At 49.5% G+C, this 115,343-nt stretch carries 107 protein-coding genes, 1 tRNA gene and 1 other RNA gene (2 of these 109 only partly in view); 34 read left to right on the plus strand and 75 right to left on the minus strand.

Annotated elements, in window-relative coordinates; genetic code table 11:
* From murB to ABD836_RS04125, 8 genes are all read right to left on the minus strand, one after another.
* Nucleotides 1-707 carry the 5' portion of a UDP-N-acetylmuramate dehydrogenase gene (murB, locus tag ABD836_RS04090; RefSeq protein WP_344932561.1) on the minus strand. The gene continues 328 nt to the left of window position 1, outside the view, so the window shows 707 of its 1,035 coding nt (coding positions 1-707); it begins with the start codon at nucleotides 705-707; its stop codon lies off the left edge, out of view.
* Nucleotides 704-1,204: a low molecular weight protein-tyrosine-phosphatase gene (locus ABD836_RS04095; protein WP_344932563.1), complete on the minus strand. Its 501-nt coding sequence runs from the start codon at nucleotides 1,202-1,204 to the stop codon at nucleotides 704-706. Before ABD836_RS04095 ends, murB begins: the two co-directional genes overlap by 4 nt.
* Nucleotides 1,201-1,968, minus strand: a complete 768-nt coding sequence (gene kdsB, locus ABD836_RS04100) for a 3-deoxy-manno-octulosonate cytidylyltransferase (protein ID WP_344932564.1) — start codon at nucleotides 1,966-1,968, stop codon at nucleotides 1,201-1,203. Before kdsB ends, ABD836_RS04095 begins: the two co-directional genes overlap by 4 nt.
* 54 nt (nucleotides 1,969-2,022) lie before the next feature.
* Nucleotides 2,023-3,009: a tetraacyldisaccharide 4'-kinase gene (lpxK, locus tag ABD836_RS04105; RefSeq protein ID WP_344932565.1), complete on the minus strand. Its 987-nt coding sequence runs from the start codon at nucleotides 3,007-3,009 to the stop codon at nucleotides 2,023-2,025.
* Between the two features lie 6 nt (nucleotides 3,010-3,015).
* The gene (msbA, locus tag ABD836_RS04110) at nucleotides 3,016-4,815 is read right to left on the minus strand and encodes a lipid A export permease/ATP-binding protein MsbA (protein WP_344932566.1); all 1,800 of its coding nucleotides are present in this window, start codon (nucleotides 4,813-4,815) and stop codon (nucleotides 3,016-3,018) included.
* Between the two features lie 46 nt (nucleotides 4,816-4,861).
* Nucleotides 4,862-5,287 carry an ExbD/TolR family protein gene (locus ABD836_RS04115; protein WP_344932568.1) on the minus strand — a complete coding sequence of 142 codons (426 nt, stop codon included), beginning with the start codon at nucleotides 5,285-5,287 and terminating at the stop codon, nucleotides 4,862-4,864.
* Nucleotides 5,284-5,922: a MotA/TolQ/ExbB proton channel family protein gene (locus ABD836_RS04120; protein ID WP_344932569.1), complete on the minus strand. Its 639-nt coding sequence runs from the start codon at nucleotides 5,920-5,922 to the stop codon at nucleotides 5,284-5,286. Before ABD836_RS04120 ends, ABD836_RS04115 begins: the two co-directional genes overlap by 4 nt.
* Before the next feature lie 64 nt (nucleotides 5,923-5,986).
* The gene (locus ABD836_RS04125) at nucleotides 5,987-8,269 is read right to left on the minus strand and encodes a DNA internalization-related competence protein ComEC/Rec2 (protein WP_344932571.1); all 2,283 of its coding nucleotides are present in this window, start codon (nucleotides 8,267-8,269) and stop codon (nucleotides 5,987-5,989) included.
* Between the two features lie 105 nt (nucleotides 8,270-8,374).
* Between ABD836_RS04125 and ABD836_RS04130 the strand changes: the two genes are divergently transcribed.
* Complete coding sequence (locus ABD836_RS04130; protein WP_344932573.1) at nucleotides 8,375-8,902, plus strand: DUF2062 domain-containing protein; 528 nt, start codon at nucleotides 8,375-8,377, stop codon at nucleotides 8,900-8,902.
* A gap of 7 nt (nucleotides 8,903-8,909) precedes the next feature.
* Here the strand turns inward: ABD836_RS04130 and ABD836_RS04135 are convergent, their stop codons facing one another.
* From ABD836_RS04135 to ABD836_RS04145, 3 genes are read right to left on the minus strand one after another with little or no spacing between them, the layout of a single operon-like run.
* Entirely contained in the window at nucleotides 8,910-10,130 is a 1,221-nt protein-coding gene (locus ABD836_RS04135; RefSeq protein ID WP_344932575.1) for a lipoprotein-releasing ABC transporter permease subunit, read from the minus strand.
* Nucleotides 10,130-10,834: a lipoprotein-releasing ABC transporter ATP-binding protein LolD gene (gene lolD / locus ABD836_RS04140; protein ID WP_344932577.1), complete on the minus strand. Its 705-nt coding sequence runs from the start codon at nucleotides 10,832-10,834 to the stop codon at nucleotides 10,130-10,132. The genes ABD836_RS04135 and lolD overlap by 1 nt, the downstream gene beginning before the upstream one ends.
* Nucleotides 10,835-10,848: 14 nt before the next feature.
* Nucleotides 10,849-12,096, minus strand: a complete 1,248-nt coding sequence (locus tag ABD836_RS04145; protein ID WP_344932579.1) for a lipoprotein-releasing ABC transporter permease subunit — start codon at nucleotides 12,094-12,096, stop codon at nucleotides 10,849-10,851.
* A gap of 137 nt (nucleotides 12,097-12,233) precedes the next feature.
* Here ABD836_RS04145 and ABD836_RS04150 point away from each other — a divergent pair, with 137 nt between their 5' ends.
* Nucleotides 12,234-13,355 carry a 3-deoxy-7-phosphoheptulonate synthase gene (locus tag ABD836_RS04150; RefSeq protein ID WP_344932581.1) on the plus strand — a complete coding sequence of 374 codons (1,122 nt, stop codon included), beginning with the start codon at nucleotides 12,234-12,236 and terminating at the stop codon, nucleotides 13,353-13,355.
* A 12-nt stretch (nucleotides 13,356-13,367) separates the two neighbouring features.
* Here ABD836_RS04150 and nqrM read toward each other — a convergent pair whose 3' ends face one another.
* The 9 genes from nqrM to ABD836_RS04195 all read right to left on the minus strand — a co-directional run bounded on the left by nqrM (nucleotide 13,368) and on the right by ABD836_RS04195 (nucleotide 22,153).
* Nucleotides 13,368-13,607 carry a (Na+)-NQR maturation NqrM gene (gene nqrM, locus ABD836_RS04155; protein ID WP_344932584.1) on the minus strand — a complete coding sequence of 80 codons (240 nt, stop codon included), beginning with the start codon at nucleotides 13,605-13,607 and terminating at the stop codon, nucleotides 13,368-13,370.
* 1 nt (nucleotide 13,608) lies between these two features.
* A complete protein-coding gene (locus tag ABD836_RS04160) occupies nucleotides 13,609-14,526 on the minus strand; it encodes an FAD:protein FMN transferase (RefSeq protein WP_344932587.1) in 918 nt (305 codons plus the stop codon).
* Between the two features lie 103 nt (nucleotides 14,527-14,629).
* A complete protein-coding gene (nqrF, locus tag ABD836_RS04165) occupies nucleotides 14,630-15,853 on the minus strand; it encodes an NADH:ubiquinone reductase (Na(+)-transporting) subunit F (RefSeq protein WP_344932589.1) in 1,224 nt (407 codons plus the stop codon).
* Between the two features lie 23 nt (nucleotides 15,854-15,876).
* Nucleotides 15,877-16,485, minus strand: a complete 609-nt coding sequence (nqrE, locus tag ABD836_RS04170) for an NADH:ubiquinone reductase (Na(+)-transporting) subunit E (RefSeq protein ID WP_159240261.1) — start codon at nucleotides 16,483-16,485, stop codon at nucleotides 15,877-15,879.
* Nucleotides 16,485-17,150, minus strand: coding sequence for an NADH:ubiquinone reductase (Na(+)-transporting) subunit D (locus ABD836_RS04175; protein WP_344932593.1), 666 nt, complete (start codon nucleotides 17,148-17,150; stop codon nucleotides 16,485-16,487). The genes nqrE and ABD836_RS04175 overlap by 1 nt, the downstream gene beginning before the upstream one ends.
* A gap of 3 nt (nucleotides 17,151-17,153) precedes the next feature.
* Nucleotides 17,154-17,921, minus strand: coding sequence for a Na(+)-translocating NADH-quinone reductase subunit C (locus ABD836_RS04180; RefSeq protein WP_344932595.1), 768 nt, complete (start codon nucleotides 17,919-17,921; stop codon nucleotides 17,154-17,156).
* A complete protein-coding gene (locus tag ABD836_RS04185) occupies nucleotides 17,914-19,110 on the minus strand; it encodes an NADH:ubiquinone reductase (Na(+)-transporting) subunit B (RefSeq protein WP_344932597.1) in 1,197 nt (398 codons plus the stop codon). The genes ABD836_RS04180 and ABD836_RS04185 overlap by 8 nt, the downstream gene beginning before the upstream one ends.
* Before the next feature lie 3 nt (nucleotides 19,111-19,113).
* The gene (locus tag ABD836_RS04190) at nucleotides 19,114-20,454 is read right to left on the minus strand and encodes a Na(+)-translocating NADH-quinone reductase subunit A (RefSeq protein ID WP_344932599.1); all 1,341 of its coding nucleotides are present in this window, start codon (nucleotides 20,452-20,454) and stop codon (nucleotides 19,114-19,116) included.
* A 232-nt stretch (nucleotides 20,455-20,686) separates the two neighbouring features.
* Nucleotides 20,687-22,153, minus strand: a complete 1,467-nt coding sequence (locus tag ABD836_RS04195; RefSeq protein ID WP_344932602.1) for a glyceraldehyde-3-phosphate dehydrogenase — start codon at nucleotides 22,151-22,153, stop codon at nucleotides 20,687-20,689.
* A gap of 162 nt (nucleotides 22,154-22,315) precedes the next feature.
* Here ABD836_RS04195 and mfd point away from each other — a divergent pair, with 162 nt between their 5' ends.
* Together mfd and ABD836_RS04205 are read left to right on the plus strand one after the other, a co-directional pair.
* Complete coding sequence (gene mfd, locus ABD836_RS04200) at nucleotides 22,316-25,759, plus strand: transcription-repair coupling factor (RefSeq protein WP_344932605.1); 3,444 nt, start codon at nucleotides 22,316-22,318, stop codon at nucleotides 25,757-25,759.
* A gap of 44 nt (nucleotides 25,760-25,803) precedes the next feature.
* Nucleotides 25,804-26,571 carry a CsiV family protein gene (locus ABD836_RS04205; protein WP_344932608.1) on the plus strand — a complete coding sequence of 256 codons (768 nt, stop codon included), beginning with the start codon at nucleotides 25,804-25,806 and terminating at the stop codon, nucleotides 26,569-26,571.
* Nucleotides 26,572-26,632: 61 nt separating this feature from the next.
* Here ABD836_RS04205 and ABD836_RS04210 read toward each other — a convergent pair whose 3' ends face one another.
* Nucleotides 26,633-27,376, minus strand: a complete 744-nt coding sequence (locus ABD836_RS04210; RefSeq protein ID WP_344932610.1) for an S-methyl-5'-thioinosine phosphorylase — start codon at nucleotides 27,374-27,376, stop codon at nucleotides 26,633-26,635.
* On the minus strand, nucleotides 27,369-28,487 hold the full coding sequence (locus ABD836_RS04215) for a mechanosensitive ion channel family protein (protein WP_344932613.1): 1,119 nt from the start codon (nucleotides 28,485-28,487) through the stop codon (nucleotides 27,369-27,371). The genes ABD836_RS04210 and ABD836_RS04215 overlap by 8 nt, the downstream gene beginning before the upstream one ends.
* A gap of 254 nt (nucleotides 28,488-28,741) precedes the next feature.
* Between ABD836_RS04215 and ABD836_RS04220 the strand changes: the two genes are divergently transcribed.
* The 3 genes from ABD836_RS04220 (at nucleotide 28,742) to ABD836_RS04230 (ending at nucleotide 30,261) form a co-directional block, all read left to right on the plus strand.
* Entirely contained in the window at nucleotides 28,742-29,062 is a 321-nt protein-coding gene (locus ABD836_RS04220; protein ID WP_344932616.1) for a DUF6763 family protein, read from the plus strand.
* A 175-nt stretch (nucleotides 29,063-29,237) separates the two neighbouring features.
* Nucleotides 29,238-29,840 carry a transcriptional repressor LexA gene (gene lexA, locus ABD836_RS04225; RefSeq protein WP_344932619.1) on the plus strand — a complete coding sequence of 201 codons (603 nt, stop codon included), beginning with the start codon at nucleotides 29,238-29,240 and terminating at the stop codon, nucleotides 29,838-29,840.
* A 4-nt stretch (nucleotides 29,841-29,844) separates the two neighbouring features.
* Nucleotides 29,845-30,261 (plus strand): hypothetical protein, encoded by a 417-nt coding sequence (locus tag ABD836_RS04230; RefSeq protein WP_344932622.1) that lies wholly within the window; start codon nucleotides 29,845-29,847, stop codon nucleotides 30,259-30,261.
* A gap of 59 nt (nucleotides 30,262-30,320) precedes the next feature.
* Here ABD836_RS04230 and ABD836_RS04235 read toward each other — a convergent pair whose 3' ends face one another.
* From ABD836_RS04235 to ABD836_RS04255, 5 genes are all read right to left on the minus strand, one after another.
* The gene (locus ABD836_RS04235) at nucleotides 30,321-30,584 is read right to left on the minus strand and encodes a hypothetical protein (RefSeq protein ID WP_344932625.1); all 264 of its coding nucleotides are present in this window, start codon (nucleotides 30,582-30,584) and stop codon (nucleotides 30,321-30,323) included.
* Nucleotides 30,585-30,674: 90 nt separating this feature from the next.
* A complete protein-coding gene (locus ABD836_RS04240; protein WP_344932627.1) occupies nucleotides 30,675-31,160 on the minus strand; it encodes a hypothetical protein in 486 nt (161 codons plus the stop codon).
* The gene (gene topA / locus ABD836_RS04245; protein ID WP_344932630.1) at nucleotides 31,161-33,857 is read right to left on the minus strand and encodes a type I DNA topoisomerase; all 2,697 of its coding nucleotides are present in this window, start codon (nucleotides 33,855-33,857) and stop codon (nucleotides 31,161-31,163) included.
* A 117-nt stretch (nucleotides 33,858-33,974) separates the two neighbouring features.
* Entirely contained in the window at nucleotides 33,975-34,214 is a 240-nt protein-coding gene (locus tag ABD836_RS04250) for a DUF1653 domain-containing protein (protein ID WP_344932633.1), read from the minus strand.
* A complete protein-coding gene (locus ABD836_RS04255; protein ID WP_344932636.1) occupies nucleotides 34,201-34,704 on the minus strand; it encodes a hypothetical protein in 504 nt (167 codons plus the stop codon). The genes ABD836_RS04250 and ABD836_RS04255 overlap by 14 nt, the downstream gene beginning before the upstream one ends.
* Nucleotides 34,705-34,788: 84 nt before the next feature.
* On the opposite strand from ABD836_RS04255, the gene ABD836_RS04260 reads away from it, so the two are divergent.
* The gene (locus tag ABD836_RS04260) at nucleotides 34,789-35,229 is read left to right on the plus strand and encodes a universal stress protein (protein WP_344932638.1); all 441 of its coding nucleotides are present in this window, start codon (nucleotides 34,789-34,791) and stop codon (nucleotides 35,227-35,229) included.
* Between the two features lie 14 nt (nucleotides 35,230-35,243).
* Here the strand turns inward: ABD836_RS04260 and ABD836_RS04265 are convergent, their stop codons facing one another.
* Nucleotides 35,244-37,139, minus strand: coding sequence for an ATP-binding cassette domain-containing protein (locus ABD836_RS04265; protein WP_344932641.1), 1,896 nt, complete (start codon nucleotides 37,137-37,139; stop codon nucleotides 35,244-35,246).
* A 97-nt stretch (nucleotides 37,140-37,236) separates the two neighbouring features.
* On the opposite strand from ABD836_RS04265, the gene ABD836_RS04270 reads away from it, so the two are divergent.
* The gene (locus ABD836_RS04270) at nucleotides 37,237-39,174 is read left to right on the plus strand and encodes a transglycosylase SLT domain-containing protein (RefSeq protein WP_344932644.1); all 1,938 of its coding nucleotides are present in this window, start codon (nucleotides 37,237-37,239) and stop codon (nucleotides 39,172-39,174) included.
* On the opposite strand, the gene ABD836_RS04275 is transcribed toward ABD836_RS04270, so the two are convergent.
* The 3 genes from ABD836_RS04275 to ABD836_RS04285 form a co-directional block, all read right to left on the minus strand.
* The gene (locus ABD836_RS04275) at nucleotides 39,171-39,977 is read right to left on the minus strand and encodes an MOSC domain-containing protein (RefSeq protein WP_344932645.1); all 807 of its coding nucleotides are present in this window, start codon (nucleotides 39,975-39,977) and stop codon (nucleotides 39,171-39,173) included. The two genes, ABD836_RS04270 and ABD836_RS04275, sit on opposite strands and share 4 nt — an antisense overlap.
* Entirely contained in the window at nucleotides 39,974-40,243 is a 270-nt protein-coding gene (locus ABD836_RS04280) for a glutaredoxin family protein (protein WP_344932647.1), read from the minus strand. Before ABD836_RS04280 ends, ABD836_RS04275 begins: the two co-directional genes overlap by 4 nt.
* 83 nt (nucleotides 40,244-40,326) lie before the next feature.
* Complete coding sequence (locus tag ABD836_RS04285; RefSeq protein ID WP_344932650.1) at nucleotides 40,327-41,631, minus strand: ammonium transporter; 1,305 nt, start codon at nucleotides 41,629-41,631, stop codon at nucleotides 40,327-40,329.
* A 452-nt stretch (nucleotides 41,632-42,083) separates the two neighbouring features.
* On the opposite strand from ABD836_RS04285, the gene ABD836_RS04290 reads away from it, so the two are divergent.
* A complete protein-coding gene (locus tag ABD836_RS04290) occupies nucleotides 42,084-42,848 on the plus strand; it encodes a TrmH family RNA methyltransferase (RefSeq protein WP_344932652.1) in 765 nt (254 codons plus the stop codon).
* A 58-nt stretch (nucleotides 42,849-42,906) separates the two neighbouring features.
* Here the strand turns inward: ABD836_RS04290 and ABD836_RS04295 are convergent, their stop codons facing one another.
* Entirely contained in the window at nucleotides 42,907-44,082 is a 1,176-nt protein-coding gene (locus ABD836_RS04295; protein ID WP_344932654.1) for a vWA domain-containing protein, read from the minus strand.
* Nucleotides 44,083-44,085: 3 nt separating this feature from the next.
* Nucleotides 44,086-44,934, minus strand: a complete 849-nt coding sequence (locus ABD836_RS04300) for an AAA family ATPase (protein WP_344932656.1) — start codon at nucleotides 44,932-44,934, stop codon at nucleotides 44,086-44,088.
* Nucleotides 44,935-45,133: 199 nt separating this feature from the next.
* Here ABD836_RS04300 and cysK point away from each other — a divergent pair, with 199 nt between their 5' ends.
* Complete coding sequence (gene cysK, locus ABD836_RS04305; RefSeq protein WP_344932658.1) at nucleotides 45,134-46,096, plus strand: cysteine synthase A; 963 nt, start codon at nucleotides 45,134-45,136, stop codon at nucleotides 46,094-46,096.
* Here the strand turns inward: cysK and ABD836_RS04310 are convergent.
* The 16 genes from ABD836_RS04310 to ABD836_RS04385 form a co-directional block, all read right to left on the minus strand.
* Nucleotides 46,077-47,585, minus strand: a complete 1,509-nt coding sequence (locus ABD836_RS04310; protein ID WP_344932661.1) for a serine/threonine-protein kinase — start codon at nucleotides 47,583-47,585, stop codon at nucleotides 46,077-46,079. The genes cysK and ABD836_RS04310 overlap by 20 nt on opposite strands.
* Before the next feature lie 68 nt (nucleotides 47,586-47,653).
* Nucleotides 47,654-48,340 (minus strand): hypothetical protein, encoded by a 687-nt coding sequence (locus tag ABD836_RS04315; protein ID WP_344932663.1) that lies wholly within the window; start codon nucleotides 48,338-48,340, stop codon nucleotides 47,654-47,656.
* Between the two features lie 144 nt (nucleotides 48,341-48,484).
* Nucleotides 48,485-49,738 carry an autotransporter outer membrane beta-barrel domain-containing protein gene (locus tag ABD836_RS04320; RefSeq protein ID WP_344932665.1) on the minus strand — a complete coding sequence of 418 codons (1,254 nt, stop codon included), beginning with the start codon at nucleotides 49,736-49,738 and terminating at the stop codon, nucleotides 48,485-48,487.
* A gap of 95 nt (nucleotides 49,739-49,833) precedes the next feature.
* Complete coding sequence (locus ABD836_RS04325) at nucleotides 49,834-51,474, minus strand: caspase family protein (protein WP_344932667.1); 1,641 nt, start codon at nucleotides 51,472-51,474, stop codon at nucleotides 49,834-49,836.
* A gap of 74 nt (nucleotides 51,475-51,548) precedes the next feature.
* Complete coding sequence (locus ABD836_RS04330) at nucleotides 51,549-52,361, minus strand: FHA domain-containing protein (RefSeq protein ID WP_344932669.1); 813 nt, start codon at nucleotides 52,359-52,361, stop codon at nucleotides 51,549-51,551.
* 167 nt (nucleotides 52,362-52,528) lie between these two features.
* Nucleotides 52,529-52,939 (minus strand): hypothetical protein, encoded by a 411-nt coding sequence (locus ABD836_RS04335; protein WP_344932671.1) that lies wholly within the window; start codon nucleotides 52,937-52,939, stop codon nucleotides 52,529-52,531.
* An 8-nt stretch (nucleotides 52,940-52,947) separates the two neighbouring features.
* A complete protein-coding gene (locus ABD836_RS04340; protein ID WP_344932673.1) occupies nucleotides 52,948-53,400 on the minus strand; it encodes a YcgN family cysteine cluster protein in 453 nt (150 codons plus the stop codon).
* Nucleotides 53,393-53,674: a YcgL domain-containing protein gene (locus tag ABD836_RS04345; RefSeq protein ID WP_344932675.1), complete on the minus strand. Its 282-nt coding sequence runs from the start codon at nucleotides 53,672-53,674 to the stop codon at nucleotides 53,393-53,395. Before ABD836_RS04345 ends, ABD836_RS04340 begins: the two co-directional genes overlap by 8 nt.
* On the minus strand, nucleotides 53,671-54,786 hold the full coding sequence (gene rnd / locus ABD836_RS04350) for a ribonuclease D (RefSeq protein ID WP_344932677.1): 1,116 nt from the start codon (nucleotides 54,784-54,786) through the stop codon (nucleotides 53,671-53,673). Before rnd ends, ABD836_RS04345 begins: the two co-directional genes overlap by 4 nt.
* Nucleotides 54,779-55,378: a recombination mediator RecR gene (gene recR / locus ABD836_RS04355; protein WP_344932678.1), complete on the minus strand. Its 600-nt coding sequence runs from the start codon at nucleotides 55,376-55,378 to the stop codon at nucleotides 54,779-54,781. The genes rnd and recR overlap by 8 nt, the downstream gene beginning before the upstream one ends.
* A 2-nt stretch (nucleotides 55,379-55,380) precedes the next feature.
* Nucleotides 55,381-55,704, minus strand: a complete 324-nt coding sequence (locus ABD836_RS04360; protein ID WP_344932680.1) for a YbaB/EbfC family nucleoid-associated protein — start codon at nucleotides 55,702-55,704, stop codon at nucleotides 55,381-55,383.
* 28 nt (nucleotides 55,705-55,732) lie between these two features.
* Entirely contained in the window at nucleotides 55,733-57,619 is a 1,887-nt protein-coding gene (gene dnaX / locus ABD836_RS04365; protein ID WP_344932682.1) for a DNA polymerase III subunit gamma/tau, read from the minus strand.
* Between the two features lie 113 nt (nucleotides 57,620-57,732).
* Nucleotides 57,733-57,829: signal recognition particle sRNA small type (ffs, locus tag ABD836_RS04370), an RNA gene on the minus strand.
* A gap of 114 nt (nucleotides 57,830-57,943) precedes the next feature.
* The gene (locus ABD836_RS04375; protein WP_344932685.1) at nucleotides 57,944-58,570 is read right to left on the minus strand and encodes a DUF4136 domain-containing protein; all 627 of its coding nucleotides are present in this window, start codon (nucleotides 58,568-58,570) and stop codon (nucleotides 57,944-57,946) included.
* Between the two features lie 35 nt (nucleotides 58,571-58,605).
* Entirely contained in the window at nucleotides 58,606-60,012 is a 1,407-nt protein-coding gene (locus ABD836_RS04380; RefSeq protein ID WP_344932687.1) for a DegQ family serine endoprotease, read from the minus strand.
* A gap of 106 nt (nucleotides 60,013-60,118) precedes the next feature.
* The gene (locus ABD836_RS04385) at nucleotides 60,119-60,349 is read right to left on the minus strand and encodes a polyhydroxyalkanoic acid system family protein (protein WP_344932689.1); all 231 of its coding nucleotides are present in this window, start codon (nucleotides 60,347-60,349) and stop codon (nucleotides 60,119-60,121) included.
* A gap of 18 nt (nucleotides 60,350-60,367) precedes the next feature.
* Here ABD836_RS04385 and ABD836_RS04390 point away from each other — a divergent pair, with 18 nt between their 5' ends.
* Nucleotides 60,368-60,589 carry a hypothetical protein gene (locus ABD836_RS04390; protein WP_344932691.1) on the plus strand — a complete coding sequence of 74 codons (222 nt, stop codon included), beginning with the start codon at nucleotides 60,368-60,370 and terminating at the stop codon, nucleotides 60,587-60,589.
* Here ABD836_RS04390 and ABD836_RS04395 read toward each other — a convergent pair.
* Nucleotides 60,578-60,653: transfer RNA gene (locus tag ABD836_RS04395), tRNA-Ala, on the minus strand. The two genes, ABD836_RS04390 and ABD836_RS04395, sit on opposite strands and share 12 nt — an antisense overlap.
* 108 nt (nucleotides 60,654-60,761) lie before the next feature.
* Nucleotides 60,762-62,258 (minus strand): glutamate--tRNA ligase, encoded by a 1,497-nt coding sequence (gltX, locus tag ABD836_RS04400; protein ID WP_344932694.1) that lies wholly within the window; start codon nucleotides 62,256-62,258, stop codon nucleotides 60,762-60,764.
* A gap of 132 nt (nucleotides 62,259-62,390) precedes the next feature.
* On the opposite strand from gltX, the gene dusA reads away from it, so the two are divergent.
* The 3 genes from dusA to ABD836_RS04415 are packed head-to-tail and all read left to right on the plus strand — an operon-like array spanning nucleotide 62,391 to nucleotide 64,793.
* Nucleotides 62,391-63,374 carry a tRNA dihydrouridine(20/20a) synthase DusA gene (gene dusA, locus ABD836_RS04405; RefSeq protein ID WP_344932696.1) on the plus strand — a complete coding sequence of 328 codons (984 nt, stop codon included), beginning with the start codon at nucleotides 62,391-62,393 and terminating at the stop codon, nucleotides 63,372-63,374.
* 26 nt (nucleotides 63,375-63,400) lie between these two features.
* On the plus strand, nucleotides 63,401-64,351 hold the full coding sequence (gene tal / locus ABD836_RS04410) for a transaldolase (protein WP_344932698.1): 951 nt from the start codon (nucleotides 63,401-63,403) through the stop codon (nucleotides 64,349-64,351).
* A gap of 1 nt (nucleotide 64,352) precedes the next feature.
* Nucleotides 64,353-64,793: a tellurite resistance TerB family protein gene (locus tag ABD836_RS04415; RefSeq protein ID WP_344932701.1), complete on the plus strand. Its 441-nt coding sequence runs from the start codon at nucleotides 64,353-64,355 to the stop codon at nucleotides 64,791-64,793.
* 1 nt (nucleotide 64,794) lies between these two features.
* On the opposite strand, the gene ABD836_RS04420 is transcribed toward ABD836_RS04415, so the two are convergent.
* The 14 genes from ABD836_RS04420 to ABD836_RS04485 form a co-directional block, all read right to left on the minus strand.
* Entirely contained in the window at nucleotides 64,795-65,283 is a 489-nt protein-coding gene (locus ABD836_RS04420) for an STAS domain-containing protein (protein WP_344932704.1), read from the minus strand.
* Between the two features lie 4 nt (nucleotides 65,284-65,287).
* Nucleotides 65,288-66,469, minus strand: a complete 1,182-nt coding sequence (locus ABD836_RS04425) for a PP2C family protein-serine/threonine phosphatase (protein ID WP_344932707.1) — start codon at nucleotides 66,467-66,469, stop codon at nucleotides 65,288-65,290.
* 81 nt (nucleotides 66,470-66,550) lie between these two features.
* A complete protein-coding gene (locus tag ABD836_RS04430; RefSeq protein ID WP_344932710.1) occupies nucleotides 66,551-67,270 on the minus strand; it encodes an MlaA family lipoprotein in 720 nt (239 codons plus the stop codon).
* Nucleotides 67,271-67,362: 92 nt separating this feature from the next.
* Nucleotides 67,363-68,100, minus strand: coding sequence for an HvfC family RiPP maturation protein (locus ABD836_RS04435; protein WP_344932713.1), 738 nt, complete (start codon nucleotides 68,098-68,100; stop codon nucleotides 67,363-67,365).
* Nucleotides 68,100-68,954, minus strand: a complete 855-nt coding sequence (locus ABD836_RS04440) for an HvfB family MNIO-type RiPP peptide maturase (RefSeq protein WP_344932716.1) — start codon at nucleotides 68,952-68,954, stop codon at nucleotides 68,100-68,102. Before ABD836_RS04440 ends, ABD836_RS04435 begins: the two co-directional genes overlap by 1 nt.
* Before the next feature lie 43 nt (nucleotides 68,955-68,997).
* Nucleotides 68,998-69,486, minus strand: coding sequence for an HvfA family oxazolone/thioamide-modified RiPP metallophore (locus tag ABD836_RS04445; RefSeq protein ID WP_344932718.1), 489 nt, complete (start codon nucleotides 69,484-69,486; stop codon nucleotides 68,998-69,000).
* 145 nt (nucleotides 69,487-69,631) lie between these two features.
* Entirely contained in the window at nucleotides 69,632-73,567 is a 3,936-nt protein-coding gene (gene hrpA / locus ABD836_RS04450; protein ID WP_344932720.1) for an ATP-dependent RNA helicase HrpA, read from the minus strand.
* Between the two features lie 66 nt (nucleotides 73,568-73,633).
* Nucleotides 73,634-75,325, minus strand: coding sequence for an AMP-binding protein (locus tag ABD836_RS04455; RefSeq protein ID WP_425583017.1), 1,692 nt, complete (start codon nucleotides 75,323-75,325; stop codon nucleotides 73,634-73,636).
* 131 nt (nucleotides 75,326-75,456) lie between these two features.
* Entirely contained in the window at nucleotides 75,457-75,918 is a 462-nt protein-coding gene (locus tag ABD836_RS04460; protein ID WP_344932726.1) for a hypothetical protein, read from the minus strand.
* A gap of 56 nt (nucleotides 75,919-75,974) precedes the next feature.
* A complete protein-coding gene (locus ABD836_RS04465) occupies nucleotides 75,975-76,958 on the minus strand; it encodes an oligopeptide/dipeptide ABC transporter ATP-binding protein (RefSeq protein ID WP_344932729.1) in 984 nt (327 codons plus the stop codon).
* A complete protein-coding gene (locus tag ABD836_RS04470; protein ID WP_344932731.1) occupies nucleotides 76,955-77,938 on the minus strand; it encodes an ABC transporter ATP-binding protein in 984 nt (327 codons plus the stop codon). The genes ABD836_RS04465 and ABD836_RS04470 overlap by 4 nt, the downstream gene beginning before the upstream one ends.
* Complete coding sequence (locus ABD836_RS04475) at nucleotides 77,935-79,245, minus strand: ABC transporter permease subunit (protein WP_344932734.1); 1,311 nt, start codon at nucleotides 79,243-79,245, stop codon at nucleotides 77,935-77,937. The genes ABD836_RS04470 and ABD836_RS04475 overlap by 4 nt, the downstream gene beginning before the upstream one ends.
* Nucleotides 79,245-80,195 (minus strand): ABC transporter permease, encoded by a 951-nt coding sequence (locus ABD836_RS04480; RefSeq protein ID WP_344932737.1) that lies wholly within the window; start codon nucleotides 80,193-80,195, stop codon nucleotides 79,245-79,247. The genes ABD836_RS04475 and ABD836_RS04480 overlap by 1 nt, the downstream gene beginning before the upstream one ends.
* Before the next feature lie 3 nt (nucleotides 80,196-80,198).
* Entirely contained in the window at nucleotides 80,199-81,812 is a 1,614-nt protein-coding gene (locus ABD836_RS04485; RefSeq protein ID WP_344932740.1) for a peptide ABC transporter substrate-binding protein, read from the minus strand.
* Between the two features lie 74 nt (nucleotides 81,813-81,886).
* On the opposite strand from ABD836_RS04485, the gene mnmC reads away from it, so the two are divergent.
* From mnmC to ABD836_RS04500, 3 genes are all read left to right on the plus strand, one after another.
* Nucleotides 81,887-83,935 (plus strand): bifunctional tRNA (5-methylaminomethyl-2-thiouridine)(34)-methyltransferase MnmC2/FAD-dependent 5-carboxymethylaminomethyl-2-thiouridine(34) oxidoreductase MnmC1, encoded by a 2,049-nt coding sequence (mnmC, locus tag ABD836_RS04490; RefSeq protein ID WP_344932742.1) that lies wholly within the window; start codon nucleotides 81,887-81,889, stop codon nucleotides 83,933-83,935.
* A 78-nt stretch (nucleotides 83,936-84,013) separates the two neighbouring features.
* Nucleotides 84,014-84,871: a glutaminyl-peptide cyclotransferase gene (locus ABD836_RS04495; RefSeq protein WP_344932744.1), complete on the plus strand. Its 858-nt coding sequence runs from the start codon at nucleotides 84,014-84,016 to the stop codon at nucleotides 84,869-84,871.
* A 70-nt stretch (nucleotides 84,872-84,941) separates the two neighbouring features.
* Entirely contained in the window at nucleotides 84,942-87,905 is a 2,964-nt protein-coding gene (locus ABD836_RS04500) for an insulinase family protein (protein WP_344932748.1), read from the plus strand.
* A gap of 21 nt (nucleotides 87,906-87,926) precedes the next feature.
* Here ABD836_RS04500 and ABD836_RS04505 read toward each other — a convergent pair whose 3' ends face one another.
* Both ABD836_RS04505 and ABD836_RS04510 read right to left on the minus strand, forming a co-directional pair.
* Nucleotides 87,927-88,367, minus strand: a complete 441-nt coding sequence (locus tag ABD836_RS04505) for a Spy/CpxP family protein refolding chaperone (protein WP_344932751.1) — start codon at nucleotides 88,365-88,367, stop codon at nucleotides 87,927-87,929.
* A gap of 69 nt (nucleotides 88,368-88,436) precedes the next feature.
* The gene (locus tag ABD836_RS04510; protein WP_344932754.1) at nucleotides 88,437-88,877 is read right to left on the minus strand and encodes a regulatory protein RecX; all 441 of its coding nucleotides are present in this window, start codon (nucleotides 88,875-88,877) and stop codon (nucleotides 88,437-88,439) included.
* Between the two features lie 176 nt (nucleotides 88,878-89,053).
* Here ABD836_RS04510 and ABD836_RS04515 point away from each other — a divergent pair, with 176 nt between their 5' ends.
* The 11 genes from ABD836_RS04515 (at nucleotide 89,054) to ABD836_RS04565 (ending at nucleotide 98,741) form a co-directional block, all read left to right on the plus strand.
* Complete coding sequence (locus ABD836_RS04515; protein ID WP_344932757.1) at nucleotides 89,054-89,251, plus strand: Flp family type IVb pilin; 198 nt, start codon at nucleotides 89,054-89,056, stop codon at nucleotides 89,249-89,251.
* Nucleotides 89,252-89,273: 22 nt separating this feature from the next.
* Nucleotides 89,274-89,732, plus strand: a complete 459-nt coding sequence (locus ABD836_RS04520) for a prepilin peptidase (protein ID WP_344932759.1) — start codon at nucleotides 89,274-89,276, stop codon at nucleotides 89,730-89,732.
* A gap of 44 nt (nucleotides 89,733-89,776) precedes the next feature.
* Nucleotides 89,777-90,268, plus strand: a complete 492-nt coding sequence (locus tag ABD836_RS04525; protein ID WP_344932762.1) for a TadE/TadG family type IV pilus assembly protein — start codon at nucleotides 89,777-89,779, stop codon at nucleotides 90,266-90,268.
* Nucleotides 90,269-90,444: 176 nt separating this feature from the next.
* Nucleotides 90,445-91,362, plus strand: a complete 918-nt coding sequence (cpaB, locus tag ABD836_RS04530) for a Flp pilus assembly protein CpaB (protein WP_344932765.1) — start codon at nucleotides 90,445-90,447, stop codon at nucleotides 91,360-91,362.
* A 38-nt stretch (nucleotides 91,363-91,400) separates the two neighbouring features.
* Entirely contained in the window at nucleotides 91,401-92,738 is a 1,338-nt protein-coding gene (locus tag ABD836_RS04535) for a type II and III secretion system protein family protein (RefSeq protein ID WP_344932767.1), read from the plus strand.
* 20 nt (nucleotides 92,739-92,758) lie between these two features.
* Entirely contained in the window at nucleotides 92,759-94,012 is a 1,254-nt protein-coding gene (locus ABD836_RS04540; protein WP_344932770.1) for a TadA family conjugal transfer-associated ATPase, read from the plus strand.
* A gap of 19 nt (nucleotides 94,013-94,031) precedes the next feature.
* The gene (locus ABD836_RS04545) at nucleotides 94,032-94,892 is read left to right on the plus strand and encodes a type II secretion system F family protein (RefSeq protein ID WP_344932772.1); all 861 of its coding nucleotides are present in this window, start codon (nucleotides 94,032-94,034) and stop codon (nucleotides 94,890-94,892) included.
* A 10-nt stretch (nucleotides 94,893-94,902) separates the two neighbouring features.
* Nucleotides 94,903-95,772: a type II secretion system F family protein gene (locus ABD836_RS04550; protein WP_344932774.1), complete on the plus strand. Its 870-nt coding sequence runs from the start codon at nucleotides 94,903-94,905 to the stop codon at nucleotides 95,770-95,772.
* A 16-nt stretch (nucleotides 95,773-95,788) separates the two neighbouring features.
* Nucleotides 95,789-96,490: a tetratricopeptide repeat protein gene (locus tag ABD836_RS04555; RefSeq protein WP_344932776.1), complete on the plus strand. Its 702-nt coding sequence runs from the start codon at nucleotides 95,789-95,791 to the stop codon at nucleotides 96,488-96,490.
* Nucleotides 96,487-96,756, plus strand: coding sequence for a DUF3613 domain-containing protein (locus tag ABD836_RS04560; protein WP_344932778.1), 270 nt, complete (start codon nucleotides 96,487-96,489; stop codon nucleotides 96,754-96,756). Before ABD836_RS04555 ends, ABD836_RS04560 begins: the two co-directional genes overlap by 4 nt.
* Nucleotides 96,757-96,761: 5 nt before the next feature.
* The gene (locus tag ABD836_RS04565) at nucleotides 96,762-98,741 is read left to right on the plus strand and encodes a pilus assembly protein TadG-related protein (RefSeq protein ID WP_344932780.1); all 1,980 of its coding nucleotides are present in this window, start codon (nucleotides 96,762-96,764) and stop codon (nucleotides 98,739-98,741) included.
* A 144-nt stretch (nucleotides 98,742-98,885) separates the two neighbouring features.
* Here ABD836_RS04565 and ABD836_RS04570 read toward each other — a convergent pair whose 3' ends face one another.
* Nucleotides 98,886-99,929 carry a phosphatase PAP2 family protein gene (locus ABD836_RS04570; RefSeq protein ID WP_344932782.1) on the minus strand — a complete coding sequence of 348 codons (1,044 nt, stop codon included), beginning with the start codon at nucleotides 99,927-99,929 and terminating at the stop codon, nucleotides 98,886-98,888.
* Nucleotides 99,930-100,288: 359 nt separating this feature from the next.
* Between ABD836_RS04570 and ABD836_RS04575 the strand changes: the two genes are divergently transcribed.
* Nucleotides 100,289-101,461: a PilT/PilU family type 4a pilus ATPase gene (locus tag ABD836_RS04575; RefSeq protein ID WP_344932784.1), complete on the plus strand. Its 1,173-nt coding sequence runs from the start codon at nucleotides 100,289-100,291 to the stop codon at nucleotides 101,459-101,461.
* 54 nt (nucleotides 101,462-101,515) lie between these two features.
* On the opposite strand, the gene recA is transcribed toward ABD836_RS04575, so the two are convergent.
* On the minus strand, nucleotides 101,516-102,550 hold the full coding sequence (gene recA, locus ABD836_RS04580) for a recombinase RecA (RefSeq protein WP_344932786.1): 1,035 nt from the start codon (nucleotides 102,548-102,550) through the stop codon (nucleotides 101,516-101,518).
* Nucleotides 102,551-102,801: 251 nt separating this feature from the next.
* Between recA and ABD836_RS04585 the strand changes: the two genes are divergently transcribed.
* Nucleotides 102,802-103,512: a spermidine synthase gene (locus ABD836_RS04585; RefSeq protein WP_344932787.1), complete on the plus strand. Its 711-nt coding sequence runs from the start codon at nucleotides 102,802-102,804 to the stop codon at nucleotides 103,510-103,512.
* A gap of 22 nt (nucleotides 103,513-103,534) precedes the next feature.
* Here the strand turns inward: ABD836_RS04585 and ABD836_RS04590 are convergent, their stop codons facing one another.
* Nucleotides 103,535-104,497, minus strand: a complete 963-nt coding sequence (locus ABD836_RS04590; protein ID WP_344932789.1) for a DUF4862 family protein — start codon at nucleotides 104,495-104,497, stop codon at nucleotides 103,535-103,537.
* A 429-nt stretch (nucleotides 104,498-104,926) separates the two neighbouring features.
* Here ABD836_RS04590 and ABD836_RS04595 point away from each other — a divergent pair, with 429 nt between their 5' ends.
* The 3 genes from ABD836_RS04595 (at nucleotide 104,927) to fdxA (ending at nucleotide 110,706) form a co-directional block, all read left to right on the plus strand.
* Nucleotides 104,927-107,269: a tetratricopeptide repeat protein gene (locus tag ABD836_RS04595; RefSeq protein WP_344932791.1), complete on the plus strand. Its 2,343-nt coding sequence runs from the start codon at nucleotides 104,927-104,929 to the stop codon at nucleotides 107,267-107,269.
* A gap of 373 nt (nucleotides 107,270-107,642) precedes the next feature.
* Nucleotides 107,643-110,228, plus strand: coding sequence for a DNA mismatch repair protein MutS (gene mutS / locus ABD836_RS04600; protein WP_344932792.1), 2,586 nt, complete (start codon nucleotides 107,643-107,645; stop codon nucleotides 110,226-110,228).
* 154 nt (nucleotides 110,229-110,382) lie between these two features.
* Nucleotides 110,383-110,706 carry a ferredoxin FdxA gene (fdxA, locus tag ABD836_RS04605; RefSeq protein WP_344932794.1) on the plus strand — a complete coding sequence of 108 codons (324 nt, stop codon included), beginning with the start codon at nucleotides 110,383-110,385 and terminating at the stop codon, nucleotides 110,704-110,706.
* A 71-nt stretch (nucleotides 110,707-110,777) separates the two neighbouring features.
* Here the strand turns inward: fdxA and rpoS are convergent, their stop codons facing one another.
* The 5 genes from rpoS to truD all read right to left on the minus strand — a co-directional run.
* Nucleotides 110,778-111,782: an RNA polymerase sigma factor RpoS gene (gene rpoS, locus ABD836_RS04610; RefSeq protein WP_344932796.1), complete on the minus strand. Its 1,005-nt coding sequence runs from the start codon at nucleotides 111,780-111,782 to the stop codon at nucleotides 110,778-110,780.
* A 73-nt stretch (nucleotides 111,783-111,855) separates the two neighbouring features.
* The gene (locus ABD836_RS04615) at nucleotides 111,856-112,701 is read right to left on the minus strand and encodes a peptidoglycan DD-metalloendopeptidase family protein (protein WP_344932798.1); all 846 of its coding nucleotides are present in this window, start codon (nucleotides 112,699-112,701) and stop codon (nucleotides 111,856-111,858) included.
* A gap of 93 nt (nucleotides 112,702-112,794) precedes the next feature.
* Nucleotides 112,795-113,700: a DUF368 domain-containing protein gene (locus ABD836_RS04620; protein WP_344932800.1), complete on the minus strand. Its 906-nt coding sequence runs from the start codon at nucleotides 113,698-113,700 to the stop codon at nucleotides 112,795-112,797.
* A 42-nt stretch (nucleotides 113,701-113,742) separates the two neighbouring features.
* Nucleotides 113,743-114,381, minus strand: coding sequence for a protein-L-isoaspartate(D-aspartate) O-methyltransferase (locus ABD836_RS04625; RefSeq protein ID WP_344932802.1), 639 nt, complete (start codon nucleotides 114,379-114,381; stop codon nucleotides 113,743-113,745).
* Between the two features lie 76 nt (nucleotides 114,382-114,457).
* Nucleotides 114,458-115,343, minus strand: partial view of a tRNA pseudouridine(13) synthase TruD gene (gene truD / locus ABD836_RS04630; RefSeq protein ID WP_344932804.1) — the 3' portion only. Its footprint extends 137 nt past the window's final position; 886 of the gene's 1,023 nt are visible here — the last part of the coding sequence; its start codon lies off the right edge, out of view — the gene reads right to left on this strand; the stop codon is at nucleotides 114,458-114,460.

The following is a 115,343-nucleotide window of genomic DNA, read 5'->3' on the forward strand; positions in this document are numbered from 1 at the left end:
TAATCTGGGAGTTTATCCGCGCGCACCCGCGCCACGGTCTCCGCCACTAGCTCAGGACTCGGGCGAGCTAACCCTGAGCTCCGCTCTTCCCCCGAGCTAGCTTGTATCGCTTCGCGCAGGGCTGGATAGCTAAGATTAACCCTGGCCTTAGCGCTTAAACGCAAATCAATAGCGGTGATAATAAAAACATCGCGCAGTGCGCCTTTAAACACACTGTCGCGATAGCCCAGCTGACAATCTGCCACGCTAAGTTTACGCAGGCAATTTAGATTTATATCCCAGCCCGTTACCGAGTCCAAAACACTGGACAGCTCTACCCCATAGGCGCCAATGTTCTGTATAGGCGCGGCGCCCGCTTGGCCAGGAATCGATATTAGGTTTTCCAAGCCATACCAACCTTGCGCCAAACTGTACTTTACCAACTCATCCCAATTTTCGCCGGCCGCTACGGTGACCACGCGCTCATCACCATCCGCTTCACAGCTAATGCCACGCATCGCCATGCGAATAACCATGCCTTGAATATCGCCACGTAACACCAAATTACTGCCACCACCGATAAATACCCGACGTAGGTGACGACGACTACTGAAGGCAATGGCCTCATTGAGCTCGGAAAGATCGTGAACCTCAACAAAATAATCAGCCGAAGCGCTTATACCCAAGGTATTGTATGGACGCAGATCGACATCGCGCTGAATATTCATCCCTCGGCGCCGTCGCTAGCAAGTAGATGATTTGCACGAATATGGGATAACAATCCACGGGCCGCGTCTTCGACCAAATCCAGCACGTCGTCAAAGCCCTCGTCACCGCCATAGTAGGGATCGGGCACTTCAGGCAGATCTGCGTCAGTCGCATAATTTAAAAAGAGTGCAAGTTCGCATTGATCTTGCGGGCCACGCAGCGCACGAAGGTCCTTCAAATTACTGTTATCCATGGCCAAAATATAATCAAAATTTTGAAAATCAGTTGAGCATACTTGTCGCGCCCGCAAACCTGACAGATCATACCCTCGCCGTAAGGCTGCCGCTTGAGCGCGCTGATCAGGGCTGTGACCAATATGCCAATCACCGGTGCCAGCGGAATCAACCTGAATCTCATCTGCGAGACCGGCCTCCTCAAGCATTTTTTGGAAGACGCCATGCGCTGTTGGTGAGCGGCAAATATTGCCAAGGCACACCAGTAATACGTTTATGCTCATTTGCCGCGAGCCGCGAGAATTGAACGCACCTTCTGTAAATCCGCCTCGGTATCAACCCCGCCAGGGATATCGACACAGGCCTTGGCAATATGAATACGCACGCCGTTTTCCATAGCGCGCAATTGCTCTAATTTTTCAAAACTCTCCAAGATACCCATTGGCCAGCGCACAAACTCGTGAAGGAATCCCACCCGATATGCATAGATGCCAATATGGCGTAAAAATGGCGCGCCTGCTGGCAAACTAAGCTCTTCACCGGCCCAATCATCGCGGCACCACGGCATGGGTGCACGGCTAAAATACAGTGCATAACCCTGAGTATCCGTGACTGCTTTCACCGCATTAGGGTTAAATACTACCTCAATATCGGTGATAACTTCGCCAAGCGTAGCAATTCCCGCTGCAGGCTTTGCCGCTAGATTTTCAGCTACTTGCGCAATCGCCGCCTGAGGAATAAGCGGTTCGTCGCCCTGCACATTTACAACGATTTCTTCATCGGTGAGTTTCAGCTGGCTGACGACCTCTTGTAATCGGTCAGTGCCAGATTCATGGCTAGCAAGCGTCATCACCACTTCTGCACCGAAACCTTGACACGCATCAAATACCCGCTGGTCTTCCGTGGCAATAACCACGCGGCTTGCATCGCTATCGAGGGCGCGCTCCCAAACATGCTGAATCATGGGTTTGCCGCCAATATCGAGCAATGGTTTACCGGGCAGACGGCTAGACGCGAAACGAGCGGGAATAATTACGGTGTACGACATGCTTACTCCAAATTTATGCGATACAACTGCGGCTAGTGACAGCTGATGTAAATATTAGCGACTAAGTCCAATCTTAGCCAAGCGTGAAGTTAACTCGCTATAAAATTGTGGGGCGATCTCACCGTTCACCGGCAACATCCAATGTTGCTTATCAGCAAAGCTGCGACACTTAACGGCGTCCTTTTCGGTCATCAAAACCGGACAGGGTTCAGCGAAGTTGATATCGGCAGCAGTATAGGGATGATGATCAGGAAAGGCATGCTCAATAACATCAAAGCCAGCAAGCTGCAGACTTCGGAAAAAGCGCTGAGGGTTCCCGATCCCAGCGACAGCATGAACCCGACGCTGGTTCGACGGCCAGTGTATCAAGGGTCGCTGCTCGCCGTCGGCAATATTCACTGCGGCAAGCCCCTGCAAATCCATGGTATAACCGCTAATACTGCTATTGCCGCCGTTGATGACTTTAAGATCAATCTCGGCAGCACGGGAAACAGCTTCGCGCAATGGCCCAACGGGTAAGCAGTGCCCATTGCCAAAGCCACGCTCGCCGTCAACCACAAGGATTTCTATATCCCGCGCTAAGCGATAGTGCTGCAAGCCGTCGTCGCTAATGATGAGATCGCAACCTTGCTCCGCTACCAGTAATTTTGCCGCCGCCAGTCGATCTGGTGCAACGGCAAGTGGCAGTCCACTGCGCTGATACATTAAGTAGGGCTCATCTCCCGCTTCCACCGGCGTTGACTCAGCACTTAGCAGATAGGGATAGACTGGCGCTCGCCCACCGTAACCTCGACTCACAATACCCACTTTGTAACCACGGCTTTGACAGTACTGTGCTACGGCGAGAACCACTGGGGTTTTACCGCTGCCGCCGACCGATATATTACCGACGACAATCACCGGCGCACCGCAGCCTTGCGGGCGAATAAAGCGGCGGCGTAGGCCAGCAACTAAGCGGTAAAGGTACTCAACGGGAAGCAATAACAGCAAGCCCTTTGGCTTGCCATACCAGGCACGATTTAGGCTTTGCTCTAAGGCCACCTATATCTATTCCTCAAAGTTCTTGTGGTAAAGCTGAGCATAGCGTTGATTCAATGCCAACAATTCATCATGCGTACCCTGCTCTTTTACTTGGCCAGCCTCCATCACCACTATTTGATCTGCCATTTCAATGGTGCTCAAACGGTGGGCAATAACGATGGTGGTGCGGCCTTTCATAACCTCTTCCATGGCCTTTTGGATGTGACTTTCAGCACGATTATCCAGAGCCGATGTCGCCTCATCAAAAATCAAAATTGGCGCATTTTTCAAAAAGGCACGGGCAATAGCGAGGCGTTGACGCTGCCCGCCAGACAACATAACGCCATCCTCTCCAATCAGGGTATCCAAGCCCTCTGGCAATTGGTCGATAAACTCGCTGGCGTGGGCGGCTTCAATGGCGGCGCGCACCTGTTCGCGGCTGGAACCACTCATTTTCCCATAGGCAATATTGTTAAAAATAGTGTCGTTAAACAAGGTAACTTGTTGCGTGACAAGGGCCATTTTGTCGCGAAGATTGGCAAGGTTATAGTCGCGTACATCGACACCATCCAGCAGGATGTCACCTTGATCGTGTTCGTAAAACCGCGACAACAAACTCACCAAGGTTGACTTACCAGACCCCGACAAACCAACTAAAGCCAGTGACTTACCGGCCTCGACTTTTAAATTCACATCGCGCAATACTAAATCCGAGCCGCGCATATACGCGAAGTTTAGATTGCGAATTTCAATCTCACCACGCGTCGTTTCACTGCTATAAGTGCCGTCGTCTTTTTCCTGCTCTGCGTCGATGAAATCAAAAATATCTTCGGCAGCAGCCAAGCCTTTTTGGATAGTACTGCTAACGTCAGCTAACTGACGCATCGGCTTTGGCAAGAATAAGGCCGCCGACAAATAAGCCACAAAAGCACCCGGTGACATTTCACCGCCAAGTCCCAAGGCAATCCAGATCAAAACACCCGTGGCCAATACCACCGGAAACTGAATCACTGACGGGCTGATGGCATTGTAGTAAGCCATTTTTATATTCTGACTGCGATTGCGGCCGCTCGCCTCAACGAATCGCTCCGTTTCATAGGCCGCGCCATCATAGAGCCGAATTTCTCGGTAAGCGCCAATCGATTCGTTGGTAACTTGGTTTACATCGCCCATGGCGTTTTGAATATTTTTACTGAGCTTGCGAAACCGTTTGCCAACCCAGTAAACGGTCACCGCGATAATCGGTAACGCGAGGAAGAACACCATGGTGAGCTTCCAGTTGGTGTACAACAGGTAGGCAATGAGTCCGAGTGCAAAAGTGCCTTCACGCAACACAACTTTGGTGGCGTTAACTGCTGCGCCGGTAACTTGTTCGACATTAAAGGTGATTTTGGAAATCATCATGCCGGTAGAGTTTTGATCGAAATAGCTGCTGGGCATACGCAACATTTTATCGAACAACTCGCAGCGCAAATTGTGAACCAAGCTATGAGAAACAATGGAAATAAAGTAGTTACCGGCAAAGTAACCCATACCTCGGGTCACCCCGAGGATGATCATCATTAACACAATCCACAGTCTTGCATCAGTGAGTACAAAATCATCGCCGCCCAAGGCCCACATAAACTTTGCAGAGATGCCACCGTCACCCGGAACCATATTGCCGCCAATGTAATCGACTATCAGCTGCATCATATCGGCAAGTAAGACCTGCACCCCTGAAAAAACAGAAAAACCCAGCACACTCAATAAAAACATGACCCACATCGGCAATACGTATTTCAGTAAGCGCCCGTAGATAACGAGATCAGATTTGTTATTACTCATATTGCCGGATGTTCCTAGCGTTGACGGAAACAGAATTTAACATTGTTTATGGACGAGCTTTTTCAGGGTTTTGGGTGGTTAGACTCAGTTTAGCAAAACCCAGTCGACCCGCCGCATCCATTGCAGTGATCACGGATTGATGGGGGCTTTTGGCATCAGCGGTTATAATTACCGGCAGGTCAGTCTCCTGCCCCGCAATCTCTCGCATCGCCGCCATCAAACCTTCAACACTATGATCAAGAACTGACTTTTCATTCAGACGGTAGTGACCCTGCGCGTCGATAACCACTTCTAAACCTTTGGCGTCTTGAGGAGCGGCTTCGCCCTCCGCACTTGGTAATTCAAGATTCAGTCGGCTTTCTTTGGTAAAGGTTGTCGACACCATGAAAAAGATCAGCAACAGGAACACCACATCTATGAGCGGCGTTAGGTTTACACCAGTATCGTCCATGCGTTGACGCTTAAACTTCACGACTTTTTACCCGCCGCGCTGTCTTTTATCTGAACCTCGCCATGCATGGCATTGATCAATTTCATGGCGTCTTGCTCCATTCTCACCACGAGCTCGTCAATTCGGCGCAGAAAATAGCGATGCATAATCAATGCAGGGATTGCCACACACAGACCCGACGCTGTCGTAATTAACGCTTCAGAGATCCCACCCGCGAGAACACCGGCATTACCGCTGCCTTGCACCATGATTTCCGTAAACACTCGGATCATACCGATTACCGTCCCGAGCAGGCCTAACAAGGGCGCGACTGCGGCGATGGTGCCAAGGGCATTAAGATAGCGCTCCAGATCATGGATTATATGGGACGCGGTATCTTCAATGCTCTCCTTCATGATCTCACGACCAAACTTGGCATTGGCCAAGCCGGTAGCAAGAATTTGCGCCAACGGCGATCCACGACGCAATTCACGCAGTTTTTCAGCATCCAGTTGTTTGTTCTGTAACCAGCCCCACACTTGATTGAGCAAATTGCGCGGTGCAACCTTGTCGGGGTTCAGCTTTAGGAAACGCTCCACACAGATAGCGAGGGCGATAATAGAAGACAAAATAATCGGCAGCATTAACCAGCCGCCCGCTTTCACCAATTCCAGCACATCAGAATCCTACAATTTTTATGTGGGAGCATTATACGGAGTGAACGCCTCGGTAAGAAGTGAATCAGCCCTCGGATTTGAATTTGAGGCAAATTTCAAAGCCCGCAGGCTCCTCCCAGTAATAACGCCGCGCTCGCGCATAATTTATCTCACTAAGCTCGCCGCGTCTGAAACGGTATTGAATCGTGCCATGCAGGCCAGTATGCCAACATCGACTGCCCTGGCGCTCGTAACGCTGAAGGACCGAGCTAGCCGGGTGACCATAGGAATTAAGGCGAGCAGCTGGAAAAACCACCTCACTCGGCGAGACTGCCGCTATAAATTCTCGCGTTGACGAAGTCTTGCTACCGTGATGCGGCGCCAGCAATACTGTTGAATTTAATTTACTGGCCTGGGATTCGAGCAAATGCCGTTCGACCTCCGCTTCAATATCGCCGGTAAGTAGTATCGACGCCGCGCCCTCACCTACCTTGAGAACGCAAGACGCATTATTTCCGCTGCTATTGGGCAGTGACGTTGATAAAAACTCAAACGGTATGCCATCCCAAGTCCAGCTATCAGCCTGATGGCAGCGTTTCCCGATAAGGCTCAGCCGGGAGATCGGCTCGCCGACAAAGAGCTGCGTCGGGGTTATTTTTGCAATTAATGCCGGCGCCGCGCCGGCGTGATCTCGATCGCCATGACTAAGCACTAAGGTATCGAGTCGATCAATTCCATAAGTCGCTAAGGCTGGCAATACGACCGCGTCGGCCGAATTAAAGCCACTACTAAAATCAGGACCAACATCATAAAGCAAGGAGGTATTGCGCGTTTGGATTAACACAGCCACCCCCTGCCCAACGTCCAATACGGTCGCCCATAGATCTCCCTTAGCCGGACGGGGAACCGGGCAGTAAAACATGGCAAGCAGTGGAACGAATGCCAGCCACTTCGCTGGAATTCCGCGCGGTAAAAGTAAAATCACAACCGCTACTAGCGCTAGGCTAGCGGCAAGTACCGAGGGATGGAATTGAATGATTGCATGCCATTGTCCGGCAATGCCGAGTGCGGCTTGCAAACAAGTCAGCAAACTATCTGCAACGGCGAACAGCGAGTTCGCCATTCCAGGCCAGATCGGCAGTAAGAGTAAACCGCCAAACAAGCTTGGTAATATCAGCAAACCGACGAGAGGAATTGCCAGCAGATTGGCAGGAAAACTCGCCAAACTAAATCCAAGGCCCCACATACCCAAAACCGGGAGTAAACCGATTACAACAACCCACTGGGAATGGAGTAAACCACCCCCACCCCGCTGACGTCGTCCTTGAAAGGCCCACAGCAACACGCCTACCGCGGCGAAAGACAAATTGAAGCCTATTTGATGAGGCGCAAGCGGGTCGACGATCAGTACGACTAACATCGCCAAAAAATACGCTTGCCAAACTGATATATGCCGCCGCAAACCATAGGCAAGTAGGCCGATTGCGGCCATTACCAATGCTCGCTGCGTTGGTACTGTAAAGCCCGCCATCGCCGCGTAAATTACGCAAAACAGCATTGCCGTGAGGGGCCGCAACAGCAGTGCACGCGGAAAGAAAAATACCGCAACGCGCCCGAAGCCCCAGCCCCACAAAAGAATCATGCCAATATGCATACCGGAGATCGCCATTAAATGACTAGTGCCGGTTTGTTGAAACAGTTGCCACTGTGCTGAGCTTATATCACTGCGGTCGGCAAACAGCAGCGCTTTCATTATTGCGCCGTTGGGGTAGCGATCTAAATGCGCCCTAGGCGCTGCAATTAGCCGGTATCGGCTAATTTGCGCCGAAAACACATTGCTCGCTTCGCCTTTAGTCAGATTTTCTGAACGCCGAACATAGCCTGTTGCCGAGTAGCCCGATACAAATAACCAACGGCCGTAATCAAAAGCACCGGGTGATCGATAGCCATAAGGTCGTTTCAGGCGAAGCTGGGCTTGATACACATGACCGAGTACTGGCGGCTTTTCTTCGTACCAGTTTAAGCGCACACGACCCAGGGACTTTAAATCGGTGTCGGCGTCAAAGCGGTAATACGGCCGATATTCACCGCGCTGCTCCGGTGGCGTCAACACACGAAATTTAAGGCTAATATCCTTGCCTTCCAACGCGAGGGGCAGCAACTGGGCACTGCGCCACAGCCCATAGCTAGCGGCATATGCGCCAGCAAGCAGAAACGCCACCAAGGGCCAGCGCCATCGCACGGGCGATCGCACCGCAAGTAGCAAACCCACAATAAGAACAGTGCTGATTGTACTGGCCGTAGGCAAAACCGGTGTGAAGGCCACAGCGGTGATTGCCAAAATAGCCGTCGTCATCCATGACAACATGCTGGAGTACCCCGATAGTTCCGTGCATAATGGCGCCGCCCCGCGCGTTGATTACGCGGCTCGGGTAAATATTAACTGTCACACATGTGAACTAGAATTGAGCGGATGGCTCGTAAACTATTTAAACGTTGGCTACCGACTCCCGAAAAAATGCGCGAGCACCCCTCGGTCCGTATTTTCGGCAGTCTGTTACACGACCCCAACCTCTGGCATTTGAATCGCCGCTCCGTGAGCGTGGCGTTTTTCTTGGGCCTGTTTATTGCGTTTGTGCCAATTCCCACGCAAATGTTACTTGCAGCTCTCGCCGCCATCGTCTTCCGCGCAAATCTACCAATATCAGTTATGCTGGTTTGGATCACCAATCCCGTCACCATGCCGGCCATTTTTTACTTTACTTACAAAGTCGGTGCAACCGTAATGGGTGTACCACCGAACTCATTTCATTTTGAGCCAACCTGGGCATGGCTAGCGGAAGAATTCACGCATTTATGGCGCCCCTTACTCGTTGGCTGCTTCCTCACTGGCTTATTTTCAGGTTTAGTTGGCGCGGCAAGCATTCATATAATGTGGCGGATTCACGTAGTACGGCGCTGGCGAAAACGCCAAGAAAGCCGCCTAAGCAAAAAGCCTTAAATCCCAGCTAACTGGTCCGAAGCGCCTCAGCTGGCGCCATTCGCGAGGCCCGCCACGCTGGATAAATGGTCGCCAACAAACTCATTGCATACGCTAGGCCACACACAGCCAATACATCGGGAATTCGAATGTCGGCCGGCAAATAATTGATTGGATAAACATCGCTCTGCAATAATTTCAAACCCCAAAAGCCCTCAATAGCAGCAACTATATCGCCGATAAAAGCGGCTAGCACTACCCCGAGCACACCGCCAGCGATTGACCCAACTGCCCCGATTACCGCGCCATAGCTCAAGAAGACCCGCAATATATCGCCTTGACTAGCCCCTTGACTGCGCAAAATGCCGATATCAGCGCGTTTATCATTGACCACCATTACCAGCGTGGATACAACATTAAACACGGCCACACCGACCACAGCTAAAAGCATAATAACAACCAATTTCCGCGACATCTGAATGGCGTGATACATATTGCCAAACTGTTGACTCCAGTCTTTGAGCATAAACTCACGGCCATGTACCGACGCTAGTTCCCACGCGATTTGTGGTGCGGCGAAAACATCCGTTACGGATACGCGCAGCGACACTGGCGGCGGTTCGGAAAAGAGTTTCTGTGCTTGAGCAATATGCATCAACACCATTTGCTGATCGAGTTCGGTACCCGTCGCAACGAGTGCTGCGACTGTCATTTGCACAAAGCGAACATTCTGACTGCCAGCAGATTGCGGCACACCCAAGGTAATCCGTTCGCCCTGCTCCACACCCAGTCGCTCAGCGAGTGCCTTACCCAAAATCACGTTTTTGCTATCGTCGGCCAAAACGCTCAAATCAACATAGTCTTCGATCGTCGACACATTTGCTTCAGCAAGTGGCTCAACACCATAAAACAAGCCAGGCTCAACCAAACCGCCCTTTATTAACATGGCACTACCCTGCACAAACGGGGCTGTCGCCACAACTTCCGGATGGCGCTCGACATCGGTTTGTAAGGCCTGCCAATCACTTACTTCAATCGCCCAGGGCTGCATTGTAATATGCGGCACCAGCGCAAGAATGCGACTACGCATTTCCCGATCAAAGCCGTTCATAACAGATAGAACCGTTACCAGCAGCGCAACTCCCAACACTAGACCCAGCATTGACAAGCGCGACAAAAAAGACACCAGCTGACTACCGGAGCGGCCGGAGCTATAACGCAAGCCAATAAACACGGGGAGTGAACGCATCAGGCTGCCGACTCACTTAGCTGCCCGTCAGACAGGCTTAATATGCGGTCCATGCGATGAGCTAAGCGCATATCATGAGTGACAATCACGAGACTAATTTGCAGTTCACTGTTTAATTCAAGGAGCAGCGCCTGCACCGATTCCGCAGTGTCACCATCCAAATTTCCGGTAGGCTCGTCAAGCAGAACACAGGCCGGACTATTGGCTAACGCCCGCGCAATAGCGACCCGTTGACGCTCACCGCCAGACAACTGTGCTGGCCGATGCTGTAAGCGGTGGCCCAAACCGACCCGCTCCAATAATTCGCTACTTCGCGCAAACGCTACCGCACGTTTTTCGCCTGCAATTAGGAGTGGCATTGCCGCATTCTCGAGCGCCGAAAACTCTGCGAGCAAATGGTGGAACTGATATACAAAGCCCAATTCGCGGTTACGTAGGCGACTACGATCACGGTCATTCATTTTGGCGATGTCTTTACCGCTCACTAAAACGCTGCCCTGCGACGGTGTATCGAGGCCGCCAAGCATATGCAGTAAGGTGGTTTTACCCGCACCAGATGGCCCAACAATAGCTATACGCTCGCCACGGCCAATATTGAGGTTAATATCATTCAAGATATTGAGCTGTTCGGGGCCCTGCACAAAAAACTTATGTAAATCGCGGCAGGCAAGAACTGAATTTGCCGGGGCGCTGGAACTAGACATAAACACCGCACTCTTTATTCATAACGCAAGGCCTCTGCCGGTTGGACGCGCGAAGCCTGCCAAGCCGGATACAGCGTTGCCAGTAAGCTAAGCAATAAAGCGAAACTACTAACAATAACCACATCTGACCACAGTAAATGGGAAGGAAGATGAGTAATAAAATAAACCTGAGGGTTAAACAATTGCATGCCACTTAATTGCTCGATAAACGCCACTACATCGCCCACATGCTGAGCCAAAGGCACGCCAATTAACAAACCTAAGCCGAGGCCAATTAAACCAGTTGCCATTCCATAGACGATAAAAATCGCCATAATCGATCCCGGCGTGCTCCCCATCGTCCGCAACACCGCAATCGAACCTCTTTTTGCCGACACCGCCATACTTAGAATAGAAACTATATTGAACGCCGCAATAAGCACGATAAAGAGCAGCAATAAGCGCACCATTTGCTTTTCCATTTTTACCGCTTGAAACAAGCTACCCTGACTATCACTCCAGCTTACTGGCACACTGCCCTGCGGAAGTTGTGCAGCGAGCATCGGCAATAATTGCGGCGCGGCGAACATGTCGGTCAGCTGTAAACGCAGACCCTCAACATCATCACCGAGTTGATACAGCCGCTGAGCATCGCCGATATGGATAAACGCACTGCTGCCGTCTAGCTGAGCGCCCGCACTAAAGACACCACTGACGGTAAATTCTTTTTCTCTGGGGAATAGGCCAAAGGGAGTAACAGTCACTTTAGGCAGAATTACTGTTACGCCATCACCGATGTTTACGCCGAGCTGACGAGCAAGAATATCGCCAATAATAATTTGATATTGGCCGGGGTCGCCGGAGAGATACTCGCCGGCAATCATGTGTTCACTGACCGCAGATACCGCACGCTCCTGTTCGGGATTAATACCGTACAGCGACACACCGCGCAGACGCTTAAACACCGCCAACATCGCCTTACCCCCCACATAGGGAGCAACACCGCTTACCTGGGGGTTATCTGCCAAGGTATTGGCGTAATTCTGCCAATTCGCCAAACGCCGCTGAGGGCCTTCAATGTATCCATGCGGAACAACGGACAACACCCGCTGCTGTAGTTCGCGCTCAAAGCCGTTCATTACCGACATCACCACGATCAAAGAAACGACCCCAATGAGCATACCGAGCAATGAAAACCAAGATACCAGCGACAGAAATCGATCATTGCCAGACGCGCGGCGAAAGTACCGGATACCAATGCGTAAATATAAAGGTACAGCCATAGGACGCCAATCGAATTCCAAGTCGTAAATCAGCGCCTATACTATCATTGCAAAGCGCGATAATGAGAAAAGATATTCCAGCTAATTATCGCTTTTATCGGGGTTCAAACCGATACAAGCTGCTTTAGGAGATTTTAATGCTGCTCATACTGCACCCCAATACGCAGGAGTCCGATCCTGCCTTTAAAAAAACCATGACCCACCTCCAGCAACTATCCGGCGTCACGATCAAACAGCATGAAGTGCGCGGCCAACTACAAAGTCTGAGAGAGATCTATTTACTTGGCGACACCTACGCACTCGACCTCGAGGAAATCGAAAGCCTCCCCGCGGTAGAAAAGGTTATTCGGATTTCAGACGAATACCGCATCCTCGGCCGCCATAAAGATCAACAGCGGCGCAGTGGTTTTCATTATCAGGGATTGGCCTTTGACCAAGATTCGCTCAATATTTTCGCCGGGCTTTGCGCAGTCGATAACCCAAAGCACGTCGAAGAAATGTTGCGCGCATTAAAAGCGAATGGTCTAAGTTGCACTCGCATGGGGGCCTACAAGCCGCGCACCAACCCCTACGCATTCCAAGGACACGGCAAGGACTGCCTGCCCTGGGTATTTGATCTGGCCGGTAAATACGACATTAAAGTCATCGCTATGGAAGTCACCCACGAAAGCCATATGCAAGAAATTGATCGAGCCCTCGCCGAAGCGGGTCGCCCCTGTGGCGTCATCATGCAAATTGGCACCCGCAATACTCAAAATTTCGAATTACTCAAGGCGATAGGTAAGCAAAACGAATACCCTGCGCTATTAAAACGGGGCTTTGGTATTACTTTAAATGAATCGTTAAACGCAGCGGAATATCTTGCGAGCGAAGGGAATAGCCAGGTTATTTTTTGTCTGCGCGGCATGAAAAGCGAGTTTGGCGCCCCCCACCGCAATATGGTGGACTTTGCCCAAGTACCGACCGTAAAACGATTAACTAGAATGCCAGTATGTATTGACCCTTCACACTCGGTGGGCAGTCGTGACGTTGCTCCCGATGGCGTTTTGGAGCTCTGCCACGCCACCGCTCAAGGTGTTTTAGCAGGCGCGAACATGGTTTTGGTCGACTTCCACCCAGCGCCAACAAAAGCCTTAGTCGACGGGCCCCAAGCACTAACACTTAACGAGCTGGAGCCATTTTTGAAGGATATGGAAATTGCGAAAAAGGCGTATTTAGAGCGAGTTAAGGTTTGGCAAAGCGCTGCGTCGGACGACTGACGTTCGGCGAATTCAGCTCGCGTCGTAAAACTTAGTGCTCGATTTATTGCGCGCTGCGGCAGCCGCGTCGTTCTCCTCAGTGCATTTCTTAGGGTCATTGCCACACAGATCGCAGACATAATTAGGATCACTAAGCGCTGCGCCAACACCGCCACAGGAGCCTGCGATGGGTTTACGTCCCATCAGCACACCAATCGACATGGCGCCAACAATCAATAACATCACAACAAACGCAGCAAATACGGTGGCCATTTTAATTCTCCTGTTCCAAATAAGGGGCAAATGCGGAACTGTAGCGGCGGACAAAGCCCGCCTCACCCTTTTCGATAATATAAACGGGTATTTGTAATTGCTCCGCTAATTTAAGCGTCTTATCGCCACCCATTACGGAGAACGCCGTCGCCATCGCGTCGGCAAAACCACAAGACGCGTCGAGTACCGTTACTGACGCCAAATTATGGGTAATCGGTCGACCGCTAGTGGGGTCAATCGTATGAGAATAGCGAACGCCCTCTTCCTCAAAGTAATTACGATAATCACCCGATGTCGCCACGCCAATATTCCCTAAGCGTATTGGTATGGTATCAGAATTAGCCACGTCGGGGTTTTCCACCCCTATTCGCCACTGATCGCCCCGCGGACTTAAGCCGGCAACGCGCATTTCACCGCCAATTTCAACCAAATAGTCTTTAGTGCCTAGGGACTCTAACCACAGCGCAACGACGTCAACGCCGTAACCCTTGGCGATTGCTGACAAATCAATACGTAAATCTTTGCGTTTAAGTACTTTCTTGTCGAGCAAGTCTAACTCAATTTGGTCGAAACCTACTCGCGCTAAGGCCTCAGCAACCGCGGCGTCACTGGGTTTCCCATCATGTTTGGCGGGGCCAAATCCCCATAAATCAACCAAGGGTGCGACCGTAATGTCAAATGCGCCATTGCTCAGCCAGCTCACCTCTGTGGCCAACACCATAATGTCGAACAACATCGGCATCACCGGATGCCCTTCGCCAACTGGCGCTTTATTCAGCCGATTTAATTCAGAGTCAGGGATATACGTAGACGCAAGTTGATTAAACGCTTGCAAGCGTTGATCTAAGGCTTCTTTGAGCGCAACTTCCGTCCACTCCTCGCCCGGCTGACGCAGCGTAATATGGTAGGAAGTACCCATAGTACTGCCACTAATTTGCAAATAGGGCGAAGGGGCACTCGAGCAGGCCGCCAGAAACAATAAAAGCAGCGCGAAGGCTGCTTTTATTGTGTTGCGCGGTAAATTACCCACCAAAGTCATCGAGCAGAATATTGTCTTGTTCAACACCAAGGTCTTCCAACATTTTAATAACAGCCGAGTTCATCATCGGCGGCCCACACATATAGTATTCGCAATCTTCTGGCGCTTCGTGGTCCTTCAGGTAGTTTTCAAACAACACCTGATGAATAAAGCCAGTCATACCAGTCCAATTATCTTCGGGCTGCGGATCAGACAGCGCTAAGTGCCACTCAAAGTTCTCATTCTCAGCGGCCAGCTTATCGTACTCTTCCGTATAGAAAGCTTCACGCATAGAGCGGGCGCCGTACCAGAAGCTAATTTTACGCTTGGTTTTTAAGCGCATCAGCTGATCAAAGATATGAGAGCGCATTGGCGCCATACCCGCACCGCCGCCAACAAAGACCATCTCGGCCTCGGTTTCTTTAGCAAAGAACTCACCAAAGGGACCAGATACTTTAACCTTATCACCGGGCTTAAGGCTAAACACCCAAGATGACATCTGTCCAGGCGTTAAGGCTAGGTTATTCGGTGGCGGTGTTGCTGCGCGAATATTGAACTTAACAATGCCACGCTCTTCAGGATAGTTGGCCATGGAATAGGCACGAATAACGGTCTCTTCCACGATGGACTCAACATTCAAGAAGCCAAATCGCTCCCAGTCGCCTTTATATTCCGCAGGAATATCAAAGTCTGAGTACTTAACATGGTGTGGCGGACATTCGAGCTGCACGTAACCACCAGCACGGAAGTTAACGTTTTCGCCCTCAGGCAGCTTCAAGGTCAGCTCTTTAATGAAGGTCGCCACGTTGGGATTGGACTCAACGGTACATTCCCACTGCTTAACACCGAAAACTTCTTCAGGAACTTCAATCTTCATGTCCTGTTTGACCGGAGTCTGACAGGACAAACGCCAGCCTTCACGGGCTTCGCGGGGGCTAAAATGCGCTTCTTCAGTGGCCAGCATCGAGCCGCCGCCATCGCTAACGATACACTTACATTGGGCGCAGCTACCGCCACCACCGCAGGCCGACGCTAAAAACACGCCCTGCCCAGATAACGTGTTTAATAATTTGTCGCCTGCCGGCACGGTAATGGTTTTTTCGCCATTGATCTCGATGGTGACATTGCCGCTGCTCACAAGACGCGAGCGCGCGAACAAAATAACGCACACCAGCGACAATACAATCGCGGTAAACATGGCCACACCGAGAATAACTACTGTATTCATTAAATCCTCTCCAGTCTTCTCGGTTAGAGATCAATACCGCCGAAGGACATAAAGCCCAACGACATTAAGCCAACAGTAATGAAGGTAATACCCAGACCGCGAAGGCCCTCAGGAACATCACTGTATTTTAGTTTTTCACGGATACCTGCCAAAGCAACTATCGCTAGCGCCCAGCCAGTACCAGCGCCTGCACCGTAGACTACCGAATCAGCAAAGCCGTAGTCGCGCTCAACCATGAATAGCGAGCCGCCCATAATTGCACAATTAACCGTGATCAGAGGTAGGAATACGCCCAGCGCGTTGTAGAGCGCCGGTACATATTTATCTAGGACCATTTCCATGATTTGCACTATCGCAGCGATAACACCGATATAGCTCAGCAAGCCAAGAAAACTCAGATCAACGTCGGGATAACCGGCCCAAGCCAGTGCGCCCTCACGCAGTAAATGGTTGTAAATTAGGCTATTGACAGGAACTGTCAACGCCATTACGACGATTACCGCAATACCCAAACCGATAGCGGCCTGAATTTTCTTGGAAATCGCTAAAAAAGTACACATGCCTAAGAAAAAGGCCAGCGCCATGTTTTCAATGAACACCGAGCGCACAAATAGGCTTATATAATGTTCCATTAAAAAGCCTCCTTAACGCTGCGAGTGTTTTTAGTGATTTTGAATTCTTCCTTCTCTACCTGTTCTGGTTTAGCCGAGCGCAAGACCCAGATAAAAATACCAATCAGGAAGAACGCACTTGGTGGTAATAACAACAAACCATTTGGCACATACCAGCCACCGTCAGTGATCAGAGGCAACACTTCAAAACCGAGTAATTTACCGGAGCCAAATAGCTCGCGAACCACAGCGACACAGATAAGTACCACGCTGTAACCCAAACCGTTGCCAAGACCATCGACAAAACTCGCCAATGGCGGATTTTTCATCGCAAAACCTTCAGCGCGTCCCATTACGATACAGTTGGTAATAATCAAACCAACAAATACCGACAGCTGCTTACTGATGGCGAAGGCGTAGGCTTTTAATAGCTGGTCCACCACAATAACCAGCGAGGCAATAATCACCATTTGTACGATAATACGTATACTGCTTGGAATCTGATTGCGGATCAGCGATACCGCAAAGCTAGAGCAGGCCGTCACCAAGGTTACAGAAACACACATTACCAGCGTTACTTTAAGACTGGAGGTTACCGCTAGGGCCGAGCAGATACCGAGTATCTGCAAAGCAATAGGGTTATTCTGTAAAATTGGCTTGCTTAGGGCTTCTTTCATTGTCGACATATTCTATGCCTCCCCTGAACGCAAGTTGCTTAAAAAAGATTTATAACCGAGTTCACCCATCCAGAAGCGCAGTAAATTGCTAACACCACGGCTGGTTAAGGTTGCGCCAGAAAGCGCGTCTACCTTGTTTTCGGCATTGGGCGTGCTGCTGTCTACATTGCCTTTGATCAACTCAATAGCAACATCGCCGTCGCTGTAGATCTCTTTACCGGGCCAAATCGCCTTCCACTTAGGGTTATCAACTTCACCACCCAAGCCAGGCGTTTCACCGTGCTCGTAAAAACCTAGACCGACGACGGTATTACAGTCATTTTCCAAAGCCAAGAAGCCGTAGAGTGTCGACCACAGACCGTAGCCTCGCACCGGTAAGATAATTTTATCGAACTGACCGTCTTTCTCGATCAAATACACCATCGCATAGTTTTCACGACGACGAATTTTAGCCAAATCGTCTTCGCCCAATGCAATAGAAGTGGCTGAATCTTTCGCAACTTTCGCTTGGTCAAAGCCTTTAACTGTTACTTCGTCGGTGAACTTACCGGTCTCCAGATCAACAATTTTAGTAGTGACCTGTTTAAATTGCTCTTCAACGCTTTCACCTGGCACTAATAAGCCCGCCGCTGCCAAAATATTGGCCTTGCGATCAAGGGCTTTGTTAATTACCTGAGCCGGTTTCAACATAACGGCTGCACTGGCAACTACCAGAGCACAGACGATACACAGGGTAACGGCAACCAGCAGCGTTCTCGGGATACTGTCGTTATTAGCCACGTGCCAACCTCCGTTTGATATTTGCCTGCACCACAAAATGGTCTATTAGTGGCGCGAATAAATTAGCAAACAGAATTGCCAACATCATGCCCTCTGGGAAAGCAGGGTTCACCACTCGAATCAGCACTACCATACAACCGATTAGCGCACCAAAAATCCACTTACCGGTATTGGTCATTGACGACGACACCGGGTCAGTAGCCATAAACATCATGCCGAAGGCGAAACCACCGAGTACAAGATGCCAATGCCAGGGCATAGCCATCATCAGGTTGTCGCTCTGCATAGAGTTAAACAGCATAGACAAGCCAAACATCCCAATTAACACGCCAGCTACGATGCGCCACGATGCGATGCCAGTCCAAAGTAATACCCCGCCGCCGATGAAAATCGCGAGCGTTGAAACTTCACCCATAGACCCGTGCATATTCCCGAGGAAGGCGTCCATCCACGTCATCTTTTCTTGCAGAACGGCCATTCCGTCACTAGCTACGACAGACAGTGGCGTTGCGCCGGTAAAGCCATCAACAGCAGTCCACACCGCGTCACCAGACATCTGCGCCGGATAGGCAAAGAATAGGAACGCGCGGCCCGCTAATGCAGGGTTCAAGAAGTTTTTGCCGGTGCCGCCAAATACTTCCTTAGCGATCACCACACCAAAACTAATGCCCAAAGCCACCTGCCAAAGAGGAATGCTCGGTGGGCATATAAGTGCGAACAAGATGGAAGTAACGAAGAATCCTTCATTAACCTCGTGTCCGCGCTTCATAGCAAATAGGACTTCCCAGAAGCCACCAACTACAAACGTAACAGCGTAAACCGGAATAAAGTACCAAAAGCCATGCCAAAAATTATCCCAAATACTGGCCGGGTCGTATCCCGCCATCATTGAAATCATTACGTGGCGCCAGCCTTCACCGGCGGCAATGCCGGAATCGAGCATAATTTGGTTGGCTTGAAACCCAATATTCCACATGCCATAAAACATTGCAGGGAAAGCACAAAACCAAACAGTAATCATAATCCGCTTAAGGTCTACACCGTCGCGAACATGCGCATTGCTTTTAGTAACACTTCCTGGCGAATAAAAAATAGTATCTGCAGCTTCATAGAGTGCATACCATTTTTCAAAGCGGCCGCCTTTCTCAAAATGCGGCTCCATGTCGTCGAGAATTTTTCTCAGCCCCATTATTTAACCCTCTTTCTCTATGCGGCTTAAATTATCGCGAAGGATCGGGCCGTACTCGTATTTGCCGGGGCAAACATAGGTACACAGCGCGAGGTCTTCCTCGTCTAACTCTAAACATCCCAATGACTGCGCCATCTGGGTATCACCCACAATAATCGAACGCAGTAACTGGGTGGGCAGAATATCCAACGGCATAACGCGCTCGTATGCGCCAACAGGCACCATTGCACGCTCACTACCGTTGGTATTCGTGGTGTAGGCAATCGGCTTTTTAAAGAATTGCGAAATATAAATACGCAGCGCCGAATGCTTGCTCACACCGGGCGATAACCAGCCCATAAAGTCACGGTGAGTACCTTCAGCCAAGACCGTAACTTGATTGTGGTACCGACCAAGAAAAGCCATTGCGCCACGCGCTGTGCGGCCACCCAAAACTGATCCCGAAATCACCCTGTTATTGCCTGGGCGAATTTGGCCTGCACACAATTCTTCAAGGCTCACGCCAAGCCGCGTACGAATCAGCCGAGGCTTTTCTACCTGGGGACCACCAAGAGCAACGATGCGCTCTGTGCTCAGCCGCCCTGTAGTAAACAACTTACCAATAGCAATAACGTCTTGATAGCCAATTGACCACACCACTTTCGTCGCGCTTGCGCCTTCCAAAAAGTGAATATGAGTGCCTGCCAAACCAGCTGGGTGAACGCCACCGAACTCGGCGACACGAAGCTGATCATTATCAAGGCTCGGCACACTGCTACCCGGCGCAACACATAAATGCACCTTGCCATCAGTCAACCGACACAATAACTCAAGGCCATTACTAAACTCATTTTCAGCTTCAGCAATGACAACCGCAGGATCAGCGGCTAAGGGATGTGTATCTATTGCAGTGACAAAAATTGCCGCTGGGCTACTGCCTATCGCTGGCACTTTGCTAAAGGGTCGAGTCCGAAATGCTGTCCACAAGCCAGATTGCTGAAGGTTTTCAGCGACCAGCTCTGCGCTCAAGCTACTCAGCGCACTGGCCTCATATTGAGCAAAGCTTTCGAAATCGTCGTCTTCAACGTCGATAACCACCGACTGCAAAACGCGCTTCTCGCCGCGATTAATCGCAGAAACAAGACCTGTTGCAGGTGCGGTATAACGAACGCCAGAATTTTTCTTGTCGGTAAACAATAATTGACCGGTTTTAACCCGATCACCGACTTTGACCGCCATGGTCGGCTTCATGCCAAGGTAATCGAAACCTAGCACAGCTACCGAACGCACTTTTGAGCCAGGCTCAATGTGCTGGACTGGCGCACCGGATATGGGCAGATCCAGGCCCCTGGTAATTTTGATCATAAGGCTGCCTAACACTCTTATGGTTGAACGCGAAATTGCAAATCTGCGTAAATTCGGGCGTGAAAACGCGCCGAAAGTAGCGCACCAAACGATATTCTCGTTGTGCGCCACAAAAACTGCGGCAAGTATAAAGACTCGCCGGACTGCTTACCACTGTATGACCAAGGATATCGGCCATCAGCGTAAACATTTACGGCCAAGGCTGAATAAAATTCAATTCAGCCTAACCCACTTAGTCTTGGGGATAAACCGCGTATTCAACACCGGCCATTTTTTCAAGTACGCGATGAACCTGGCAGCTATAGCCAAATTCATTGTCGTACCAGCAATACAAAATGGCACTTTTGCCGTTAACAATCGTGGCTTCACTGTCAAATACACAAGCGTGGCGAGAGCCCACAAAATCACTAGAAACAACTTCAGGTGAATTCGAATAGTCGATTTGTTTACGCAGTGGCGAGTGTAACGCTACTTTGCGCATAAACTCGTTCAATTCTTCTTTGGTCGTAGCAGTCTTTAGATTCAGCTTAAGAATCGCCAGCGATACATTTGGTGTAGGCACCCGAATCGCGTTACCACTTAATTTACCCAGCATCGCCGGCAAAACTTTCCCAACCGCTTTCGCAGCGCCAGTTTCAGAAATAACCATGTTCAGCGGCGCGCTGCGCCCACGACGATCACCTTTGTGGTAATTATCGATAAGGTTTTGGTCATTTGTGTAGGAATGAACTGTCTCTACGTGACCATTCTCAACACCAAACTTATCGTCCAGCACCTTGAGTGGCGGCGCTATAGCATTGGTAGTACAGCTCGCTGCCGAGATAATCGTGTCTTCAGGAAGGATTTGATCACTGTTTACGCCATGAACGATGTTCTTCATATCACCCTTACCAGGCGCAGTCAGAATCACTTTAGCGATACCTGGACGACCTAAGTGGGTAGAAAGGCCTTCTACGTCACGCCATTTACCAGTGTTATCAACCAAAATAGCATCATTGATACCATAGGCAGTGTAGTCGACTTCTTCAGGTGAATTCGCGTAAATCACCTTCACTTCTACGCCATTAGCAACAAAGGACTGACGCTCTTCATCGACCCGAATAGTGCCATTAAAAGGCCCGTGAACTGAATCGCGACGCAGCAAGCTAACACGCTTAACCAAATCGTTTTCAGCGCCGCCATGACGAACAACGACTGCACGCAGGCGCAAATTCGCCCCACCGCCAGCCTTTTCAATTAACAGGCGAGCAACTAAACGGCCGATACGACCAAAACCGTATAGCACCACGTCACGTGACGGCCGAACGGGTTCTTTGGCGCCGCCAATCAAGTTTTCTACCTGACTGCGAACAAAGTCTTCTACCGATAAACCAGCCGCTTTGCCGGTTTCTTCGTAAGACACTGCAATCCGGCCTGCATCGATATGTGCAGTACCGAGATCTAACGTGGCGAGTGCTTGAATAATCGGAAAGGTTTCAAATTCTGAAATTTCATTTTGCTCTACCTGCCGCACAAAGCGGTGGGCCTGCATGATATCTAGCACCGAAAGGTTAACCAGATTCTTTCCATAGATGTAGGTTTTAACGTTATTGCTACGGTATAGCTTACCTATAAGAGGGATCATTCCCTCCGCTAACGCTTCGCGCTCTTTCCAATCGGCGAAATAATCATCAGGACGCTCACGTCTTCTTTCAGTCACAGCAGATACCCTTTGAATGGAGGGGGGAGAAAATTGTGCGCGTATTATCTTTATTACTGCGCCTAAGTTCAACCGCCCATCGCCATCTGTGCAATGTAATAACTACCAATAGCGGGTTACAATGGCTCGTTTACCGCTAACCTAAAGCAGAATTTTCCCACAGTGATTGAATTACCCGTAATTAAGTCTCTCCCCAAAGCTGGCGTGTTGCGCTGGGGTCAATGCCCCGCGGCAAGCCACGGCCTAGTTGCCGCGGAACTAGCCAGAGCACTGCAAAGCCCGGTGTTACTGCTAACGGCCGACACCGCTTCGGCCTACCAGCTTGAGCAAAACCTGCGGTTTTTCGCTGCCGAACTACCGGTTAGACTGCTCCCTGACTGGGAAACCCTGCCCTACGACAATTTTTCGCCCCACGAAGATATCGTCTCGGAGCGTTTGCGGACCCTCGCCGAACTACCAGACATGGTAAACGGGATTTTAGTCGCACCAATTAGCACACTAATGCAGCGTATCGCGCCACCCGACTACGTTCGCCAACACAGCCTGCGGCTCAAACTGGGCCAGAACATCGATATCAACCGATTTCGGCTTGAACTAGAGAAAAGCGGCTACCGCAACGTTGACACTGTTTACCAACATGGTGAATACGCTAGCCGTGGCGCCATTATTGACGTCTACCCGATGGGTAGCGACTTACCCTATCGCTTAGACCTCCTCGACCAAGAAATTGACAGTCTGCGCAGCTTCGATCCAGAAACCCAGAGAGGCCTAGAGGCCGTTGACGAAATAAGCCTACTGCCAGGCAAAGAATTCCCTCTAGACGACGACGGCATTGCCTTATTCCGGCGCCAGTGGCACGAACGTTTTAATGTCGACCACCGTAAATGCCCGATTTACCAAGATATCAGCGACGGGATCGCACCAGCAGGTATCGAATATTATCTTCCTCTATTCTTTGAAGAAACCGGCACGCTATTCGATTATTTACCGTCCTCAACATGGGTACTTAACGCCAGCGGCATCGAAGCAGCTGCAGAGCACTACTGGCAAGACATACAGCAGCGCTATGAACAGCGATTAGGCGACTTACAGCGGCCAGTTCTGCCACCTTCCAACGTATTTCAGACTGTGCCTGAATTATTCGCCACCCTGAAAAACTACCCGCGCATCAGCCTAAACAAAGAAACACTACCGGCGACCGCCGGCGGCGTTAATTTCGCGATTGAAACCGCCCCCCCACTTAACATTGACGCCAAATACAGCGACCCCATTGCCGCACTGCGAAATTACTCCGCAAACCGTAAGGTATTGTTGTGCGCTGAATCCGCCGGCCGCCGGGAAGCGCTAATTGACCTGCTGACACGCCACAAACTCAAACCGAAATCATTCACCAGCTGGCGAAACTTTGCCGACAGTGACGCCCAGCTAGGCATCACAATTGCGCCCCTAGACGAAGGAATCTCAGCAGGCTCACCCCAAGCGTTCGCCCTCATCGCCGAGTCACAATTGTTTGGCAAGCGAGTTTCACAGAGTCGTCGCCGCAAAAAAGCCGCGGCGAGCACCGCCGAGAGCGTGGTTAAAAATTTGGCCGAATTGCGAGTCGGCACACCAGTGGTACACGCCGATCACGGCGTCGGCCGCTACCTTGGCCTACAGTCACTGAACATCGACAATCAAAGTAATGAATTTCTTGCTCTAGAGTACGCCGATGGCGCCAAACTCTATGTACCAGTGGGTTCACTGCAATTAATCAGCCGTTACAGTGGCGCCGACGACGACACCGCGCCACTGCACCGACTAGGCACTGAGCAGTGGAGCAAGGCCAAGCGCAAGGCTGCGGAGAAAATTCGCGATGTCGCCGCCGAATTGCTGGACATTTACGCCCGCAGAGAAGCCCGCGAGGGGCGCGCCTTTGAACTCAGCGATCTAGATTACAATCAATTTGCCGACGCCTTTCCGTTTGAAGAAACCCCTGATCAACAAATTGCTATTGAAGCGGTGCTCAGCGATCTAAAATCAGCTCGCCCCATGGATCGGCTAGTTTGCGGCGATGTGGGCTTTGGGAAAACCGAAGTTGCCGTGCGCGCCGCCTTTGTCGCCGTGCAAAACGGCACCCAGGTCGCCATCCTGGTACCAACCACATTGCTCGCTCAACAGCATTTCGAGTCATTCCGAGACCGCTTCGCCGACTGGCCCGTAAATATAGAAGTTCTTTCGCGATTTAGAAGTGCCTCTGAGCAAAAAGGCGTAATTGCCGAACTTGCCGCGGGCAAGGTGGATATATTAATTGGCACCCACAAATTGCTCGGCAATGATATTCGCTACAAAAACCTAGGCCTCGTTATTATTGATGAAGAACACCGCTTCGGAGTCCGTCAAAAAGAAGCCTTGAAAAACCTCCGCGCCGAAGTCGATGTATTGACCATGACCGCGACGCCTATTCCGCGCACATTAAACATGTCGATGGCCGGCATTCGAGATCTATCAATAATCGCCACCCCGCCCGCTCGACGCTTATCGGTCAAAACCTTTGTTAGGGAGTCCGACGACGGCTTAATTAAAGAAGCTATACTCCGAGAAATTCTTCGCGGCGGCCAGGTTTACTACCTCCATAACGAAGTTAAAACCATCGAAAAAACCGCTCGAGATTTAGAGGCAATGATCCCAGAGCTTCGGATTGGCGTGGGGCACGGCCAAATGCGCGAGCGCGAACTTGAACAGGTGATGAGTGATTTTTATCACAAGCGTCACAACGTCCTTGTTTGCTCAACCATTATTGAAACCGGTATCGACGTCCCCAACGCCAACACGATCATTATCGACCGCGCTGACAAATTTGGCCTCGCCCAACTTCACCAGCTACGTGGCCGGGTCGGCCGCTCGCACCACCAAGCCTACGCTTACTTACTAACGCCGCCAGAGAAACAACTTACCGGCGACGCCCAAAAGCGCCTTACTGCCATCAGCGAAGCCGACACCTTGGGCGCAGGTTTCACGCTTGCGACACAAGACATGGAAATTCGTGGCGCGGGGGAATTGCTCGGTGAAGGCCAAAGCGGCCAAATTCACTCCATTGGCTTCACTCTGTACATGGACATGCTCGACCGCGCGGTAAACGCAATCAAGGCCGGCAAAAAAATCAATTTAGAAGACAACAACGCCGATCACATCGAAGTCAATTTGCGCCTACCGGCGCTGATACCGGACGATTATTTGCCCGACGTCCAAAGCCGTCTAATGCTCTACAAGCGTATTGCGGGCGCGGCCAACAGCCACGAATTGCGAGAACTGCAGGTTGAAATGATCGATCGTTTTGGCCTATTACCAAATCAGGTCAAAAATCTATTTCGCTGCGCCGAAATCAGACTCCACGCCGCTGCGCTAGGCCTGAGCAAAGTCGAAGCCTCCAACCAAGGTGGACGAGTCGAATTTGGCGACGACACCCAAGTTCATCCGCTGAATATCGTTAAACTCGTGCAATCTGCACCCGCAAGCTACCAACTCGATGGCGCTAATGCCCTTAAATTCCGCGAACCTTTAGACGAACCAACACAGCGCTTTGAATTTATTGAAGCACTATTGGTCAAGCTAGAAGCAAAACACTAGAATTACAGGCGCACCACCGCGTTTAAAATATGAGATCGAACACTATGAGCAAAACTGATCACCGCTGCTATGCACTACTCCTATTTATGCTTTGGGGTTTCAGCGCGGCTGCATTCGGCCAAAATAATGATCGTTTTCATATCGACATGGTGATTTACGGCAATAATGATCCCGCAAATATGTATGAAGAAGAATGGCCAGACAATGTGCATTTGCGCTACCCGCGAAACTGGGTGCGCCTGCAATCAAGCACCGGCGCGAGTTCTCCTCGTATTGTTGATAGTAGCGATCCTGAATTTGCCAAAGCAGCCAAGTCGCTACGAATGTCCTCTCGCTATAAACCATTATTTTTAGCAAGCTGGGAACAAGACCTTAAGCCACGCAAAAAAGCCCCGGCCATTTTGATCCAAGGCGGTAAACGACACGGTAAACACTACGAGCTAGAGGGTTATGTTCGAATTGCGGTAGAGCGCTATCTGCATCTGGATACCAATCTTTGGCTGGTAAGCTATGGCAGCCGCGGTGGTGATTACTACCTGCCCCACCAACCACAAAGTTATGACGAAGTCGAAGAGCCGTTGCCATTAGCGAATCAAGGCTTTGCCACCACGCCCGAGTACGCCCAATTCAAGGAGCAAAACCCTGGATTTCAGGCCAATACGCCCTACCAGCAAAACACCGACAACCCGATTGAACAGATAGTAGTCATGAAACAACACCGGCGGATGCGCAGCGACGAACTCCACTTTATCGATCACCCAAAATTCGGCGTAATCATCAAAGTAACCAAAATCCCCCCGCCAACTAATTAACATTAGACCAGCGCTTAGCCGAGTTATTAGCCTCGGCTAAGTTATTAGCAAATCAAATGATCTAATACTCGGCAATACAGTCGGCAAGAATAGCCTTTACCTGCAACATGCCGGTATCAATAACGGCGCGAATATCTTCCATCGTAATCAGATTATCGCTAAGTCCCGCCCCTGGATTCACGACCAACGACACTGAAGCATATTCCAAACCAGCCTCTCTCGCGAGCGCGGCCTCGGGCATTGCGGTCATACCGACGATGTCGTTACCGTCATTTGCCAGTCGCCTAATCTCCGCGGCCGTCTCCAAACGCGGGCCCTGCGTCACGGCATACACACCATAGTCTTCGAACGCAATATTGGCGTCAACAGCCGCATTAGCGAGTCGAGAACGCAAATCCTGGCTGTAGGGATAGCTGAAATCGATATGCTCAACCTTGCCATTCTCACCATCAAAAAAGGTTTGCGCACGGCCCCAAGTGTAATCGTTAATCTGGTCCGGAATGGCAATAACCCCCGCCACAAAACGCTCACTAATACCACCAACAGCGTTAACCGCAATAACGGCGTCTACACCCGCCTGCTTGAGCGCTGAAATGTTTGCGCGATAGTTAATCGCGTGCGGTGGAATTTCATGGCCGTGACCATGCCTAGCAAGAAACAAAAATTCAGCCGATTTATAACGTATCCGCTGTAGCATTGCGCTAGGCACACCAAAGGGCGTTTCAACTGCGGTTTCTTCTAGCACTTCGGCACCAGGCCAATCACACAAGCCTGTTCCGCCAATAACCGCTATTGTTTTAGTCATTTTTTAACTCCGCAATCCGCCCTTGGGCATTTTCAATTGTTATGGGATCCATCTTAACCGTGGTGGTCGGAAACGCTACATCACCGCCGAGCTCATGAATAATCGCGAGTATCTGCAATAACACATCTTGTTTTATTCGGTGATACTCAACCCAATTAGTGGTTTTGGTAAAGGTGTAGACAAAGAAATCCAATGACGACGCATTGTATTTATTAAAATTTACAATCAATGTTTTGGCCAAGTCTATGTCGGCGTGATTTTCCAACATAGCCCGAACCTTATCGATAATCGCCGGTAACCGCGCGGCATCGTCGTAGCGCACGCCGATAGTTTCATAGATTCGGCGATTTAGCATTCGTGATGGATTTTCGACAGAAATTTGAGCAAAGGTCGCATTCGGTACATAGAGCGGCCGCTGATCAAAAGTACGGATCCGGGTTTGCCGCCACCCGATATTTTCTACGGTTCCTTCAATATTTTTATCAGGAGAGCGAATCCAATCACCAACCGAAAACGGCCGGTCTAAATACACCATTAAACCGCCAAAAAAATTGGCCAGCAAATCTTTGGCGGCAAAGCCCACTGCAATCCCACCAATACCCCCAAAGGCTAAAACTCCAGATATGCTATAACCTAAATTTTGCAGAATCATTAATCCAGAGACTATGATCACCGCCGTGCGCACCAATTTACCCAATGCCATTACAGTAGTGCGGTCTATGGGTTCATCTTTCGCCGTATAGTCATCCGACAACAGACGCAATTCTATCTGCCGTACCAGTGCCACCAAAAACCAAGCGAGTATTAACACCACACCCACAGCGCGCATTGAATCTAGCGCTGAAAAAATTTCAGCATCAGTTGACCGCCCAATAATTTCCAACACATGACTGGCACCAACCGCCCAAACCATAAGTATTGCGGGCCGACGTGCGGCATCGAGAAGCGCGTCGTCCCAAAGGTTGCGAGTTTTGGCAAACTTAAGCGCCAAACGTGCCATCAAGCGGCTAACAAAAAGATTTGCCGCTAAAATGATTAGCACGACAATAAACACATCACCCAACCACGGATATTGATCAGGTTGAAAACTGTCCCACCACTGTTTAAACATCACCGTTTTCCGTCATCTTGCCTATACAATTTCATTGCTAAGCCGCGCTGGCTTATACAAATGCACCATAAAAAATCAGTTTTAAAATAATGATAATAATCAAATATCAGAGCTAGCTTACTGAATATACAGTGAATTGTATAAAAGGCCTACCGCCACAATCCATACCAAATTTAGGACCCCGCAAAAATACCTACTAGACAGCAATTTTCTAAGTGTTAGTTTGAACCTAGGCTTTAGCAGAGGTGGCAATCATGACAAGACTAAGACCCCAAGTCGGAAACTGGTATAAAGATATTGAGACCGAACAACTCTTTGAGGTTGTCGCCGTAGACGACGGCAGTGACTCTGTTGAAGCACAGTTAATCGACGGTGAGCTCTGTCAATATGACATGGAGAGCTGGCGACAATTGAATTTAGAACGAGTAGAAGAGCCCGAAGATTGGCGAAACGCCTTTGAATTAAGTGATGATGACTACCGTTTTCTCGACGACACTATGGTCCCGGAAAACTGGAACAACCCGCTCTCAGAAATCGAAACAGACGTTATAAACGGCTTACTGGACGAATACTGACTGCAAGCAGTCGTCACCGACATTATTAAAAAACATGCGCCACCCGTCTTAGTTACACTTTGACGGGTTTTTTATATCGCCGCAAAAACAGCAGCTCCTTCGCATTTCATACTTGCTATCCATAAAACACTGTATATACTGACAGTACCTGTATAGATAAACAGATACTAAAATTATGGAAAAGCTCACAGCACGGCAAGCCCAAATTTTACAGTTGATCAAAGACCATATTGCGGACACGGGCTACCCACCTACTCGTGCGGATATTGCTCGAGTACTTGGTTTCCGCTCACCGAATGCTGCCGAAGAACATCTTAAGGCCCTCGCCAGAAAAGGTGCTATTGAGATCATTCCCGGTGCATCAAGGGGCATACGCCTGCCAGAATATCTCGGCATCCCAGTTATCGGCCGCGTAGCCGCAGGTAACCCAATATTGGCAGAAGCCAATATTGAGGATTACTGCGATATGCCGGCGTCCATATTTTCGCCGAGTGCAGATTACTTTCTTCGCGTAAAAGGCGACAGCATGATTAATGTCGGCATTTTCGACGATGATCTATTGGCCGTGCACCGCACTAGCGAGGCTCGCAATGGCCAAATCGTCGTGGCAAGAATTGACAATGAAGTCACTGTTAAGCGTTTCCAACAACAAAAGAGCAAACACCTCATTGCCCTGATTGCAGAAAATCCGGACTACGAGCCAATTCAAGTAGATTTACGCGAGCAGGACTTTGCCATCGAAGGCTTAAGTGTTGGCGTATTACGGCGCGGGAGTTAAAAATATGACTTGTATAGAGCAGATCCCTCTACATTACGCATCTGAATCTGCGGTTGCCGCTGGTCAGATTACCGAAATCACCATGCACAGCGACGCTCACCTGTCTAAGCCGCTATTAGCGGCCATGCTGACCCAACTCAGTGCCAATTCTGACCAGCGCTGGCTTTGCTGGGTAGCGGATCGCCCACTAAAGCCTCTGCTCAGTGAATCGAACCATCAGCACGGCCGAAAAATACTGCAGGTTGTGTCTAATACTGATCGAGATTTAACTGAAATAGCTATTCGTGCCCTAGAACGCGGCAAAAGCCATACCGTGGCAATGCTACTAGAAAGGCCTCTGCGCGACGATGAACGTCTGGCACTGGCCAGTGCGGCCAAAGCAGGTGCTGCGGAGTGTTTAGTGATTTTAATGCAGGCCTAAGAGACCTAGAGCCCGAACTCCTACCCTCAATTCAGAGCAAGCATGGTCCAAGCAGATCGTTAGTGGACGATTTTGGCCTGCAATTCCAGCTCATCAAGGTCGGCTTCGCCATCTTCTGCGAAGGCGTCCTCTTCGGCAGCGGTAGATACAGCTTCAATACCGGCTTGCACCATGGCACGAGCTATTTCTAAGCATGAACCATTGATATGTTCTCTAGTTTCATCTGAGAAACGAATCGTCACTAGTGGGTTTTCGTCACCTTCAGAACGTTGTAACACAACGTCGCCGTTAGCAAGTTCAACCAATTCTAAATATGACAGCACAAAGGATTCCTTGATATTTCTAGCGCCAACACGGCGCCGTTGCCCGTATTGTATCAAACCTCTTAAGCTAGATGCCAACCGCGGTTTATTTCAATATTCCATTAAGGTGGCGCGATGACGAGCAATCATCGATTTTAATTCGTGCAGGCATACTGCCAAATCAGGTTTTGGCGCGTTTTCAATTTGACCATCCCAAGCTAACACCCCCCGTGGCGCGGGACTTGCAGCCGTGGTTTGGATGAAAGCGTAATTAACGATGACTTCTAGCCAGCCAGGCTCTACTTCCCGACCCGCTAACTCCTCCAGTTCTGGTGGAAGGTCATCTGCTACGAATGATCGAGCATTAAACTGCCCTTGGGGCAATGTCAGTGCAAACTTGGGCTGTTGATCTATCACGTCAGCAAGGTGGCACTGGTAGGCTAATAACAACTGCCACACGATTGAATCGGTAGTGGCGCGCTGAATGTGCCCGCCCCACTCATTCGCATCAGTTGAATCAAGCTGACCAAGATACTGCTCAGCAAAATAGATGTGTAAATTACACTGGCCGCGAAAGCTTTCTTTTAGTCCCGCCAATTACTTACTCACCTTTGTTTTCTTAGCTGGCTTTTTTGCCGCAGCAGTTTTCGTCGCCTTAGCGGCCTTTTCGCGCACTACCCACTTATCATTTTCGTAGAACGCTGCCCAACCCGATGGCTTACCGTCAACTTCGGTCTGCACATACTGTTCTTTGGTTTTGCGACTGTAGCGAATCACCGCGTCACGGCCCTCTTTGTCTTTGGCCGGCGCCGCAAACAAAAAGGCGTACTTCTCGTCGATCTCACTTTGATGTGGCAGTATCTCTTTTACCAAAGGCGCCCGAGTTTCTCTGTTCCGCGGAAAACCGCTAGCCGCCAAAAACAGCCCTGCAGCGCCGTCGCGGAGAATATAATGGTCATCGACTTTTTCACATTGGAGCTCAGGCATCGGCACCGGGTCCATCTTCGGAGGAGCGGCTTCGCCGCTGCGCAGAAGCTTGCGGGTGTTCTTACACTCCTCGCCAGTACAACCAAAATACTTGCCAAAACGACCCGTTTTTAGCTGCATATCTAGGCCACATTTATCGCATTCGATAAGTGGACCTTCATAACCTTTGACTTTAAAACTGCCCTCTTCGATTTCGTGTCCACTACAGTCAGGATTGTTACCACAGACATGGAGTTTTCGCGCGGCATCAATAATGTAGCTTTCCATGGCAGTATTACATATTCCACAGCGGCGCTTGCTGCGTAAAACCTTAGACTCAGCCTCATCATCGTCGCTATCGATGCTGACAAAATCTTCTGCTGCGACAAGGTTTATGGTTTGTTTACAGCGCTCTTTCGGCGGCAATGCATAACCGGAACAACCTAAGAACACGCCAGTACTGGCTGTGCGAATTTGCATTGTACGGCCGCAATTAGGACACGGAATATCGGTCCCAGTAGGTAAATTATTCCGCATTCCTAGGCCTTCGGCCTCGGCTATCTCGAGCGTTTGACGAAACTCAGCGTAAAATTCGTTGAGTAAGTTCTTCCAATTCTTGCCGCCATTTGCGACCTCATCCAATAACTCTTCCATTCTCGCCGTAAAACTGTAATCCAGCAGATTACTAAAGCTTTCAACGAGACGATCAGTGACAATATCGCCCATTTTTTCTGCATAAAAACGCCGATTATCAACACGCACATAACCGCGGTCTTGGATAGTAGAAATAATCGAAGCATAGGTTGATGGACGGCCGATACCACGCTTTTCGAGTTCCTTAACCAGTGCTGCCTCTGAATAACGTGGCGCAGGTTTCGTAAAGTGCTGGGTGGGATCAAGCTTGATTAATTCGAGACGATCACCAACCTTCACGTCTGGCAATTCTTGATCATCTTCCTTTTTGCTAACATTTGGCGGCTGCACTTTCATATAGCCATCAAACAGCATTACTCGTCCGCGCGTACGGAGCTCATAATCACCAGCTGTAACAACGATTGACGTACTAGTAAAGCTGGCGGACGCCATCTGACATGCCACAAACTGACGCCAAATAAGAACATAAAGCCGTTCGGCGTCGCGCTCCATACCGGCCAATTGAGTCGGTTCGATATTGACATCAGACGGACGAATCGCTTCATGCGCTTCTTGAGCGCCCTCCTTACTTGAATACGATTTCGGCGCGTCCGGCAAATAAGACTTGGCAAAATTACTACTTATATAGTCGCGACAGGCCGCGACCGCATCAACGCTCAAGTTTGTCGAATCGGTACGCATATAAGTGATGTAGCCCGCCTCATAAAGTCGCTGCGCCATCATCATGGTTTTCTTAACGCCAAAGCCAAGACGCGTGCTCGCAGCCTGCTGTAAGGTCGAGGTAATATAAGGCGCACTTGGATGACTTTTTGTAGGCTTGTCTTCTCTAGCCGTAACGCTGTAGTCAACGCCGCGCAAGACCGTTGCAGCCGCCATGGCGTCGGTTTCATTATTGGGACGGAAATTTGCCCCCGCTTGCTTTTTAACTTCGAGGCGGAGCTGTCCCTTTGCTGATTTATTCTCGGTGTGGATTTGCCAGTATTCTTCAGGAATAAATGCCCGGATTTCCTTCTCGCGATCGACAATCAATCGCACGGCAACAGATTGAACACGCCCGGCCGAGAGTCCGCGAGCAATTTTTGCCCACAGTAGCGGCGATACCATATAGCCAACGACCCGATCCAGAAACCGTCGGGCTTGCTGGGCATTAACTCGGTCAATATCGAGTTCAGTGGGTTTTTCAAAAGCAGCCTGAATCGCCTTCTTGGTGATCTCATTAAACACGACGCGTTTATACCGGCTATCATCGCCACCGATGGCTTCACGCAGATGCCAGGCAATTGCCTCCCCTTCGCGGTCCAAATCCGTCGCTAGATAGATGGTGTCGGCATTTTCCGCTAATTTGCGCAATTCACTTACGACTTTTTCTTTACCCGGTAAAATTTCATAGTGCGCAGCCCAATCCTTTTCCGGATCAATGCCCATACGAGCAATAAGCTGCTGTCGCGATTTCTTCTTTTTGTGTAATTCTTTCTCTTCAGGCGCCATTTTACGGGTTAATGCCGCCGCCTTAGCACGCTCTTTAGGATCTACCGTGCTCGCCTTGGCGCTACCACTTGTCGGCAGGTCACGGATATGGCCAATACTGGACTTCACGATAAACTCTGAACCCAGGTATTTGTTAATGGTCTTCGCCTTCGCCGGCGATTCCACAATAACCAAAGATTTGCCCATATTATCCTTCTGCAATTGAAATAAGTACGTGACGCCTTAGCGGCGAGAGGCGACATATATAAGTGTTCATTTCGCCAGGGTCAAGGGGATAGCCAAGGGTTTTTTTCCCCAAGCAGTTTAATCCAGTGCCCCATCATCGGCTTTAAGCAGCTCGAACCGTGCCACCATTTCCCCTTTATATTCAAGGAGTTCAGTAAACATTGCCAAAGGCCTAACCCACAGCTCCGCAGCACCATAAAGTGGTCGATAAACAACGAGCAATTCTTCTGTCTCACTATGGGTGGCTACTTCATATACTTTGTATTCACCACCTTTATAATGCCGGTAGAGTCCTGCCGGAAGATTATTCGTTGCCAAAGTCTTTTTCCCCAACTGTTTCCAAGGCCCCTTTTTCAATAATGCCGTTAAGGCACTGGGCAATATCTGCGACCATCGTCTCGTCAGCTTGTCGCTCCCGCCAATAAACATGGAGGCCGATCGGCGTAAATTCAAGCATCGTTGCATCATTCGGCAGCAGTCCGCGAAATTCGGCGATGAGAGCCAAAACTTCTCGACTGCAGGGCACTAAATCGTCTTCGCCCTCAGGAATGTCTAATAGCCAAAATTTCCACGATGGCAGCGGCTTTTTATTGTGTACCGGCCGCGTATAACAAACGCCGAAAACATCGTCCTCCCGCCGCACGCGTTCACGACGGGATTTCGGCATGGCCACAACCTTTACAGACAAGCCAGCGGCACGCGCAGCAGCCCGCACCGCCGCTTGTTGCGATTGCCTGCGCGAGGGCAGAATCCACAGGATTGGCGCCAACATAAAGCCGATTACTGCAAAGCCAATGAGCCAAGCCATAGATTTCCTTTGTTAAACACTGGACAGTTGGCAGGCTTTATACCCTAATAAGCGAGTCAATTGCGAATATAGTTGGAGCATAAAATGCCAAATTATCAGCGAATCCTAGCCGCGATAGATCTCTCAGATGAGGCTGGCGGCGTCTTAGAGCGTGCCGCCGCTATGGCTAAACATCACGACGCCGAGCTGCATTTACTGCATGTAGTCGAGCCACTAAGTCTCGCCTACGGTGGCGATATACCCATGGATTTTTCAGAAGTACAGCTACAACTGCAGAAACAAGCCGAGGATGCGCTTGGCAATTTTGCTAAGAAGCTAAACCTCCCGAAAACACAATGCCACCTTCTCAGCGGCAGACCCGACGGCCAAATACACGAGCTGGCCAAAACCCTTGCCACCGACCTTATCATCGTCGGCAGCCATGGCCGCAAAGGCTTAGCCCTGCTGCTTGGGTCCACTGCAAATGGTGTACTCCACGGCGCCGATTGCGACGTGCTAGCCGTGCGTGTCGGCCAGCAAAGCTAAACTATAGGCGCTGGCTATTCCGCAAGGTCCAACCAGCGCTCCATCGCACCATCTAATTCAGCCTGAGTAGACGCGATTTTATCGAGCACCTCAGCTATGGTAGCTGGGTCCTGCTGGTAGAATTCGGCATTACCCGTCTTCTCACCTAATTCCTCAAGACTCTTCTCTAACTTCTCAATTTTACTTAGTAAATTATCAAGCTCACGCTGATCTTTATAGCTGAGTTTACGGCTTTTTGTTGCAGCCTTAACGACTGCCGCCGGCTGTGATTCTGCGACCTTTTGCTGAAGAGCCGGCGCCGCTTTTTGCTGCGCAATGCGACGTGACATATACGCCGACACTTCACTATAACCACCTATGTGCTCACTAATAACGCCCTGACCTTCAAATAGCAGGCAACTACTGGCGACGCTATCCACAAAGGAGCGATCGTGGCTGACGAGCAACACGGTACCGCTGAAGTCGACCAATAAACTCTCTAATAGCTCCAGGGTTTCCATATCTAAATCGTTGGTCGGCTCATCCATCACCAACACATTCGCTGGCTGACTAAACAAACAGGCCAACTGGACTCTTGCCCGCTCACCGCCGGATAAAACGCCAAAATGGCTGCGAGCCCGCTCAGGACTAAACAGAAAATCACCGAGGTAGCTCATAATATGACGATCTTTGCCATTGATGGTCACGGCATCGCGACCTTGGCCAACAATATCCACAACGCGCTGACTCTCATCAAGGCGATCGCGAAGCTGGTCAAAATACGCTATTTGCAAATTCGTACCGGCTTTTACGGTACCCGATTGGGCCTCTAGTTCACCCAATATCAAGCGCAACAACGTGGTTTTACCTGCGCCATTCGGGCCGATCAAGGCCAATTTATCGCCGCGACACACTAACAGCGACAAATTATCAACTAGCACTTTACCTGGCACTGAAAACGATACATCGGTAAGTTCAGCGACGACTTTGCCGGTCCTATCCGCCTGATTAACACTTAGATTAGCCGAGCCAGATTGAACGCGGCGCTTCGATCGCTCCGAACGCATCCGCTCCAGGGCCCGAACGCGGCCTTCATTGCGGGTGCGGCGCGCCTTTATCCCCTGCCGAATCCACACTTCTTCCTGGGCCAAGCGCTTGTCAAACAGCGCGTTATGCTCAGCTTCAATCTCCAGCGCATGCTCGCGCAGTTCTAAATAACGAGTGTAATTAGTGTCGTAATTAGTCAGTATGCCGCGATCCAATTCCACAATCCGGGTCGCCAGTTTTTCGATCAACGCCCTATCATGGGTAACAAATAACACACAGCCCTGAAAAGACATAACACATTGCTCAAGCCACAATATGCCGTCTAGGTCCAAATGGTTAGTCGGTTCGTCCAGCAACAATATATCCGGGTCACAAACCAGCGCTCGCGCCAACGCCACTCGGCGGCGCCAACCGCCGGACAAGCTGCACACTGTCGCATCAGCGTCTAATTCCAATCGCGACAGGATATTGTCAATACGCTGCTGAAACGACCAGCCGTCATTCGTCTCAATTTCGCGCTGCAAGTGCTCCAGCTCTTTTAATTCGGCATCCCCCATCTCACCATTTATCAACTCATGGTAGCGGCGCAGCACTTTCCCCAAGCCCGCCAGGCCATCAGCCACTACGTCGTAGATCGTTTCTTCTGGCGAGGCGAAATCAAGGGTTTGCTCCATACGCGCAATTTTGACCCCAGGTTGCCGCCACACCTCGCCAGCATCCACGGCGGCACTGCCCTCAACAATACGCAGCAAAGTCGACTTACCGCAGCCGTTACGCCCCAATAAGCAAACACGATCGCCAGCTTCGAGTTGTAATTCGGCGTTATCCAGTACAATCTGTTGTCCAATACTATGCTGTAATTGTGTAGCACGTAACAAAGGCATATATTTGATCCAATATAGGGTCGGCAAAGGCCATTAGGCCTCTGCAAAGTATTTTTTACTCATTGAAAATTCACACTTCATGCAAGGCTGCAGGGATATGAACCGCTTTTTAACGCTTTTGATCGCACTGGCAATCCAGACGACAACTGTTACTGCCGATCCCGCGTCAGACAATAACCGGAGATTATACCGCGAAGCGCTCACGGAAATCAGCCGCGGTCGCATAGCCAATGCCGAAAAGCTAACACCACAGCTCACTAACTACGCTTTATATCCATACCTAGAGCTGGAGTTGATCAAAGCGCAAATAGACCAAATATCGCAACAAACCGTCGATGTCTATCTGCAACAGTATGGAGACACCATCGCTGGGCAGCGAATTCGACTCGCATGGCTGAACAAATTACGCCGCAATAATAATTGGCCACTGTATGTCCAGTATTACAGCAGGAGCTCATCCACTGTAAATAGTTGTCATTACGCCCATGCCCTGCGGGAAATCGGCGATCACAAAGATGCCGACGCGGCTATAGCAGCACTATGGAGCACGCCCTACTCGCTTCCTAAGGAATGCGACGCCCCAATTAAACAATGGTTTAGCCGCCTCAGCCTCCACCAGACCGAGCAGCAATATTGGCATCGCGCCAATTTAGCGTTAAATAGCGGCCAAACCGACATGGCGCGCTATCTCCTAGGCAAAGTCCCAGGCAGCGAAGGCTATATCGAGTTACTACGCAGTCCCAATTTGCTATTTCGCCGCGGCATCTCACTACCACGCAACGATCGTAGCCGCAGCATTGCCGTTCACACCTTAAAACGCTTAGCAAAAGGCGACTTCGAACGCACCAACACCCTGTGGCAACAACTCGATCGCGAATTAAAATTTACTGCCAGCCAAAATTACGCATTGCGCGACAGCATGGCACGTCAAATCATCGCCAGCGATGCGGATTACACCCGGGATTGGGTGATGGCTACCGACCCCAATTACGAAGATCCCTATCTAACGGAGTGGCGCATCCGCCTCGCCTTAAAAGACGGCGACTGGGCAGGCGTAAAACGCATTGTCCAATTTCTTCCCGATGACAAAAAGCAAAAATCTGACTGGCGATATTGGTCAGCCAGAGCAGATATAGAACTGCGTGGCGAGCTGAGCGTTAGCACGCAGCTCGAGCTTCAGAAACTCGCGGCTGAGCGCGGCTACTATAGCTTTTTAGCCGCCGACATCCTAAATGAAGACTACCAACTTGGCAGTACTCGCAGCCTAGACGCCACACTTATTGCTGAGATTGAGCAACACAGTGCAATTGGCCGCGCAAAAGAGCTCCTTTTGATGGGCGACCCAGCCACCGCAAATTTAGAGTGGGCCTACGCAATGCGCAGCCTCAATAAAGCCGAGCAAGTTGCTGCCGCCCAGCTTGCACTCGATTGGGACTGGCCCTACCAAGCTATCATGACTGCGCTACGCGCTGATGAATGGAACGACCTCGTATTGCGCTTTCCCACCCCGCATCACGACAGCTTTAGCAAAATAGCCGCGCGAGAAAGAATCCAGCTAAAATGGATTTATGCCATTGCCCGACAAGAAAGCGCCTTTGCGCCCGCCGCGAACTCCCGTGTTGGCGCTCGCGGCCTTATGCAGCTAATGCCGGGCACAGCAAAACTTGTTGCCAAACAGATGGGCCTGCCAAACCCCAAGACTGAAGACTTGCTCACACCGGAAAAAAACATTGCCATGGGCGGTTATTATTTAGGCCAACTCCTTGAGCAATTCGGTGGTAATCGCATTTTAGCAACCGCTGCTTACAACGCGGGACCAGGCCGAATTGAACGGGTTTTATTGCGCCAGGCCCAAGACATGCCAGCTGACATATGGATAGAAAATCTGCCTTACGGCGAAACCCGTGAATACATCAAAAATGTGCTTGCGTTCAGTGTTATCTATGCCGAAAAACTGGATCTAGACCGGCCATTATTAGCCCAGACCGAGCGCCAAATTGGACCTAAAACCAGCTCAACAGCACTCAAAAACTAGTTAGTTAGTAAAACATCCACCGCGTCGCCTACAGCGACTGCACCATGTGCGCGGTGGATCATGTTCTGACCAAAATACACTTCGCCATCGCGCTTGCGATGCGCTTGCAGTACACGAAAGACATCAGGCTCCCGGCTAGCATCTTCAGGATTCACGGTTGGAATAGCGCAGCGCGCGCAGGGCTTTACTAAATCAAATTCGACGCCACCGATACAAACTTTCTTCCAACTGTCCTCTGCAAAGGCTGGGGCACCGGAAATCACAATATTTGGCCGAAAGCGTTGTATATCGAGCTCGCGACCAAGCATGCTGCTAAGGACTTGCAACGATGCTTCATTACAAAGCAAAAAGGGAAATCCGTCCGCAAAGCTGACCCTGTCGCCCAGCGCACCATACGGCAACGCCACTTGACGCTGCGTGCTTTCAGGCAAATAGCAAAGCCGAAGCCTTGCGCCTAACTCATCGCTGAGCCATTCTGCCGCCTCATCCCCAGCATCTAGCGCCGTACAGTTATCTTCCCAAACAAAGACCTCGCGTTCGATTTTAGCGCGGCCATAATCGACACAAATTCCATTTTCAGGTTGTTTTAAATTCCATAGGCGCAATGCGTCGCCCTTAATTTCCGCCGCTATTAGGCACATCTTTGGCCGCTGACGTTGGGTTACGAACTGACCAGATTCGTCAATCACCATCCAGCGGCGATCACGATCTGGCCCCCAGTCCGTAACATCTAATACACGCTGACCATTTCCCCGCAAGGACTTAACCGGGTAGGTATATAACGACGACACAATCACGCTCATGACAAATCCAAACTACGGACAAACGCCTGCACTGCGTCGCCGTCAAAAGGCCAACACAATTCCTGTAAGGAGTGCTTATTTTGCAATACAGGAATAGACAAGGCGTATCGGTCCATTAAATTGTCGTTCTCCGCTATATCGACAAGCTCCACTTCCCAGTCGCAACCCTGAGCCAAAAATGCAGCCAAAACAGCCTCTGCTTGCTCGCACAAATGACAGGCCGAGGTGCCAAACAGGACGAAGCACTTCGCTGAGTCCATATCCATCGCATTTTTCCTTATCGCTATTTTATACAATCCAAAAAAAGCCCGGCATAGCCGGGCTTTAAACACGCACTAGCATCCGCACATTATAAATCGTAACCAACTTCGTTGTGGCAAGTAATATCCAGGCCCTGCCCTTCTTCATCTGCACTGACACGTAAACCAATTAGCTTGTCGATAATAACAAATAGCCCGAAACTGATAATTGCCGTGTATGCAAAGGTTGCAGCAATACCTATCAGCTGCACCTTAAGCTGCGAAGCAATCGTCATACCCTCAGCGAGCCCCTGACCGCTAAATACCCCCAACTCACTGCTTGCGAATATCCCAGCCAAAAAAGTGCCCAAAATACCGCCTACACCATGCACGGGGAATACGTCTAAGGAGTCATCTATTTTCCATATTTGCTTCATTGCCAGCGTACAGTAGAAACAAACAATACCCGCACTTAAACCAATAACCATAGCGCCCGCAGGGCCGACAAAACCGGATGCCGGCGTAATGGTACCAAGACCAGCCACCACACCGGTAACGGCGCCCAAAGCACTTGGTTTACCGTAACGCTTCCATTCAATCGCAGACCACGTCAGGCAGCCTGTAGCCGCCGACAAATGGGTAACCAGCATTGCCATACCGGCATCACCGTTGGCACCTAGCGCACTACCGGCATTAAAGCCAAACCAACCTACCCACAACATACCGGCACCAATAAAGGTCATCGTTAAATTGTGTGGTGGCAAGGCCATTTGACCAAAGCCTTGACGCTTACCAAGTACAAGTGCCGCAACCAAGGCGGCTACACCAGCCGTAATATGAACCACAGTACCGCCGGCAAAATCCAACAAACCCATTTCAGCCAGCCAACCACCACCCCAAACCCAGTGGGTTACCGGCGCATAAACCAGTAGCAGCCACAAGGCAGAGAAAATCATTACAGCCGAAAATTTAATCCGTTCCGCGAAGCCACCAATTATGAGCGCCGGGGTAATAATGGCAAACGTCATCTGAAACATAATAAAGACAGTTTCAGGGATGTCACCGCTAACGCTTGATTCAGCCACACCAGCAAGAAAAGCCTTGCTTAAATCGCCAATGAACGCGCCTCCTTCGCTAAATGCCAGGCTATAACCGGCAATAACCCACAGTAGCGATGCCATACAGGTAATACTAAAGCATTGCATCAACACACTAAGCACATTCTTACTGCGAACTAGACCGCCATAAAATAGGGCTAGGCCTGGTAGCGTCATGAATAGCACTAACGCCGTCGACGTGAGCATCCATGCAGTATTCCCAGTATCAATACCCTGAGCAAATCCCCACTGTGGTGCAAATACCACGGCAAGCAAGCTTGCAACTCTTAACGGTCGCCAATCACCCAACTTTTTCATTAAAAATATCTCCTAGCGCAAATATTGTGCACCACAATAGGACCTTAATAATTTATTCGCTCTATGATGGGGCTGCCACCATAAACTAAAGAAGGCCTAACCTTGTATAAATACCAGCTATTACCAAACTAAGACTTTGTTTTTACTAGCTTTATTATAACTAAGCTCAATAAAAAAAATGCTTATCGTAACGGCGGCGGAATACTGAGCGACCCGCGAGCAAAAACGCACAACATAGAAGCAATAATCATGCCCGCATCTAGTGCGGTAGCACCACAATCATGCACGACTGCATCTATGGGGTTATAAAGCGAAATTAAAGCCAATCAAATCAAGGCAAGCCGCGGCGTTTTCTATTACCATTCTCTGCTCGCCAATATATCGCTTAACTGTGACAAACCACCTCAGCAAAGCTTGGCGAATTGACCATTTCCACAACATAAGCGAAATTTATGAGCAGTGAGAATTATCAGCAACGACGCGCATTTTTCGACCAACTCTTGACCATCTATGGCCGTAAACCTGTGCTCGAAGCCTTGCAGGATCCCGGAATGCAAATCTACAAATTGCATCTTGCCCAAAGCAACAAGGAAGACGGCATTATTAGAGAACTGCGCCAACTTGCTGAACAGCGCAATATCGAAATAGAAATGCACGAGCGCAAAGCCCTGTCGCGGATTTCAAAAAATGGTAAGCAAGACCAAGGGGTTGCCGCCGACTTGCAACTGAGCGCCTATCAACCTAGCTCTAAGATTAGCCAATCACACCTAGAATCGGCGCCACGCCGCTATTTAGCGCTAGATCGCATTACCAACCCGCAAAACCTAGGCATGATAATTCGTTCAGTTGCCGCCAGCGGTATTGACGGGCTTATACTGCCACGGCGCGGCGGTGCGCCTCTCACAGCGCTCGTGATTAAAGCCAGCGCAGGCACCTTGTTTAAAGCACCACTGTTCCATTGCGAGGATTTAGCTCAGGAATTACTAAGAATAAAGGATGATGGCGCCAACTTATGTTGTTTATCGTCCCACGCCAAAGAGTCAATATTTGACTATGCGTCAGAGCACAGCACCATCTACATCCTCGGCAATGAAACCGACGGAGTAAGTAGCAATATAGAAAAGCTATGCAACGCCCGCCTGCAGATACCAATGCACAACGGGGTCGAATCCTTAAACGTCGCAGTGACTGCATCGCTCATCGCGTTTATGGCGTAAATACACGGCCGCCAGAAAGACTGCAGTGGAAGTTTACCGCTGCAGTCAAAATGGAATGCTATTTTGCGAGGTAGGCCATGGCTTTTTCTAAGCCACCTAAGGTCATGGGGTACATATGCCCTTCGAGCTGTTGCTCAACAATTTTGATCGACTGAGTCCAATCCCAATCTGATGGCGGCACAGGGTTAAGCCACGCAACTTTTTCATAGGTTTCAAGGACCCGACGCATCCACACATCACCCGACTCCTCATTCCAATGCTCAACACTGCCACCGGGCTGAACAATCTCATAGGGTGACATTGACGCGTCGCCGACAAAAATAATTTTATAGTCTGAACTGTATTTGTGGAGCACATCGAGCAATTGCACTCGCTCGGAGTGACGACGAATATTGTTGTCCCACACCGACTCGTAGATGTAGTTATGGAAGTAGTAATACTCCATATGCTTAAATTCAGTACGCGCAGCAGAGAATAGCTCTTCACACACCTTAATATGGGGGTCCATCGACCCACCAACATCAAAAAACAACAACACTTTCACTGCATTATGCCGCTCAGGCACCATTTTCAGGTCCAGCATTCCACCATTTTTCGCGGTGGATGAGATGGTGTCATTGATGTCTAATTCATCGGCAGCGCCAGTACGCGCAAATTTTCGCAAACGTCGCAATGCAACCTTAATATTCCGAGTACCCAGCTCAACACTGTCGTCCAGATTTTTGAAATCCCGACGCTCCCAGACCTTTATCGCCTTTTTGTTGGTGCTTTCACCGCCAATGCGGATGCCTTCCGGATTATAACCACCATGCCCATAAGGTGAAGTACCGCCAGTACCAATCCACTTATTACCACCGGCATGACGGCCTTTCTGCTCTTCGAGACGTTTTTTAAACTCCTCGATCAGCTTATCTAGCCCACCTAAAGACTCAATTTTGGCCTTTTCCTCGTCGCTTAACTGCTTTAGGAACTCTTTTCGCAGCCAGTCGTCAGGAATCATTGCCTCAATAACGTCGTCTAGGGTATTGAGCTCACTAAAGTAACTGCCAAAGGCCTTGTCGAAACGGTCGTAATACTTCTCGTCTTTGACCATACACAAACGGGCTAACTGGTAAAATTCGTCTACATCAAGAAATGCCAGCCGAGCTTGCAAGCCCGCGAGCAGATCCAATAATTCACGAATACTTACCGGTACACCGGCATTACGAAGACTGAGAAAAAATTGTACTAACATAGTTTAGCTGCGGCTCTCGCGACGATGCATAAAGGCAAGTCGTTCTAGCAAATGCACGTCTTGTTCATTTTTCAACAGCGCACCATAAAGCGGCGGAATCGCCTTGCTGGCATCACGATTTTTAAGAATTTCACCAGGGATCTCATCGGCCAGTAGTAATTTCAGCCAATCGATCAACTCCGAAGTTGAAGGCTTTTTCTTCAAACCCGGAATCTGGCGGATTTCAAAGAACACTTCCATGGCCTCGGCTACTAGCTCCTTAGCAATATCTGGGTAATGCACGGCAACTATTTTCTGCATTGTTTCCCTGCTTGGGAAAGTAATAAAGTGGAAAAAACAACGGCGCAAAAATGCGTCCGGTAGCTCTTTTTCATTATTACTTGTAATGATAATGATTGGCCTGTGCTTGGCTTTAACTGTTTCGCCAGTTTCGTAGACAAAGAATTCCATACGATCAAGCTCAACGAGTAAGTCGTTGGGGAATTCAATATCCGCTTTATCGATTTCGTCTATTAACAACACCACTTGTTCGTCGGCGGCAAACGCTTCCCAGAGCTTGCCTCTGCGGATGTAATTGCTAATGTCTTTTACTTTTTCATTACCCAACTGGGAGTCGCGCAAGCGCGATACCGCATCGTATTCATAAAGCCCCTGCTGCGCCTTAGTGGTCGACTTAATATGCCACTGAATAAGGGTTTTCCCCATGGATTCTGCGACCTGTTCAGCCAACAAGGTTTTACCCGTGCCCGGCTCACCTTTAATGAGTAAGGGACGCTGCAAAGTCACTGCGGCATTGACCGCCATACTCAGGTCGTCGGTTGAAACATATGAATCGGTGCCGGTAAATTTCATTGGTATTCCCTAAAACTTGTCGCACTGCTCTAAACTGTTCAGGCGATAATTAAAATGATTGCGCAGAAGACTACCCAAGCTGGCATTATAAGGCAATTACAAATCAGGCCAGCTATATTAATCTGTTATCGGCCCAAGATCGTCGATTTCGGCCGTAATCACGCCAAGATACCATTCACACCTTGCACAGGAAATCCCCATGCCCGCCCCTTTTGATGATCTGAGCCTCACTATTGGCAACACGCCGTTAATAAAAGTGAAGCGCATTAGCCAGCACAATATTCTGGTTAAAATGGAAAGCCGGAACCCTGCCAATAGCGTTAAATGTCGGATCGGCGCCAATATGATCTGGCAAGCCGAGCAAGATGGCTTGCTCAAAGCCGGCATGGAGATTGTAGAACCCACTAGCGGTAACACCGGCATCGCACTCGCCTTCGTCGCTGCGGCGCGGGGCTACCCCATCACGTTAACAATGCCAAGTACCATGAGCATAGAGCGCCGCAAAGTGCTACTGGCCTTAGGAGCCAAACTCATTCTCAGTGACGGTAGCAAGGGCATGAAGGCCGCTATTGCCGCCGCAGAGGCCTTAGTTGCCAGTGATCCAAGCCGCTATTTTATGCCGCAGCAATTTAGCAATCCCGCCAACCCTGCGATTCACGAGCGGACCACTGGCCCTGAAATTTGGCAGGACACCCAGGGTGAAATCGACATTTTAGTCGCGGGGGTCGGAACCGGTGGTACGCTGTCTGGTATTTCTCGCTACATTAAGAATCAATGTGGCAAAGCCATCATCACAATTGCCATTGAGCCCAGCTCAAGTAACCTGATTCGCAGCGCGCTCAATGGCGGTGAAGTCCAGCATGCACCTCACAAGATCCAAGGCATTGGCGCGGGTTTTCTACCCGGTAATCTCGACTTAAGCATGGTCGACAATGTCGAGACCATTGACGATGACGAAGCCATGTTATGGGCCCATCGTCTAATGAAGGAAGAAGGTATATTGGCCGGCATCTCTAGCGGCGCCGCGATGGCAGTGGCCGAACGTGTTGCCAATCGACCGGAGAACGCAGGCAAAACCATCGTTGCAATACTGCCAGATTCCGCCGAACGTTATCTTAGCTCGGCGTTATTTGCAGGCGCATTTACGGAGATTGAGGGCTAGTCGACAGCGATTTTTTCAAATTGAGCAGCGTCGGATTTTGCACTAGAGACTCATACTTCAAGAGTTCATCCACTTGCTGAACGCGCTGCGCAGGCTCGACTTGCGCGGCTCGAATAGCAGCAGTCATATTGGCAACTAACTCCTCAAGCTTATCCATAACCTCCGGGTTACGGGGGTGCAGCACATACGCTCGATCTAAATAGAACAAAGCACCGTTTACGTCATTAAATTTCAGGGCTAAATCCGCTTCGGCCAGGTGCGCGCTAAATTGCTGCTGAACAGCAACTGGCAGTTCTTCAAAAGGAATTTCAGGCCCCAATTCAGGCTCATATAGTGCTACATACGCAGCAAAACCCAGCAGCAATGCAAATAAGGCGAGGCTAAGTTGGCGAATACCTCGACCGGCCCCAGTGAACTTGCGATAGAATTGCCCAGCGTCATGGCAACGCTCATCGCGATTAAATGCCAACGCGCTATTAATTGCCTGCCACTGGTAGTTCGGAATACCTTTAATGCGTTTAGCCCGCAAGCCTTCATCCCGCGCGATCGTTGCCTTCTTTTTAGCAAACGGATGTTCGCCGGTATACAACTGGTAGGCAATGATACCGATAGCGTAGACATCATCAGAGGTATGCGGGGGCGCAGCAGCAATCATCTCGCAACTAGCGTAACCCGGCGTCAGGCCAACAACTTCGCCAATATCGTCTCCGGAGCCATATAACGCCCGAGCAATGCCAAAATCCAAGACTTTCACAACACCTTCATCGGTGACAAAAATATTTGCTGGCTTCAGATCTGAATGCAGAATATTGCGTTTATGTGCATAGGCGATACCTTGCGCGATGGCGGCGATATACTCGCCCGCGTGGTCGCGACAATGTTCTCTGTCTTTGATTATTTGATCGAGAGTACGCCCTTTAAGCGCCTCCATGGTCATAAAAAAAACATCGCCGTCACGATCAAAATCGTAAACGGTAATAATATTGGGATGTGCTAGCTTTTGTGACTTATCGGTTTCCCGCTGCAGGGAAATATACGCCATCGGGTCTTGGGAAAAATCACCAGTGATTAACTTAATGGCGACGTAGGGGTCTTTATGCTTAGCCTCTAACTTCCGCTGATCGACGGCGAGAAACACTGCCCCCATGCCGCCTTCACCAAGTTTTTTCTCTAAATAAAAACGCTCTTTGAGCACACTCCCAACATCTAAGCTAGTAGCACTAACGTCGGGACTATCGTCACTGATGAAGAAATCTGAGTCATCAACGACACCACTGACCGCTTCTGTAATATCGCTCGAAACGCTCACTTGAGTATGGTCGCCAACTGCCACGGTTTTATCATTTTCAAGTTCAGTTGGATCGACAGATTCAGCTTGCGGCGACATAGCTACAGTTAACTCTGAGTCAATATCAATAAGCGTTGCGTCTTCACTATCACCCGCACCAAGAGTTTGTTTGCTGACACGGGTCTTGTCTGTATCGCTCATTTTTATCCTCTACCCCGGCAAGCCCACGCACGACGGAAATATGTGTATGTGATCGCAGTTACTGGCAGCTACTGTATTAATGCTGGCCAACTCTCAGCCCAACAACAGCTATGCGTAAAATCAGGAATGACTGTCAACTCACCACCGTGTTTCGCCACAAATAAGCGGGTTTGCGCTAAAGGTATATTCTTATCATCAGCCCCAGCAAAATGCCGATACCGGATATGGCTTGGATAACGCGCGGTCATCGGGTTCAGCGATCGATGCAGTGGTAAATAACCATGATGGGCTGTCCAGCGGTCAATATCTAAATTAGCAGCAACCGTAATAAGTTCATCCACTGATTCCATATATTCAAGCATAAGCATCGCCAAACTGCCACCACCACTATACCCAATTAAGCTTACCCACGTGGCACCCTGCTCGCTAATGATCGTTTGTGCAGCATTGGCCATACTGCGAACCACCGCTGCACTGTATCGCGCAGAGGTCCACAAGGATTCATCACACAAAGGTGCTTCGTTTAGACCTAGGTAACACGGTCGCCCGAGATAGACGACATCAGCATGAGTATCAAGATTCGCTAGATCTAAAGCGAGCGGATTTTTGGGGCTTGGATCCTTCGCAATATATCGGCCATGTAACCAAGGGCTACCGTCACCGTCGATATATATATGTAGGGATTGGGATTGCCGATGTAACTTGCGATACACAACATGCTGGTAGCCTACGCCATCGACCAATTGTTTGTTCATGTTGTAGGCAGCTGCCTTGCTATCGACACGGTAAGCAGGGCTAGAACATGATACGAGAATAACAATTTGAAAGCATATTATGAAAAATCTAGACCGGAAAACCAATCTCATTTAGAAACGAATAGTTGTCTAGTTTCGACTTTCTCAGGGCAACTCATAGCGAAAGCCTAAAGTCATCGTGTATTTATTCAAATAGTCATGCAAGAACAGACGTTCATAAGCAAAATAGGTGGCCAGACCACGCTTAAACTGTGCAGACACTCCCCAAGAAATGGCGAGCGTACTTGAATCAGGTTCGTCTGACTGATCCGATATACTACCCAGAACACTCTTGTCTGAATCATTCAAGGTTTGGCCATTGGTTTTATAGGCATTGCCTTGATCAAAAATGAATTCGGCTCGCATGGAGGGCAATAGTACGCCCCATGACTGCAACAGGGAGTAATCAGCTTGCAGCGCTAAACTTAGTATATTTGAATCAATATCTTGAGTATTAATACTCCGCACCGCACCGCCGCCTGAGGCTGAGCGCTCGGTATAGCCATCTATTTTTCCACTCATAAACAAAGCGCGCATACTCGGACTCAGGCGCAGTGACCCGTAGCTATATTCTGCTCCAAAGGTTAGGTCACCATACCAGTAATCGCCGTCAGTAGAGGCTGAAAATGCATCGCCAACGGTAAGGCGGTTAATATCAATATCTATGGAACCGTAAGCAAAGAAGGCCGAAATAAAATGGGTATCCCAGTATTTAGCCCCGTGCGCGCCCAGCATGCTTGATGACACCTCACTTCCCCCCAGCTGACTGTCGAGCTCACTGTCTCCGTCACTTGCACTGATAGAAAGTCCGGCAAAACTTGTGTTATCAAGCCGGTAATCAAAACCAAGGGTTAGTGAATCACTTTCTTGATCATAGCCACTACTGCTGGCCGTGGCCTCACGGTCCCGCTTGGTGTGATCAACAAAGCTAAAGAAGGAAAGTCGGCTGCCATCAAGCAGCGCATTGTCGTCGCTGTCTGCACCTGCCGCGCCACCTAAACCACCAAAATAAAAAGCGGTTTTCTGGATGTTACCTTTCCCATCCACGCCACGAGAACGCCACCTAAAAGTATTAATTTTTTGGCCAATGGTCATCGCCACGTCTTGTGTCTGCTTGCCGCTACCCTCTGTAACCGTAGCGCCGCAGGAGTCATGAGACGCGGATTCACTCTCACTGAATTCGTTCGCAGAAGAGACTGACTGGCCAGCGGTTCCGGTGCCACCGGTAGTTTCAGGGTACTCTTGATTTGGATAGTCTGGGTAGATAGTTTGCTGATCACTGCAATTTTCAGCAGCTTGCGCTGGTAGCACGGCGAATGTCGAGGCAAATATCCCAAACAGCACTCCCTTTTTTAGCATTAATTTTGCCACCGTTGAATCTCCCTGTTTTCTATATCAATAGCCAATCGTTGAACACCTACTCGCTAGGATCTACCTAAGCAGCGCAGATCGCATTATTGCGTAAGGGTTTTTGGTACAAAGAAAAAGTCGCCCACTTCATGCCCTGCCCCTTTTATACTTTTATAAACAGGTTCTTGGATAAATTTATTACCCGCTGCGCGGGCTTTCACTGGCCCGCGGATACTTGCGTACAAGTCAGGCGCTGAAAGCACACCCGTGTTACTGCGCAAGGCTTCGATTAATTCTTGAGCAAATACTGAATGATTGCTTCCGCCATCATCAATTACCGGTTTATCGCCGCCCGATGAAAGCAATAAGCGCGAGCGACGCGGCAATTTATATTTTATATATTCATTACTTGACGTCGTTGAATTTTGACCAAAAAACAGGTGCCCCGGTGCCGATGAGAGCAAGCCACCGTAACAAGAATCTGCAATTACCAAAACGCGTTTTGCTTCAATACGACCTAAATGATTACTGATAAATTCATTAGATACCCAAGAGGCATCATTAGGCGGTGGATCTGCATTTATTGGCAGCCAATAACCAGTATCACGTTCACCAACATTAATCATCGAACCGTGACCTGCATAATAGATCAGTAAATTATCTTTTTCAGTCAATACATTGTGTAATTCATTGATCGCTTTCATCACCGTTAAACGATCACTGTCGAGCAACAGCTGTACCTGGAAACCGTATTGTTTCTCTAATATTTCACCAATTTCGCGGGCGTCGTTTATTGGGGTTTGTAGGCTTTCAATTTGCGCGTAATTCCGGTTACCAATAACCAAGGCGTAATACCGGCCAAAGTCCATATCAGCAACTTTAACTTTGCTCGCCACATCGTTTTGCACGTCAGCCGTTGCCAGTGTCGCAGTAGGCGTACGCAAACGTGGAATAGTGGATAGCTGACGCTCAACACTGGCGCGATCATCTTGCAAAGACGCCAAAAGTTTCGTCATCGTGACTAACTCTGTTGCGCCATTTGCCGTCGAATTTAGCGAGTCTTTATTATTCTCTAATTGTTTTTTTAAGCCATTAACTTGGCGTTGCATTAATGCGAGCTGGTCATTTTTGGTCGCCAGTTTCTTTTCAAGCTCACTGCGCAAGGCCGCTTGCTCCGCCTGAGCTGCCTCTTGGAAAATCACGCTGTCGCTCGGTAACCCCCAGGCTTCACGATATAGATTGAGAGCTTGCAGTTTATTTTTCTCAACCCCCAAGCCCTGTTCATACAGGGTACCCAAATTAAATTGCGCACTCTTATTACCTTGGTCGGCGGCTTTCTGATACCAAAGTACTGCGGCTTCGTAATTCGGTTCCGTACCAAGACCTTTTTCAAAAATTTCGCCGACAGCCAGCTGCGCGTCGGCATCGCCCGCTTCCGCGGCCGGTAGCCATATCTTTAACGCCGTTTTATAGTCCGCACGGTCAAATGCGACATATTCACCGCCGCGAATATTGCAATCCGCTGCAGTGGTTTTTATCGGTCTACGCGGGGATAAATACGTCATATTGCCGAGTTTACGCATTTGCCCTGGCAGTAAACAGTCGACGATTTGCAGGCCCGCTATTAGCTCTTCGGTACTCGCTGTAGATTCAGTGATGTCGCTGTCATTCGTTGCAGCACAGGACGCTAATGCGGCGAAACATCCAGCAGCGATGATTTTCCTCAACCCAAATTGCGTATTCATCGTAATATGCCCCTATCATCGAGTCCCTGATGAGTCGATGTGCCGCAAAGCGATCACATCGACAAAAAATACCGCTATTTTAATTGACGAAATACCATGTCAATTCGTCCTAGACTAAGTAAGCTGCCATCTTGCAATGCTATCCTATGGCTGGCCTCGCCGTTAATTCTAATCCCATTAGTGGCACCGATATCCTCTAGCCACCAACTGCCATTTTTATGAATCAACTTCGCGTGCAACATCGATACACTGGGATCATCAATCCGAATTTTTAAATTCTCCTGACGCCCGATCGTCCAAAAAGTATCTGCGTTCTTAGCCGAGACACCGTATACCAAACTCCGGCCATCCGCAAAGAAAAACACCAAGGCGACCTCAGTACTCATTTGCTTAGAGTTAATCGCACGATTAATGCGCTGATCTATTAATTCTTTAGAGTAGTTTGTACTGCGGATTGCCGTGTCCGTCCAACCAGGAGGCAGCTGGTAAGACTGTTGAAATGTCGTTAACTCACTGTCTGGTTCATCATCTATCACGATCGAACCACCGCTAAAAGTATCTTTCTGGGGTAGACGCGACGCAACTATCGTACGCTCTTCGTCCTCAGTGCTTTTAAGGTAGTACGCCGCTTCCCCAAAGGTAATAACATCGCCGGCCTTAACCTGCTCCGGCCTTTTAAGAAGTCGATTATTGATACAGGTTCCGTTCGTGGACCCTAGGTCCTCGAGCACCCACTGCCCACTCGCATAGCTTAGCTTGGCGTGTTGCCTAGACAGTAAACCTTTGCTGATCGCAATATCGCAGCCGCTATCGCGACCGATAATGACTGTACCGGTGACAATGGCGTAGGCTTCATTGCCATCCAAGCTGACGAGCTTCAAATCCATTAGCTTACCTACAGTTCCCTTAAAACCGCTTGAAAGCAGAGCGGGCTATTTAATTATATTGACCAAGCGTGAGCTTGGAATCCATTGCAAAGTATAGCGAATAAATTTCAAGATGGAATCCGAGTGCCGCAGACCGTCGCCATTTAATAAGGAAATGGTCCTAAAAACTATAAAGACGGTTCCCGGCGCTCGGTGTTTGCTGGTGTTTTTGCACGTTTAGTTGAAGATTTACTGGGCGTCGATGCCTTTTTATCACCGGAAAGCCATACCATCGCTGCCAAGGCCAATATCAGCGCCAAAATTTGCCCCGCCGCCAAGATTATAAGTGTTGGCAGTGCCGTTTCTATGCCTTCTGTTACCAAACTTAATACTGCTGAAGCGCTACCAGGCACCCACAGTTGCGGCGCTGCCGGATGACGGCCAGGCACAAACAAGAAAGCCAAGGCAGCAAACAGCAGCCAATACCTAACAAAAACCGAGGGTATCTTACGCAAAAGCAAGAACCATATCAGCATCGCCAGCACCCCGACACCAAGGTAAACCTGCCATGCCAAGCGGTAATCATCTAAATTAATCATGTCTCACCTTAATTAACCCACTGAATTATATGATCTTCTAGCTCATCATCCACCACAGCCAACTCATTGACACAACGGCCTCGCACTGAGATTTTCGCGCGATGTACTGTATCGTCGCTATCTGAGAGCAGCGGATGCCAAGGTGCCAGACGGCCACCCTCACTTAATACCCGATACGCGCAGGTTCTAGGTAACCAATGGAACTCGCTAACATCCTCAAGCTTAAGCTGCAGGCAATCCGGCACCCGCTTCTGACGATGAGTATAGTCACTGCAACGACAGCTTGTTGTATCCAGTAAGCGGCATGCAACGTCGGTGTAAAACACCTCCCCGCTGTCCTCATCTTCTAATTTTTGTAGACAGCACTTCCCGCAGCCGTCGCAAAGCAGCTCCCACTCTTGGGTAGTCATTTCGGCAAGCGACTTCACTTCCCAAAAAGGTGCTCTGACAATATCAGCCATCGCGTTCCGGCCCTACCATGGGGTTTAGGCGCTCTGGCTGGGGAGGTAATTGCAGGTAAAATCCGTTATCAGCAATTTCCTGCATAACTTTGGCCACATCGGCGCGTGACAATTTGCGCTCAGCAGTAAGGACAAGCGTCATGGCTCGCACCGGCTTGCCGAATCGGGCCAATAAGCCCTCCGGCACCTTGGCCAAATCTTCCTGATGATCCACATATAAATACATGCCCTCGGTACATGGGCTGCGGTAAACCGCACATATCCGTTTTATCATTTATTCTCACTCATGCGCAGCAGCCCTTCACCAACGAGTGGTGCGCGCCAGCCGCACAACGCGACTGGCAAGGCACCACTGCGAATCAATTCTTCTAAATCGCGTTTTTTCAACAACACTTCTGGCGCTATATTCGCGGCTACTGCGGCGGCCTCCCCCAACACTTTCATCTGCTTCAGGAGTTGGGTTTGCGCCGGCGTCAGCGGCTTTGGCGCAGCCACAGGCAAATCGGCGTCTGGCGCCGCGCGAGCATCACTCACTATTTGCAATATAAGCTCGCCGTAACGACGCACACTGCCTGGCGATAAATCTTTAACTCGGCCTAACTGGCTTAAATCGCCAGGCATGTGCCGAGCAATTTCAAAGCACACAGGATCTTTGATGACCCGCCCCCGAGGAATATTGCGCTCTTTAGCCTCAGTCTCACGCCATGCACAAAGCTGTTGCAGCGTATATTGCTGACGCTGACTGAGCTTCCATAAGGACTTTATGCGCTGATAATAGTCTTGAGGGGACGTCGGGCTTTCAGCTTGCGCGGTGATTGCAGCACAATCTTCCAACCACCAGTCAAGGGCACCTTTCGCTTCTAAGCGTTGCCGTAGCAGTGGATAGACTTTTTGCAAATACAAGACATCTAACGCTGCGTAGGTGCACTGGCTCTCGCTCAAGGGCCTACGTAGCCAATCTGAGCGAGTCTCACCCTTCTCGACATGAATACCCAAACATTCCATGATCAGCTTTTGATAACTCAGGCCAAAACCCAATCCAGCCAGTGCGGCGCCGATCTGAGTGTCTAATAACGGCTGAGGTACACACTGAAACAGTACTTGAAAAACTTCTAAGTCTTCGCTGCAGGAGTGAATGACCTTGGGGATATCCTGACGTCGCAGCAAATCAGTAAACACCGACCAATCGCTAATATTTAGGGGGTCGATTAAGTACAACAAACCGGCAGCCCCAACCTGCAATAGGCCCGCGATTGGGTAAAAGGTGTCAGTGCGGATAAATTCGGTATCAATAGCCAAAAATTCGGCCTGCGCCCAGATTGCGCAACACTCATTTAAAGCGCTGTCGCTATCTATATAGCGACAAGATTCCAAGGGATCAATCAATGCGTCGTCGTCCTTTTAATGCGTGTGCGAGGGTACCGCTGTCTACGTACTCAAGTTCACCACCCAATGGCACGCCGTGCGCAATTCTGCTTACGGCAATACCGCGGCTGCGCATTTGCTCGGTAATATAGTACGCAGTCGCTTCACCTTCGACGGTGGGGTTAGTTGCCAAAATCAATTCACTCACCGCCAATTCGGCTGCGCGCGCCAATAGATGATCGATCCCAATTTCAGCGGGACCAATGCCATCTATGGGGGATAAATGCCCCATCAATACAAAATAAAGGCCCTTGTAATCGCCACTCTGCTCAAAAGCGACAACATCGGCGGGCGATTCAACAACACAAATGGTTTGATTGTCGCGGCGGCTATCGGCGCAAATAAAACACTGCTCATTTTCAGTTAACGTACGACAACTGGCACAGTGGCCAACCTTCTCAACCGCCTTGGCCAACGCCGAAGACAGGCGCGCAGCGCCCGGTCGATTGCGCTCTAATAGCTGAAAGCTCATACGCTGAGCTGATTTCGCGCCGACGCCGGGAAGGCAACGCAAGGCATCGATTAACTCGTCTATAAGTGGGCTGTAACTCATCGTTAAAATGGCATCTTAAAGCCGGCAGGCATACCCATACCAGACAGCATCCCGCCCATCTGATCCTTGCTACTGGCTTCAATTTTACGTGCGGCATCATTCATGGCAGCCGCAATCAAATCCTCTAGAATTTCTTTATCTTCCGACATCAAGCTCGGATCAATACTCACCCGGCGTACATCGTGACGCCCCGTCATGGTTACTTTAACTAGGCCGGCGCCCGATTCGCCCTGCACTTCAGCATTGGCTAATTCCTCTTGGGCTTTTTGCATTTTTTCCTGCATTTCAGCCGCTTTTTTCATTAACTCATTTAAATCAGGCTTCATCTGGATATCTCTACGTAATGTTTACAATTTAAGCGGGTAATCGAACCGATTCTTGATCAAGTACCCCGTCAAACTCAGCTATTAAGCGGTTTACCATTGGATCGGCTACCAGGGCTTCTTTTGCAATGAGCAGCCGTTCATCTAAACAGCGTTGTCGATACGCCGCCGGGGTTTCAGTCGGAGCCGGCGCAATTGCAACGGCAACCTTCAGAGGAACACCGAAATACTCACAGAGCATTTCGCCAAGGCGCTCAATGTGGCGATCATTTAGCAGGGCTGCATTCGCCGTATCAATATTAAAGTGCAGGCTATTGGCAGTTTTATCGACAATCTGACAATGGCTAGCAATACTGCCCAGCATACCGGGCAGCTTAAACAGGTCAAATTGCTCCCGCCAAACTTGCTCTGAGAATGCAGCCAAGCTAATTTTTTCCGCCGCGGCAGCCGTCACCAGCGGTTCAGCACCCGCCGCCGCTTCCTGAAACGGCGCCGATTGCGCCGCGGGCTCCTCAAGTTCGACTGCAATAGCAGCCGGAGCAGGTTTCGGCTCAAGTGTTGCTAGCGCACTAGCCACTGCAGGCCGCTCTTCCCAAGGCGGTAGCGAATCACCACGACTGGCAGTGTTCATGCTCTCACTTGGCGGCAGCTCTTCAATAGGCAATGCTGACGGCGCCTGACTTACAGAGGCCCTAACCGGCAAGCTTAGCTCGCTAACTGGCTGCTGGGGCGCAGCTTTTGTTAAATTACTCGTTAAGGGCTTTTTTACCGCAACAGCGGCCTCCGCCGCTGGCTTAGCGCGGGGCAATGTCTTTTGCGGGCCATCAATAACGCCCTGAGGCTTAAAAGCCAACATACGCAACAACAGCATTTCCAAACCGGCGCGAGGATCCGGCGCCAAGCCCAAATCGCGACGACCAGCTAATGCCATTTGATAGTAAAACTGCACGTCTTCTGCAGTGACAGTGGCAGCGAGATCAATGATCCTCTGACGATCGCCCAAGCTGTTATCTAGGCCCTCTGCCACGGTTTGCGCAACAGCCAAGCGATGCAGCACTACCAAAAGCTCGCTGACCACACCTGCAAAATCAGCACCCATTTCTGCCAAATCCGCCACAATCGCCAGAAGTGCCGCACCATCACTGGCCGCAAATGCCTCAATAAGGCGATAGACCGAGCCGTGGTCTATCGTCCCCAGCATTTGGCGCACATCGACCTCTGCCAGTTTTCCCGACCCAAACGCGATGGCCTGGTCGGTCAAACTTAAGGCATCGCGCATACTGCCGTCCGCTGCGCGACCCAGCAGCCAAAGTGACGGCTCCTCGTACTGAACCATTTCTTTTTCAAGAATGGTTTTGAGGTAGTCGACAATACGCTCTGCGGTTAGATTTTTGAGATTAAATTGCAGGCAACGCGACAAAATAGTCGCAGGCAATTTTTGCGGGTCAGTCGTCGCCAGTAAAAACTTAACGTGAGCTGGAGGCTCTTCCAATGTTTTCAGTAGCGCATTAAAGCTGCTGCTACTGAGCATGTGCACTTCATCTATGAGGTAGACTTTATAGCGGCCTTGACTCGGCGCGTATTGCACATTGTCGAGTATTTCGCGGGTGTCTTCGACCTTGGTACGAGACGCCGCATCCACTTCGAGCAGATCAACAAAACGACCTTCATTTATTGCCACGCAGGCGTGGCACTGACCACAGGGCTCAGAGCTAACACCAACCTCACAGTTTAGGCATTTCGCTAGGATACGGGCAATGGTCGTCTTACCAACGCCGCGGGTACCCGTGAATAAATAGGCGTGATGGAGACGGTCGTGATCGAGGGCGTTTATCAGCGCCTTTAGCACATGATTTTGGCCTGCCATCTCACGGAAGGTTTTTGGGCGCCACTTACGCGCCAACACCTGATAGCTCATTGAATAATTCCTAACGTGGAAGCGGCAAGGATACACCAGCGCTGCAAGGACATAAACCAATGAAAGCGAACGGAAATTAATACAAAGGAGGGAGTTTAACGTTCTGGTGGCAGTCCAACCAGCCACACCCCGGCACACGATATGATAACTACCGTTGCTCCCTTCCAGGCCTGGCGGAGTTCGCTATCTCTCGTTGCGGGGGGACCGGAAGGACTACCGCAGAAAACACGTTTTTGGCTAGGCCTCAACGCGGGCGCTATTGTCAACGAAAGCCCCTTGACATGCAAGCCGCCCGAACCAATATTCCTCAATATTCTCCATTTATCAAGGTGCTAGGTCTGCACCTGGAGGAAAATTAAGTAATACCGCCGCCACACTTTCTTGTATGTATTGACGTCGCTCCTGAGGCGTCTCCATATTTGGCATCCGGCGCTTGCTTGTGCCACGCCAAACCAGCTTTTTACTCTCTGCATCAATGATGTCAATAATCAGACTGCTCTCCTCATATCGACGCACTGAAATCTCATCATCAAAGAAGCCCCCTTGGCCAAAATGTCCGTGACCAAAACTAGAGCGATACCCGGGGCGATAACCGCAGTAGTAGCAAGGATAATAACCAAAGTAGGTATACCAAGAGCCAAAGCTACTTACATTCACTTTCTCCTCCTTTCCTAAATGGTAAGTCACTAATACCGATGCGGGAATGCCATCAAGCGCCTTGCTAATACCTTTTGCGGCTAACTGACTGTCTACTGCGTCAACTACTCGTTGACGCACCAAATCATTATCCAAATCCGGTGCGATGCCGGCACCATCAATGCCTGGCTGCGGCAGCCAAGCAAAGGTTGTTACCCCCTTAAAATCATAATCGGCCGCATAGTCTGAGTTGGCCGGAATACCAGCGCAAGCTGACACCAGTAATGCCAATATTACAATTAGGCTATTTTTCATATTACCGTCCACTTTCAGCACTACACGTAAAAAAATTAGGGCTGCAGCACAACCCACAAAGCCATTTGACCACGCAAGACCCGCAGCAACAATCCACCATTGCTTGCCGCCAGCACCTCACTCAATTCTTTAACATCACGCACCCGGCGCTGATTGGCCGACACGATCACATCCCCGGCCTGTAAATTACTCGACGCTTCTGCATTTTGCTTGACTTCCGCCACCAGCACGCCACGACCGTCAGACGAGTCGCGCAGAACAAGCCCCTTCAGTAAATCACTAACGTCATTGTCAGGTAGATTTACAGCCGTTTTTAATGTGGAGGCCTCTCGCAAACGCGCATGCAAGACTTTAGTTTTGCCATCACGCACTACAGTCACCGCGACTTTATCACCAACGCGGCGCAAACCAACCGCATTACGCAATTGCGCTGAACTATGGACGTCTTTACCATCTATCGCGACAACCAAATCACCAGGCTTAATATCCGCGTCGGCGGCGGCGGATTTATCCTGCACTTCGGCAATGACCGCTCCGCGCTGATGCTTAGGCAGTTTAAACGCGTCTGCCAACTCAGGGCTTAGATCTTGAATCACGACCCCAAGCTGACCACGCTTCACCTCCCCGTGCTCCAAAATTTGATCAATGCTGACCTTTGCCATATTGATTGGAATAGCAAAGCCTATACCTACATTACCCCCGGCCGGCGCCAATATTGCAGTATTCACCCCAACGAGTTCACCATGTAAATTGACGAGCGCACCACCTGAGTTACCCGGGTTGATTGAGGCGTCAGTTTGAATAAAATTCTCGTAGCCCTCAATCCCCAAACCGGTTCGACCTAACGCACTAACAATACCGGTAGTCACCGTCTGCCCCAGACCAAAGGGATTACCGATTGCCACCACATAATCGCCGACTTCTAAATTTTCAGAATTCGCTAGCTTTACACTATGTAAATCCTTGGCGTCGATTTTAAGCACGGCGATATCTACATCTGGATCAGAGCCAATTAACGTGGCGGTATAACTACGCCCATCTTCCAAGGCAACAGTAATTTCATCAGCCCCGTTAATAACATGGTGATTGGTGAGCACTGTGCCAGCTTTAGCATCAATAATTACGCCGGAGCCAGCACTTTGCGTGCGACGCTGCTGTTGCGGGCGCATCTGCTGATCAGGAACGTTAAAAAAGCGGCGAAAAAAGGGATCGTTTAGTAGCGGGTTTTGCTGAACACTGCGGGTAGTATAGGTTGATATATTCACCACAGCCGGATTAACCGTCTTCAGCATGGGCGCCAAACTAGGCAGAGTCCGCCCGTCGGCGTCTTGCTGGGGGAACAATGCAAAACTATTCTGGGCCAATCCAAGGAAAAAGCTCAGCATCACGCACTTTAACACCATGCTGAGTGGCTGATACGCTCGGTATTTCAGACTATTCATACGTCTCCTAAACTCCCGTAGTCAATCACAATGAGCTTTAGAGCAAGTCCCAGACTAAAAATTCCCTAGCAAAGTAATTTCTTGTTTATCTTTCACAAGCGCGTTATCACGCGAGTTTTTCTGCCATAGCGCGTGAGATTTCGGTCTCCAGTGTTGACTTAAATGCTCGCATCATTAATCCAAGTTTTATCTCAACGCGAACCTCAGATGGCACGAGCGAAATTCGTCCCTTAACACCTGCGCGCTGAACCTCGACCTCATCATCGTTTAACCAATGTGCTTTGAGCTGATATTTTTCTTCCAACTTAGCCGCCAACTGGCGAATCATCGTACGCATCTCGGCAGGCGTCTTTTTATGGCTTTGGCGAAGAGAAATAGTCGACACGAATCAAACACCTCATTTAGCGAGTTTATTATTAATGCTTTGAATAGTATGCCAGATACCGTCAATTGTAACGAAATCAATGGACTGCAGGCGACAGTCTCTCCCGCCATTCAAGCAGCCGATAGCGCCTACTTTATGACAGGCAAAAAAAAACCGCTTTTCAGCGGTTTTTCAAAACTTTGGTGGAGCTAGGCGGGATCGAACCGCCGACCTCTTGCATGCCATGCAAGCGCTCTCCCAGCTGAGCTATAGCCCCAAAGCAGAGGATGCGCATATTAATGTTCACCCCTAGCCTTGTCAACAAGTGGATGAAAAATCTGGTTAATTTCTTAAACAACTCCACTTCCCCGTTAAAACTTCACCCCTATCGATTGGATTCACAAGCCTGCTGGTAACGCTTCTCCAATTTTTTAAGCCGCTTCTTACCGACGCCGCCAAGCACTTCAACAGCATGACGCAAACGCGCCCTACTCATATCGGGACCAAGTACTTCCATAGAGTCGACAACTGAAATTGACGATGTTGTACCCGCAATAGCAATAAACAAGGGCGGCATAAAGTCTTTCAACTTGATACCCAAACCCTCTGCCAAGGACTTTATCTCGGCAAAGATGGCATCACGCTGCCAGTCGTTCAATGCTTCAAGACGCCAAGCAGCGCACTGCAGTAAAGTTAGTAGCTCCTCTTCCTCTAAATTCGACACAGCAAAACTCGCTGGTGTTAGCGGCAACATGCCCGACAAGAAGAAACCAGCCAAGGGCGCCAAATCACTTAACACTTCGATACGTGACTGCACATGCGGAATCATTTTCATCAACATATCGCGATTTAAAGCCCAATCTTGCAAACGGTCAGCAAGTTGCTCCGCGCTGCAATCTTCACGTAACCACAATCCATTCAGCCAGCGCAATTTCTCAACATCAAAAATCGGCCCACCTAGGCTCACTCGGCTAATATCGAAGTGAGTTATCATCGCATCCAGACTGAACTTTTCGCTTTCATCGGGCATAGACCAACCCATGCGCCCTAAATAGTTCAGCATGGCCTCGGGTAGAAAGCCCATGCGTTTATAGTAATTGATGCTCGTCGGGTTTTTGCGCTTACTAAGCTTGCTCTTATCCGGGTTACGCAAGAGCGGCAAATGACAGAGCACAGGCATTTCCCAGCCAAAATACTGGTAAAGCAATTTGTGCTTTGGTGCCGAGTTTATCCACTCTTCTCCCCGCAATACGTGAGTAATCGCCATTAAATGGTCATCGACGACATTGGCTAAGTGATAGGTTGGCAATCCATCAGATTTCAGAAGAATTTGAGCATCGACCTGACCCCACTCTAGCTCTATCCTGCCCCGCAACATGTCATCAATCTCGCAGTGACCGTCGTCCTCAGGGACAAACATACGAATAACACAGGGGTCTCCGGCAGCTTCACGGCGAGCGTGCTCGCTTTCATCAAGCTTTAAATCCGAATATTTAAGCGCAGTATGACCGCCAGCCGCGCGACGCGCCTCACGCAATGCATCTAGCTCTGCGGGTGTGCGATAGCAATGGAAGGCGTGACCGGCCGATATTAGCTGTTCACAGTGCTCACGGTAAATTTCGCTTCGCTCACTCTGCCGGTAAGGACCATGTGGCCCACCGACATCCGGGCCTTCATCCCAGTCCAACCCCAACCACCGCAAAGAATCAAAAATCGCTTGCTCAGAAGCAGCAGTCGATCGCTGCTGATCGGTATCTTCGATCCTCAGCAAGAACTCCCCACCCTGGCTTTTGGCAAAGCAGTAGTTAAACAAAGCAATATAAGCGGTACCCACATGTGGGTCGCCAGTGGGAGACGGGGCAATACGAGTGCGAACAGTCATGGAGTGTTTATTACCATTTGAATACAATAGGGTTTTCAGCTCGCCACCATAATGACAGCAAGCTCATGCTGCCGCCATTATACGTGTCGAAACCGCCAAGATTCATCCATCCGCAGAGGTATTTCAGCGCTGATGAGCAAAAAAATTCTCGACCGTCGCTTCTGCGTCGCCCCGATGCTGGACTGGTCAGACCGTCACTGCCGCGTTTTTTGGCGACAGCTCAGCCGCCACGCAGTGTTATATACCGAAATGATCACTACCGGCGCATTGATTCACGGCGACCAGGAACGACATTTAGATTACAGCGATATAGAACACCCGGTTGCCTTGCAACTCGGCGGCAGCGATCCGGCAGCACTGGCGACTTCAGTACGTATGGCTGAACAATGGCAATATGACGAAGTAAATTTAAATTGTGGCTGTCCTTCTGACCGGGTTCAAAACGGTTTTTTTGGCGCCTGTTTAATGTCCCGGCCGAGCCTGGTAGCGGACTGTGTCAAGGCCATGAAAGACGCCGGCAATCTTCCCATTACCGTTAAACACCGCATAGGTATTGATGATCAGGAGGGTTACGGACCTCTGCAGGAATTTGTTGGCGCGATTGCGGAAGCCGGTACTGACGCTATTATTGTGCACGCCCGCAAGGCGTGGCTACAGGGCTTAAGCCCCAAAGAAAATCGTGAGATCCCCCCTTTAAATTACGATTTGGTGTACCAGCTCAAAAAGGATTTCCCTGAGCTAGAAATTATCATAAACGGCGGTATCCAAACCCTCGCGGATGCCAGCTCGCATTTGTCATATGTCGATGGCATCATGGTGGGCCGCAGCGCCTACCAAACACCTTACCTTCTAGCAGAGGTGGATGAACACTTTTACCAGCAGGCCGCTACAAGTAAAACGCGACGTGACATCATCCACGACCTGCTTCCCTATATTGAGGTGGAACTGGCCAAGGGCACCCGGCTAAACCACATGACTCGACATATATTAGGCCTATTTAATGGCCAAGCAGGCGGCAAACTATTTCGTCGCCACATTAGCGAACATGCTCACCGACCCGGCGCTGGCGTCGAGGTTCTTAGTGACGCGCTGGCCTTCGTGGAACGCAGCTGGTAGTTAACGACTTAAAGGATTATTTAATAATGAGAAGCAAACTCGAACAATTAAAAACAATGACCGATGTCGTCGCTGACACCGGCGACATTGAAGCCATCGCCCGTTTTGCGCCACAGGATGCAACGACTAACCCGTCGCTTATCCTGAAGGCTGCCGCCCTGCCCCAATACCGCACGCTGATTGACACGGTAGTGTCGAATACCATTAGTGATCGAGACAATCCCGAGCAGCTGCAATACGCCGCTACCCAGCTCGCCGTTGAAATTGGCGCTGAAATTACTAAACTCGTTCCAGGCAAGGTTTCTACAGAAGTTGATGCCCACCTTTCATTTAACACCAAGGCCATGATCGACGAAGGTCGACGTATCGTTCAACTCTACCAAGCCAAAGGTATTGATAAAGATCGTCTGTTAATAAAAATTGCCTCAACATGGGAAGGCATCCAGGCGGCGAAAGTCCTCGAACAAGAAGGCATCGAGTGCAACCTAACATTACTTTTCAGCTTAATTCAAGCCGCCGCGTGTGCCGACGCAGGTGCTACCTTAATTTCGCCGTTTGTCGGCCGAATTTTGGATTGGCATGTAGCCCACGGCGCGAAGCCGACCGATGCCGACGACGATCCTGGCGTACAATCGGTAAGCGCCATTTACAGTTATTACAAACAGCACGATTACAAAACCATCGTGATGGGCGCAAGCTTTCGCAATTGTGGCGAAATTGAAGCACTGGCGGGCTGTGACCGCCTCACTATTAGCCCAGCGTTACTAAGCGAATTAAAGGACGATGCCGGCACACTCCAGCGTCGCTTATCTCCCGAAATGAATTTCGCGCCTCAAGCTAAGCTCGTGATCAATGAAATTAACTTTCGCTGGCTAATGAATGAAGACGCCATGGCGACCGAAAAGTTGGCCGAAGGAATTCGCGCCTTTGCTGCAGACCAAGTCAAATTAGAAACACTACTGAAGGAGTGGCGCTAATATGTTCGAAAAACTAAAACAGTTATTCGCCGACGTCGACGACGCCAGTATGGAAAAAATGACTCTAGAGCTTGTCACCGCGGCACTATTACTCGAAGTAAGCAAAGCTGACTTCCAGGAAGACCCTGCAGAAATCGATAAAATTCGCGACATTCTGGTACAACATTTCTCAGTGAGCCTCGGCGATATTAATGCATTTATAGATGAGGCAAGGAGCACAGCTAGCGACAGCACCTCGCTCTACCCCTTTACCCGTTATATTAATGACAACTGCAATAATATCGAAAAATACCAGTTAGTCGTGGCTCTCTGGGAAGTTGCTCTGGAAGATGGGCGCATCGACAAATACGAAGATCACCTAATCCGTAAAATTTCGGATCTGATCTATTTGCCGCACAGTGAGTTTATTCGCGCTAAGTTAAGCGTGATGGGGAATACATAGACTAGAAGCACTGACCTTCAAGCAGAGACACTAACTCTCTAAACTTAGCGTGATTACTATCACTCAGGCCCATCAAGGTACGGTGGGCTTCGAGTACGCGAAGTTTCACGGCCTCTTCATTACAATCCAACACCGGTAATTCGCCAAGGTCTTCATCGTCCAGCAGTGGCTCTTCACGAATACGAAACACGCGATCAAAGCCCATGCTCTGCAGCACGCGGGTGATATCGGGATTTGTGGACAAGATCAGGGGAACAAACTGGAACTTTTCTTTGGCCTTTATCGCTAATTTAGCAAGCAAGCCCAAGGTTGTGCTGTCGACATTAATTGCATCAGAAAGATCGACAACAACGCTGGCAAAGCCTTGTACCGAGAACATCTCGTCGAAGAACTCATCCAAGGTTGTGCAAAGCGTCAGCCGTACATCACCGACTAGCTTTATGACAAAGGCACCATCCTGCCCTGCTACTAATATCCGTCCAGGCTGCATTCGCCTACAACCTACTTACAACTAAAATTGCGATATCGTCCGGCGCCTCGTCTATATCGAATAATCCAAAAGTTTCGGCCAACTGCGTTGATGAGTTCTGCCCTTGCTTTAATAAATCGAGCAGGAGCTGCTCTTTATTTTCCAAGGTATCGCTACCCAAGACTTCCAATATACCATCAGAGAATAAACTCAGCACAGCCCCCGGCGGAAAGCTGATCATATGGTCACTGAACTCGGCGTCAGTAAACAGACCAACTGGCATATCATGCTCTGGCAAAAACACGGCGTTGCCATCTACAGCCAACACTGGTGCGGGCAAATGACCAGCAACAGAGTAAGACAATTGATTACACTTCAAATCAAAGGCGCCAACGCAAAGCGTAACGTGCTTACCAATACCCATTTCCAGCAATTCTCGATTGGCAATGGCCAACATTTTTGCAGGAGATAGAATAGCGGTTGATCCTCGATGCAAAAAATCGCTGCGTTTTCGAGCAAAGAGGTTTTTTAAAAATACTGTTACGAAGGCCGAGCTTGCACCATGACCTGAAACATCAGCAACAAAAAACACGGCGTGATCTTCGCCGACCACAAAATAATCAACAAAATCACCACTCAAATAGAGCGACGGTAAAATATAGTGACAAAACTGGTAATTCGATATTGTCTTTGGCGTGTCTGGCAACAGCAACTGCTGTACATGTTTACCCGCTTGCTGGTCTTGCTGGAGTAGAGTCAAGCTTTCCAATAATTCGCGGTTCGCGCTCTCAAGCTTATTGCGATACGCCAAATTTTCGCGTTTTAATGCGCCACGCTCCAAAGCCCGATCAAGTACATGCTTAATCACCACCAGTTTTTCAGTGGGTAGCATCAAATAATCGGTAGCACCATGACGAACTGCGGCGAGAATATCGGCCATGCTCTTACGTCGAGAAAGACCGATCAGCGGAAGCTCCCTTGGGTCTGCAGCCATTTTTCCTAGCAGGTCAATTCCGCGCTCGTCGGGAAAATCGATATCAATCATCACAATATCAATGTCTTCTTCCCGGAAAATCGGCATTGCCACAGCGCAATCAGCAACGCCCACAACATCCATGCCAAGCTGTTCAAGGGAGTCAACGAGCTGAGCTTGTATTACATCGGCCTGCTGAACCAGCAGTATCCGATGAGGAAGGGAGTTATTCATGCAGCCTTTTTACCCGCATCCGAACACCGGCACAAGTAGCAATCTTGTGGAGGATTTACAGCTTGCTCGGCGAGTGCCTTTTTAAAAGTCAAAGGACTCGAAATCTTCATCGCCAAAATCATCTTTGAGCTGGCCATCATTGATCAAAAACTCTCTACGCTGAAGATAAGCGTCTTTAAAAAAGGTATATTTATCCCCAGACACCAAGTTCTCGGTGCCCAGCAAACTTGCGCGAACTTGGAGCAAATCCAGTGCGCTCATAGCGTAACGTGCTATCTCTGGATCGACAACGCCGGTAACCGACACGTAGGAGTCTATACCTTGCCCCGCGCCGTCTCGAAGATTGCTAGGGCCCAAAAATGGCAGTACCAAATATGGCCCTGGCCCAACCCCCCACACGGCCAAAGTTTGACCAAAATCTTCAGACTCACGTTTTAAGCCGATGAAGCTCGCCACATCAAAAAATCCAACGACCCCAACGGTAGTATTAATCACAAAGCGACCACCATCGACGAGCACATCGCCGGGTTTGCCCTGCAATAGCGCGTTGGTCATGTTTTTGATTTCACCAATATTATTAAAAAAATTGGCAATACCTTGATCGACAATAGTAGGGGTGATTTTGCGATAGCCTCTGGCGACAGGCTGCACCAAGTACTCATCAGCAGTGTTATTGAACGCAAATACCCCGCGATTAAAGCCTTCCCATGGGTCACGGGGATCGCCATCGCTCGCTGCGCTCGCTCCTGCCACCCCAAACACTGATAACAGCATCAGTAAGGCACAGACTTTTCGTTCCATTGGTATCATTTACCCAAATCACTCTGTAAGTCCAAAACCGGCCGATACTATACCTAATAGACCAGAAATTGGCACCAATTCGATCATTAACACTAATTTACTAACAAAATACCTAATTCCAGCAGTTGCTGTAATATCTCTCCACCGAAATCGACCACCGCTGCGCGCTCAATATTCAGCTCTCCCGCAATTTCAGTCAGGACCGCTGCCCCGGTTATTCCTGGCGACGCATCCAGTAAGCTCAATAGCCGTGCTGTTACCCGATTTATCTCGAGAAACTGCACCTTATCATCGCGGTTACGATAAACCACTATGAATGTCAGTTCGGCGCCCGCCTCACTCGGCCGGAATTCCGCGCTTATATGGTGAACCGGAAACGCATATGCCAACGACCAAGCCAACGGCGACAACGACAGCTGCGCCTTGAGAACATCGGCAACTGGCTGGATATTCGGGAGCTCGTCCTCAGCAATATCCAGAGCCAACTCTACCCATTCATAGTGGGCCAATTCACGTAAAAATGGCGGATCACTCGGCGCGTCACGCTCATCGTCAAGATACCCGAGAAATTCCTCGGCAATACGCAAAAAATAAGGACTATCGCAGCGGTGGTGATGCATAAAGTCACGCACCAAGGCATGCCACTCATCATCGCGGTACAAGCTTCGACACACAGGAAAGCCGTTACTGAGAAACCCCTCAATATTATTAAAGAAGAGATCTCTATAAATAGCCATGCGCCGGGCCTCAATACCTTGAGGCCCGGCGCAGTGCTCTGGGTCCCGCACAAACGCAGTCATACTCTGCTGGATCTGCTGAAATTCTTTCATCAACCGGCAAGCCCCTTAACAATGCTGCCTTGCCGTTCAGCTGCCATCTGTGCCGTGCGGATCTGCCCGACCTCTAATAGCAACTCAGCCATGGGTGGAAAATTAAAATCCCGCTCTAATAATGTCGGGAGTGGTCCGCATAAGCGGTAGGCTTCGTCAAGCAAAGCCCAGACAGAATCAATAACATCGGAACCGTGAGTATCAACCCGCAAATCCTCGGCCTCGTCAAAATGACCTGCTATATGTATATAGCGCGCTCTCGCCAAAGGTAGGGAGTGTAAAAATTGATAGGGATCGTAACGGTGATTTACGCTGTTGACGAAAATATTATTCACATCCAAGAGTAAATCGCAGTCAGCCTCAGCCAACACCGCATTAATAAACTCACTTTCGGACATTGTTTGTCCTGGCGCCGCATAATATGAGGCATTTTCGAGCAGTATTCGCTGACCAAGAACATCTTGAACCTGCTTTACTCTCTCAGCTACGTGATACACAGCCTCCTCCGTAAACGGAATCGGCAATAAATCATAGAGCTGACCTTCGTCGCCACAATACGTCAGGTGTTCCGAATATAATGGGCAGTCAAAATCTTGAATAAATCGTTTAATATCGCTTAACAAGGTTTTATCCAGTGGTGCAAACCCACCTATATTCAAAGACAAACCGTGCAAATAAACAGGATAGCGCTCAGCTAACTCGCGAAACGAGCGGCCGTAACGACCGCCGACATGCAACCAATTTTCAGGAGCGACCTCTATAAAATCCAACTCATTGCCAATAAGCCCGCGCAGCTCTGGAATCAACCCACGCCGCAAACCCAGACCGGCAAGTGCGCCAGATTTATTCGTCATTACAGCCACCCATTCACATTAACCCCCTCTTCGCAAAACCAAACTATTCAGCCATTTTTTCGGCGCCGCACTTTCCTTCACCGCATTTACCTTCGCCGCACTTACCTTCATGAGCCGCCTTTGCTTTATCCGCACCGCATTTGGCTTCGCCGCACTTACCTTCATGAGCCGCCTTGGCTTTATCGGCACCACACTTGGCTTCACCGCACTTGCCTTCATGAGCCGCCTTGGCTTTATCGGCACCACACTTGGCTTCACCGCACTTGCCTTCATGAGCCGCCTTGGCTTTATCGGCACCACACTTGGCTTCACCGCACTTGCCTTCATGGGCTGCTTTTGCCTTATCTGCTCCACATTTTGCTTCGGCCTTTGCCGCCTTATCTGAGTTCCCCATGGCCAATTCGTAACCAGAGATCATTGTATTCGCCGCAAAGGGGTTTTCGCCCGCCATTGCAGGACTCATCGACGAGGCCAACAAGGCTGCGCCAAACGCTGCTGCCATCGGTTTTTTCGCAAAAGGCTTCTGTGTCATATTATTCTCCGCATTCATTATTAAGTATGTTGCCAATGGGATCGAAAGCCGGGATTACATCCTTCGAGATTTAGCATAGCAGTTTTCGCCAGTAGAACTCATACGTTCAATATGTACAATTCGATGTAGCAATATATAGACGCACTCAATTTAGCAATGTTACATCCTGTACCAAAGCTTTCCAGAGCGTTTTTAAACGCTTCTCGGAAACCGGCACCCGTGTTCCCATATTTTGCGCAAACAGAGAGATCCTCAACTCTTCCAGTTGCCAGCGGTAATCCATGAGCAAGGGATGACGGCGATGCTTCTGAGGTAGTTTTTTTAGGAATTCAGCAAACTGCTGTTGCAACGGCTCCAGCGCTAATGTCGATTGTCGATCACGCTGATACGCGCCGTCTAATTTCGTAAGCCGCTGCAAAATAGCCTGTAAATAGCGCGGGTACTGACAAAGTTCATCACGATTTAAATCAGTAATAAACCCGTCAAAAAATAAACCATCTAGCTGACCATTTATATCGTTAATACTATGAATCCAGCTGAGTGAACTTAGTTTTTTGAGTCGGCGACGAATCTCGGCGTAGTTGGCGAGGATTTCCGTTAACAAGCCCGCACAGGCCTCCGCATCGGCTACAAACAAGGCACTTCCCTGCGTCCACATTTGCTCAAACTCAGGTTTCGTTTTGGGCAGCTTGTCGCGCGATAGACCAAAACTATGTTGTGCCGCTGCGAGCAAACAGTCTTCTAGCCAGCGTTTTTTCTGCTGGCCCACCGCAGAGAATTGTAGCTGCACTGCATTATTCCTAAGCAAGCTCCCTCGCAGGGTTTTACATTGCTGCGCAAGCCGCAATAACAATAGGCGCTGTACGCCACGTATATTGATTTCCTGCGCATCAGTTTCCGTCTCTGCTAGGCTTAATTCAACGCTCTCGCCCTGGTCCCGCAAGCAAGGATAGGCGACGAGCGTTGCACCACCTTGTTTAAACTCATATCGCGGCTCTAAGCGATCAAAGTCCCAGCTGTTTAGGGTCTTAGTTTCAAAACCGCTGCCACGCTCTTCTGCAATCCCTTGCTGTACCTGCACCGCGAGCTCGGCACACAACGCCCGCAAATCACGGCCTTGTGCCAATACTTTACCCGCGTTGTCGAGCACCCGAATATTCATACGGTAAAAGTTATCAATGCTATTGCGCGACCACTCGCCAACATCAATCTGCAGCCCAGTAATTTTACGCAGGGCGTCGGCTAGACTCGGCAGAAGGCCAACATCATTGATTGACAGCATTGGCAAGGCCTTATCAACAAAATCTGGCACCGGCACTAATTGCTTGCGCTGGGCTTTCGGCAGCGTTTTCAATAAGGCGATGCACTTATCCCGCAACAAGCCCGGCACCAACCACTCCAAGCGTCCATCGGGGAGCTTAGGGAGGTTAGCCAAGGGCACCGACACGCTAACTCCATCGGCAGGATGATTCGGTTCAAAATGATAACTCAGAGCCAATATCATACCCGCGCAGTGCAATGTATCCGGGAATTGTTGCTCAGTGACATCGCTACCAGCATGGCGCATTAATTCACCACGGCTCAAGAACAAGGTCCGCGGCGCCGCAGTACTTTTCAACCACTTTTCTAGATGCGCGGCAGTGATAATACCCTCGGGAATACGTTCATCGTAGTAGCGAAACAATTCATCGTCGGAGATCAAAATGTCGCGCCGACGAGCCTTATCTTCCAGCTCAGCAATTTCCTCTATCAATTTACGGTTATGTTGGAAAAACGCTGCCTTCCCCAGGTATCGTCCTTCAACCAAGGCCTGCCGAATTAAAATCTCGCGACTTTCTACCGGCGATATCGGTCCATAATGAACCCGCTTTTTATCGCGTATTAGCAAGCCATAAAGCATGGTTTGCTCAAAGGCCATCACTCGGCCGCTGCGACTATGCCAATGCGGCTCGTAATAGCTGCGTTTTAGTAGCTCATCGTTAATCCCAAACACCCATTCGGGGTCTATTTTAGCCACGCAGCGCGCATAGAGCTGAGTGGTTTCAGCTAGCTCCGCGGCCACTATCCATTTCGGAGATTTCTTAAACAATGAAGAACCAGGGAAAATACGCAGCTTACGGTTGCGAGCACCAAGATATTCACGATCTTCATCTTTACACGCAATCTGCCCTAAAAACCCCGGAAGTAGCGCTCTATGGATGCTATCGACGTCTGCAGGCGCCGAATTTACGGGCAACTTCAATTGCCGACACATCAGCGTAATTTGATGGTGAACCTCGCGCCATTCCCGCATACGCGTCCACGATAAAAACTCGCGTTGGCACAGTTTGCGCCACTGACTCGCGGACAGTTCTTGCCGCTGCTCTTCGGCATAGTTCCACAAACCAACAAAAGCCATAAAATCCGAATCTGGCTGCCAAAATCGGCGGTGTTTTTCATCGGCGGCCTGCTGCTTATCGGCAGGGCGATCCCGCGGATCTTGAATACTTAAAGCGCTGGCGATAATCAACATTTCTCGGAGACAGCCGCCATCTGCAGCCGCTAATAGCAAGCGACCAATACGCGGATCAACAGGGAAGCGCCCCAGCTGCTGACCTAACTTGTTGAGTTCGCCGTCCCGCACTGCGCCAAGCTCTGCCAATAAGGCAAAACCATCGTTGACAAACTTTTTGTCTGGTGCATCCACAAAGGGAAATGCATTGATATCCCCCAGTTTAAGCTGGAGCATCTGCAAAATAACTGCCGCGAGATTGGTGCGCTGAATCTCCGGCTCGGTATATATCGGCCTGCTCAGGTAATCGGCCTCGCTGTACAAGCGATAGGCAATACCCGCGGCTACACGCCCACAGCGGCCAGCACGCTGGTTTGCACTAGCTTGAGAGATAGGCTCGATCGGCAGGCGTTGAACCTTGCTGCGCACGCTATAGCGGCTAATACGCGCGGTGCCACCATCGATTACATAGCGGATCCCTGGCACGGTCAATGAGGTCTCCGCAACATTCGTGGCAAGCACCACCCGCCAACCGCGCCGTCCCCGCAGATCAAAGATCCGCTGCTGCTCCGCCGTGCTTAACCGCGAATACAGTGGCAATATTTCCGCACCAGGCAGCTCCGCTTTACGCAGATGCCGAGTCACATCGCGAATATCTCGCTCCCCGCTGAGAAAAACCAAGGTATCGCCACTGCGCTGCGCACCTTCCGCAAGCAATTCCCTCAAAACCGCCTCAACGGCCTCAGCCAAATCATTGTCAGCGCTCAATTCCTCTTGTGGACGGTAACGATACTCAACAGGAAAACTGCGGCCGGAAACTTCAATTACTGGCGCATTATTAAAGTGTTCCGAAAAGCGCGCCACATCGATAGTCGCCGAGGTAATAATCAGTTTTAAATCGGGCCGCTTAGGCAATAGCGTTTTCAAATAGCCCAGCAGAAAATCAATATTTAAACTGCGTTCATGCGCCTCATCAATGATGATGGTGTCATATTCACTCAAATAACGATCTCGCTGGATCGCCGCCAGCAAAATACCATCGGTCATTAATTTTATATGGCTATTTGGCGAGCTAACTTCTTGAAAACGAATTTGAAAGGCGACGCCGTCACCTAGCGTGGTGCCTAACTCTTCGGCCAAACGCTGGGCAACCGCCCGCGCGGCCAACCGCCGCGGCTGGGTATGCGCGATAACTCCCGCCACCCCGCGCCCCATATCCAGGCAGATTTTGGGAATTTGCGTCGTTTTTCCTGAGCCCGTCTCACCGGCCACCACCACCACCTGGTGAGCCGCAATCGCGGCTCGAATATCATCAACTCGCTGACTAACAGGTAAATCAGGTGGATAGGCAACACGCGGCAAATTATCTCTACGCAGCTGAACTCGGGCCTGCGATGCGCTAAATCGCTCTGCAAGTGCTGCCAGCTTGTGACTAATATCACCACCCGCCACTAACTGCTGCTGCAATTGCCGACAGCTTCGACCGAGTGCAAAGCGATCTGCTAAAAAACAGTTCTCGAGCTGCGCCATCAGTGCCAATGGGCTTAACGCCGCCGCAATCGCGTTTAATTCTGATTGAGTTTCAGGCATACATTCCATTAAAAACAAAAAAGGCGCCATTTGGCGCCTTTTACTTACTAGTTAATAGCTAAACTACTATTTAGCCTTAGCGAGCTTGGCAAGCTCTTCGTCGCGAAGAGAGCGCCGTAATACCTTACCCACATTGGTTTTAGGCAGTTCGTCACGCACTTCAATATAACGAGGCATTTTATAGCCAGTTAAGCGGTCGCGCAAAAATGCTTTTAACTCGGCGACATCAATATCGCCTTTTTTCGCGGCAACAAAGATCTTAACCGCTTCCCCAGATTTCTCATCGGGAACACCAATTGCCGCGCATTCTGCAATATTCGGGTGGCCACTCAGCACGTCTTCAATTTCATTGGGATAAACATTGAAGCCGGACACAATAATCATGTCCTTCATCCGGTCTACAATGCGCATATAGCCATCTTCTTGCACAATCGCGACGTCACCGGTATGTAACCAGCCATCAATAATGGTCTTTTCAGTTTCATCCGGACGCTGCCAATAGCCCATCATCACCTGTGGCCCGCGCACGCATAATTCGCCGCGTTCACCCACACCCATATCTTTACCTTCAACAACGATGCGGATTTCAGTGCCGGGTAATGCCACGCCAATCGTACCAATTTGATTGTTACCACCGGGATTAATAGAAACCACTGGCGAGGTCTCAGTCAGGCCATAGCCTTCATATACTTCTGCGCCGGTAACTTCCATCCACTCTTTAGCCGCGCCGGCAGTCAATGCCATGCCGCCAGACATTGTCGCCTTCACTGACGAGAAGTCCAACGCGCGGAATTCATCGTTATTGCACAGCTGCACAAACAAGGTATTAATCCCGCTCATGCCACTCCAGGGGTAGCGCTTCATTTCTTTAATCACGCTACTAAGATCACGAGGGTTAGCAATTAACACGCCGTGATTACCCTGCAACATTACGCAGAAAGACAGCATAAAGGAGTAAATATGGTATAGCGGCAGCGGCGACAGGAAGGTTTCTTCACCTTCGTTGAGGCCAAAACTTTCAAACAAGTTTTTGCTCTGAAGAATATTTGCCATCAAATTGCGGTGACTGATCATTGCGCCTTTAGACACACCAGTAGTACCGCCAGTGTATTGCAGCAATGCAACGTCTTCAGCGTCAGGGTTAGCCTTGGTAAATTGACCACTTTTGCCCTTAGCCAGAACGCTGCGGTATTTAACCGCGTTCTTAAAGCTAAATTTGGGCACCATTTTTTTAACGTATTTAACGACGTTGTTAATCAATAAACGCTTAGCGGTGGGATGCAGATCACCAATTTCGGTGACAATAACAAATTCTACTGGCGTCTCATCAACAACTGCTGCAGCTGCTTCTGCGACGTTGGCGAGCACAACTAACGCTTTGGCACCGGAGTCATTTAGTTGATGTTTGAGCTCGCGCTTGCTGTACAGCGGATTGGTATTGACCACAATGAGGCCAGCGCGAATCGCGCCAAACAAGGCTACAGGGTATTGCAGAATATTCGGCATTTGCAGGGCGATGCGATCACCGGGGCGCAAATTGGTGTGATTTTGTAAGTAGCTCGAAAATTGTGCAGAAAGTCGATCCAGGTCTTTATAGCTCAGCGTTTCACCCATACAAGATAACGCAGGTAAATCGCCGAACTTACTGACGCAATAGTCGAACATAGCCCCTAAATTGGCATGTTGCGTCAAATCTACGTCACTCGGCATGCCCACATTCTTGCGCGCTGCATTTATGACTGCTGCAATACTTTCCATTTCTGCTGACAAAGTCGCCCCCTAAAATTCGTGCTTGTTGTTATTGGCGCCGCACCCAAAACCTCAGGCAAGCCGACCACTGATATTCAGGTAGGCAAGCTATCGATATTTGTATTCAGTGTCAACACTCGCTACGCTGTTTTGATTTCTGCCGATCTATATTGCTCAGGATCAATGAACATCAACTGCAAAACAAGCGTCCCAGGCCGCCTCAGATCAGCACCTAAGACCAATGCATTCAAAACGCCATCAATATAAGTAATGGCTGGAATGTTAAATAAAAGCTGGCCACCGTCGTCATCGCTCATGACCAGTGGTTCAGACTTGGCGTTAACGATTTTGGCCAATTCTGTAGTTAAGTACAGCAATTGCTCTTTAAATGCACTGAAATTCAAATTGCCGCGAAATTCTTGCGGCATTAACTGCAGTTTTATCCGCAATGTCGATTTATCCGGCATTGCCATATCCGACAGGATCAATTCACGGCCAGCCTCGAGCTCGCGAAAATACCGTTTCGCCTCGGTGCGCCCAGCGTCCAGTATTCCGGTTTTAAACAGCGTCGCGGCTATCGCTAACACACTAGGGGCGTTCATTTGTACTTTCATTAATTATTAGTCCGTATTGTTTCATTCTGGCCTCGCGGCCTTACTCATTTTCTCAGGTTTAATACTTCCACGTCCGCCAAACGGTGGCAAGCGGCCTCGGTGGCGACCCGCGTCGGGCGCAACCACGGCGGATTCGCGCTACACAATGGCTCGGCGAGTGGGCAGCGCGGCGCAAAACGGCAGCCACTATCAGTCGCCAAAGGCGCCTTATGGCTCACGTTCTTTACCGCCAAATGCGGCACAATCTTACGTTCTTTAATATTGCCATCGAGGTGCGCAGCTAAAAGCTTCACGGTATAGGGGTGTCGCGGCCCCTCAAACAAGGCCGGCGTCGCACCCAGCTCGACAATCTCACCAAGATACATTACCGCAGTGCGCGTCGCGAGAAAACGCACCACTGCCAAGTCGTGCGCTATAAATAACATAGCGGTATTGTGCTCACTTTGCAGCTCTTGCAGTAAATTAATAATTTGCGCCTGCACCGATACATCAAGCGCAGATACGGGCTCATCACAAATCACTAGCTGTGGCTCAGCTATAAACGCTCTGGCAATGCCAATGCGCTGACGCTGGCCACCAGAGAGCTCATGTGGATATCGTTCACCAGCAGACTGCGGCAGCCCAACTCGCTCCAGCCAATAACAAGCTTTAGCCCGTGCAGCAGTCGCCGCCACGCCCTGACTCCACAAAGGCTCTTGCAAGCTGGCCAGTATTGTCATTCGAGGATTTAGGCTTGCATAGCTATCCTGAAATACCATCTGAACTTGCGTAGACATGGCTTTAAATTGGCGGCGATCATAAGCCCGCGGCATTGATTTACCACCAATAATCAAATCACCCGCTGTGCGAGACTGTAAGCCAGCAATAATCCGCCCCAAGGTCGATTTACCGGAGCCGCTCTCGCCCACTAAGCCCAACACCTCACCGGCCTCGATACTGAGGTTTATCCCATCAACGGCCGCTAATAGGCCATCACCATTGGCGAAATGGCAGCGCAATTCCTGAAGCTGAACGATTGGTACATTCATTGTTCAGCCTCCCGCCAGCGCGCTGGGTGCTCAGGGTGCCACAGCCAACACCGCGCTTGGTGGTCGCTCCCCGCCTTGCAGGAGAAATTTGCAGGTAACGCTTCGCAAATCGCCATGCGCTCCGAACAACGCGCAGCAAAACCGCAACCCGTCGGTGGGTGACGTAAATCCGGTGGTGTACCCGCAATTGCTTGCAGTGCTTGAGGGTGTGTCATATTCGGCACGGCCCGTTTTAAAGCCTGGGTGTAGGGATGCGCCTCGGTATTAAATACCTCGCGTAAGCTGCCCGACTCGACAGTTTGGCCGGCGTACATTACCGACACGGAGTCGGCGATTTCAGCAACCACACCAAGATCGTGGGTAATAAACAACATTGCGGTGCCGCTGGACTCTCGTAACTCGCGCAAAATACTCAGCACTTCGGCTTGCACAGTCACATCTAGCGCCGTGGTGGGCTCGTCTGCTATCAATAATTGCGGCTCACACACCACCGCCATCGCGATCATTGCGCGCTGCAACATCCCCCCGGAAAATTCAAAGGGGTATTGCCCTGCCCGCTGAGCAGGATTAGCAATGGCCAAACGCTCCAGCAGTGCAATAGCACGCATGCGCGCCTCGCGCTTAGACAAGCCCTTGTGAATACGCAGCGGTTCAGCGATCTGACTGCCAATTGTCTGAGTTGGGTCTAGTGCAGTCATTGGATTCTGAAATATCATCGCAATGTCATTGCCACGCATGCGCCGCCAGTCGCGCTCGCTTAACTGACGCATATCCCGGCCTGCGAATTCCCAGCGAACGGCATTCGTTTTGGCAGCGCTGGGCATCAGATTTAACAGGCTCATGGCAGTCACCGATTTACCGCAACCAGACTCCCCTACCAGCGCACGACATTCACCCGGCGCCAAACTTAGCGACACATCCCTTACAGCTTGCACCGGCCCTATGCTTACCTGCAAATTTTCTAATGCCAGCAAATTCATGCTTTTACCACCCCCGAGCGGCGGTCGGTGGCGTCTCTTAGCGCATCGCCCAGTAGATTAAAGGCTAATACTGACACGCTTATAAATAGTGCCGGTAATAGCAATTGCCGAGGGTGGGATAATAAGGTTTTTATCCCGTCGTTACACAATGCACCCCACGATGTCGTTGGCGGAGATACCCCCATACCAATGAACGACAAAAACGCCTCAGTAAAAATGGCCTGAGGAATGGCAAAGCTAAACGCCACCAAAATCATCGGCAGCACATTCGGTAACATATGCCGCAGTATTGTTCGCGTGGTACTGACCCCGGCTAACTTTGCAGCTTCGACAAAGGCTTGCCCCCGCAATGCCAACACCTGTCCGCGAATCAACCTGGCACTCCCCGGCCAACTCAGCATTAACATGGCAATAATCAGTGGTGTAATACCGTTTTCGCCAGGGCCAATACCAAAGGCTACCCGAAATAAAATCATAAACAGCAGGAACGGCAATGCCACCACAAAATCAACAAACCGCATGGCCAGCTGATCAACCCAGCCTCCCGCTAAGCCTGCAATAGCGCCAAAAATACAACCAAAACTGATGTACAGCAGAGGCGCTACTACGCCAACAAACAAGGATGTTCGCCCCCCCGCCATCAGCCGCGCCAAAATATCGCGACCTAGCGCATCCGTTCCTAAAGGGTGGCCGGGCAGATCCAGCCATTTTGTATGAACGCGGCCCGCACCCACAGGCACAAGACCTTGTAATTGCGCTTCAAATAGCGACATTGCTGCTTCTGGCCGAACCTCCCGCGCCAGCAGCAATAACCCAGTATCCGCGTCCGCAATGGTGTAGCGGTATATCTGGTAACTCAATTGTAAACGATCTTGATAGTAAGCGTTGTCGGTTTCAGCAAGCGCCAAGCCCAAACCTACTTTATGTGCCTGAGCGCGATAAATTCGATACCGCTTAACCCCCTCGAGCTGCGGCCATTCTAGGCGCACGAATTCAGTATTGGCATCATGTACGATCAAATTTCGCGGGGCCTCACCAACCGGCGGCTGCCAAGGCCCAACATCTCTGATTAAACGCACTGAGTGTGCCGCGCTGGGACCGGCGGATATTTGCGACAACCATTGCTGAGATGGATCTTGACGCCATACCAAGGGGCCAATAGTTACAAATAGCAACAAAGCAATCACGACTACGCCGGAGATAATTACTGCGGGGGTGGCCATTTTGGGTAGCGGGAGTGGCGCAACCTGCTCAAGGTCTTCACTCGCCCAGGTTCGCCGCGCAAAACGAAATACCGACAAGGCCATTAGCGACCACCCCCGCTCGCGTGGAGGCGAATACGTGGATCGATAATCCCATAGCTAATATCGACCAGCACGACGACCAATACCAAAAACGCGCCATAGAATACGGTTGTGCCCATAATGACGGTGTAATCCAATTGCTGTACTGCTTGCACAAAGTAGCGCCCCAAACCTGGTATGGCGAAGATTAGCTCCACCACAAAACCGCCCGTCGTCACACCCGCAATCGTCGGCCCAAGTTCGGTCACCACCGGCAAAACCGCATTACGTAATTGATGATGCCAGAATAAACGCCAGCCGTGCACGCCCTTGGCTTTAGCCGCGGTATTATAATCTGCGCTCAGCACCTCTAGCATGGAAGCGCGCATAATCCGGCTTAAATAGGCCATTGTGCCCAAGCCCAATACCAATGCGGGCACCCAAATATGATTTACGCTCCCCCAGCCCGCGACCGGCAGCAAGGTTTGGCCGGAGGCATTGTTCATGGCAACGATACTCAATTGCGCCAAACCGGCAATCACAAAGCTCGGTACCGAGATGGCGGCAATCACCGCCACCATCACGAGCCGATCCGGCCAACGGTTACGGTAATAGGCGGCCACAGTGCCTGCCGCAACCCCACCGACTAAGGCAATCAATATAGCCGCCAATCCTAAAATCGCCGAAATAGGGAAGTGTTTACTAATAATATCGTTAACTTTGCGATTTTCTTGGGTAAAGGAGATACCAAAATCGCCATGCAGCATATTGCTAAGAAACAACTGATACTGCTCAAACAGCGGTTTATCCAAACCGTAACGCGCTTCAAGCTGTGCACGAACTGCCGGCGACATGGCCTTCTCTTGGCTTAATGGGTCACCGGGGACGGCATGCATCGCAAAAAATGTCGCGGTGGCGATAAACCATATGGTAATCGCTCCCGACATTAGACGCTTGACAATAAACTTCAGCATGGTTTAGCGCTCTATCCATGCGTAGCGAAATAGCGGGTCACCGCCAAAAATGGAGCGCCGCACGCCCCGTAGCCGCGGATTTTGCACGTAGAGCACACCATTCTCATAGGTCGGCAATATGGGTACGTCATCCACCACAATTCGCTGAATTTGTGCCATGGCGTTGAAACGAGTACGAGCGTCATTGCTTTTCTGCGCCAAGCGGATCCAGCGATCATAAAGCGGGTTGCTATAGCGTCCACGATTATTGTCATTCCAAGAGGCAAATAAATCCGCGAATGTCATAATATCGTCGTAGTCTGGCCCCCATGCGGCGGACACCATATCAAAGTCACCGCGACGCATTTTCTCAATTCGCTGTTTAAAAACCTGTTGATCAATACGCAGCTCAATACCTAAACCATTTTTGAACAAATACTGATAGTACTCCGCCTCTTGCAGTGCCCGCGGACTGTCCCCAGCCAGCAACATGAGTGGCGGTATCTCGCTAATACCCAGCTCTGTTTTCGCCTGACGGATATAGGCTCGCGCGGCGGCAATATCGGGCTGAACCCGCAACACCGGATACTCATCGCGAAAACTACCTTTTGCGCCTTTCACTGTTACCGGAAACAATGAATACGCAGGCTGAATTCCCGGCAAGCCGATGATTTTATTCACAAGCAATGCGGGATCAATTAAACGTTGAACGGCTTTGCGAAAGGACCGATTCGCGGTAATTCGGCCCTCGCGGAAATTAAATTCCAAAAAATACAGTGACCCCGTATGAAAATACTCAATATCAAAGCCGCGTTTAATCGCCTCGCTCAGTAAGCCAGTATCAAGTGGCGCCATGGCAATTTGCTGGTCGCGGAATAAGTTAAATTGCGCACTGGGATCAGCGGTGAGGTACGGCATATCAATTTCAGCAATTCGCACAGAATCCGCGTGCCAGTACTGTGGATTTTTTTGCAGCTGCAAATGCGCACCGTGGACCCACTTCGTTAACAAGTAAGGTCCGTTCACCGTGAGTTTATCGGCGTCAGCTGCGTAGCGCCCGCCCCACTGACCAAGAACATCCTCACGTAAGGGTAAGAAGGTCATAAATGCGGTTAGGCTAAGAAAATAAGGGCATGGGCTGCCAAATTCAACCTTTAGTTCAGTATCTGACACCGCGCTGACACCCAAATCGCTCAACGCTAGCGTGCCTTGATTCACCGCTTCAGCATTTTTAATCGGATAGAATATAAACGCGTATTGCGACGCGGTTTTAGGATCCAGGGCATGGCGCCAAGCAAACACAAAGTCGTGTGCGGTTACCGGCTTGCCATCACTCCAACGGGCGTCATCACGCAACCAGAAGCGTGCGCCATCGGCATCTAATTGCCAGCGCAATGCTACACCCGGTGCCAACTCACCGTCGGGACCATAAACCAAAAGCCCTTCCATTAGATGCGATAGTATAAAACTCGCTATTGTATCCGTGGCCACGGCGCTATTAAGCGTCGGCGGCTCGGTCGCGAGCGCTAATGTGACTTTAGCCTTGTCAGCGTCTACAGCCTGTGCCCACGTCGGCGAAGCCAACACCAGCAGAATACCCATAACTACCGCTTTGCGGCATGCATTCCAAATCAACAAAGTTTATACACCGAGGTTTTGGTCATTTTCACTGATACAATACATTCCCTGCCAGCACCGACGCTTACTTTATAATGACCACCAAACAAGACAATAATCCCTATTCAATTCAAAGCGCAAAACTGCATTGGGACGACGCTGGCGCCCCTCACGCAACAGACTACGGCGACATTTACTTTTCCCAAGAGAGCGGCATTGAAGAAAGCCGCCATGTCTTCCTGTCTAACAATCAGCTCGCCGAGCGATGGCAAGCGCTTAACAGAGAGAGCACTGGAAGATTTACTATTATTGAAACAGGCTTTGGCACCGGCCTAAATTTTCTATTGGCCTGGCAACTGTGGCAGCAAACTGCGCCCCAACACTGGCAGCTTCACTACATCTCGGTAGAAAAACATCCACTCAAGGCTGAGGACTTGCGCCGCGCCCACACTAGCTGGCCAGAACTCACGTCTCTAGCAGCTATACTACAGTACAATTATCCGCCGCTGTTACTAGGCCAGCACCGTAGATTGTTGAATAGTGCACAAGTTTGTCTCGATTTACTATTTGGTGATGCCCTCCACTGCTTTCCCGCACTGCTTGACGCACCAAATTCGGCAACTCCTGTAAACGCGAGCCGCTCGCCCCGTGCCGACGCTTGGTTTTTAGACGGCTTCTCGCCAGCCAGCAACCCGGATATGTGGCACAACGCCTTATTCGCATGTATTGGCGCCTTAAGTAAACCAAGTACTACATTTGCGACGTTCACGTCGGCCGGATTTGTTAAACGTGGTTTACGCGCACAAGGATTTACGGTCGAAAAAGTTCAAGGCTATGGCCGCAAACGCGATATGTTGAGGGGCACGCTGAACAAGGAAGTCGACATAGACGCCCCCGCGCCCGAAGCGGTTGCCGTTCCTTGGCACTTACCCGGACCTCAGCGCCAGCCTAAACAGATCATTGTGATCGGTGCCGGCCTCGCCGGTTGCAGCACGGCCAACGCACTTGCCCAACGCGGCTATCAGGTAACGGTTATCGAGCGCACTGCACCAGCCAGTGGCGCATCCGGTAATCCCCAGGGTATTTTGTACACCAAGCTCTCACCAGACCCTGGCGAGCTTAATCAATTTAACCTCGCCAGCTTCTTGTATGCGCTCAGTCATTATAAAGACTTGCTTAATCGCGAGCTCATTAGCGGCGAGCTCTGCGGCGTTCTTCAACTGGCAAAATCGCCACGCGAAATAAAACAATTTCACAAACTCAAAGCCTTACTTATTGATCAGCCTTGGCTGCAATTTCTTAGCGAGAAAGCACTCGAGGAGAAATCTGCGATTTCTTTAAGTGGGAATGCATTCTATTACCCGGACGCGGGCTGGCTATCGCCGCCCAGCGTTTGCCAGGCCATGTTAGCCCACCCTAACATCACGCTACTAAACAACGCCACTGCCCTGCGTCTAGAGCATATAAAGGATCAGTGGCACGTTTTAGATGAGCAACAAATTTGCATTCAGCAAGCCGATACCATCGTAATCGCCAACAGCAATGACGCCAAGCGTTTCTCCCAAACTGCCTATTTGCCCCTTAAAGCGATTCGCGGCCAACTAAGTTATCTGGCAGAAAGCAGCCTTAGACAATCGCCACGCTGTGTTATTTGCCATGAAGGGTATTTCGCGCCCGCCGTCGGCCAGCAATTTTGCATCGGTGCGAGCTTTGATCTCAAGAATATGCACTGTGATATCACTGAGGCGGAGCACGACTGGAATATAAAGCAGCTAAACGACTTGGCACCGGCCTTACTTAAGCCCGATGCCAAAGCAATCGGCGGCCGCGCGGCACTGCGCTGCGCCAGCGCTGACTATATGCCAGTGGTCGGCGCGGTACCACGAATCAAGGATTTCACAGAGAATTACCAAGCACTCGGTAAAGATGCCCGCAGTAAAATTCCAATCCCAGCCGCAAATCACCCAAATCTCTATATTAATGTCGCCCACGGCTCCCGAGGCTTAACCTCTACCCCCCTGTGCGCCGAATTGCTGGCCAGCTATATTGGCAATGACATACGTCCGCTGCCTAGACCGCTGTGCGAAGCCCTATCGCCCGCCCGCTTTGTTATTCGCAAGCTCATCCGAAATCAAGCTCTTTAAGCACACAACAAACACCACACTAGCGAAAGCCATTGCAGCCTGTATGATAGAAAGCATGAACTCGACGACGATATTCCAATGATCAAAGCAGCTTTGCTCGGTGGTTTAACTCTCCCTTACACTGTGCGCCTACTCGCCCTACTTGGGCTGCTTTGTGGAAGCACTAGCGGCCTGACTGCAAACTCCATCGCTTACACATTGCTTGACAGCTACCCCCACCAACCCGCGCTGTTCACCCAAGGACTCGAGCTTTATCAGGGCCGCCTTTATGAGAGCAGCGGCTTGTATGGCCACTCAAAAATTGTGTCTCGCGCCTTTCCGCCAAAACCTGAAGACAGTATTACCGGCACAGTTCTGCCCGGCAATCTCTTTGCGGAAGGCATAACACTCTACAGAGGTAAGCTGTATATGCTTACTTGGCGCGCCGGCAAAGGCCTAATACTCGACCCACACCACTTCACATTACTAAATGTATTTAAGTATGAGGGCCAAGGCTGGGGACTTTGCGCCAGTATTAATCAAGATCGCGGCGATTTTTTAGTCGTGAGCAATGGCAGCGATCAACTGCAGTGGTTTCACGCCAGCACCATGCAGCTGAGCCATACGGTGAGTGTTCGCAGCGCTGGCCAGCCCGTGAATCAACTGAACGAGCTTGAATGCCACGGCGATTTTATTATTGCCAATCAGTGGCATGAGCAGCATTTGCTCGTAATTCATGCAGTAAGCGGCGATGTAGTGGCCAACATTGATCTCAGCGCACTCGCACTGGACGCCGCGGAATCTACAACACCGAACCCAGAGGCGGTGCTTAACGGCATCGCTTACGATCCTAGCAACGATAGTTGGTTAGTCACAGGCAAACTCTGGCCAAAAATTTATCGAATCAAATTTGATTTAAACAAGCTGATTACGCCTCAAAAGGCTGGAAGACGATAAGTCATAGGCAAGCACTTTCCCCCGAGCTAGAATACCCATTGATCCCCACTCTCAGATATTTGGATACACCATGACGCAAGCAAGTCCTGCCGCAGCGATTAGTAATACTTCTTCTGAAGCATTTCCGAGCTTCACTTTAATCAGCAGCGAGGAAATCCCAGCCTTAGGCGTAAGCATTGCCGAATACCAGCATATTAAAACCGGCGCCAGCCACTATCATATCGCCAGCGACAACCCAGAAAATGTTTTCTTGGTCGCCTTGCGCACCGTGCCTAAGGATTCCAGTGGTGTTGCCCACATTCTTGAGCATACCGCGCTATGTGGCAGTGAAAAATACCCCGTTCGCGACCCATTTTTCATGATGATTCGACGCTCACTTAACAGCTTTATGAATGCCTTTACCAGCTCGGATTGGACGGCCTACCCCTTTGCCAGCAGCAACCGCAAAGACTTTGAGAACCTGTTGCAGGTGTATATGGACGCAGTGTTTTTCTCGCGCCTCCACCCTCTCGATTTTGCTCAAGAAGGTCATCGCTTAGAATTTAAAGAAGCAGGCAACCCTAATTCCGAACTGGAATTCAAGGGCGTGGTGTTTAACGAGATGAAAGGCGCCATGAGCTCTATCTCGAGCCAGCTCTGGCATACGCTCTGCAAGTACTTATTCCCAAGCACAACCTACCACTACAATAGCGGCGGCGAGCCAGAAGACATTCCCGATCTCAGCTACGCCCAGCTCAAATCCTTTTACCAAAGCCATTACCACCCAAGCAACGCCATATTTATGACTTTCGGCAATATACCTGCGGCGGAACATCAGGCCCGTTTTGAGGAGCTGGCATTGGCACGCTTTGACGCCCTCGACAGTCATATTGAAGTCGGTGACGAGAAACGCTATCACGCCCCTATTCGTGTACAGGAAAGCTACCCGCTACCCGCTGCAGAAAACAAAGGCGACAAAACACACATCGTGGTTTCCTGGCTACTGGGTAAAAGCACTCAATTAGACACTTTGCTAGAAGCTCAATTACTTGCCGGCGTTTTACTCGACAATAGCGCCAGCCCCTTGCTCCGCGCACTGGAAACAAGCACCTTAGGCAGCTCCCCGTCGCCCATGTGTGGGCTCGAAGATTCTATGCGTGAGATGGTCTTTGCCTGTGGCCTCGAAGGCAGCTGCGCGAGTAAAGTTGACGACGTTGAAGCGCTGATCTTAGATACCCTTCGCGAGGTCGCTGAAAATGGCATTGCGAAGGAAGATGTCGACGCAGTGCTACATCAACTCGAGCTGCAGCAGCGCGAAATTGGCGGCGACGGTTACCCCTATGGCCTGCAGCTTATTTTGACTGCACTAGGCAGCGCCACTCATCGTGGCAAACCAATCGACTTATTGAATCTCGACCCGGCACTGCATGCCCTGCGCGAACGCGCAGCAAAACCCGATTACATAAAGCAATTGGCCCAAGCCCTACTCGATAACCCGCACCGCCTCACCCTCGTAATGAGCCCAGATGAAAATATTCAATCGCGAATTGAACAGGCTGAAAAGCAGCGTTTAGCAGCTATTAAAGCGAGCTTAAACGATGAACAGAAGCAGGCCATTATCGACCAAGCGGTCGCACTGACAAAACGCCAGGCTCTTGAAGAAGACGACAGTATCCTACCCAAGGTCACCTTAGCCGATGTTCCCCTCGATATGCCCGCACTGCAAAGCTCACAGGCGGAGTTTGGCAGCCTGCCGTACACGAGCTACGCCCGTGGCACCAACGGTTTGGTATACCAGCAGCTCCTGATTGCACTACCAGAGCTCGACGACGACGAATTAGCCCTACTCGCGATTTACACCCAAGTACTAACCGAACTCGGCCTTGGCGATCAAGATTACCTGCAAGTACAAGCTCGCCAAGCCCAGGTCTGCGGCGGTATCAGCGCTTACACTAGCATGCGCAGTGACATTGCAGACGAGCAGAAGTTAAAGGCTTATTTAGTACTTTCGTCTAAAGCCCTCGTCCGAAACGCCGGTGCGCAAACCCAGCTTATGCGCGACACCTTAGAAACACTTCGCTTTGATGAGTGTGACCGCATTCAAGATTTGGTTTCTCAACTTAAAGCCCGGCGGGAATCAAGTATCACCGGAAATGGCCATGGCTTAGCAATGACCGCGGCCTGCGCCGGCATGAGCCCGATTGCCAAAATAAATCAGGCATTGGGCGGTTTAAGCGGCATACGCCAACTTAAAAATCTGAGCGAGCAAATTGCCGCGCCAGAAGAATTGAGTAAACTCGCGGATCAGCTTTCAGCTATACACAGTAAAATGCTTAAGGCGGAGCGACAGCTACTAATCATCGCCGAAGCCGACCGCATTGAACCGCTGTGCAGTGAACTTGCTCCGCTGTGGCAGGATTTTAATGCCACAACAACGAGCAATTTTAGCCAGCCGGCAGTGAAAGAGGTCAAAAAAGAGTTTTGGGTAGCCAACTCCCAAGTTAACTTCTGTGCCAAAGCATACCCAACCGTGCCCTCTGAACACCCCGACGCCCCGGTATTAACGGTATTGGCCACCTATATGAAAAATGGCTTTCTCCATCGCGTGATTCGGGAACAAGGCGGCGCTTACGGCGGTGGCGCCTCGCAAGATTCCAATATTGCGGCTTTCCGCTTTTATTCCTATCGAGACCCGCGCGTAGTTGGCACCTTAAGCGACTTCGATAAGTCCATCGAATGGATGCTAAACACACCCGTAATTGCCCAGGGACTTGAAGAAGCCATTCTCGGAGTGGTTAGCAGTATCGATAAGCCCGGCTCCCCTGCAGGCGAAGCCAAGCAGGATCATCACAGCAATGTATTTGGCCGCAGCTTAGCTCAGCGCCGCCTGTTCCGTCAGCGCGTTCTTGCGGTCACCGAGGCCGATTTACAGCGAGTTTGTGAGCGTTACCTAAGCAAGGGCGATGCAAGCGTGGCGGTACTGAGCAACGCCGCCAAAGCCACTGAGTTAAATGACTATCTGACGACGCACAACTTCACCATTGAGCAGTTGTAGCTACTAAGTAGGCACTAAGGCTTATCGCTTGTCAGGCAATGCCGGCAAGCGAAGTTGCTGAGCTTGTGCTTCAGCGCGCATTTTATTGTATTGCTGCTTTTGTTCTTTGCTGAGCAAAGCATAAAAATCTCGCTGGGTTGTTAGCAAACTTTTAGTGTGCGCGGTGGACAAGCGTCCCGCCTCGCCGCTAATTCGTTGAATAGTCGAACTATTAAGCCTAGCTAAATTGGCGGTTTGGATCGTCTGTTGCACTTGAATTAAACCATCGCGCACACTAGACGCCTCCTCGGCATAACGGGTGAGCAGGGCTTTTACCTTGTTGCGCTGAATCTCAGACAAATTTAATTTCACCGACAGCTCTTCGAGCCTTGCACCTTCCAATCCTCCCACTTGCGCGACTGCAGCCGCAGCGCCAGCGCTAACAGCGAGTACCAATACCAGTGCTTTCAATTTTTTCATCATATTCGATTCCAATATCAATGTTTTTACTCAAACATTTTCACTTTCGGTCAATACTGAGGAAATTATCGTCTAAAACAAAGCATTTATATGCTCTAAATCGTAGCCTTTATACTGTAAATAACGAAAACATTTAGCGCGCTCTCGCGGATCACCAACATTTACGCCTACGTATTTTTTCAGATAAAGCGCCTCGGCTGCCGCAAACCAATCCACAATTTGTTCACTAAACTGCTGATCGATTAAGACATCACTTATGCCGCGCTGTCGAAGCTCTGCGCGAATCCGGTTAGGGCCAAAGCCACCTTGCACACGCAGGCGAAAAAAAGACGAAGCGAAGCGCGAATCCGATTGCAGCACATCTGCCTCTAATTTATCTAAAACCGCGTCTATTACAGCAGCATCTGGAAACTTTCTGCTAAGCTTGATTAATAGCTCCCGGCGCGAATGTTCTCTGCGGGCAAGTAGATCCATTGCCTTGTGGCGTATACTTATTGGTCTGCTACTACTCAAAACGTGACACCCATCACAATAATTCCGCTAAACACTATAAAACCAGCTATATTCCTTACGCGAACTTCGGCAACTACTTATTTCTTTAAAACTGTGTAAAGAACATAGTTAGCACCAAGGCCGAGAGGGAAATCCTGCGCTGTTCGGTCCTCTACTTTAATCACGGAGAATACGACATGTTAAACAAAATCATTAGCAAACTAAACAACTTCAAGAAAGACGAGAGCGGCGCCAGCGCGATTGAGTATGCGGTAATGGCTGCAATTCTGGTCGGCGTAATTGTTATAGGCGTAGGACTACTTGGCGACGGTTCAGACGCAGACGGCGGAATAGGTCAATCGTTTAATACGATAGCTGACAAAATGAATCCCTAAAGATCCTTTACTCAATACAGAAATGCTAATTAATTTGATAATACTATGCCTTGTTGGGTATATCGACTGGCAACACCGTCGAATACCCAATAGTTTGGTCGTTATACTCGCAGGATGGGCGGCATGCTATGCCGCCTTTTCCTCGGAAGTTAGTGTTCAAAGCATTTTTGTTAACATCGGTATTGGATTAGCACTCACTGTACCAGGTTATATAAAAGGCGTGGTCGGCGGCGGCGATGTAAAATTAATGCTGGCATTAGCACCAATCTATACTACGCCGCAATTACTATGGGTGTTTTCAATCGGCATCGGCAGTTTGCTGTTTTTAATGGCAGTCCTACACCTCGCGCAGCGAATGCCATTAACAAAAGCGTACTACCCAAATTACGCAGTTCAACCAAGCGCATTTAAACGTGGCTTGCCTCTTGGTTCGGCAATCGCCCTAGGCGCCATTGCATTGGCTTTTATTAATGGCTTTTAGGTAATCGCCACTCAAAGTGGTACTTTAGCAAAATTAGACATAGCATGGAGCACAAAATGGCACACCAGAATTTTTCTCGCTCAATTTTGCAGCGGCAAAAAGGCGCTGTCGCCATCGAATTCGTTTTCATCTTCCCTGTATTCTTTCTTATCTGCTACGCCATTATTGTTTATGGCCTTGCGTTTCTATTAGTACAAAATTTCACCTACGCCAGTGAAGAAGTACTCCGTGCAGCGATGGCTTGCGAAACCTGTGAAACTGAGGTCGATTGGGAAGGTGAAATCGACAGAATAGCCGGCACCCGCCTGCAAAAAAACGATACAGGCGGCTTGCTCATCTATGACTACACCCCGCCTCTGATCATCGATTGCGTCCCCCCGCCCACACCGAGCGATGGCAGCGATCCATTAGATGGTATTTTGTGTGAAATCACAATTTCTTCTGCCCCATTGTTAGACGGAATTACCATGCCCGGGTTTGGAAAGCTACCTCAGTTACCAACATTACTGCAAGGTAAAGCAAGCCTGTTATTTTAAGTAAATTGATCGCTCGTTTAGGGCGAGAATGAGGCTTTACATCGATGCACGGTAACATCCGCAACAGATATACGTAGCACTCGCTATAGCAGCACTATGACACAACATCTATTATTTAGTTTACGCAGTGAAAATTAAGCAGAACACCGTTTATTGACCAAATTAGGGACACGACTATGCAAGCAAGGACTTTAAAAATTATCGCGGCACTGCTTATTATTAGCGCGGTGTTTATGGGGGTCATCGGGTACAAAATTAGTCAAGAAGACTCAACTAAAACGCGTACCCCTGCAAACACAACGCCTGCAACCGAGGCGAGCAACTTTACCTACGCTCAAAAACTTCTCATTGTTAATAGAGGCTTTAACGAAGGTGAGGTAATCACCGCCGAGGATGTACAACTGGTTCCCTACCCTCTGCTGATAGAAGATAGCTTTAGTAAAGTTGAAGATATCATTAACAGGAGGCTAGAATCCAAAATCCCACTAGGCGCGGTTGTACGCCAAAGCCACTTCGAAAATCAAAGCAAACTATCGCAGTACATCAACCCCGGATACCGCGCCTTAGCCATTAAAGTTAACGAAACCTCGAGCGCTGGCGGTTTTCTTCAGCCAGGCGACAGAGTTGATGTCATCTTCACAACGCGAGCAAGTAAAGAGACATACAACAAAAGTATGTCCCGCCGGCTATTACAAAATATTCGCTTGCTGGCATTTGGCACTGACGTAGAACGTGACGACAAAGCTGTTGTGGTCGATGACGGCAAAAAATCGTCTAAATCAAAAGAGGATAAATCCTCTGGTAAGAGTAGCCGTTCAGCCGTACTTGAAATCGCCCTTGACGACATTGCAGTGCTAACCCTTGCTGAAGAAAGTGGTGAGCTAAGACTCGTCGCCCTCGGCGACACCGATATGCTTGAGGAAAATACCGATGTAAGCACCGCTGACCCTAGCCCTATTACCACTAAACACATTAGCGATGCCGATAAAACTGCATTTATCCGTGATGTAACCGGTTTAAAACCACCACCTGCACCAAAGTCCGTGTATGTATACAGCGGTGACTCAGTCGAAACCATTAAGGTACGTAACTAATGAAAGCGAGCGAAATCTTAGGCAAAGGAGTATCCATAATGAAAAACGGATTTATATTAGGTTTGCTTTTCGCGCTCGTTAATATTGCGCAAGCAGCGCCATACAAAACTCTGCGCATGACCTTAGGCGAGCAACAAGCCTTAACGACCCAATTCAGTGTTAAACGCAGCGCTATTGGTAATCCGGTAATCGCGAGTTTAAAAGTGCTGAATTCCAAGCAATTTTTACTTACAGCCAAACAAACGGGTACTACCCAACTGCTTTTATGGCAGGGCGGCGGAGAGCCAACCGTTTTCAAAATTGACGTAATACCCGACCTAGCCAACTCCAGTACCAACGGCATCGCTATCGATACCGCAGGCAATAACGTTGTGCTGCAGGGAAAAACGCAGTCGCTTAGTCAGCATGCGCAGCTAATTACCGCCGCCGGCGAAAGCGCGGTCGACAACACTGTTCAACAAGGCGCCATCCAAGTCCAGACTGATATTCGAATTATTGAGTACAGCCGCACTCAGTTAAAACAAATAGGTACTGCGTTATCTCGTATCGGTGGCGACACCGGGTTTGGTATAGGATCAGCCAGCCTAATACCAAACATAAATGGCTTTGTTGATAACATTGCTGGCTTAATGGGAGGCGGATTAGTTACTTCCGGAAATACATCTTCAATATTGATCGGTCATTCGGGGAAAAACTTTAATGCGGCTATCAATGCCCTTCAACAAAACGGTTATGCCTACACTTTAGCGGAGCCTTCACTTGTAAGCCTATCAGGCCATTCCGCGAGCTTTTTGGCGGGTGGTGAATTCCCCTACCCAGTATCGAATAGTGATGGCCAAGTGCAGGTTGAGTTTAAAGAATATGGTATCCGACTTAACCTAACACCAACCATCCTGAGTGAAAGCAGCATTATGCTGAAGGTCGCGCCTGAGGTAAGCGATTTGGACTTCACTAGCGGCGTAGAATCCGGCGGCGTGTCTGTTCCCTCATTACGCGTGCGCCGAACTGATACGACTATTCAGCTCGCCCCGGGTGAAAGTTTCATAATCAGTGGTTTGATAAGCCGTAACACCTACAACAACCTTGACACAATTCCGGGCTTAGGCGACATCCCCATAATTGGCGCCCTCTTTCGCTCGAGCAACTTCGAGCAAAAAGACAATGAGCTAATTATGGTAGTAACACCGCACTTAGTCCGCCCGATGGCAAAAAATACTGAACTGAAAGAATTGCCTGGGGAAACTTATCAAGACTACTCCCCATCGTTTACAACGATGTTATTCGGCGATCCGCTTAAAGGTAAGGCTAAAGACTCTACAAGTGCACAAGAATCCAGACCGTCTACAGCAGAAGCCGGCGTCGGCTTCGCTAACTGATTACCAGACAGGCATACGCTATGAGACTTATTAATCGCAGAGCTTCACCAGACAAAGTTGCACCGAGTGACGATTACGAAAAACTGAAGTCCGACCTCCATAAATTTGTTATCGATCGTATCGAAGATGACAACATCATCTACGACGATAACCAAAAAAAATTGGAAGAAGCAATTTCAGCGTATATACGCCAATACTGCCGCATATACGAGGCCGTAATCGACAGGGAAACTTTTGACTCCCTTGAAAAACACTTGTTAAACGAAATCATTGGCTATGGTCCCCTGCAAGGTTTATTAGAGGACCCCACCATCAACGACATTCTCATAAACGGGCCGCGCAATATCTATATCGAGCGTGCAGGAGTACTCGAGAAAGCCGACATGCGTTTTCTCGACGACCGCCACGTACTGCGCGTTATACGTCGAATGATATCGCCGCTCGGTCGCCGTATTGATGAATCTAGCCCTATTGTAGATGGTCGCTTAGAAGACGGTAGCCGCATAAACGCCATTGTTCCGCCCTTGGCACTCGATGGTCCCTGCCTATCAATCCGTAAGTTCAGAAAAGATCCGCTGACTGCGCAGGAGCTCCTGGCAACAGGCTCTATTAGTGAAGACGTTCTCGAATACCTTACCAACGCGGTAGCTAGCAGAACCAATATTCTAATAAGCGGCGCCACGGGTTCGGGTAAAACCACACTACTCAATATTTTGAGTCAATTTATTCCACCTGCCGAACGTATAGTGACCATAGAAGACGCCGCAGAACTCCAGCTGCGCAATGGCCACGTTGTTCGCCTAGAAACCCGTCCGGAAAATAACGAAGGCGTTGGTGAAATAAGCGCTCGTGAGCTTGTCAAAAACGCACTTCGGATGCGGCCAGACCGCATTATTGTTGGTGAAAGTCGCGGCGGAGAGATCCTCGATGTTCTGCAAGCGATGAACACCGGTCACAACGGCTCCATGAGCACAGTTCACGCAAACTCTGCGCGAGATGCCATCACCCGCCTCGAAATGATGGTGGGTATTTCCGGATTTAAAGGCAGCGGCGACTTGATTCTTAAAATGATTGGCAGTGCATTGGACTTAATTGTTCACATTGGCCGTAAAGCTGACGGGCGTCGCTGTGTACTACAAATTTCTGAATTACATGTCATCAATAAAGAGCTGACCCTAAAAGATATCTTTATTTACGACGACGTTAGCAGAAAAGTACTTCGCGTAGATGGCGGTAAAAACGCGGCGCGCTCTGCTGATTTGGCACATATCTGACCCACAAGGAATAAGCACAATGTTATGGATTGCATTAGCTCTGCTCTTAGTTGGACTGGCTTTCGTCGTGCTAATGATTAGCAGCGAGTCAACTGACCCCGTACCAGCAGACGAAGTTATTCCGGACGCTGGCGCAAAGCTCCCGGCATTCCTCGAAAACTTTCTTGGCAGCAATGGCGTAGAGCTGCCCGTTACGATCGTTTATTCTGCTATTGCTGTCACCATAAGCGGTGTGGCCTTAAGCTTACTGGTGTTACCAGAGAAGATTAATGTCATATCTGCGGCCGCTATATTGATGGTCGCGTACTCGCTGGTAAAAATTATCGGCTCGCAACGCCGCGCAAAAATGTTGGACCAACTCCCTTCATTTATCAACCAGGTGACGCGCCGTCTATCTGCTGGGGTTTCGGTAGAAAACGCCTTTGCTGACTCGGTAGAGACACTTGAACGACCACTTGGTACTGTAATGCGTCGCGTCGTTCGCCGGGTATATTTGGGATATGACTTGCATCAAGCGTTTGAGCGAGAAGCCCGAGTCAACAACTTGAATGAATTCGACGTATTAGCTACAGCACTCAGAATTAACGAACAATACGGCGGCAGTATTCGCTCTATTCTCGACGACATCGTCGATATTCTAAGAATGCAAGACTCAGGAAAACGTGAACTTAGCGCCATGACCGGCGAAACCCGAGTGACCGCAGCAATCCTCGCTGCCCTGCCGCCCGGCATTGCCGCTTACACATTTTTAAACAACCCTAAATTCTTAACAGATATGTGGGCGAGTTCTGGTGGTCAACAAACGCTAATCGTTGCATTGATGATGCAAATTATCGGCGTTGTTGTTTTATGGCGCATGATCAAAACTTTAGGGAACTGAGGAAAATACCATGGAAGTTCATCATCTCTATTTCATCATAGGTGCAATCATCCTTTGTACGGCACCGGTGCTCCTGCTCGCCATCGCCCATTTGGAAACTGACAGCATAGATCAAGGCAAGGAATTTGAATTCAGCTCAAAAGACATGTGGCGCCAATTGCGCGAAGAAAATACGCATATTGCCTCACTTTCACAACTTCTGCGCCAAGCGGGACTTTTTAACTCCGCGCAGCAGGCAAATGCAATTTCAATAACCTTAATCGCAATTGTGACAATAACAATATGCCTTGGCATATATACGTATTTTAATGGCGCCCCCACTACCAATATATTAATGACCATCACGCTGGGCTTAATTTTCCTTGTGTACTTGTCGTATTTTTTCCTTAAAAAATTCGCCAAGAATCGCCAGAATCGATTAAACCAAGAGACACTTATTCTGGTTCAGACCACCAGAATGCTGTGGCGAGTAGGCCTTTCATTGCCGAAAACCTTATCCATTATGTGTGATCAACTTCGCAACCTCGCACCCACCTGTTCACAGGAATTGCAATTTGCGGTAAACAAAATTGAATCTGGGCAAAGCCAGGAAGAAGCCCTTTATGAGCTGATTGGCTGCACCAGCGCAGAAGGTTTTAAAGAATACCTCATTGTTATACGCCAACAGGCTATTACAGGCGGCAGCATCGATAAGGCACTAGATGAATTGTATAAACTACTTCAGAACCGCCGTAAGCTCGATTTGCAGGAGCAAGTAAATAAAATGTCAGGAAAAATGTCATTGGTCATGATGGTGTTTTTATTCCCAGCATTATTAATTATTGTTGCAGGGCCTGCACTCATGTCAATTTCATCGGCATTGAAAAATTTAGGAAGTTAACGCAGGAGCGTATGACGTGAAAAAACTTAGTCTCTTAAGTGCGAGTATACTAATAGCCTTTCTCGTAGGCTGCGCCAGCACTGCTGCGCCAAAGCAAGCGAACGCAAGCAACTGCAATACACCAACCACCAAAGAAGAAAATATTAGCTTAGATCTAATAGAACAGCAGGTCGCAGAGAAGCAGTATTATTCTGCATTAGCCTACCTCGAAAAAGCACCTGACAGTAACCCACGCGTACTACTGCTTCGCGCCGAGGCTCAGCGCAAAACGGGTATGCTCACTGAGGCGTATTCCAGCTATCGCGACCTAAGCCTGACGTGTTTAAACGCCTATGGACATTCTGGTATGGCAAAAATACTCGCCACACGCGGTGATTTGCCCCATGCCCATCAGCAAATGCTAAAAGCGCGACGCTTAGCACCAGGTAACGCCGATATCCGCAACGACTATGGTTTTATATTACTCGCGCACCGCAATTTTAAGGACGCGCAACGGGAATTTATGACTGCCTTGCAATTGCAGCCAGGTCACCCCGTTGCCATTAGAAATATGGTAATGAGTCTTATCTTGGATGGCGATTCACGCACAGCAATTCGAATGGCAAAAAATAACGGCATAGACTCAACCGAGTTCAAATACCTTTTAAGCCAAGCCAACACATTTAAAGAGCCTGCGCTTGCAGGCAGTAACAACACCCAGCATGGAGCTCCACTATGAAGACATCAACGCTTTGCCTAGCTTTATTAGTAGCGGCCATTTCAATGCCGACATTTGCTGAACAAGACATTGAATACACCCCAAATACTGCGCAGCAAACTACAACTCACCGCCTGCTAGAACAGCAGCGGTCTGGCCAAAATGCAAGCACTCAGGAGCAATACTTGAGCGGCCCCGCCCGCACCGAAATCTATAAGCGCTACGTTAAAAGTTTTACACATCCGATTCCTGAGCGCTTCAGCTCTGACTCATTCACCGAAGAGTAATCGATATGCGACCACAACGAACATTGCAGTATCAGCATGCGAATCGGCAAGGGGGTGTTACCACTATTCTTGCCCTACTCATGATGCTGAGTTTATTTACATTTGTCGCGGTGGTCGCCGACACCGGACGGCTCTATCTTGAAAAGCGAAGCCTCCAAAAAAACGCGGATTTAGCAGCGATGGAAACCGCATTAATATACTGCCGCGATCAAACAATTGATGTTGACTCAATGACCTTAGATGACCTGTATGTGTTGTCAGCGTCGAGAAACAATTTTCTCGGTAATGCGACAAATAGCACGGTCAATGTAAGCAGAAGTGGCAATGCTGTTACCGTCGCACTTACCTATCGCGTACCCGCTTCACTCTTTGAACAATTACTGCCAAGTGATGACAACGAGGTTACCCTCAGTGCAAGTGCAACAGCTAAAGCCTGCGAGCCCTCTGCACGATTAGGCATAAGCACTAATTTAATCGAAGCAGATATTCTCAATTCTGTACTCGGTGATCTCCTCGGCACCAATATCTCGCTCACGCTGGCAAGCTGGCAGGGATTAGCCGATGTTGATATTAACTTACTAGATTTTACTGATGCGCTCGGTGACGTGGGTATTTCCGTTGGTCAAGACGGTATCATTACAGGCACGGCCAGTATTGCAACGATACTCGACACCGCTGTATCTGTGCTAAACAGCGCTGGAGGTGACAGTGCAATAGCAGCTTCTATATTAGATACACAGATTGTTGACCAAATAATATCCTCGCCAAACATTGCGCTTGGCTCAATACTTTCCGTGGCGAGTACCGACCCTGAATCTGCATTAGATGTCGGCCTAAACGTATTAGACCTTGTAAAAGGCGTCGTGTATCTCGGTGGGAAAGACAATGACATCGTTGTTGATGTACCAATTAACCTGCTTGGACTCGCCTCAGTAACAGTAAAATTACAAGTTACCGAGGCGCCACAATTTTCTATAGGTAATCCTGAGCTAGCAAAAGTAGACCCGTACGGAAACGATGCAATTTATGTTCAAACGGCGCAGGTTAAAACCTTTATCTCTTTGAATCTACCTATACTTGGCACACTAGATACTCTGCTAACCAGCCCATTGGTATCTGAAATAACAGACACCGCGAATGATTTATTAACACTCAATCTCATCGGAGCACTCAATAATATTCTTTGCGCTGTTCTTTGCTCTGTTGAAAAAGACCAGGTCGATATCGACTTTCTTTCAACACCTCGTATTGATATAGCTGTCTATGGTGGCAGAGGTGAGGCTCGAGTCACTGACTACAATTGTGAGAACGGAAAATCACTCGATGTCGATACCACTACATCGACACTTAACGTTGTTATGGGGCAATTCGGCGACGATTTAGCAGAAGCAGAAAGCAATGTGTTTTCTTCTAGCCCCCTAGTACCGGAGCCTCTGCCGATATTAGATATAGGTAGCATCCACGTTAAAAAAACATGCGTCGCAATTTTTGGCTGCAGCTACCAATATAGAAAAGGTGCCGGCTGGACGACGGATAAAAACCAAGCTGACAGACAGTCATACGTCGGCGGCGGCATCGGTTTGATGCTCGACACTGACATTCTCGGTAGCGGTCCTATAGGACAAACTATATCTGACGCGCCGGATGCTTTATGTCTGCCTGGCGTAAAGGATGAGCTTAACTTCAGCTGTGCAGATTTTGAGGCAACAGATCCAATAGCTAGCTTAGCAACAACGCTTTCTGGGGTAGAAGCTGAGTTTTACACGCCATCCAACGGCAACATACTAGGAACAGTTACAAGTTTAGTGGGTGCTACCGCAAGTACACTGATATCAAGCGTAAATGCCTTAATCACCTCGACGCTATCGCCTGTTCTAGATCCTATTCTGAACACCTTACTGAACACACTAGGGGTTTCATTAACAACAGCTGATGTTGGTGCGGCGCTAACATGCGAGAATGACAAGGTGAGATTAACAAATTAAGTGTGAACAGTGACGGCTCTTCAAAAATAACTAAGCACTAGTGAAGCCTGCTCGGTTTCGCTAGTACTCAGTGTTTACGAGCAATGTGAAGCGCCCTTTCCAGCCCACCACGACTTTGTTCGGCTAACAACATACGCTCGCAATCTACTTCGATCTTTCTATGCCAGCGATGAAACCTGTGCATTTCCAGATCACTAAAGTCACGATTAATGCCAAATAGCCATCAATAGCGTAATGCCAACCAAGATGCACAGACCCTAACCCAATCATAACTAAGAAAACACCACCTAACACTTTAACAAATACTTGCTTTCGGCGGCGGCAAATCAAAAAAATCAAAGTAGCAACAGATACATGCATGCTCGGCATCGCAGATATGCCACTCGCCGGACGCAGCGTCGCATTCTGGTAAAATGCCCAGAGCATCTCTTTTTCCCGCAACACCAAACTTGGGTACTCCAAACTCACCAATGTCAGATAGCTCATCAGACTATTAAACGGGTTTACAAGATCGGGGTATGCATCGGAGTAAAAAACGGGACCAACCGATGAAAAAATTACTGCTAGCAGACTGCCATTAATAGTCCAGCACAAGACATAACTAATGATGAAACGTTTACGCAAAAAATCACTATTGGCGGTGAACAAAAACCACATCACAAAAGTCATCATAATGATAAACCACAGACCATAGACTATATCTATGACGTGTGTAACGATCGGCCAGCCTAGAATGGGCTGCAACAACTCCCAAGGAACGTGCCCACCGTGTAAACCCTTATCAAAATTGGCTAAGACTGGATCCCAAGTGAATGGATTAATCTCCGGGATCACCGATTTAAACGAAGTCATTGCTGATAAAAAAACTGCCAGCACAAATAGACCGAGTAAGCCTCTAAGAAAATTTGGTCTCATAAGTTTCGATTTAAAATCAATCGCTAGGTAGGAGAATAAGGCTTTTGGTCGAGTTTTAACCATGACAAGAACGATATAAATTGCGTAAAACAAGATGCCATAAGGAATAAATTGAAGCAGCGCTAACTTGAGATAAACGAGTATCGAAAACCGATCGTCCAATTGATAGTACTGCGCGACACTCCATGTCCCAATAAGATAAAGCAGCACACAAACATAGAAGGCCCAATCGCTGTATAGCGTAAACCGAATATTTTCTACTAGCTTTCGCATTTTAACAATTACCGATATTGCTCAAGAGTGAGTTATTGATCTGAATAATTTCTAGGCCAGCATTGGAACACGGAAATCGGAGAAATTGAATCTATGTGTGCTTATTATCCCGGGTAATTAGCTGAAGAAAGATAATCACTCGTCCATCGCAGACCTAAGAAAACCAAGGCGGAATGACCAAACCTATTTAGGTAAACAGCCTCCAAATGATCTGCTAGACTCAAGTACAGTATTACAATTCACAAAAAATACGCGCGCAGTTAATTACCAATACTGACGCATCGAATGCCTCGGCTATTCGTAATAAACACATTGATAATCGTAGCCCAAGGCCCGCTGGCCAATGACGAGACACAACCATGACATTTAATGACTATCTCACCACACTAGCCAAAAATGACGGTTCAGATCTATTCTTAAGCACCGGTGCCCCTCCATGCGCAAAATTTCATGGCAAACTGAAGCCCCTAGACAAAGAAAGCTTTAGTCCCGGCGATATTAAGAAAATCGCCTACGCCATCATGGATGACGGCCAGATAGAAGAATTTGAAACTGAATTGGAAATGAACCTTGCCTACCATATCCCTAGCGTAGGCCGGTTCCGCGTTAACATCTTCAAACAGCGGAACGAAATCTCTATTGTCGCTCGAAATATAGTCACCGACATCCCTAATGTCGACGCCCTTGGCCTACCACCAATATTAAAAGAAGTGATAATGACGAAAAGGGGCTTGGTGCTTTTTGTTGGCGCCACTGGCTCAGGGAAATCTACATCTCTTGCAGCCTTGATCGATCACCGCAACACCAATAGCAGCGGTCATATCATTACTATCGAGGACCCTATTGAATTCATCCATCGTCATAAGCGAAGCATCGTAAATCAGCGTGAAATTGGCATGGATACCCGCAGTTTTCACCAAGCCCTGAAGAACACACTACGACAAGCACCCGACGTTATTCTTATCGGCGAGATTCGCGACCGGGAAACTATGGAACATGCTCTCGCCTTTGCCGAAACGGGCCACCTCTGTATCTCTACGCTCCACGCCAATAATGCCAACCAAGCATTAGACCGCATTATTAATTTTTTCCCCGAAGAGCGCCGAAATCAACTCCTGCTCGACCTCTCCTTAAATTTGAAGTGCTTTGTTTCCCAACGTCTTATTCCTACCCCCGAGGGCAAGCGTGCCGCCGCTATCGAGATTCTGCTCGGCACGCCGACAGTAGCCCAAGCAATTCACAAAGGCGAAATTGAAACCATCAAAGAAATCATGCATAAATCCGAGAATGTCGGAATGCAAACCTTTGATTTAGCACTTTTTAATCTTTATGAGGCAGGAAAAATTTCATTTGCGGACGCGCTAAAAAATGCTGATTCGGCCAATAACCTTCGTCTGCGGATCAAACTTCACAGCAAGCGCGGGATTCCCGCTGACGCGGTTGACGAGAATGACCAAGATGACACAAAACCAACTTCAGGTTTTTCACTCAGCTTAGAGATGGACAATAACGAAGACGAGGTCCCTGAATAAGCTCCGATCCAAGGTAAGTTCAGCAGTCGCTGTGCGACTGCTGAACTACTAGCATTACTTACCAGCGTCAGCTAACTCTTCAGGTACTTTCTTAGCCGTAGGCTTAGGCAGTAGAGCCTCGCGAATTTGTCCTTCAATCTCAGCAGCTATCTCCGGGTGCTCACCAAGATACTTCGCCGCATTCGCCTTGCCCTGACCTATTTTGTCGCCCTTATACGCATACCAAGCGCCCGCTTTATCGACAAGCCCCTGCTTAACACCTAAATCAATTACCTCACCAAGGCGGTAAATGCCTTGCCCATAGAGAATCTGGAATTCAGCTTGCTTAAACGGCGGTGAAACCTTGTTTTTAACAACTTTCACCCGCGTTTCATTACCAACCACCTCTTCGCCATCTTTGACAGCACCGGTACGGCGAATATCAAGACGTACTGAAGCGTAGAATTTGAGCGAGTTCCCCCCAGAGGTGGTTTCTGGATTGCCGAACATTACGCCAATTTTCATACGAATTTGGTTGATAAAAATAACGAGGCAGTTGGCATTTTTGATATTACCAGTAAGTTTGCGCAGCGCCTGAGACATTAAACGCGCTTGTAAACCCACATGCGTGTCACCCATTTCACCTTCGATTTCAGCCTTAGGCACCAATGCTGCCACAGAGTCAATTACGATAACGTCAACAGAGCCAGAGCGGACCAGCATATCGGTAATTTCTAGGGCTTGTTCGCCAGTATCTGGCTGTGAAACCAGTAAGTCTTCGAGATTAACACCCAGCTTTTCTGCGTACTGCGGATCTAGAGCGTGCTCAGCATCCACTATTGCCACAGTTTTACCGGCTTTTTGCGCCTCGGCCATCACCTGCAAACACAGGGTCGTTTTACCTGAGGACTCTGGTCCGTAGATCTCAACAATCCGGCCATAAGGCAAGCCGCCAATACCTAGCGCGATATCAAGCCCGAGTGAACCAGTAGAGACAGACGGCATCACTTCCCGTGAGCTATCGCCCATCTTCATGATTGAACCCTTACCAAACTGGCGCTCAATCTGGCTCAACGCCGATTCCAGTGCTTTCTGCTTATTGGGATCCATATGTTCTCTACCTTTGTGAATGCTGATATTAAAATGAATAATGCTGGCTGAACTACTGGCCACACAACTGTATATATAATCAGTATTATCGGCACTATTGTCAATGCCCGAGTTTAAATTCTTTCTTAGCCCGGTGTCCTTGTATTACCTTAAGTCGGCTTATCCAGCGCAAACCTTGATTTCATTACTATTAAGCCTAAAACCGCTTGTGTTAAAGTGCAGGCCGACTTTAGCTTAGCCCCAGAGGCCCCATGATTCCTTGGCAACATCTTGGTACAGCACAAATACCGAATAATGGCGGCGAACTAAAACTCTCCCGGCGCGGCGAGGAGTTTTCAATTCGCTTATCTGGCGTGCGCGGCGAGCTCATGAACAGCCGCCTATTTAATTCAGAAGAAGCGCTAGCAGACTTGGCCTATAAGCAGCTCCAACCCAGAGATGGCTGTAACGCCGTGTCCGGCGCCGAAATTTTGATAGGCGGACTGGGCATGGGCTACACACTTGCCACAGCATTGCGTGCAGCCGATGCCAGCGGCAAGGTAACTGTTGCAGAGCTTATTCCGGAGGTTGTCGAGTGGAATAAGGGCCCACTGGGTGAGTGTGCAGGCCAGCCGCTAAAAGATCCCCGAACAAAGGTATATCTTGGTGATGTTGCCGACCTTTTGAGCAACAACCCCAAAGCCTACGACGCGATATTGCTGGATGTCGACAACGGGCCAGAAGGGCTGACCCAAAACGACAATAACTGGCTATATTCGCAAGCGGGCCTTGAGTCAATATTTGCCACCCTACGCCCCGAAGGCGTCTTGGCAATTTGGTCGGCCGGCGCCGACTCCATGTTCGCTATTCGCCTGAAAAAGGCGCGATTCAAGGTCAGTATCCACACCGTGCGTGCACGACCGGGCAAGGGAAGCCGACATACCATTTTTGTCGCCCAAAAGCCGTGGGAATCTACAAATTAAGCGTGTTTAAACACACCCTACCCTAGTCCGCGAACATGGCTAATGTATTGCGGTTACATGCGACACGCTCAAGCGCCGAAAGAGTACTAGGTCGCACGCCAATTTTTATGCCCAAATAGCGTAAATTGGCGCCATCAGCGGCTGCGAGACACCGAGATATTTCATGCTTTGTTAGCAATGAATCAGCACTAAAATAAACATCCTCAGCCCCATCAAGGGGCAAGGCCGGCGGCATATGAGTATCTTCCCACATGCCATAGGGGCCCTTTACGTTACTGACTCCGGAAAACATTAAACCGCACAACAAACCAGACTCACGCGCTAACCGAATATGCGCCAACGGACCCTCAACGCTCCGAGTCTCCAGTGCAGAGCGCCCCCAATTAATGCTCATTCCAATTGTACTGCCACTCGCGTTGTTTACTGAAGCAATGGCACTCAGCTCGTCGTCTATCGATAAAAAGCCCTTTGATGGTTTCTGTCCATCGACGTAGGCATCGCAATGCTCAATGACTAACTGCGCGCCACCCCAATCCCAGCCTTGCATTTCGGCTAACGACTTTATTAGCGAGGTAGAGGAAGAGTCTGCAACAGCGCGATTTGGACTAGTATGAAGCTGGACGAAACTGACCGCATTGCGATATAAATGGCTATTTAGTTTAAGGACTGCCATACGCATTTTTTCATAAAAGCGCAGAGCCTCCTGCCGGCCTGATGAATCATCGGACGCTATTCCAAACAGCGGATTCCGCCCTATATTCCCCGTAATTCCTGGAACGCCCGTAAACACAAATTCCCACTCGGGGTTAACATTCTCTATAAACCAAGCATCATCTTCAGGATGTAAATGGCCAGCAAATGCATGTTCAATACCCGCAACATTGGCCAAGCCTTTAATTCCATTGAGGTAATCTGCATGTACTTGGGCATCCCATTGCTCAGTTTGCGGCGCAGTTGCGTATGCTCCGACGATGTATTTGGGCAAGTAACACCTTCCTATTATAAATTTCGAAATTAGCTCAGGCCTACAACGCGACCTAATAAATCTATTCAATTTTCAACTAGCCGAGTACATACTGGCCAACGAAGGCTGGCATTCAATTAATACAATACAAAAAGCAAAGCCTGCCAGAGTGATATTAATATAGTTCAGCCCTAGGACAATAGACATACTCGCGGCAGCAAGCATCTAAAATAGAAGCACGTACCACTATCTCCACCTGACATGTCAAAATATCCACCAATGCAATTAACTAACAACGATTCCTGGTTTTGATTTGCATCCAAATAACTGACTGAAATAAAAGCAATAAAATACATTGCTGCCGGAACCTTGAGCGTGATTTAAGTTAGCAAACAGACAAAATAAAGCGGCAACTAAACTGAAACTAATAATCCCAAGCGAACACGTTTAATGAACCATAAACCATTTTTTGTAAAAATCATCCTCGCCTCAGCTCTGTTTGGTTTGTGTGCATTGATTCTCTATTTTTTTATTACCTCCAACAAAATGCCGTTGCCACTTGATCTCAATGTGTTATCTAGCGAAGAGCGAGGTTCTAGGGCTGAGTTACCAGCCATAAAAAATTATCTCGGCAGTCAATCTTGTGTGGGCTGTCACAGCACTGAAGCCACGCTTTGGCAAAACTCACACCATGACCAATCCATGCAACATGCCAGCGATGCAACGGTTAAAGGCGACTTTAATAACCGCTACTTGAACGCCATGGATTTTGAAAACCATTTTTTCAAGCGCGACGATCAATTTTGGGTAAGTACTGAGGGTAGCGACGGCAATGCAGCGGATTTCCAGGTGTTGTACACCTTTGGAACCGAGCCACTTCAACAATACTTAGTCGATGTTGGCCAAGGCCGCCTACAGGCCCTGCCCCTCGCCTGGGATACCCTAAATAGCCAATGGTTTCACCTGCAACTCAAATTAAAACCTGAACCTGGTGAGTGGATTCATTGGACCTCTGGCGGAATGAACTGGAACAGTATGTGCGCTGATTGCCACAGTACTGGCTATATTAAAAATTACGACGAAATTACAGACAGCTACCAAAGTAGCTGGAAAGAAATCGATGTTGCCTGCGAAGCCTGCCACGGTCCCGGCAGCGCACATGTTTCGCAAATGGCACGCAACGAGCCATTAGACCCCACCCTACTGGACATGATCAGTGGCGAACCTCCCCAACACCTTGTCGAAAAATGCGGCCGCTGTCACGCCCGTCGCCAACAACTCACCCCGGATTTTGTGCACGGTTCCGACACACTGCTCGACCACTATATGCCAGAAACCCTGCGCGCTGGCCTTTACCATGCCGACGGTCAAATTCACGACGAAGTCTTTGTCTATGGGTCTTATACCCAGAGCAAGATGTACCAAATGGGCGTAAGCTGCACAAACTGCCATGATCCCCACAGCGCGCAACTCAAAAAGATCGGCAACGATCTCTGTACCAATTGTCATCTCCCCGACAAATATGACAGCGCCAACCATCACCACCACACCCCACCAGGTGAGAGCTTCGCCTCCGACGAAAGCCGAACCGGCACGGGGGATCAATGTGTGGATTGTCATATGCCGGGCCGCGTCTATATGACCAATGACTTCCGACGCGACCACAGCCTTCGGGTGCCGCGACCCGACCTCAGCGTGCAGTTCGGCACCCCGAATGCCTGCAACGATTGCCATAGCGATCAGTCTGCGCAATGGGCGGCAACCGCTGTCGAAGATTGGTTTGGTGGCGACCGGCCAAAGCACTTTTCTGAAACGCTTGCACTGGCCACCAAAGACGCACTGGCCGCACGCAACCCGCTGATCGACTTATTGCTCGACCGCTCCCAGGTTGCAATCGCCAGAGCGACTGCGGCAGAACTGCTGATCCCCTTAGTCGAAAGTGACCAAGGCATCTTTGCCGCATTGAAAACTGCACTAGCTGATGTATCGCCACTAGTGCGTGCCACCGTCGCCCGGAGTTTTTACGTGCTACCACTACAAGATAAAGCCACCGCGTTGCTACCCTTGCTAAATGATCCAGTAAGGGCCGTACGCATTGCCGCAGCGCGCAGTTTGGTTGAGATTCAAGCCAATCCGCTGCATTTTGATGCGCTCAGCCCAAAAGACCAGCAAACATACCGAGACGCCTTAAAGGAGTACCAAGACTCACTCACTAACGACAGTGACTTTGCCTATGCTCCCCACCAACGCGGACTTGATGCGACTAAAATGGGCCGAGCAAGCGTAGCCACACAGCAATTTACCCGCGCACTGACAATCAACGATCGCGAAAACACCACGCGTATGAATCTAGCGCAAATCCGTTACCAGCAGGGGCAGTACGACGCGGTAGAAGCCTTATACCAGAAGGTAATCGAGCAGGAACCAAACGCTGCCCCGCCCTACTATGCCCTCGGCCTATTACTCGCCGAACGAGGTCGTTTCGACGAAGCCGAAATGGCACTCGAAACTGCCGCCATCAAGGGCGATAATCCGCGCGCATGGTATAACCTTGCCGTACTGCGCCACCAAGGAAACAAACACAAGATGGCAGAAACAGCCTACTTGAAAGCAATTGCGCTGGCCCCAAACAATGTCGACTTCATTCAAGGTCTTGCGAGTCTTTACGCGCAACAACAGCAATGGCAGCCAGCATTAAACATTGTGAATGAAGGTCTAAAAGTGGCGCCGGCAGATCCGCAGCTACTGCGACTGCATCATTTTCTGCGGCAATCAAAAGGAAAAAAGCCTTAGCATAAAAATTTAAAGGCTTTGCAGTATTCCACACATAGAAAGCAATCGTTTTCGATGCCCCCTTCCGCCCGCGAAAAGCCTCCCGTAGCATTAGGGCTGATAAAGAAGCATTGCCGCGTCACCACTGCACTCCGTTCACTTGAACGCATATAATTCTGACGCCGCGACCTTTTTCTAGCGGCTTTATTCGGAATAGTTAGCATTAATAGCGGATCTTCTAGCGGTTTGGTATTCTGCGCCGGTCATTTTAACCCTGCGCTGCCGCAAACGCAGCGCAGTGAGCAACGCAACATAGAGCTTTCTCACAGATTAAAAGCATTCATTCTCTGCATCCCAGAAACAACATCGCAAATCGAAAGGATTTTATAAGGTAATGGCGAAAAGCACCGACAAAGACACTGCCCAAAAGGCGGAACATACGCCAATGATGCAGCAGTATTTAAAGATAAAAGCCGATCACCCCAACGAAGTGGTGTTTTACCGCATGGGCGACTTTTATGAATTGTTTTTTGACGATGCAAAGAAGGCCTCTCAGCTGTTGGATATTACCCTTACCGCTAGAGGTAAGACTGGCGGCAATCCAATTCCCATGTGTGGGGTGCCTTACCACGCAGTCGAAGGTTATTTGGCAAAGCTGGTCAAAGCCGGCGAGTCAGTGGCGATTTGTGAGCAAATAGGCGACCCTGCGACCAGTAAAGGCCCTGTAGAACGCGCCGTAGCTCGCATAGTCACACCAGGAACGATCAGTGATGAAGCCCTACTAGACGAGCGTAGGGATGCCCTGCTCGTCGCCGCCTGTGGTCATTCAGGTTTGTTTGGCATTGCAGTCTTAGATATGAGCAGCGGGCGCTTCCAAGTATTGGAAGTTAAAGGTCAGGCGGCGTTTATTGGCGAATTACAGCGATTGCGCCCTGCCGAGTTATTGATCGCGGACGACCTCGATCTTGAAGACATGCCGAAATTTGCCGGCCTTCGCAAACTTGCGCCCTGGGAATTCGATTTTGACGCAGCCACGCGGGGACTCTGCCTACATTTTGGGGTGCAGGATTTAGCTGGATTTGGCTGTGAAGAACTTCATTATGGCGTCGCCGCCGCGGGGTGCCTACTCCACTATGTAAAAGACACTCAGCGCACTGCCCTGCCTCATATCCGCCAACTCAAACACGAGAACCGCGATGACGCCGTCGCAATGGACGCCGCGACTCGCCGCAACCTTGAGTTAGACCTAAACTTGAGCGGCGGCATTGAAAACACCTTGGCATCGGTCTTTGATCGCTGCCAAACCGCCATGGGCTCACGCTTACTGCGTCGCTGGCTACACAGACCTCTGCGTAATCAGAGCATTTTAAGCGCTCGCCAAAGTGGTGTCGTCGGCCTAATTGATAACTATCAATTTGAAACCCTGCGCAGCACGCTCAAACAGATCGGCGACTTAGAGCGAATCCTATCCCGTGTTGGCCTCCGTTCTGCCCGTCCGCGAGATTTATCGCGTCTACAGCGGTCACTGGCGACCCTACCTGAGCTGCAAAGCCAATTAAGACCCTTAGGTATACCCTACCTACAAGAGTTAGCCACCCAAATTAGCGAATTCCCAACACTTGATGACTTGCTGGCAAGAGCCGTAGCCGAAAACCCGCCCATGGTACTTAGAGATGGCGGCGTCATCGCCGAGGGCTTCGACAGTGAGCTTGATGAATTACGCAGCCTGAGTACGGATGCAGGTGAATTCCTTCTTGCGATGGAACGTCGCGAGCGAGAGAAAACCGGCCTTAGTACCCTCAAAGTAGGCTATAACCGGGTGCATGGTTACTATATTGAGATCAGTAAACTACAGGCCCACCAGGCTCCGGTAGAGTATATTCGTCGCCAAACTTTAAAAAACGCCGAGCGTTTTATTACCCCGGAGCTAAAGACCTTTGAAGACAAAGCCCTGAGCAGCAAAAGCCGCGCCTTGGCCCGAGAGAAATACCTGTACGAAGGTTTGTTAGACGCCTTAAACGTCGAACTCGCCGCATTGCAAAACTGCGCCCAAGGGCTCTGTGAACTCGACGTTATCGCCAATTTGGCCGAGCGCGCCATACAATTGGATCTTTGCCAACCCGAGTTCAGCGATACGCCGCTACTGGATATTGAACAAGGTAGGCACCCAGTTGTTGAAAGCGTGCTCGACGAACCCTTCATTGCCAACGATCTGAAACTCGCAGACAACCGTCGCACCCTGATTATCACCGGCCCGAATATGGGCGGTAAATCGACCTATATGCGCCAAACCGCGCTGATAGTGCTGCTAGCGCATATTGGTAGTTTTGTCCCCGCGAAGGCGGTAAGACTAAGCTTAGTTGACCAAATATTTACCCGTATAGGTTCTTCGGATGACCTCGCCGGTGGTCGCTCCACCTTTATGGTGGAAATGACGGAAACCGCCAACATTTTGCATAATGCCACCGCCAAAAGTTTAATATTGATGGATGAAATTGGCCGCGGCACCAGTACCTTTGACGGCCTTTCTTTAGCTTGGGCCTGCGCCATTGATCTCGCCGACCGGGTTCATGGCTTCACACTGTTTGCCACCCACTACTTTGAACTAACGGTACTTCCTGAGAGCTACCCCAAAGCCGCCAATGTCCACCTAGGCGTCACCGAGCACAATGACCACATTGTGTTTTTGCACCGTGTAGAGGAAGGCCCCGCCAACCGCAGTTATGGCTTACAGGTTGCTAAATTAGCGGGAATACCAGCAAAAGTTGTTAGTGCGGCTAAAATCAAACTGCAGGAGCTGGAATCCCAGGCCATTCGTCATAGCCAGCTCAGTACCGCCGGGCCCCAAACCGACTTATTTGCCGCTCCGCCTGCAGCAGAACACCCAGCAGTCATTGAGCTTGCGGATATTACGCCCGATGATCTCAGCCCACGCCAAGCGCATGAGTTACTTTATCAACTCAAAGCTTTGCTAAAATAAAAGGCTAAACCATGCTCTAATGCGTAAAAGCGATAATACACAGCTAAATTATTGTTAAGACTAAAGCTATACCCATATTTTTTACTGATGTTACAATACCGCGCTCTGCGAGTTACCCAACCCACAGTCAGGATTTAAAAGGGGCTGACCAAAAATGACTTTTGTTGTAGGCGAAGATTGCATTAAGTGCAAACACACTGATTGTGTTGAAGTATGTCCGGTGGATTGTTTTTACGAAGGCCCGAACTTCCTCGTTATCCATCCAGACGAATGTATTGACTGCGCGCTGTGTGAACCAGAATGCCCAGTTAATGCGATTTTTTCTGAGGATGAGCTGCCTGAAGACCAGCAAGTATTCTTGGAATTAAATGCGGAATTAGCCGAAGTATGGCCGAATATCACCGAGATGAAACCTGCGCCAGCAGATGCCGAAGAATGGGTTAACAAGCCCAATAAGCTTCAGTATTTAGAACGCTAAGCTAATTAGCGTTAGCCAATAAAAAGCCCGCTATTGCGGGCTTTTTATTGGCTTCTATTACATCTCTTTGGCTAGTTAAAGTCACCGGAGAACAGCGACGCCGCACTAAGACCATTTTCTTCAAACAGAATTCGCATGCTCTTCAGCGCTTCTACTTGGATCTGGCGAACTCGCTCCCGGGTTAGGCCGATTTCACGCCCGACCTCTTCAAGCGTTGCCGGTTCATGACCACGCAAACCGAAACGCCTAACCACAACCTCACGCTGCTTGAGCGTTAAATCGCCTAGCCACAGATCTATGCTGTTAGATAAGTCCTCACCCTGAAGAATGTCACTTGGGTTCAGCGCGTGCGTATCGGCGAGGGTATCAAGTAAAACCTGGTCTGAGTCTTGGGCAACCGGAACGTCAACAGAGCTGACCCGGTCTTTCAATCCACACAAACGTTTTGCTTCTGAAACGGGCCTATCTAGCGCCACCGCCATTTCTTCCGGCGAGGGCATATGATCTAATTTCTGTGTAAGCTCGCGTTCAGCACGCAAGTAACTGTTCAATTCTTTAACCACATGAATTGGCAGGCGGATTGTGCGGGTCTGATTCATGATCGCCCGTTCAATTGTTTGGCGAATCCACCAAGTCGCATAAGTAGAAAAGCGAAAGCCACGCTCGGGATCAAACTTCTCTACCGCTCGAATTAAGCCGAGATTACCCTCTTCGACCAAGTCCAGCAGACTTAAGCCTCGGTTTAGATAGCGGCGGGATATTTTTACAACTAGACGCAGATTACTTTCTATCATGCGCTTGCGGCCAGCTTCATCACCCTTGCGGGCTAGGCGTGAAAAATACACTTCCTCTTCGGCACTTAATAGGGGGGAAAAGCCGATTTCACTAAGGTAAAGCTGAGTAGCGTCTAAATCACTAGACTTACGCCGAGCGCGGCCTAGCTTACTTGCCTTTAGGGTGGGTTTCTCGCTTGCAGAACGTTCGTCTTCTTGCGAATCATGATTATCCTGTGCATCGGTGTTACTGAACACATCGCGTACATTTGCACGCTGTGCTTCTTCTTTATATACCCGCATCGTCGAATCCTTATTTGCGTTTGTTATTGCTCGACTAAGTGATACTTAAGGTGTTGCCTGGGTTCCTATAACTTCAGCGCCGTGGTAACAGCCTTAAAGGATCAACCGGTTTTCCGTTTACACGAACTTCAAAATGCAATTTAACTGAATCAGTACCGCTGTCTCCCAACTCCGCGATGGCCTGACCCGCTTTTACCTTTTCACCCTCCTTTACCTTAATACGTCGATTATGCCCGTAGGCGCTTAAAAAACGGTCTGAATGTTTCAGTATCAGTAGATTGCCATAACCGACTAAACCACTGCCTGCGTACACCACTTCACCGCTTTTAGATGCATACACAGGCTCACCCATTTTACCTTTTATATCAATACCTTTATGCGCCTGCCCACTTGCCACAAATGGTCGAACGACTGGACCGTTAACCGGCCACCGCCAACTCTCATTTGCAATTTGTACTGTGGGTTTTATTGTTGGCTTAGCGGCGACTGGTGTCGCTTTGGGGGGAAGATCAGCACTCTTTCTTGTGGGTGCCACTGCACGAGGCTTCGCCGCCGTAACCTTCGCCGCATGGGGCTGATCATTCTCCTTCAGCAAAATCGCCTGACCAGGGTAAATAGTGTACGGCGCCGCTATACTGTTAGCATGTGCTAACCCTTCAAGCCCGAAGCCATAACGCCATGCGATAGAAAACAAGGTATCACCGGCACTAACGATATAATACGGAGGGGTTCTTTCTGAGGGATTATAACGATCAGACGAAGGGGCAAAACTGCCATTGGTCGAGCAGGAAACCAAGACACAAATTAAGCTATAAAAGCCGATAATTTGCCAAAATTTAGTCATCGCGTTACGGACCGATAATCCACGTTTTGAAATCCTTTCGTTAAAATTGATAATAATTTTTTGAAAAAATGTCACGAGCAATGCCGGCGCTTAGCGTTACCAACTCGTCTTTTGAGTACAATTTGACCTTTCAATTTTCGGTATTAGAAAAAAATAGTCTTAAAAACCTCAGGCCTTTTTGGCAATTCGTTCTATCAATAGCACCAAAAGCACTCCGGCGACAGCTAACACAGCTGAAATTGCCATTTGCGCGTCGGCTTGTAGCCCGTACTCCCAGGGAGACACATTTTGCCAGCCCGGCGCCAATGACTCCGTCAGCAATGCGCCGTCAGAATTTAACTTCCATGGCCAAATAATACTCAAGGAGCCAATTAAAATACCGCTCAGACTCGCTAATAATTGCGCAGGAAAGCGATGCATCAGCCAAGACAATATTCGCACGAATAGCATTAAACCGACCCCGCAACCGGCTACAAAACTCAATAAGGAAATTGCATCCAAGTTTTTAACGGCGTCGATAACCGGTTGATACATTCCCAGTAGCAGTAATATAAAGCTACCAGATATGCCAGGCAGAATCATTGCGCAAATTGCCAAGGCACCTGACAAAAATAAATTTATCGGTGTACTGGCGATCTCTGCTGGGCGAATCTCACCAACTAACACAGCAAAGGCAAGACCACACAATAGCCATACCATTTGGCGTCCGCCATGCGGAATCTGCCGGTAAACCAAAAGCGCCGAAGCGAGTATCAAGCCAAAAAATAGCGCTGCTAGCGGCACTGGGTGGTGATGTAACGCATAGGAGATCGTTCGCGCCAAGGACAATACGCTGGTAATGATACCCAGCATAAGGCTCATCAAAAAACCGCCGTTAATGTGCTGCCAAAAGGCAGTCGGACCAGATTTAAATAAAAGTTGTAGCGCTTGAATATTGCAGGATTTAAGACTCTCAATCAATTCGTCGTAAATACCCGTTATAAATGCAACTGTACCACCAGACACACCAGGAACAACATCTGCGGCACCCATGGCCATTCCGCGAATAAATACGGCCGGGTAAAATCCCTTCATTAAGCTTCCTTAGTAGTATTTACGATAACGACGTTCGGAGGATTATGCCAACAAACCAGAAAGTAGCGGCACAAACAACACCGGTTCGATAATCTGCTCTTGGATCCCCTCTTCTGTTTTGTCAAACACATAGAGAGCTTGCTGCTTACCTTGGGGACCAATGGGAATGACCAAGCGACCACCGACCGCCAATTGCTCTAATAGCTCATCTGGCACTTGGGCAGGTGCTGCCGTCGATAAAATACCATCATAAGGACCACGATCCTTCCAACCCATGCCGCCGTCGGCATGGCGCAGCTGAACATTATTCAAGCCTAATTGCCGCAAGCGCTGCCGTGCCTTTTCTTGCAATGGTCTAATACGCTCTACGCTAAATACGCGCTCGACCAGCTGCGCCAAAATCGCAGTCTGGTAGCCCGAGCCAGTACCCACTTCCAATACGCGGTCCCGCGGGCCATTTGCCAATAACAATTCCGTCATCCGGGCAACAATATAAGGCTGCGACAAGGTTTGCTGAAAACCGATAGGCAAAGAACTGTCTTCGTAAGCTCGATGCGACAAGGCCTCATCTAAAAAAATATGCCGTGGTGTGCCACGAATGACGTTTAGAACCGTGTTATCGCTAATCCCACGCTCAGTTAAGCGCTCGATTAAGCGATCTCTCGTCCGCTGGGAAGTCATCCCAATGCCTTGTAAATTTAAGATTGTCACCCAGTTTTCTCTATTAACGCTAATAAACAACGGCTCTCATGCCGCCCTAACTCGCCAGTGGGTAGCTGATTAATTCTCGCACAAGCGCTGTGGCGAAACAGCCCCTAGGCAAGGAAAAGCTCAGCTCCAGCGACTTATTACCCGTAAACTGCCACTGAAAATCCTGAGGAATCAAACGCAACGCCCGCCGCTCCATACTTAAGCCGTGCTTAAGCAAGCCCTCACATAATTCAGGAAACTCCATATACACCGCTTGCTCTGCAGACGCCGCAGCGCCACTCACAATTAAGCGTCCCGCTTTACCATACAAGGGTCCAGTCGGCTGAATGTCGCCACTGGATAAACGGGTGAGCGTTTCTTCATTGCGCTCCGCGCTAAAAACGCTCCCACTGTCACGCAGTGTATAGATATCGCCGTCTAACCCAGCGTTCCAACTTCCGTCGAGCACACGGTGCCCCAGCACCTCATTAAACAGAAAAGATCGCGCCGCGGATAAATACATACTGCGCTCAAAGCGGCCAGGTTTTATCTCGCGGGCAAACCACTGGCGACAGGCGGGGATATTGCCACCATCACGGCCGAAACGCTGTTCGCCAAAGTAATTCGGCACACCCTGACGGATATGCGCCAAGCGGCTATTTAAATCATCCACATCGCCGTCGAGAGACTGCAGGCGAATAGTAAAATGATTGTAGCGGTGACTACCCAAGCGCAATTTTTGGCGATGCCGGCCCTTGCGCAATATTTTCCAAGACTCCGATTCAGGGATGACCCATTCAGGAAAGTGCTTGCCGGGCAAGTGCACGCAAAACCACTGCCGGGTAATGGCATGACGATCTTTTTGGCCGGAGTAACTTACCGCCTTCGGCTGCACGCCCGCCAAGCGAGCCAATTGTCGAGCCACGTACTCAGTGTTATCGCCGCATTTTTCA

The organism is Zhongshania borealis, assembly GCF_039539625.1.
Classification (GTDB): Bacteria; Pseudomonadota; Gammaproteobacteria; order Pseudomonadales; family Spongiibacteraceae; genus Spongiibacter; species Spongiibacter borealis.

Bases quoted from the DNA above. Each gene is read 5' to 3' on its own strand.
- ABD836_RS04360 (WP_344932680.1), bottom strand. From the start codon at position 55,704: ATGAAGCCTGATTTAAATGAGTTAATGAAAAAAGCGGCTGAAATGCAG.
- ABD836_RS04300 (WP_344932656.1), bottom strand. From the start codon at position 44,934: ATGAAATTTACCGGCACCGATTCATATGTTTCAACCGACGACCTGAGT.
- ABD836_RS04430 (WP_344932710.1), bottom strand. From the start codon at position 67,270: ATGGAACGAAAAGTCTGTGCCTTACTGATGCTGTTATCAGTGTTTGGG.
- ABD836_RS04460 (WP_344932726.1), bottom strand. From the start codon at position 75,918: ATGAACGCCCCTAGTGTGTTAGCGATAGCCGCGACGCTGTTTAAAACC.
- topA (WP_344932630.1), bottom strand. From the start codon at position 33,857: ATGGGCAAATCTTTGGTTATTGTGGAATCGCCGGCGAAGGCGAAGACC.
- ABD836_RS04190 (WP_344932599.1), bottom strand. From the start codon at position 20,454: ATGATCAAAATTACCAGGGGCCTGGATCTGCCCATATCCGGTGCGCCA.
- ABD836_RS04505 (WP_344932751.1), bottom strand. From the start codon at position 88,367: ATGATGAAAAAATTGAAAGCACTGGTATTGGTACTCGCTGTTAGCGCT.
- ABD836_RS04565 (WP_344932780.1), top strand. From the start codon at position 96,762: ATGCGACCACAACGAACATTGCAGTATCAGCATGCGAATCGGCAAGGG.
- fdxA (WP_344932794.1), top strand. From the start codon at position 110,383: ATGACTTTTGTTGTAGGCGAAGATTGCATTAAGTGCAAACACACTGAT.
- gltX (WP_344932694.1), bottom strand. From the start codon at position 62,258: ATGACTGTTCGCACTCGTATTGCCCCGTCTCCCACTGGCGACCCACAT.
- ABD836_RS04470 (WP_344932731.1), bottom strand. From the start codon at position 77,938: ATGAATTTGCTGGCATTAGAAAATTTGCAGGTAAGCATAGGGCCGGTG.
- ABD836_RS04500 (WP_344932748.1), top strand. From the start codon at position 84,942: ATGACGCAAGCAAGTCCTGCCGCAGCGATTAGTAATACTTCTTCTGAA.
- ABD836_RS04220 (WP_344932616.1), top strand. From the start codon at position 28,742: ATGACAAGACTAAGACCCCAAGTCGGAAACTGGTATAAAGATATTGAG.
- cysK (WP_344932658.1), top strand. From the start codon at position 45,134: ATGCCCGCCCCTTTTGATGATCTGAGCCTCACTATTGGCAACACGCCG.
- ABD836_RS04290 (WP_344932652.1), top strand. From the start codon at position 42,084: ATGAGCAGTGAGAATTATCAGCAACGACGCGCATTTTTCGACCAACTC.
- lexA (WP_344932619.1), top strand. From the start codon at position 29,238: ATGGAAAAGCTCACAGCACGGCAAGCCCAAATTTTACAGTTGATCAAA.
- ABD836_RS04095 (WP_344932563.1), bottom strand. From the start codon at position 1,204: ATGAGCATAAACGTATTACTGGTGTGCCTTGGCAATATTTGCCGCTCA.
- ABD836_RS04135 (WP_344932575.1), bottom strand. From the start codon at position 10,130: ATGCGTTCACTCCCCGTGTTTATTGGCTTGCGTTATAGCTCCGGCCGC.
- ABD836_RS04480 (WP_344932737.1), bottom strand. From the start codon at position 80,195: ATGCTGAAGTTTATTGTCAAGCGTCTAATGTCGGGAGCGATTACCATA.
- ABD836_RS04310 (WP_344932661.1), bottom strand. From the start codon at position 47,585: ATGAGCGATACAGACAAGACCCGTGTCAGCAAACAAACTCTTGGTGCG.
- ABD836_RS04445 (WP_344932718.1), bottom strand. From the start codon at position 69,486: ATGACACAGAAGCCTTTTGCGAAAAAACCGATGGCAGCAGCGTTTGGC.
- ABD836_RS04520 (WP_344932759.1), top strand. From the start codon at position 89,274: ATGCTAATTAATTTGATAATACTATGCCTTGTTGGGTATATCGACTGG.
- ABD836_RS04160 (WP_344932587.1), bottom strand. From the start codon at position 14,526: ATGGGTACTTCCTACCATATTACGCTGCGTCAGCCGGGCGAGGAGTGG.
- ABD836_RS04125 (WP_344932571.1), bottom strand. From the start codon at position 8,269: ATGTTGTCATGGATGACGACGGCTATTTTGGCAATCACCGCTGTGGCC.
- ABD836_RS04585 (WP_344932787.1), top strand. From the start codon at position 102,802: ATGATTCCTTGGCAACATCTTGGTACAGCACAAATACCGAATAATGGC.
- tal (WP_344932698.1), top strand. From the start codon at position 63,401: ATGAGAAGCAAACTCGAACAATTAAAAACAATGACCGATGTCGTCGCT.
- ABD836_RS04455 (WP_425583017.1), bottom strand. From the start codon at position 75,325: ATGGAAAGTATTGCAGCAGTCATAAATGCAGCGCGCAAGAATGTGGGC.
- ABD836_RS04340 (WP_344932673.1), bottom strand. From the start codon at position 53,400: ATGGCTGATATTGTCAGAGCACCTTTTTGGGAAGTGAAGTCGCTTGCC.
- dusA (WP_344932696.1), top strand. From the start codon at position 62,391: ATGAGCAAAAAAATTCTCGACCGTCGCTTCTGCGTCGCCCCGATGCTG.
- ABD836_RS04280 (WP_344932647.1), bottom strand. From the start codon at position 40,243: ATGGATATGGACTCAGCGAAGTGCTTCGTCCTGTTTGGCACCTCGGCC.
- ABD836_RS04285 (WP_344932650.1), bottom strand. From the start codon at position 41,631: ATGAAAAAGTTGGGTGATTGGCGACCGTTAAGAGTTGCAAGCTTGCTT.
- ABD836_RS04270 (WP_344932644.1), top strand. From the start codon at position 37,237: ATGAACCGCTTTTTAACGCTTTTGATCGCACTGGCAATCCAGACGACA.
- ABD836_RS04315 (WP_344932663.1), bottom strand. From the start codon at position 48,340: ATGAACAAACAATTGGTCGATGGCGTAGGCTACCAGCATGTTGTGTAT.
- ABD836_RS04345 (WP_344932675.1), bottom strand. From the start codon at position 53,674: ATGATAAAACGGATATGTGCGGTTTACCGCAGCCCATGTACCGAGGGC.
- ABD836_RS04540 (WP_344932770.1), top strand. From the start codon at position 92,759: ATGAGACTTATTAATCGCAGAGCTTCACCAGACAAAGTTGCACCGAGT.
- ABD836_RS04265 (WP_344932641.1), bottom strand. From the start codon at position 37,139: ATGCCTTTGTTACGTGCTACACAATTACAGCATAGTATTGGACAACAG.
- ABD836_RS04515 (WP_344932757.1), top strand. From the start codon at position 89,054: ATGTTAAACAAAATCATTAGCAAACTAAACAACTTCAAGAAAGACGAG.
- ABD836_RS04295 (WP_344932654.1), bottom strand. From the start codon at position 44,082: ATGTTAGTACAATTTTTTCTCAGTCTTCGTAATGCCGGTGTACCGGTA.
- hrpA (WP_344932720.1), bottom strand. From the start codon at position 73,567: ATGCCTGAAACTCAATCAGAATTAAACGCGATTGCGGCGGCGTTAAGC.
- ABD836_RS04275 (WP_344932645.1), bottom strand. From the start codon at position 39,977: ATGAGCGTGATTGTGTCGTCGTTATATACCTACCCGGTTAAGTCCTTG.
- recA (WP_344932786.1), bottom strand. From the start codon at position 102,550: ATGGATCCCAATAAGCAGAAAGCACTGGAATCGGCGTTGAGCCAGATT.
- ABD836_RS04335 (WP_344932671.1), bottom strand. From the start codon at position 52,939: ATGATTAATTTAGATGATTACCGCTTGGCATGGCAGGTTTACCTTGGT.
- ABD836_RS04390 (WP_344932691.1), top strand. From the start codon at position 60,368: ATGGCTTTGGCGAAGAGAAATAGTCGACACGAATCAAACACCTCATTT.
- ABD836_RS04435 (WP_344932713.1), bottom strand. From the start codon at position 68,100: ATGAAAGAATTTCAGCAGATCCAGCAGAGTATGACTGCGTTTGTGCGG.
- msbA (WP_344932566.1), bottom strand. From the start codon at position 4,815: ATGAGTAATAACAAATCTGATCTCGTTATCTACGGGCGCTTACTGAAA.
- nqrE (WP_159240261.1), bottom strand. From the start codon at position 16,485: ATGGAACATTATATAAGCCTATTTGTGCGCTCGGTGTTCATTGAAAAC.
- ABD836_RS04625 (WP_344932802.1), bottom strand. From the start codon at position 114,381: ATGACTTCCCAGCGGACGAGAGATCGCTTAATCGAGCGCTTAACTGAG.
- ABD836_RS04570 (WP_344932782.1), bottom strand. From the start codon at position 99,929: ATGCGAAAGCTAGTAGAAAATATTCGGTTTACGCTATACAGCGATTGG.
- ABD836_RS04150 (WP_344932581.1), top strand. From the start codon at position 12,234: ATGCTGCTCATACTGCACCCCAATACGCAGGAGTCCGATCCTGCCTTT.
- ABD836_RS04145 (WP_344932579.1), bottom strand. From the start codon at position 12,096: ATGGCTGTACCTTTATATTTACGCATTGGTATCCGGTACTTTCGCCGC.
- ABD836_RS04230 (WP_344932622.1), top strand. From the start codon at position 29,845: ATGACTTGTATAGAGCAGATCCCTCTACATTACGCATCTGAATCTGCG.
- ABD836_RS04185 (WP_344932597.1), bottom strand. From the start codon at position 19,110: ATGGGGCTGAGAAAAATTCTCGACGACATGGAGCCGCATTTTGAGAAA.
- kdsB (WP_344932564.1), bottom strand. From the start codon at position 1,968: ATGTCGTACACCGTAATTATTCCCGCTCGTTTCGCGTCTAGCCGTCTG.
- ABD836_RS04475 (WP_344932734.1), bottom strand. From the start codon at position 79,245: ATGGCCTTGTCGGTATTTCGTTTTGCGCGGCGAACCTGGGCGAGTGAA.
- ABD836_RS04210 (WP_344932610.1), bottom strand. From the start codon at position 27,376: ATGACTAAAACAATAGCGGTTATTGGCGGAACAGGCTTGTGTGATTGG.
- ABD836_RS04260 (WP_344932638.1), top strand. From the start codon at position 34,789: ATGCCAAATTATCAGCGAATCCTAGCCGCGATAGATCTCTCAGATGAG.
- mutS (WP_344932792.1), top strand. From the start codon at position 107,643: ATGGCGAAAAGCACCGACAAAGACACTGCCCAAAAGGCGGAACATACG.
- ABD836_RS04330 (WP_344932669.1), bottom strand. From the start codon at position 52,361: ATGGATTTGAAGCTCGTCAGCTTGGATGGCAATGAAGCCTACGCCATT.
- dnaX (WP_344932682.1), bottom strand. From the start codon at position 57,619: ATGAGCTATCAGGTGTTGGCGCGTAAGTGGCGCCCAAAAACCTTCCGT.
- ABD836_RS04215 (WP_344932613.1), bottom strand. From the start codon at position 28,487: ATGTTTAAACAGTGGTGGGACAGTTTTCAACCTGATCAATATCCGTGG.
- ABD836_RS04550 (WP_344932774.1), top strand. From the start codon at position 94,903: ATGGAAGTTCATCATCTCTATTTCATCATAGGTGCAATCATCCTTTGT.
- ABD836_RS04465 (WP_344932729.1), bottom strand. From the start codon at position 76,958: ATGAATGTACCAATCGTTCAGCTTCAGGAATTGCGCTGCCATTTCGCC.
- ABD836_RS04415 (WP_344932701.1), top strand. From the start codon at position 64,353: ATGTTCGAAAAACTAAAACAGTTATTCGCCGACGTCGACGACGCCAGT.
- ABD836_RS04545 (WP_344932772.1), top strand. From the start codon at position 94,032: ATGTTATGGATTGCATTAGCTCTGCTCTTAGTTGGACTGGCTTTCGTC.
- nqrF (WP_344932589.1), bottom strand. From the start codon at position 15,853: ATGAATACAGTAGTTATTCTCGGTGTGGCCATGTTTACCGCGATTGTA.
- mnmC (WP_344932742.1), top strand. From the start codon at position 81,887: ATGACCACCAAACAAGACAATAATCCCTATTCAATTCAAAGCGCAAAA.
- lolD (WP_344932577.1), bottom strand. From the start codon at position 10,834: ATGTCTAGTTCCAGCGCCCCGGCAAATTCAGTTCTTGCCTGCCGCGAT.
- ABD836_RS04525 (WP_344932762.1), top strand. From the start codon at position 89,777: ATGGAGCACAAAATGGCACACCAGAATTTTTCTCGCTCAATTTTGCAG.
- rpoS (WP_344932796.1), bottom strand. From the start codon at position 111,782: ATGCGGGTATATAAAGAAGAAGCACAGCGTGCAAATGTACGCGATGTG.
- ABD836_RS04535 (WP_344932767.1), top strand. From the start codon at position 91,401: ATGAAAAACGGATTTATATTAGGTTTGCTTTTCGCGCTCGTTAATATT.
- ABD836_RS04440 (WP_344932716.1), bottom strand. From the start codon at position 68,954: ATGACGAATAAATCTGGCGCACTTGCCGGTCTGGGTTTGCGGCGTGGG.
- ABD836_RS04595 (WP_344932791.1), top strand. From the start codon at position 104,927: ATGAACCATAAACCATTTTTTGTAAAAATCATCCTCGCCTCAGCTCTG.
- ABD836_RS04385 (WP_344932689.1), bottom strand. From the start codon at position 60,349: ATGCGTACGATGATTCGCCAGTTGGCGGCTAAGTTGGAAGAAAAATAT.
- ABD836_RS04375 (WP_344932685.1), bottom strand. From the start codon at position 58,570: ATGAAAAATAGCCTAATTGTAATATTGGCATTACTGGTGTCAGCTTGC.
- ABD836_RS04130 (WP_344932573.1), top strand. From the start codon at position 8,375: ATGGCTCGTAAACTATTTAAACGTTGGCTACCGACTCCCGAAAAAATG.
- recR (WP_344932678.1), bottom strand. From the start codon at position 55,378: ATGAGTTACAGCCCACTTATAGACGAGTTAATCGATGCCTTGCGTTGC.
- ABD836_RS04380 (WP_344932687.1), bottom strand. From the start codon at position 60,012: ATGAATAGTCTGAAATACCGAGCGTATCAGCCACTCAGCATGGTGTTA.
- ABD836_RS04560 (WP_344932778.1), top strand. From the start codon at position 96,487: ATGAAGACATCAACGCTTTGCCTAGCTTTATTAGTAGCGGCCATTTCA.
- nqrM (WP_344932584.1), bottom strand. From the start codon at position 13,607: ATGGCCACCGTATTTGCTGCGTTTGTTGTGATGTTATTGATTGTTGGC.
- ABD836_RS04175 (WP_344932593.1), bottom strand. From the start codon at position 17,150: ATGTCGACAATGAAAGAAGCCCTAAGCAAGCCAATTTTACAGAATAAC.
- ABD836_RS04495 (WP_344932744.1), top strand. From the start codon at position 84,014: ATGATCAAAGCAGCTTTGCTCGGTGGTTTAACTCTCCCTTACACTGTG.
- ABD836_RS04620 (WP_344932800.1), bottom strand. From the start codon at position 113,700: ATGAAGGGATTTTACCCGGCCGTATTTATTCGCGGAATGGCCATGGGT.
- ABD836_RS04205 (WP_344932608.1), top strand. From the start codon at position 25,804: ATGAGCAAAACTGATCACCGCTGCTATGCACTACTCCTATTTATGCTT.
- ABD836_RS04255 (WP_344932636.1), bottom strand. From the start codon at position 34,704: ATGGCTTGGCTCATTGGCTTTGCAGTAATCGGCTTTATGTTGGCGCCA.
- ABD836_RS04425 (WP_344932707.1), bottom strand. From the start codon at position 66,469: ATGAATAACTCCCTTCCTCATCGGATACTGCTGGTTCAGCAGGCCGAT.
- ABD836_RS04320 (WP_344932665.1), bottom strand. From the start codon at position 49,738: ATGCTAAAAAAGGGAGTGCTGTTTGGGATATTTGCCTCGACATTCGCC.
- cpaB (WP_344932765.1), top strand. From the start codon at position 90,445: ATGCAAGCAAGGACTTTAAAAATTATCGCGGCACTGCTTATTATTAGC.
- ABD836_RS04325 (WP_344932667.1), bottom strand. From the start codon at position 51,474: ATGAATACGCAATTTGGGTTGAGGAAAATCATCGCTGCTGGATGTTTC.
- ABD836_RS04575 (WP_344932784.1), top strand. From the start codon at position 100,289: ATGACATTTAATGACTATCTCACCACACTAGCCAAAAATGACGGTTCA.
- ABD836_RS04420 (WP_344932704.1), bottom strand. From the start codon at position 65,283: ATGCAGCCTGGACGGATATTAGTAGCAGGGCAGGATGGTGCCTTTGTC.